This window comes from Dactylosporangium vinaceum, assembly GCF_019904175.1.
GTDB lineage: Bacteria > Actinomycetota > Actinomycetes > Mycobacteriales > Micromonosporaceae > Dactylosporangium > Dactylosporangium vinaceum.
Window position 1 is genome coordinate 9,188,582 of the sequence record NZ_CP061913.1, and the last position, 115,343, is coordinate 9,303,924.

Genomic DNA, 115,343 nt, shown 5'->3' on the forward strand with positions numbered 1-115,343 from the left:
CAGCCCGGCCGCGGCGTCGTCGGGGGCCGGCACGTGGGCCTGGGCGTTGCCCTCCAGCCAGCGCCGCCCGCCGCGGTAGGCGACGAGCTCGTCGCCGCGGGGCGCCAGCAGGGCCGCCACCGGGTCCACCCGCGCGTCGATGTCGATCTGGCGGGTGGTCAGCCACGGCGCTTCGAGGGGGCCGACCCGCACGACACCGGCGACCGTCGCGTGCTCGGGCCGCAGGCAGTCGCCCCCGATGACCGCGAGCGCGCCGGCGGTGAGCACGTCGAGGTGCACAGGCGCGGCCGGCTGGGTCGCGGCGATCGCCTGGACCAGGAACAGCAGGCTGAAGAAGCCGAGGTCCTGCGCGGCCCAGGCCCCGTCGGCCCCGGCCGGTGGCGCGGTCGCCGTCCAGGCGTGCACCACCCGCCCGGGCCGGCCGCGCCGCGCCAGCTCGGCCACGAGCGCGTCGTAGTCCTCGCGTTCGGCCGGGCGGACGGTGAACCCGCCGGGCGCCTCGGCGAACCCGGTGCCGGGCCGGACCTCGGTCACCGCGACCCCGGCCGCCCGCAGCCCGGCGGCGAGCCCGTCGCTGCCGTCGGTGAGCAGCAGGCAGCTGTCGAAGGGCTCGGACTCGACCACCGGCGGGCCGGGGCGCCAGCTCGGCACCTGGAACCACTCGGCGACCGGGCGCTGACCGGCCTTCGGCTGGGCCGGCGCGTAAGGGTCCTCGACGCCGGCGGTCGGCTCGACCCAGTACCGCTTGCGCTCCCACGGATACGTCGGCAGCGGCACCCGGCGCCCGTCCCCCGCGAGGGCGTCCGCGTCCAGCTCGATGCCGGCGACCCACAGCCGGGCCGCGGCGGCCGAGAGCACCCGGAGGTCCCCGCCGTCGCTGTCGGCCGCGGGCAGGCTCGGCACCGGGGGCGCACCCTTCGGCGTCTGCGCGCGGGCCAGGTCGGTGAGCGTCCGGCCGGGGCCGCACTCGACGAGCAGCCACTCGCCGTTGCCCAGCAGTGTGGCCACCCCGGCGGCGAAGGCGACCGGCTCGCGCAGGTGCCGGGTCCAGTAGGCGGCGTCGGTCGCCTGCTCCTCGGTGATCCAGTCGCCGGTGACGCCGGACAGGAACGGGGTGCGCGGCGCCTGGCGGGGCACGGCCGCGACGGCCGCATGGAAGGCGGCGAGCGCCGGCTCCATCATCGGCGAGTGGAAGGCGTGCGAGGTGTGCAGCGGCGTGGTGCCGACCCCGGCCGCGGCGAGCGTGGCGGCCAGCTCGTCGACGAGGCTCGTCGGGCCGGACACGACGCACGTCTCGGGCGTGTTGACGGCGGCCACGGCGACCCCGGGCGGCAGGTGCGGGCGGACTCCTTCGGCGTCGAGGAGCACCGCCAGCATCGAGCCGGGCGGCAGGGCCTGCATCAGCCGGCCGCGGGTGGCGACCAGGTGCAGCGCGTCGGGGAGCGTGAACACGCCGGCCAGGGTCGCCGCGACGTACTCGCCGATCGAGTGCCCGAGCATCGCGGCCGGCTCGACGCCCCACGACTGCCAGAGCCGGGCGAGCGCGTAGCCGACGGTGAACAGGGCCGGCTGGGCCAGGGCGGTCTGCCGGAGCTGGTCGTCCTGGCCGGTCGCGTGCAGCAGGACCCGCAGGTCGAGGCCGAGCGGCTCGCGCAGCACGCCGGCGCACTCGTCGACGGCGGCCCGGTAGACCGGCTCGGTCGCGTAGAGCTCGGCACCCATCCCCGCGTACTGCGCGCCCTGCCCGGAGAACAGCAGCGCCACCTGGGCCGGGCGCTTCGGGGCGACCGCGCGCACGACCCGGCGGGAGTCGGCCAGCCCGGCCGCGGCGTCGGCGGTGTCGGTGGCCACGAGCGCGGCCCGGTGCAGCATCCCCTTGCGCCCGACCCGCAGTGTGTGGGCGACGTCGGCCAGGTCGAGCCCCGGCTGCTCGGCCAGGTGCGCGGCGAGCCGCTCGAGCGCCGCCTGCAGCGCGGTCTCGGTCCGCGCCGACACCTGCAGCACGTGTGCCGGGCGGGACGAGCGCGGGCCGGTCGCCGCGGCCGGCGGTGCTTCCAGGACGATGTGCGCGTTGGTACCGCCGATGCCGAACGAGGAGACGCCGGCTCGACGCGGGAGGTCGCCGGTCTCCCACTTGGTGAGCGTCGCGTTGACGTAGAACGGGCTCGCCGCGAAGTCGATCTTCTCGTTGGGCTTCTCGAAGTGCAGGCTCGGCGGGATGAGCCCGTGCTGGACGGCGAGCGCGGCCTTGATGAGCCCGGCGATCCCGGCGGCCGGGCCGAGATGGCCGAAGTTCGTCTTCACCGAGCCGATGCCGCACCAGCCCCGCTCGTCGGTGTCCCGGCCGAACACGGTGGCCAGGGCCGCGACCTCGATCGGGTCGCCGAGCGGGGTCGCGGTGCCGTGCGCCTCGACGTAGGTGACGCTGCGCGGGTCGATGCCGGCGACGCCCTGCGCCTGGGCGATCGCCGCGGCCTGCCCCTCGGCGCTCGGCGCCGAGAAGCCGACCTTCCCGGCGCCGTCGTTGTTGACCGCGTTGCCGAGCACGACGGCCCGGATGTGGTCGCCGTCCGCGAGGGCGTCGGCGAGCCGCTTGAGCACGACGATCCCGCCGCCGCTGCCCCAGACGGTCCCGCGGGCGCTCGCGTCGAACACGCGCGAGTGGCCGTCCGGCGACAGCACGCCGTCGTCGTCGTACATGTACCCCCAGGCCGGGGGCAGTTCGAAGGAGACCCCGCCGGCCAGGGCCATCTCGCACTCGCCGTTGCGCAGGGCCTCGCAGGCCAGGTGGACCGCGACGAGGGAGCTGGAGCACGCGGTGGACACCGTCATGCTCGGGCCGCGCAGGTTCAGCTTGTACGACACGAGCGTGGCCAGGTAGTGCGGGTGGCTGGCGACCATGATGGCCATGTCACCGGCGGCCGCGAAGACCCTCGGGTTGCGGCGGATGTTCATCCACTGGTACGCGTCCGAGCCGATGGCACCGTAGACGCCGACCTCGCCGGGGTAGCGCTGCGGGTCGTAGCCGGCGTCCTCCAGCGCGGTGTGCGACAGCTCCAGGAACGTGCGCTGCTGCGGGTCGCGCAGCTCCGCCTCGCGCGCGCCGATGCTGAAGAACGCGGCGTCGAACTGGTCCATGCCGTCGAGCAGCGACGCCGCCCGCACGAAGTTCGGGTCGTCGAGCAGGTGCGCGGGCACGCCCCGGGCGAGCTGCTCCTCCCGGGTCGGGAACTGGACCGACTCGACACCCTGGACGAGGTTGTGCCAGTACTGCCCGAGGTCGGCGGCGCCGGGGAGCCGGCAGGCCATGCCGATGACGGCGATCGGCTCCACGCCGGCACTCTCGGTGTTGTTCACCGGTTTCTCCTGTCAGATCGGCTTTGGCGGGCGGCCACCCGCCGGGCGGCACGGTCGCGGCCGTCGCGGCCCGGGCCGGCCGGCGCCGCGGACCGCGCCGGTGACCCGGCATCGAGGTGGGCCGCGAGGGCCCGGACGTTCGGGTGGTGGAACAGCTCCACGATCGGGATCTCGCGGCCGAGCCGGTCGCTGAGGCGGGACTGCACCGCGGCGATCGCGAGGGAGTGCCCGCCGATGTCGAAGAAGTTGTCGGTGGCGCCGACCCGCGGCAGGCCGAGCACCGAGCGCCACACCCCGGCGACGAGCCGTTCGGTGCCGGTCCGCAGCCCGTCGAGCCCGGCGGCCGGCCGCGGGTCGGGTCGTGGCAGCGCGGCCCGGTCGACCTTCCCGTTCGCGGTCAGCGGCAGGGCCGGCAGCACGACGATCTCCGCCGGTACCGCATAGTCCGGCAGCATCGCGCGGAGCCTGTCGCGCACCGACGCCGGGTCCAGGCCGGGCCGCGCGCCGACGGCGTAGGCCCGCAGCACGGCGCCGCCCCGCTCGACGTCGGCGACGACGGCGCCCGCGGCCACCTCGGGATCGCCGGTGAGCGCGGCCTCGACCTCGCCCGGCTCGACCCGGTATCCGCGCACCTTGACCTGGTCGTCGGCCCGCCCGGCGAGGACCACGGCCCCGTCGGCCCGGTAGCGGCCGAGGTCGCCGGTCCGGAACTCCAGCGGACCCGGGAACCGGCGCGCGGTGAGCTCGGCGTCGAGGTATCCGGTGGCCAGCCAGCGGCTGCGGATCACGACCTCGCCGAGCTCACCGACGGCGGCCGCCCCGCCGCCCGGGGTCCGCACCAGCAGCTGCGCACCGGGAATGCCGTGCCCGACGGGGACCGGATGCCCGCCGCCCGGCTCGGCCCCGGTCACCTCGTGCCACGCCTGGACCTGCGGGGTCTCGGTGGTGCCGTAGAGGTTGAGGATGCGGGCCCGCGGCGCGATCCGGCGCAGCGCCGCGACGTCGGCGCCGGTGAGCCGGTCCCCGGCCAGCCCGATCAGCCGCAGCGCCGGCAGCCCGGCGCCCGGCACCGCCGCGAGCAGCCGGGCCAGCTGCGGCGTCAGGTGGACCACGGTCACCGCCCGCTCCGCGAGCCAGGCGGCCAGCCGCCGCGGGTCGCGCACCAGCGCCTGGTCGGGCACGCACAGCTGCGCACCGAGCGTGAGCGGGAGGATCGCGTCGCGCAGCAGCGGGTCGTGGGCGAGCCCGGCCAGCAGCGCGAACCGGTCGGCGGCGGTGAGGCCGAACGCCTTCGGGTACCAGTCCAGGAAGTGCGCGAGCGGCCGCTGGGTGGCCAGCACCGGCTTGGGCACGCCGGTGGTGCCGGACGTGAAGGCGAGGTAGCCGCCCTCCGCGGTGAGTGCCCCGCTGCGGGCCGTCCCCGGGGTGATCAGCGGGTATTCGGCCAGTTCGGGCGGGACCTGGGTGCCGGGCCCGGGCAGGAGGGCGGCGAGGCCGGCGGACCGGGCCTGCGCCAGGAGCCGGGCCGGGGGCAGGGCCGAGTCCAGGACCGCCCACCGGGCCCCGCCCTGCAGGACCCCGAGCAGCAGGGCGGGCAGCGCGGGGTGCCGGGCGGCCAGGACGCCGACCGCCGCACCCGCGGGCAGGCCGGCCCCGGCGACGGCGGCCGCGGTGCGCTCGATGTGCTCGCGGACGGCCGCCGGGGCCCGGATCATCGCCAGGACGCCGGGGCCGTCCCAGGTGGGCAGCTCGGCGGCCGGATCGGGCAGGGCGCTCGCGGCGGGCCGGGCCGAGGCGTCCCGGACCGGGCGTCCGGGGTCGGCCAGGAACGCGGTGAGCAGCTGCGTGTAGCTCGCCAGCAGGGCGTCGATGCGGGAGGCGTCGAACAGGTCGGGGTTGTACACCGCCTGCAGCGCGTAGCCCTCGCCCTGCTCCGCGGCGTAGAGCGTCAGGTCGAACAGGGAGCCGGGCAGCCCGGCCGGCAGCGCCGTGGCCCCGGGGACCGGAGGCGGCGGCTCGGCGAAGCCGTACATGTTGAACAGCACCTGGACCAGCCCGCCGCGGGACAGGTCGCGCCCGGCCCGCAGCCCGTCGATGACCTGCTCGATCGCGATGCCGGCGGGCCCGGTGACGGCGGCGAGCTCGTCGCGCGCCGCGGCGGCGTGCGCGGCGAACCCGGCGCCGTCGTCGATCCGCAGCCGGGCCGGGCGCACGTCGACGCAGCACCCGACGACGTGGGCGAACGCGGCGTGCCGGCGGTCGGCGACAGGCACCCCGATCAGCAGGTCGGTCTGGCCGGTGAGCCGCCGCAGCAGCAGCGCGAACACCGTCAGCAGCACCGTGTTGGGCGTGGTGTCGAGGTCGCCGGCCAGCCGGCGCACGGCCGCGGCGCTCCCGGCGTCGACGGCGCCCCGGGCCGCGGCCCCGCGGAACGTCTGCACCGGCGGGCGGGGCCGGTCCCGGGGCAGGTCGAGCACTGTCGGCGCCCCGGCCAGGTGCGCGACCCACCAGGCGACGTCGTCCGGCCGCTGCCGGCGGTGCTGCCAGGCGACGTAGTCGGCGAAGGTCGCGGGGAGCTCCACCGGCGCGAACGGCTCCCCGGCGTACGCGGCCGCCAGGTCGCGCAGGAGCACGTCCTGTGACCAGCCGTCGAACACCAGGTGGTGGAGCGTGAGCGCCAGCACCGCCGGCCCGTCGGCCGGGCGCAGCAGGGCCGCCCGCCACAGCGGCCCGGCGGCGAGATCGAACGGCGCCGACGCCTGCGCTTCGAGCCACTCGGAGACCGCGCCGCCGTCCACTATGGACAGCACTGGTTCGCCGTCGCGGCGAGCTCCGATAACCGGGGACGGCACACCGTCGGCGTCCACGATCCGCCAGCGCAGGCCGGCGTGGCGCTCCTCCACCGCCCACAGCGCCCGCTCGAGGGCGTCGACGTCGACGGGGCCGGGCAGCACGTGCGCGAGCGCGATGTTGTGCACCGGGGTGCCCGGTGCCAGGCGCTCGACGAACCACATGCGGCGCTGCGTCGCGGTGAGGGCCGGTGGCCGGCCGCTCGGCACCGGCGGCTCCGCGGTGAGCTCGGCCGCGGCCTCGACCAGCCCGGCCAGCGCGCCGAGCGTCCGGGCGGCCAGCACGTCCTCGACGGCGACGTCGCGGTGCAGCCCGGTGCGCAGGGCGGCGACGAGCTGCATGGCCCGCAGCGACTGGCCGCCCGCGGCCACGAACTCGTCGTCGAGGGCCGGCCGGGGCCGGTGCAGGACCTTCCCCCACAGCTCGGCGACGGCCCGCTCGACAGGCGTGCCCGGCTCGCGGCCGCTCCCCCGCTCCTCGGCGGTCGCGCGCAGGGCGGGGAGGTCGACCTTGCCGGCGGCGGTGAGCGGGAGGGCGGGGAGGCGCAGCACGCGGGCCGGCACCATGTAGGCGGGGAGGCGGCGGGCGCAGTGTTCGGCCAGGCCGGGCTGAGTGGGGGCGGTGGACGGGGCCAGGTAGGCGACGAGTGCGCCGTCCGCGGCGACGTCGACGACGGCCTGGCGGACGGCGGGGTGGGCACGCACGACCGTCTCGACCTCGCCGAGCTCGAGCCGCTGGCCGTGGACCTTCACCTGCCGGTCCAGGCGGCCCAGGAATGCCAGGCGGCCGTCGGCTTCGCGGACTGCGCGGTCGCCGGTGCGGTACAGCCGGGAGCCGGGCTTCGCGGTGAAAGGGTCGGGCACGAAGCGCTCGGCGGTCAGGGCGGGCCGGCCGAGGTAGCCGCGGGACACCTGCGGACCACCGATGTGCAGCTCACCCGGGACGCCGGGCGGACACTCGCGCAGCCGCTCGTCGAGCACGTGCGCGGTGCACCCCGGTAGAGCCGTGCCGATCGGCAGCCGGCGGTCCCAGTCGCCGGTGAGCTCGGTGCCGACGACGCAGACGGTCGTCTCGGTGGGGCCGTACCAGTTGTGGAACCGCCGGGCGGGCGGCGCCGACCAGCGCGCGACCTGCTCCGGCCCGGCCGGCTCGCCGGCGGAAATGACATCGGCCAGGTCCGGCAGCCGCCCGGGGTCCAGCAGGCCGAGCAGGGCCGGGGCGAGCGCGCCCCAGGTGACCCGGTGGGCCTCCAGGAACGCCTGGAGCCGGGCCGGGTCGATGCGGTCACCGTCGGGGACGAGCTGGACGGAGCCGCCGTGGGCGAGGGGCACGAACACGTCCAGGACGGAGACGTCGAAGCCGAACGCGGCGAACCCGATGCCGCGGCAGCCCGGGCCGGTGGCGAACGCGCGCCCGGTCGCGGTCACGAACGCCACGGCGCTCGCGTGCCCGACGACCACGCCCTTGGGGGTTCCCGTCGAGCCGGAGGTGTACATGACGTAGGCGGCCTGCTCACCGGAGACCAGGTCGGCCAGCGCGGCATCGGCGCCTTCCGGTGCCGGGGGCGGCACGGGCAGGAGGTGGAGGTGGAGGTGGCGGCCCGGGCCGGCGAGCGCGGCGGCGCCGGTGTCGTCGGTGAGCGCGATCGCGATGCCGGCGTCGTCCAGGATCTGCCGCAGCCGGGCCGGCGGGTGGGCGGGGTCGAGCGGCACGTAGGCACCGCCGGCGGCGAGGACGCCGAGGATCGCGGCCACCAGGTCCGGGGTCCGCCGCCCGCACACCGCGACCCGGGTCTCCGGGCCGACGCCGAGCCCCCGCAGGGCCTGCGCGTGCGCCGTGGCCGCCGCGGCGAGCTGCCGGTAGGTGACGCGGTGGTCCCACTGCCGGATCGCGAGCGCGTCCGGGGTTCGGGCCGCCTGGGCGAGTACGAGATGGTGCAGCCCCCCGTGTGCAGTGCTCACGGCGCCCGGAGTTCGGCGCTCAGCGCGTCGATGAGCTCGGCCGGCGGGTCGCGGTGGAACGCGTGCCCGCCGGGGACGACGTGCAGCCGGAAGCCGGCGCCGGCCGAGCGGGACCAGCCGCTCATCGGGACCGGGCCGTCGTCGCGGTCGTCGGCCCCGGCGAACGCGACCACCGGCATCGGCAGCGGTGGGCCGAGCGCGGTGGGGCGCGAGCCGAGCCAGCGCAGGTCGGCCCGGACGACGGGCAGGATCAGGTCGCGCAGCTCCGGCTCGTCGCGCAGCTCGGAGCCGGCGCCGGTGCGGTCGATGAGCTCGGCCACGAGCCGGTCCTCGGGCCACCCGGCCGCGTCGACGAGCGGCGGGCGCCGGTCCGGGGGCATCGAGCCGCCGACGCAGAGCGCCTCGGGCAGCCGGGCACCGGGGCGGCGGCGCAGGTCCTGCACCACGTCGTAGGCGAGCCGGGCACCCATGCTGTGGCCGTAGAGCGCGTAGGGGCGATCGGCGTGCCGGGCGATCGCCGCGGCCAGGCCGGCCGGGTCGAACTCGGGCGGCTCGGCGATGCGCCCCTCACGTCCGGGCAGTCGCAGCGGCCGGACGTCGACGTGCGGCGGCAGCCGGTGCGGCCACGCGCGGAACGCGCCCGCGCCGCTCCCGGCGTCGGGCAGGCAGTAGAGGATCATCGCGCCGCGCGGTGCCGCGGCCCCGAACAGCCGGTGATCCGAAACTTTCATTGACGGCGAACTGTCTCGAACAGCGTTGTGCATCCGCGGCCCCCGTAAGCCTGCGCGGAATAACAAATTGTCGGTCGTAGATCATTTGAGCGCGTACACCCGGCGTTGAGCGGCCACTCTAAGTCCGTCTCGGGCGGCTTGTCCAGGGTCGGGCCATCAGCGCACGTTGATCGAAATTGGGGGGTTCGGCCGGGCGGAATTCTCGGGTACTGTCCGGAACTGGCGTACGGGGGAGGTACGTAATGCATCGTGGTGCCATTGCGGATGCCGTCACGGCGGCCATGCCGGCGGCGATCGAGGACCTGGCCGAACTCGTGGCGATCCCGTCGGTCGCGTTCCCCGGACACCCGCCCGAGCCGCTGCTGCAGGCGGCCAAGCACACCGGAGAGCTGCTGCGCCGGGCCGGGCTGCCGGTCGTGCGGGAGGTGGCCGTCGAGGGCGCACCGCCGCTCGTCTACGGCGAGGCCCCGGCCCCGCCGGGCGCACCCACCGTGCTCCTCTACGCGCACTACGACGTGCAGACCGCCGGGGACCGCGAACGCTGGCGCACCGACCCGTTCACGCCGGTGATCCGCGACGGCCGGATGTACGGGCGCGGGACCGCCGACAACAAGTCAGGCGTCATCGCCCACGCCACCGCGCTCGCCGTGCACGGCGGCCGCCCGCCGTGCGGCGTGAAGGTGCTCGTCGAGGGCGAGGAGGAGTACGGCGGGCCGTCGCTCGCCGCGTTCGTCCACGCCAACCGCGACCTGCTCGCCGCCGACGCGATACTGCTGGCCGACGCGGGCAACCTCCGCGTCGGCGAGCCGGCCCTGACCACGTCGATGCGCGGCGCGGCCGGGTTCACGGTCTGGGTGTGCGCCCTGCGCGAGCCGCTGCACAGCGGCGAGTTCGGCGGCGCCGTCCCGGACGCGGTGACGGCGCTGGTGCGCATGCTCGCCACCCTGCACGACGACGCCGGTGCCGTGGCCGTGCCCGGCCTGCCGGCGGGCTCCTGGGCCGGGCCGCCGCTCGGCGAGGACGTGCTCCGCGCGGCGGCCGGGCTGCTCGACGACGTCGACCTGGTCGGCACCGGCCCGCTCGCCGACCGGCTCTGGGCCGGCCCGGCGATCGTCATCACCGGCCTGGACGTGCCGCCGGTCGCGGGCGGGGTCAACGCGATCCAGCCGGTCGCCCGGGCCCGGCTGACCGTGCGGGTCCCGCCGGACGCCGATCCCGGCGCGGCCATGGACGCCGTCGTCGACCACCTGGAGCGGGTCGCGCCGTGGGGGGTGCAGGTCGTCGCGTCGCACGAGATGCTCGGCCCCGGCTTCCGGTCCCGGCCCGGCGGCCCGGCCCGCACGGCCATGGAGACGGCGATGCGCGCGGCCTACGACCGGCCGGTCCGCGAGATCGGCGCCGGCGCCTCGATCCCCGTCGCCGCCGCGTTCGCCGCCGCGTTCCCGGGCGCCGAGCTGCTCGTGTTCGGCGCGGAGGACCGCGGCTCGGCGATCCACGCGCCGAACGAGCGCCTCGACCTCGGGGAGCTGGCCCGCACGGCGCTCAGCGAGGCGCTGTTCCTGGAGGGGTACCGCGGCAATGGCTGAACGGCGAGTGCTGAGTGCGGCGCAGCGGGCCGCGATCGACGCCCGGCTGCGCACGGCAATGTCGGCCCGGCCGGCCGGCGGCTTCCCGCGGCTGCGGCCCGGCGTGCGCCCGCCCCTGTCGTTCGGCCAGGAGCGGCTGTGGTTCATGGAGCAGCTCAGCGCGGGCGTCGCCGCGTTCACCATCTTCAAGTCGCTGCGGCTGCGCGGACCGCTCGACCCCGGCGCGCTGCAGCGGGCGCTCGACACGGTCACCGCCCGCCACGACAGCCTCCGGATGCGCTTCCCGGTCGACGCCGACCGGGTGCCGGCGGTCGACGTGCCGGCGGCGGTCGCGGTCCCCGTCGAGCACCTCAGCGTCGAGCACGCCGGCCCCGAGGGCCGCGAGCAGCTCGCGGCCAAGCTGATCAGCGAGGCGGCCCGGCAGCCGTTCGACCTGCAGACCGGGCCGCTGCTGCGGGCCGCGCTGGTCCGCCTCGGCCCCGACGACCACATGCTGCTGCTCACCTGCCACCACATCATCGCCGACGGCTGGTCGTTGAACGTGCTCCTGGAGGAGCTGTTCGCCGCCTACCGGGCCGCGCTGGCCGGCACCGAGCCGGAGCTGCGCACCCTGGAGCTGGGCTTCGGCGACCACGCCGCCCGGCAGCGGGAGCGGCAGCGCACCGGGCACGCGGCGACCGAGCGGCACCTGGCGTTCTGGCGGGCCGAGCTGCGCGACCTGCCGGCGCTGGAGCTGCTCACCGAGCGGCCCCGCCCGGCCCAGCAGACCTTCAACGGCACCGCCCTCGACGTGACGATCGGCCCCGAGCTGACCGCGGCCGTCGCCGAGCTCGGCCGGGCCCACGGGGCAACGCTGTTCATGACGCTGCTCGCGGCCTGGCAGGCGGTCCTCGGCCGGCACTCGGGGCAGGTGGACTTCGCCGTCGGCACCCCTGTCGCCGGGCGCGACGACCCGCGCCTGGAGCCGCTCATCGGCATGTTCGTCAACGTGCTGACGCTGCGGGCCGACCTGTCCGGCGACCCGAGCTTCGCCGAGCTGCTGGCCCGCACCCGGCAGCGCTGCCTGGCCGCCTACGCCCACCAGGAGCTGCCGTTCGAGCAGCTGCTGGGCGAGCTGAGCCTGCGGCGGGACCCGAGCCGGGCGCCGCTGTTCCAGGCGCTGCTGTCGCTGCAGGCGTTCGACCCGCCGGCGCCGTCCGCGCCCGGCCTGACGATCGGCCCGGCGTCGATGACGACCGCCGTCACCCGCACCGACCTGGAGCTGCACCTGGTCGAAGGCGGCGGGCGCCTGCAGGGCGACCTGGTCTACAACACCGACCTGTTCGCCCCGTCGACAGCGGCCCGGCTCGTCGCGCACCTGATCGCCGTCCTCGAGGCGGCGACGGCCCACTCCTCCACGCCGCTGTCCCGGCTCGACCTGCTGCCCGCGGACGAGCGCCGCCTCGTGGTGCACGAGTTCGCCGAGGGCCCGCCGGCTCCGCGCACCGACCGGGCCCGGACCCTGCCGGAGCGGCTGCGGGCGCAGGCCAACGCCACCCCCGGCGCCACAGCTGTCGTGGCCGGCGACCGGGAGGTCGGTTACGCCGAGCTGCTCGCCGCCGCGGAGGCCGTCGCGGCCCGGCTCACGGCGGCCGGGGCCGGGCCGGGCACCGTCGTCGCCGTCTGCGCCGAGCGGTCCCTGGCGCTGTACACGGCGCTGCTCGGCGTGCTGCTCTCCGGCGCCGCCTACCTGCCGCTGGACCCGGCCCACCCGCCGGAGCGCCTGGCCCAGGTGATCGGCGACGCCGGCGCCCAGATGCTGATCACCCGGGGCGAGCTCGCCGAAACCCTGCCGCCGGTGCCGCACACCCTCCGCCTGGACGCCGACGAGCACCCGGCCCCGGCGCACGGCGCGCCGCACCGCCCCGCCGCCCCGGACGACCTGGCCTACGTCATCTACACGTCCGGGTCGACCGGGCGGCCCAAGGGCGTCGAGATCGAGCACCGGGCCCTGCTGAGCCTGCTCGACTCGATGGCGCGCCGGTTCGCCACCGGCCCGGGCGACGTCTGGCTGTGGCTGACCACGCCGTCGTTCGACCTGTCCAAGCCGGAGCTCTACGTGCCGCTGCTCACCGGCGGGCGGCTGGTCATCGCCGACGAGGCCCGCGACGGCGCCGGCCTGCTGCGGCTGATCCGGGCCCACGGCGTCACCCACGTCGAGGCGACCCCGTCGACGTGGCGGCTGCTGCTGGAGGCCGGCTTCGACGAGCCCGGCGTCACCGCGCTCGTCGGCGGCGAGGCGCTGCCGCTGGACCTGGCCCGGGCCCTGCGGCCGCGCGCGGCCCGGCTGTCCAACATGTACGGGCCGACGGAGGCGACGGTCTGGGCCACCACCGCCGAGGTGCCGGCCGACTCTTCACCTGACGGCGGGCGGGTGACGATCGGCCGCCCCCTCGACGACACCCGGGTCTACGTGCTCGACGCGGCGCTGCGACCGGTCCCGATCGGGGTGCCGGGCGAGCTGTGCATCGCCGGGCCGCACGTCGCCCGGGGCTACCGGGGCCGCCCGGCCATGACCGCCGAGCGGTTCGTGCCCGATCCGTTCGGACCACCGGGATCGCGGCTGTACCGCACCGGCGACGTCGTGCGCTGGCGGGCCGACGGCGACCTGGAGTTCCACGGCCGGGCCGACGGCCAGGTCAAGCTGCGGGGCTACCGGATCGAGCTCGGCGAGATCGAGGCCGTCCTCGCCACGCACCCCGCCGTCGGCCCGGCCGCCGCCCGGGTGCACCCCGACGGCCGCCTCGCCGGCTACGTGGTGCCGGTCGACCCCGCCGCTCCCCCGGCACCCGCGGACCTCGCCGCGCACCTCCAGCGGCACCTGCCCGCATACATGGTGCCGGTCGCCTTCGTCGTCCTCGACCGGCTGCCGCTGACCCCCAACGGCAAGCTCGACCGCGGCGCGCTGCCCGAGCCCTCGCGCACCGGGGCGGCCGGGGCGGCGGGCGCCCCGGCGACCGCCCTGGAGCGGCGCGTCGCCCAGGTGTGGACCGACGTGCTCGACGCGGACGGCGCCGCCGCACCTGTCGAGATCGGGCCGGACGACGACTTCTTCGCCCTGGGCGGGCACTCGCTGCACGCCGCCCGGGTCGTGGCCCGGCTGCGCGCGACGATGGCCGTCGAGGTGCCGCTGACCGCGGTGTTCCACGGCAGCACGCTTCGCGAGTTCGCCCGCCAGGTCCAGGCGCTGCTCCCCGACGGTGAGGTTGAGGCATGACGATCGAGGCCCCGCTGTCCTACGCCCAGGAGCGGCTCTGGTTCTTCGAGGTCCTCCAGCCCGACAACGCCGCCTACAACGTGCACGTGGTGCGCCGGCTGCGCGGCCCGCTGGACCCCGGGCTCGTCGCCGCCGCGATCGGGCTGATCGCCGACCGGCACGCCCCGCTGCGGACCCGCTTCGAGCAGCGCGACGGCGAGCCGGTCCAGGTCATCCAGCCGCCGTCCGGCCTGCCGGTCGAGATCCTCGACCTGTCCGGCGAGCCGGACCCGGAGGCGGCCGCGCGGGCACTGGTGGTCGAGCGGGTCAACCGGCACTTCGACCTCGCGGTGGCCCCGCTGGCCCGGGCCGCCGTGCTGCGCCTCGGCCCCGACGACCACGTGCTGTGCGTCGTCATGCACCACCTGATCAGCGACGGCCGGTCGGCCCGACTCTTCGCCGCCGAGCTGAGCACCGCCTACGCCGCGCTGGCGGCCGGGGCGCCGGTCGAGCTGCCGGCGCTGCCGGTGCAGTACCACGAGTTCACCACCCGGCAGCGCGCCCGGGCCGATCTCGGCATCGACAACCTCGAGTACTGGCGGGGGCGCCTCGCGGGTGCCCCGGCGCTCGAGCTCCCGCTGGACCGGGTCCGCCCGGAGGTGCCGTCGACCGGCGGCGACGGCCTGCTGTTCCACATCGACGCGGCGGTGGCCGACGAGTTCGAGCGGCTGGCCCAGGCCGAGCGGTGCACGATGTTCATGGCCGTCCTCGCCGCCTACCAGATCGTGCTCGGCGACCTCACCGGCCAGGACGACATCAGCGTCGGCGCCGCGATCGAGCGCCGGCCGCGCCTCGAGCTGGAGCCGCTGATCGGCTTCTTCATCAACACCGTCGTCCTGCGCGGCGACCTGTCCGGCGACCCGACGTTCCGGGAGCTGCTGGGGCGGGCCCGCGAGGTCTGCCTCGGCGCGTACAACCACGTCGACGTGCCCTACGAGCGGCTCATCGCCGACCCGGACATCGTGCGCGGCTCGACCCGCTCGGCGCTGTTCCAGGTCATGATGGTGCTGCACAACGAGGCCGAGGGCGACGAGGAGGTCGTGCCCGGCGTGGCCACGGAATACTTCGAGTCCAGCTTCCAGCAGGCGAAGCTCGACCTGTCGCTCGACGTCTGGCACACCGCGCGCAGCGGGCTGCGGGTCCTGATCCAGTTCGACACCGACCTGTTCGAGCGGGCCACCGCCGAGCTGTTCGCCGACCGGCTGGCCCGGGTCATCGGCGCGGTCACCGCCCGGCCGGACACGCCGCTGTCCCGGCTCGACCGCACCGCGCCCGGCGAGCGCGAGCGGCTGCTGGCCCTGGGCCGCGGCCCGGCCGGCGGCGCCGCCACGGACCTGGTCACCGCCGTGCGGGAGCAGGCCCGGCGCACCCCTGACGCGACAGCGGTCTCCTGCGGCGCGGCGACGAGCACCTACCGCGAGCTCGACGCGCGGGCCGAGCACATCGCCGGGCGGCTGCGCGCGGCCGGGGTGGGGCCGGGCGCCGTCGTCGCGGTGTGCCTCGAGCGCAGCGCCGACCTCATCGCCACCTTCATCGCCGCCGGGCGCTGCGGCGCGGCCTACCTCCCGCTCGACCCGGCGTATCCGCCGGCGCGGCGGGAGTACATGGTCGCCGACAGCCGGGCCACCCACGTCGTCACCGGCCGCGCCGACCTCGACGACGGCCCGGCGGTCGCGGTCGAGCGCGCCGTGCCGCACCCGGACGACCTCGCCTACGTCATCTACACCTCCGGCTCGACCGGGCAGCCGAAGGGCGTCGCCGTCACCCACGGTGCGGTCGCGGCCCGGGTGGCGTGGATGCGCGAGCGCTACCGCATCGGCGCCGCCGACCGCGTCGTGCAGTTCGCCGCGACGAGCTTCGACACCCACGTCGAGGAGGTCTGGCCCGCGCTCACCGCCGGCGCCGAGCTCGTCCTGCTCCCCTCGGGCGAGCAGCTGCCCGACCTGCTCAAGGCCGACCCCGGCATCACCGTGCTGGACCTGCCGACCGCCTACTGGCACGAGCTCGTCGCCGACGCCGTCACCTGGCCGGCCGCACTGCGGCTGCAGATCCTCGGGGCCGAGCAGGTCCGCCCGGACGCCGTCGCCCGCTGGCGCGAGCAGTTCGGCGGCGGGGCCGAGCCGGCGGTCGAGCTGCTCAACACCTACGGCCCGACGGAGACGACGGTCATCGCCACCGCCGCCGCGCTGGGTGCCGCCGACACCGGCCGCCGGCCGCCGATCGGCCGCCCGATCGGCGACACCTCGGTCTACGTCGTGGACGACCGGCTCCGCCTCACCGGGCCCGGCATCCCGGGCGAGCTCTGCATCGCGGGCGCCGGCCTGGCCCGCGGCTACCTGCACCGGCCGGGCGCGACCGCCGAGCGGTTCGTGCCCGACCCCTACGGACCGCCCGGCCGCCGCATGTACCGCACCGGCGACCGCGCCCGCTGGCGGCCCGACGGCACCCTGGAGTTCCTCGGCCGGGCCGACGGGCAGCTGAAGGTCCGCGGCTACCGGGTCGAGCCCGGCGAGGTCGAGGCCCGCCTGGCCGCCCACCCGCAGGTCGAGCAGGCGGTCGTCGTGGTCCCGCCCGGCACCCAGGAGCTCGTCGCCTACGTCGTCGGCGCGATCGACGACCCGGACGGGCTGCGGCCCTTCGCCGCCGCGGCGCTGCCCCGCTGGATGGTGCCGGCCCGGATCGTGGTGCTCGACCGGGTCCCGCTGACGCCGGGCGGCAAGGTCGACCGGCGGGCGCTGCCGGCCCCGGACCGGGTCCGGCTCGAGCACGTCCCGCCGCGCACGAGCGCGGAGGAGCTCGTCGCGGCCGTCTGGTGCGACGTGCTCGGCCTCGACCGGGCCGGCGCCCACGACGACTTCTTCGAGGTCGGCGGGCACTCGCTCTTCGCCACGAAGGTCGCCGCACGGCTGCGGGCGGCGGTCGGGGTCGAGGTGCCGATCCGGGTGATCTTCAGCCACACGACACTGGAGGAGCTCGCGATAGTCGTCGAGGACCTCCTCGTCGCCGACATCGACCTGCTCTCCGACGAGGAGGCGGCCGCGCTGCTGCTGCCCGCGGACGGCCCGGCATGACGGCCGCGCCGTCGCAGTCCAACCTCTCACCGGTCAAGCGGGCCCTGCTGGAGCAGCGCCTGCGGGCCTCGGCGGCGACGGCGGTCATCCCCCGGCGACCGGCCGGGTCCGGCGACCCGCCGCTGTCGTTCGGGCAGGAGCGGCTCTGGTTCATGGAGCAGTTCGCGCCCGGGAGCGCGGCCTACTCGCTGCCGTTCCTGGTGCGGCTGCGCGGCGAGCTCGACCACGCGGCGCTCACCGCGGCCGTCAACGGCATCGCCGCCCGCCACGAGCCGCTGCGCAGCCGCTTCCCGGCCGGCGACGACGGCAAGCCGCACGTGGTCGTCGACGCGTGGACGCCCCTGGAGGTCCCGGTCGTGGACGCCGAGGGCGAGGCGGCGGCCGAGCGGCTGGTGACCGAGGCGATCGCCGTGCCGTTCGACCTGGCCACCGGCCCGCTGCTGCGCCCGCTGCTCGTACGGATCGGCCCGGCCGATCACGTCCTGCTGATCCTGATCCACCACATCGCCACCGACGGCTGGTCGATGGACCTCGTCCACAACGAGTTCGTCGCCGGTTACGACGCCGCCGTCGAGGGCCGGGCGCCCGCGCTGCCCGCGCTGCCGGTCGGCTACTACGACTACGCGGCCTGGCAGCACGGCCACCTCAGCGGCGCCGCCCTGGACCGCGACGTCGCCCACTGGCGCGCCGCGCTGGCCGGCCTGGAGCCGCTCGACCTGCCCACCGACCGGCCGCGCCCGGCCCGGCAGACCTACTCCGGGGCCAACCGCGGCATGGGGCTCGACGCCGGGCTGACGGCCGGGCTCAAGCGGCTGGCCCGGGCCCGCGGCGCGACCCTCTCCATGGCACTGCTCGCCTGCTGGCAGGCCGTCCTGGCCCGGCACAGCGGCCAGCGGGACTTCGCGGTCGGCACGCCCGTCGCCGGCCGGCCGCACCCGGAGGTCGAGGGCCTGGTCGGCATGTTCGTCAACACCCTCGCGCTGCGGGCCCGCCTGGACGGCGACCCGACCTTCAACGAGCTGCTCGCCCGGACCCGCGAGACGAGTCTCGACGCGTACGCGCACCAGGACATCCCCTTCGAGCGGCTCGTGACCGAGCTGAAGGTGCACCGCGACGTGGCCCGACCGCCGCTGTTCCAGGTGCTGCACGTGGTCCAGAACTATGCGGCGCCGGGGCGGCCGCGCCCCGGGCGCCTCACGCCGGAGCCGTTCCGGGTCCCGCTCCCGGCCAGCCGGTTCGACCTGGAGCTGTACTGGGCCGAGTCCGGTGACGGGCTGGGCGGCGTGCTCACCTACAACCCCGACCTGTTCGCGGCGGCCACGATCGACCGGCTGGCCGAGCACCTGGAGGCGTTCGTGGCGGCCGTCGTGGCCGACCCCGACCGCCGCCTGTCCACAGTGGAGCCGGCTCCCGGGGTGTGCAACGCCCCGGAGGCCGTGGACGTGCCCGACGCGACCCTCGCCGGCCTCCTCGCCGCCCAGGTGCACCGGACCCCCGACGCGCCGGCGGTCACCTTCGAGGGCCGGAGCTGGACCTACGCCGAGCTCGACACCGCCGCCGGGCGGGTCGCGGGCCGGCTGCGGCGCCTCGGGGTCGGCCCCGGCTCGCTCGTCGCCGTCTGCGCCGAGCGGTCCCACGAGCTGGTCGCCGCGCTGCTCGGCGTGCTGAAGGCCGGTGCGGCGTACGTGCCGCTGGACCCCGAGTATCCGGCGGACCGGCTGGCGTTCATGCTCACCGACGCCGCGGCCCCGGTCGTGCTGACCCAGGGGCACCTCAGCGCGGTGCTGCCCGAGACTGCGGCCGCCGTCGTCCTGCTCGAGTCAATCGACGATGATCCGGCCGGCGCCGACGCCACCCCGGACGACCTGGCCTACGTCATCTACACCTCCGGCTCGACCGGCCGGCCGAAGGGCGTCGGCAACACCCACCGCGGGATCGTCAACCGCCTGGACTGGATGCAGCGGCAGTACGGGCTCGACGCCACCGACGCCGTGCTGCAGAAGACCCCGGCGAGCTTCGACGTCTCGGTGTGGGAGTTCTTCTGGCCGCTGCTCACCGGCGCCCGGCTGGTCCTGGCCCGGCCCGGCGGCCATCGCGACGCCGCCTACCTGCGCGACCTGATCGACACCGAGCAGATCACCACCGCCCACTTCGTCCCGTCGATGCTCGCGGTGTTCCTCGCCGAGGCCGGCGAGGGCGCCTGCCCCTCGCTGCGGCGGATCATCTGCAGCGGCGAGGCGCTGCCGCCCGACGTCGCCGCCCGCTGCCTCGAACGGCTGCCCGCCCGGCTGTGGAACCTCTACGGCCCCACCGAGGCCGCGGTGGACGTCTCGGCCTTCGAGTGCACGCCGGCCGCCCTCGACGGCGCGGCCCGGGTGCCGATCGGCGCGCCGATCCAGAACATCGCCCTCTACGTCCTGGACGAGCACCTGCGGCCCGCGCCGGTCGGGGTGGCCGGGCAGCTCTACATCGCCGGCGTCGGGCTCGCCCGCGGCTACCTGCGCCGGCCGGGCCTGACCGCCGAGCGGTTCCTCCCGGACCCGTTCGGCCCGCCCGGGTCACGCATGTATGCGACGGGCGATCGGGCCCGGTGGCGGGCCGACGGTACAGCCGAGTTCCTGGGTCGCATCGACGGCCAGGTGAAGCTGCGCGGACTGCGCATCGAGCTCGGCGAGATCGAGGCGGCACTGCGCGAGCAGCCGGGCGTGACCGAGGCGGCCGCTGTCGTGCGCGAGGACCAGCCCGGCGATCAGCGCATCGTCGCCTACGCCGCCGGGCCGGCCGACCTCGCCGCCGCCCGTGCGGCCCTGAAGCGCCGGCTGCCGGACTACATGGTGCCGGTGGCCGTCGTCGCCGTCGACGCGCTGCCGCTGTCGCCGAGCGGCAAGCTCGACCGCCGGGCCCTGCCCGCGCCGCAGATCGTCCGCGACGAGTCCACCGCGCTCGTCGCGCCGCGGACCCCGGCCGAGCGCTTCCTGGCCGACGTCTGGCGGGACCTGCTGAAGCTCGACGCCCTCGGCATCGACGACGACTTCTTCGACCTCGGCGGGCACTCGATGCTTGCCACGCAGCTCGTCGCCCGGCTGCGCAAGGAGTTCGGGGCCGGGGTGGCCGTCCTCGACGTCTTCCAGCACCCGACGATCCGCGACCTGGCCGCGCTCGTGTCGACGCCGGCCGCCGAGCGGGGCCCGCGCCGGCTGGTCAACGAGCTCACCCGGCCCGTCCCGGCGCAGCGGCGCACCCTGTCGTTCGTGTGCGTCCCGTACGGCGGCGGGAGTGCTGTGGTGTACCAGCCGCTGGCCGACGCCCTGCCGGACGGCTGCTCGCTCTACGCCGTGTCGGTCCCGGGGCAGGACATCGGCCTCGACGAGCCGGCGATCCCGCTCGGCGAGCTGGTCGACCGGTGCACGGCCGAGATCCTGGCGTCGGTGGAAGGGCCGCTCGTCCTCTATGGACACTGCGCGATCGGCAGCGCGGTCGCCGTCGCGCTCGCCCGGGCCCTGGAGGCGGCCGGCCGCGAGCTGGAGGCCGTCTACGTCGGCGGCATCTTCCCCTTCGCCCGGCCGTCCGGGCGGGTGCTCTCCCGGGTCAGCCGGCTCCTGGCCCGCCGGGAGAAGCTGCGCGGCAACCGCTCGTACGAGAACTGGCTGCGCTCCATGGGCGTGGAGATGGGCGAGTTCGACGCGGAGCAGGCCAACCGGATCGTCGCCAACATGCGGGCCGGCTCCGACCAGGCCGAGGACTACTACACGGAGCTGTTCGACCGGGCCGTCACCCCGCTGAAGACCCCGATCATCTCGGTGGCCGGCGACCGCGACCCGACGACCGAGTGGGCCGCCGAGCGCTACCGGGAGTGGCTGTTCCTGACCTCGTCGGTCGCGCTCGTCGAGCTCCAGGAGGCCGGGCACTTCTTCCTGAAGTACCGCGCCAGGGAGCTCGCCACCATCATCACCACCGTGCATCGCACCGCCGAGCCGGTGCACGACCCCGGCGGCGGCTGGGCGGTCACCGGCCGCGCCGACCGCAGCGCACCGGCCAGGCCCGCTGTCCAGCCGACGATGCGCCGCTTCCTGGCCGTCGCCGCCGGGCAGCAGGTCTCCATCATCGGCACCGCCCTGACCGAGTTCGCGCTGCCGCTGTGGATCTACCTGAGCACCGGCTCCCTGCCGACGTTCGCGCTGCTGGCCGTGCTCGGCCTGGTGCCGGGCATCCTCATCGCTCCGGTCGCCGGGGCCCTCGTCGACCGCTACGACAGGCGCCGGGTCATCCTGGCCGGCGACATCGCGGCCGGCTGCACGCAGGCGGTGATGCTCGGCCTCGCCGTCACCGGCCGGCTCGGGATCGGCGCGGTGTTCGGGCTGATCGTCGTGCTGTCGATCGCGCTGGCGTTCCAGCGGCTGGCGTACTTCTCCGCGGTGCCGCAGCTGGTGCCGAAGCGGTACCTCGGCCACGCGAACGGCGTCGTGCAGCTCGCGGTCGGCGTCGCCCAGTTCCTGGTGCCGCTGCTGGCCGCCGGGCTCTTCGCCGCCATCGGCCTGCGCGGCATCCTGCTCATCGACGTCGTGAGCTACGCGGTGGCGGTCGGTGTCCTGCTGGCCGTGCGGTTCCCGGACACCATGCCCTGGCACCGGCGCGAGTCGCTCATCGCGGAGATCGTGGGCGGGTGGCGGTACAGCACCGGCAAGGGCGGCTTCGGCGCGCTGCTCGGGTTCTTCGCCGTGCTCAACATCTTCCTGAGCCCGCTGTTCCTGCTCGTGTCACCGCTCGTGCTCTCGTTCGGCACGCTGTCGACGGTGGCCCGGGTCAGCGTCTGCGCCGGGCTGGGCGCCATCGTCGGCGCCCTGGTCATGGGCTTCTGGGGCGGTCCCCGCCACCGCCGGGTCCGCGGCATGCTGCTGTGCGTCCTGGTCCTCGCCACCGCCTGCGTGCTCACCGCGCTGCACCCGGTCGAGGCGGTGGTCGCGGCGGGCGCCTTCGGCATGAGCTTCGGCCTGACCGTCGTCAACGGCATCTACACGACGATCGTGCAGGTCAAGGTCCCGCAGCGCTTCCACGGCCGGGTGTTCGCGCTGAACACCCTGCTGGCCTGGTCCACGATCCCGCTCGCGTGGGGCGTGGTCGTGCCGTTCGGCAGCCGCCTGTTCGAGCCGCTGCTGCGCCCGGACGGCCCGCTCGCCGGGACGGTGGGCGCGGTGATCGGCGTCGGCCCCGGCCGCGGTACCGCGCTCATGTACGTGGTGTGCGCGGCCGCGATGGGCCTCATCGTCCTGGCCGCGTTCCGCATCCGCGCCATCGCCCGCTTCGACGACCGTGTGCCCGACGCCCTGCCCGACGACCTCATCGGCGCCCGGACCGCGCGGCCGGACACCGCGCCGTGACGAGGGCCGGGCGCTCCCGGCCCTCGCGAACCTGCGCAGCTTCACGGCGCGGTGAGCTCGTTGTAGGCGGCGACCCCGTCCGGATCGGCGTAGCTGCCGGGCGGGCCGGCCGCGGTGCCCAGATACCAGTTGTCGTGCTGCCAGTAGCAGATGATGGTGAACCCGTGACCGGCCAGCCAGGTCCGCGAGGCCCGGATGGCCGGCCCCCGGGACGCCCGGACGCCCTGGTCGTCGTCGATGCCCCACTCGGTGAGCGCGAGCGGGCGGCCCTGGCCGCTGAACGCGTTGTACCAGCGGATCATCCGCGGGTCGAGGCCCACGCCGACCGGGTCGTCGGGCTCGCTGCCCCGGGTGCTCGCCTGCCAGTACAGGTCGAAGCCGTAGGCGTCGGCGTAGGCGGGCGGGACGATCCAGTCCTGCACCTCACGGTCGCCGCCGGTGCCGTTGTTCGTGACCTTCGTCGAGCCCGGCCGCCACTGGTAGGACATGTACACCGGCACCACGCTCACGGCGGCGTTGGCCAGCTTCGCGACCTGGTAGACCCGGGTGAAGGCGGCGACGAACTGCACGCCTGTCATGTCGTCCTCGGGCTCGTGGAAGTACGTGAGGTAGCTCCCGGACGGCATCGCCGCCGCGACCGCCTGGATCTCGCCGTCGCAGGCGCCGGTGGCGACGGCGGTGGGGGTGCAGGAGGTCTTGAAGGAGTACCAGAGGATGGCGCCCTGCAGCAGTTGACAGTTGACCGCGTCGGCCGTCGGCGGCGAGCCGTTGGCGGTGAACACGCGGCGGACGGCCAGGGGTCCGAGGTGGGTACGTTCGTCCAGGAAGCCGGCGCAGGTGTTGCCGCTGCCGACGGTGTCGCTGACGGAGGTGGTTGCGCCGACGGTGAACGGCGCTACGGCGGCCGCGGGCGCGGGTGGGTACACCACGAGCCCGGCTAGGAGCACGACCACGACGAGATGACGTCCAGTCATCCTTCGACGCTACGACGGACATCGATTGAACGGGTGTGCGGTGAAGCTGAGTGAATGGTGCCGCCGTGGAGACCTGGGCCTCCACGGCGGCATCGGCCTCAGCTGCAGGACGGGGTGAGACCCGTGGCGCTGCCGGTGGCCTGGAAGCCGAACTCGGTGTACTGCCCGGCGCCGACCGACCCGTTGTAGCTCACGTTGGTGAACCGGACCGCGCCGCTGTCACCGCTGCGGTTGGCGTTCCAGATGCCGGTGATCGTCGCGCCCGACGGCAGCGTGAGGCCCACCGTCCAGCCGTTGATGGCCGCGCTGCCCGCGGTGACGCGGACGGTGGCGACGAAGCCGCCGTCCCACTGGTTGAGCGAGACGGTGGCGGTGCAGCCGTTGCCGGTACCGGTACCGGGCGTCGACGGCGAGGTGCTGACCGGCGGCGGCGAGCTCACCGGCGGCGTCGACACCGGCGGCGTGGAGACGGTGCTGCCGGGCCCGTTCAGGGCGTTGAGCGTCGAGGTGTACGCGGCCTTCTTGTTGCCGTTGCTGTCGAACAGCAGCGGGTTCTCGCCGGTGCGCCAGGAGTCGCTGTCGCGGATGCCCCACACGGTGATTCCCGCGCAGCGGGACACGGCGAGGCAGGCCTTGACGACGTTGGCGTAGGCGGTGGCCTGGTTGGAGCCGGAGATGTCGAGCTCGGTGATCTGCACCTCGACGCCGAGGTCGGCGAAGCGCTGGAGGTTGGCCTGGTAGTCCGACGGCGGCAGCCCGCCGAGGTGGGACTGGAACCCGACGCAGTCGATCGGCACGCCGCGGGCCTTGAAGTCCTTGACCATGTTGTAGACGCCGGTGCTCTTCGCGTTGATGCCGTCGGTGTTGTAGTCGTTGTAGCAGAGCTTGGCGCCCGGGTCGGCGGCCCGCGCGGTCTTGAACGCGACCTCGATCCAGTCGTTGCCGGTGCGCTGCAGGTTGGAGTCGCGGCGCCCGCCGCCCCCGCCGTCGGCGAACGCCTCGTTCACCACGTCCCACGCGTAGATCTTGCCCTTGTAGTGGGCCGCGACGGTGCTGACGTGGTTCATCATCGCGCTGCGCAGGGCGGAGCCGGACATGCTCTGCGCCCACCCGGGCTCCTGCTGGTACCACAGCAGCGCGTGCCCGCGCATCCGCTGCCCGTGGGCCTGGGCGTGCGACACGATCTGATCGGCCGAGGTGTAGCGGAACTGCCCCTGCGTCGGCTCGGTGGCGTCCCACTTCATCTCGTTCTCGGGCGTGATCATGTTGAACTCGCGGTCGAGGATGGTCGTGTACTGCGAGTTGCTGAGCTTCCCGGCGGCGACGGCGGTGCCGAAGTACCGCCCCTTCTCCGCGGCCGAGGCACCGAGCGTGGTCCCGGCCTCCGCTCCGGAGGCGAGCGCGACGGCGGCCCCGGCCGCGACGGCACTCACCGCGGCCAGCATGACGGCGAGGCGCACCGGCCTGCGTCGGGTGGTTCGGGTCATGAGGAGGTTCCCCTTCGAAGGGCACGGCCGGGGCGCATTGGCGGGCGCCGGAGCCGGACGAATGAGTTTCGCGAATGTTACCGCTCACTCGAAGCCGGTCAATGCGTCAGCAGGACGCCCGGACCGGCCGCCGATCCACGATCGCGGCGCATTTCGAGCGTGGAACCCCGGCCGAAGCGATTTCGCGAAAGGGGGTGCGGAGCTGAAACTTTCAGTTCGCGGCGGGCGGTGCGGTGCTGGCCCGCACGACGAGCGTGGCCGCCAGTTCGACCCGGTGCTGGGACGGCTTGTCGCCGGCGGCCAGGCTCAGCACGAGGCGGGCGGCGGCGGCGCCCAGCTCGGCGAACGGCTGGCGGACGGTGGTCATCGGCGGACCGGCCCACAGGCAGTGCTCGATGTCGTCGAAGCCCACGACGCTCAGGTCGCCGGGGATGCGCAGGTCGCGAAGCCGGGCCGCCTCGTAGACGCCCAGGGCCTGCAGGTCGTCGCCGCAGACCACGGCGGTCGGGCGGTCGGGGTGGCTCAGCACCTCCAGGGCCAGGTCGCGGCCGTCCTCGAAGGTGAAGACGCCGCTGCGGCGCAGGGTCTCGTCGTACGGGACCTCGGCGGCGTCGAGCGCGGCCCGGAAGCCGTCGAAGCGGGCCCGTGAGGAGAGGTCCTTCACCGGGCCGGTGATCACGGCGATGCGGTGGTGGCCCAGGTCCAGCAGGTGGCGGGTGGCGGCCAGGGCACCGCTCCAGTTGTTGCAGCCCACGGACGGTGTCCGGTGCTGGTCGACCACCGGGTCCAGGGTGACGACCGGGATGCCGCTGGCGTCGAGCAGCTCCAGGTGCTCGGTGGTGAAGCCGGCGAAGGCGGCCACGACACCGACGGGGCGGCGCAGCAGGAGCGGCTCGATCCACGACTGCCCGGCCGCGGCCCGGCGGCGGATGTCGGTGAGGCTCACGGTCAGGTCGCGGGTGGCGGCCACGTCCTCGATGCCTCGGACCACCTCGATCGCGATGGAGCCCAGCATGCCGGACATGAGCACCTCGATGCCCGCGGTCCCGGGCGGGCCGGACGGCCGGCGGTAGCCGTGCTCGCGCAGCAGCGTCTCGACCCGGCGCCGGGTGGACTCGCCGACGCCGGCCCGGCCGTTGAGCACCTTGGAGACCGTCGGCTGAGACACCCCGGCCAGCTGGGCGATCTCGGCCACGGACCGGTCACCGCGCCAGCGGCCGCGCACGGCCGGCAGCTGCCTGTCGATCACACGGCGGAGTTTACGGGAGCCGCCGCAGAAAGCGTTATGCCAGCACGCCGGCGAAGGTCGGGCCGGCCGGCCGCTCCCGTCGCCCGCACCCGCGGCCCACGCCCCCTCGACGACATTCGCGAATCGGCGGCGCCCGGGTCAGCCCAGCGCGGGCCGGACCCGGAAGGTGCTGCCGGTGTGGAACGCAACGGTGCCGTCGGACTGGCGGACCCACAGCTGGTCGCTCTCGCGGTGGATGAAGTAGCCGCGGTAGTTCGATGCTTCGAGCATGACGTCGCCGGTGCCGGTGCCGAGCGGGCAGAAGGTGGCGTCGCCGCGGAACAGCGGGGTGCCCTGGTCGCGGTCGAGGCGCAGCCGCCAGGACGCGTGGCGCAGGTACTGCCCGTCGGCCGCCCGGAACGAGTAGCAGTTCGCGTCGGCCAGGCCGGGCACCGCCGTGAACGTGGCCCGCTGCCGCGCGGGCGCGCTCGCCGGCGTGACCAGGATACCGAGCTGGCCGTCGGTGCCGAGGTATCGGCCGGGTGCGGCGACGAACTCCAGCGACACCGGCCCGGAGCGCAGCGACAGCGGAGGCGGTGGCGGGGCCGACGTCGACGGCCCCGCGGACCCGGGCGCCGAGGGCGTGGGCGCGGCCGCCGTCGGTGGCGGTGGTGGTGGCGGTGCGTCGGACGGCCAGACCGCGACGGTCACCGCGACCCCGGCGGCCAGCGACCCGGCGACGACGAGCTTCGCCACCGGCAGACCCGCCAACCAGCCGGCCTTCGCCGCGACGGCCGGGCCGGTCGCGGCGGTCGTGACGGCCGGCGGCGCAGCGGCACCGACCCCGGCGGTGACCGTGTCGCGCGCCCCGAACGCAGCAATGAGCGCGGCCGGCACCGGCAGCAGCGCAAACCCGGTGAGCAGCCGCTCGGTGTCGACCATCCCGTCGGCCGCGCGGGCGCAGGCCACGCACGACCGGGTGTGCCGGCTGATCCGCTTGCGCCACAGCGGCCCTGGAATCCCGTCCCAGTCCGCCACCACCGACTCCAGCCACGGACACCGCGGCCGCGCCTCCAACGCCGCCACGAGCAGCCGCGCCTGCTCCAGCCGCTCCCGCATCCGCTGAATCCGCACCCCCGCGTGCAGCACCCCCACACCCAGCGCCGACGCCACCTCACCCCGGTCGAGCTCGCCGCCGACCTCCAGCCACCACAGCGACCACAGCACCCGATCGTCCGCGTCCAGCCAGCCCACCGCCCGCCCGACCTGCCGCCGCTGCCCCGACAGCTCCACCCGCAGCACTGTCAGGTCCTCGAAATCATCCGCATCCGGCGCGTCGGCGAGCTCGTCCAACGCCACGCGCCGCCCGCTCGTGACCCGCTCCCGCTGCAGATACGTCCCGGCCTGACGCACCGCGATCGCCGCCAGCCACACCCGGAAACTCGACGGCTCCCGCAGCGCCGGCAACTGCCGCAGCGCCCGCAGCATCGTCTCCTGCACCACGTCGTCCACACCGCCGGGATGCCCGGCGAGGGCCCGCCGCACGATCGTGTACACCAACGGCAGATGCCCCGCCAGCAGATCGTCCCGGGCGCGCTCGTCTCCGGCCTTCGCCGCCGCGACCAGAGAAGCCTGGCCGATGTTCGTCATTGCCACGCGCCATCACCGTGCAAGTCGAGGGAGCCGGGTGTCCATCTCGGCACAGAGCCGCGGACGCTGTCAAGCACCCGGCTCCCCCGACCGCGCTGATCAGCGGCCGTAGCCCGCTGCGGTGATGTTGGCCTGGACGGCGTCCTCGGTGGCGTTCGTCGGATACCCGGAGGTCATGACGCCCTCGTAGAACGTGCCGGCGGAGCCGTGGCTGTTGTCGCCGCCGATGCCCAGAATGATCGCGCCTTCCTTCTTCATCGGGTTGTACCCGCTCACGTTGGGCCGCTTCCCGTCGTAGAACGTCGACAGGTTGCCGGACTGCGCGTTGCCGGCGCGGATGGCCCAGTGGTTCGACTCGCCCTTCACGATCGCGGTCAGGTAGCGGTAGTTGACCGTCGGGTCGTTGGCGTTGTAGCCCGCGTTGACGCCGGAGAAGAGCCCGTTCTCAAGGTCGGCCATGACCCACGGGCCGTTGCCGGTGCCGTAGCCCCAGACCTTGATGTTGCCGAAGTAGATGGCCTCCATGGTCCCGTTGCCGTTGTCACGGCTGTTCGTCTCCGCGTTGCCGTAGTCGAAGCAGCAGCCGCCGTTGTAGTGGGTGCCGTCGAAGATGGCGTACATGCCCTCGGCCGCGTCGCCCTTCGCGACACCGTTCGTGCTGTTGTTGCGGTAGCCGGTCCCGGCCGCCACGTAGACGCCGTAGGCCTTGTGCCCGGCCACGGTGATCGGGGCGGCGGTCGCGTTGGCGAGGTTGTCGTAGCCGCCCGCGGCCGGCCCCTGGAACCCACCGGGCGGGGCCTGGGTCAGCCGGTTGTTGCGGCCGGACTGGTCATAGATGATCGTGATCAGGCACGTCGTGTTGGCACAGAACGTGTCCTGGGCCGCCGCGTTCGCGTAGCCGCCCGCGCTGAGCACGCCGATGTCCCGGGTGGTGTTGTCGGAGGACCGGCGGACCTGGTACAGCGCGCCGTTGTAGGCGCTGTAGAGCGCGCGGGTGGTGCTGTGCGCCGCCACGCACGGGGTGCCGCCCGACGCGTAGATGTCGCACGGTCCCCGGCCCGGCGGCGGGTTCGAGGGGCCGGCCGACGACGGGACGGCCGAGGACGGGACGTCGTTCGTCGTGCTCGGGGCGCCGGTGCAGGTGAAGCCGTTGAGCGCGAAGGTGGCGGGTGTGGGGTTGCTGCCGGTGTAGCTGCCGTTGAAGCCGAAGCTGGTGGTGGCGCCGGTGGCGATTGTCGCGTTGTACGAGGCGTTGGTGACCGTCACCGCTCCCCCGGACTGCGAGGCGGTGCCGTTCCACAGCTGGGTGATGGTCTGACCGGCGGTGAACGTCCAGGTCAGCTGCCAGCCGTTGACCGGGTCGCCGAGGTTCGTGACGTCGACGTTCGCGCCGAAGCCACCGGGCCAGGAGTTGGTGACGGTGTACGTCACCCGGCAGCCGCTCGTCGCGGCCGATGCGAGGTTGGTGGCGGCCACGCCGACGGCGGCCGCGGCGACGGTCAGCGCCACCACCGCCGACAGCCGATGCACAGGCTTCATGCGTCCTCCCGAATGGGCACGTGAGCGCTAACAGCGCCGCGCCGACGGTGGCAGAGTTCCGGTGCCGCTTCAAGCGCCGATCGACATCGACGCTGGCCACTGCCGCCGGTGATGTGTAACTTTCGTCGCCGACCTCCGCGGCCCGGACCGGATAACGGGTTTGCCGATGTGATCGTTCACAGCCGCGGACCGGAAAAGCCGCCGGCGGGTGGGCCCACCGGCGGCTCTTCGATCGACGGGCGATCAGTAGGTGACGGTGAACGGCACCCCGATCTGGATCTTCGATTCGGCGCCGGCCAGTTCGATGCCGGTGACGCCCGGGACGGCCGCGCCGCCCGGCACGCTGAACGACGCCGCCGACACGATGCCGCGGGCGTCGGCCTTGACGGTCACCGCGGACAGGCCGCCGAAGGTGATCGTGACGGCCTCGTTCGGCTTGAAGCCGGAGGCGTCCAGGACCAGCGCGGTGCCCCGCCCGCCCTCCGTGGCCGACAGGGTGACCTGCGGCTTCGGGCCGCTGACGGTGACCGGCGCGGTCAGCTCGACGGTGGCCGTCGCCGGAACCTGCGAGGATGCGCCCTCGGCGGTCACCGCGACGAGCCCGGACGGCGGTGCGGCGAGCGAGGTGTGCACCGCGCCGGCCGCCGTCGCCTGCACGCGCACGTCCTCGGCGCCGAGCCGGACCGTCACCTGCTCGCCGGCGTTGAAGCCGGTGCCGTCGACGGTGACCGACGCGCCGCCCGAGCGGGCGGCCGAGATCGTCGGCTGCCGGCCGCCGGCACTCACCGTCACGGTGAACGCCTGCGTGCCGCTCGACCGGCCGTCCCACACGGTGACGTGCGCGACGAAGGCGCCCTTGCCCGCATACGTGTGCTGCGCGGTTATCGCACCGCCCGCGCCGACGGTGGCGTCCTGCGGGGCCGTGCCGTCACCCCACTGGACGCGGGCGTGGTAACCGGTCGCGTCAGGGACGCCGCCGGTGACAGTGCCGAGCGCCGCCGAGAGCGGCTGACCCACGGTGGCCGTCTGGTTCTTGGCGGCGGTGAGCGCCAGCGCCGGCGGCGGGGTGCCGTCGTCGGCGATGGCGAACACGTGGATCCGGCCCGCGGAGCCGGGGTCGCCGGACTGCGTGGGCAGGGTCACCGAGACGAGCGTCCTGCCCGCCGGGATCTGGTACGGCGCGGTGGCGAACAGGAACGGCTGCGCACTGTCGCGGCCCGTGCCGAGCAGGCGGTAGCCGGTCCGGGCGACCACGATGTTGCCGTAGGACGGCGCCCCGTTCGGGTTTCCGCCGAGCGTCCAGTCGCTGAACTGGATCGGGATGCTCGCCGTGGTGCCGTCGCTGAACGTCGCCGTGCCGGTCGTGCTCTGGCCGCCCTGCGTGCCGGCGCCGATGAACGAGATGCTCGTCGCGTCGGAGGGCAGCCCCAGGGCTATCGTCCGGCCGTTGCCGGTGGCGTTGTCCGGCTGACCGGCGGGCGTGGCCGGCAGCGTGAAGTGCAGCGCGGTGCCGGGGACGTCGTGCGAGTCGCCCTGGGTGACGCCGCCGCCCGTGAGCGCGGCCCGGGAGTACGCCCAGTGCTTGGCGTCGCAGTCGGCCGCGAGGACGCCCTCGTCGCCGATGCAGACGCTGTCGAACGCGGCCCGCAGACCCGAGGCCGGCGAGTAGCCGACGTCGACGCCGACCGTCGCGGTGTCCTGGCTGTCGCCGTCGGCCACCGTGACCGACGCCTGGTAGTAGCCCGGCTGGGCGTAGGTGTGCGAACCGCCGATGTTGTACACCGCCCGCGAGCTCAGGGTGACGGTGCCGGTCGACACCGGCGTCCCGTCGCCCCAGTCGACGCTCGCCTGGTATGCCGTCGCGGTGCCGCCCGTGACAGTCGCCAGGGGCACCGAGACCGCGACGCCGGACGTGGCCGGCACGTCGGCCGCCGGGGTCACGGTGACGTCACCGCCGCCGAGTGCGACGTCGCCGCCGCGCAGCAGCTCGATCTCGGCCAGGTTCGTCTGCGCCGCCCCGGCCGTCCTCGTGACGACCAGCCGGAACTGGGTGAACTTCCCGGGGTGGCTGACCTGGAACGGCCGGGTCTGGTTGCGCCAGGTGAACACCTCGTCCTTGCGGGAGTCCACGGTGGTCCAGCTGACGCCGTCCCGGGAGCCCTGGAGCTTCCAGTCGGCCGGGTCGCCGGGGTTGGCGCCCGAGGTGATGGTGTACCAGGTCGGCTTCTGCTTGCCGCCGCGGTACGCCCAGGTGATCTGCGGCGTCGCGGAGGCGAACGTCATCTGCGTGGCCGACGTGTCGTCGAACAGCTTCGCCGCGTCCTGCCCTCCCGCCGGGCCGCCGGTCGCGGTCGCGGTGCCCAGGCCGGGGCCGGTGGTGTCCTGCAGCGGCTGGGGTACGTCGTCGCCCTTGGTGAGCGACGGCGGGGCGTCGTGCTCGCCGGTGCCCCAGGTCGACGGCCGCGCGCCCATGTCGAAGTCGATGGTGCCGCCGCGGGCCAGGACGGCCGAGTCGATGGAAACGTCCTTGAGCTTCTTACCGTTGACCTTGACGCCCTGCACGTAGACGTTCTTGAGGCTGTTGTTCGGGGCGTTGACGACAATGTCGCCGCTCTTGCGGTGCACGGTCATCCGGGTGAACTGCGGCGAGCCGATCGCCCAGTTGGACGAGCCGGCCTGCAGCGGGTACAGGCCGAGCGAGCTCAGCACGTACCACGACGACATCTCGCCGTTGTCCTCGTCGCCGAGGTAACCCTGGCCGATCTCGCTGCCGACGTAGAGCCGCTGCAGCAGCTCCCGCACGATCGCCTGCGTCTTGGCCGGGGCGCCGGCGTAGTCGTACATGTAGGGGATGTGGTGCGACGGCTGGTTGCTCATGCCGAGATGGCCCATGCGGACCGCCCGCGCCTCGAGCATCTCGTGGATGGTGCCGCCGTAGCCGCCCGGGTGGTCGGCCTTCTCCGGCGTGGCGAAGAACTCGTCGAGCTTGCGCTCCAGTCCGTCCGGCCCGCCGTACAGGTTGGCCAGTCCCCGCCCGTCCTGCTGGGCGGTGAAGGCGAAGTTCCAGCCGTCGGTCTCGGTGTAGACGCCGCCCCAGTCCAGCGGGTTGCCGTTGAGGAAGTTGCCCGCGGCGTCGCGGCCCTGGAAGAACTTGCTGGCCGGGTCGAAGAGGTTGACGTAGTTGCGGGCCCGCTGCAGGAAGTACTCCGACTCCTCCTTGAGCCGGTCCCGGTCGGCCTTCGGCGTCTTCGGGTCCTTGGCCAGCGCCGCGGCCATGTTGCCGATGCCGTAGTCGTTGATGTACCCCTCCAGCGCCCACGACACCGACTCGCTGGTGGAGGTGGGCGTGTAGCCCAGGAACTGTGACGTCTGGATGCCCTTGCGCCCGACGCCGCTGGAGGTGGACACCACCGTCGCGTCCCGGACCGCCGCGTTGTACGCGCTCATCGCGTCCGGCAGGGCGACACCGTTGAGGTACGCCTCGGCCAGGGCGACGTCCGCGCTGGTGCCGGTCATCAGGTCGGCGTAGCCCGGCGAGGACCAGCGGGCGATCCAGCCGCCGTCGCGGTACTGCTGCACGAACCCGTCGGCGATCTTCGCGGCCACGTCCGGGTAGAGCAGCGTGTAGGCGGGCCAGACGGTGCGGTACGTGTCCCAGAACCCGTTGTTGACGTAGATGAGCCCGTCGACGAGCTTGGCCCCGGTGTTCGTCGCGGTCGACGTGCCGGTCGGCGCCGAGACCGGGCTGGCGTACTGCCAGTGCGGCGCGGCGGCGGTGCCGGTGTTCTCCGACTGCGAGTTCGGGTACAGGTTCAGCCGGTACAGGTTGGAGTACAGCGTGACCAGCTGCGTCTCGCTCGCCCCGCGGACCTCGATCCGGCCGAGGCGGTCGTTCCACGCCGCGGTCGCGGCCGCGTGGACCTGCTCGAAGCTGCGGCCGGTGACCTCCAGGGCGAGGTTCTTGCGGGCCTGGTCCAGCGAGATGAACGAGGTCGCGATCCGCAGCGTCACGGTGGCGTCGGCCGAGGTGTCGAACGTGGCCGAGGTCGGCGTCGCGGCGGTCGGGGCGCGGTCGAAGGTACCGGCGACGAACATGCGGCTCCGGCCGGCGGACAGGCCGCTGCCGTTGTCGACCCAGCCGGTGACGGTGCCGTCGGTGCCGATGGTGAAGGAGCCGTTGTAGAACACCAGGCTGCCGCCGGCCTGCCCGGCCGGGAAGGTGAACTGCATGATGCCGCCGTGGTCGGTCGGCGACAGCTGCATCGTCAGGCCGTTGCCGGTCCTGACCCGGTAGAGGTCGGGCCGCGCGGTCTCGTCGGCGTGGCTGAACGACAGGGCCCGGCTCGCCGGGTCGCCGGTGAGGTTGCCGCCGGCCGTCACGGGCATGACCGACATCTGGTTGCGGTCGCCCATCCACGGGCTCGGCTCGTGCGAGATCGCCAGGCCCTGCAGGGTGGGCAGGTTCGCGCCGTTGTTGGCCCGCTGATACTCGTACTCCCACGAGTCCGACGTGGCGTTGGTGACCGGCGTGAAGAAGTTGAAGCCGTTCGGGACGGCGGCGATCGGCAGGTTGTTGCCGCGCGAGAACGAGCCGGAGGCGTTGGTGCCGCGCCGGGTGTCGACGTAGTCGGTCCGGCTCGCGCCGTCGATGGCGGCCGGCGTGCCGGTCACGGTGACGTCGTCGAGCCAGCCCTGGAACCGGGTCGCCGCGACGGCCTGCGGGTCGTCGTAGGCCAGCAGGATGCGGTCGATGGTCTTGCCGCTCGCGACCGCGCCGATGTCGGACTGCACGGCGTTCCACTGGTCGGCGTAGAGCACCTTGGAGGCGCCCTGGCCAGCCGCGGTGAGCGGGTATCCGTGCTGATCGACAGGCGAGCGCCCGCTGAGGTAGGTGCCGTCGGTGAAGTGCAGGTCGACGGCGGCGTAGGTGGACGGGTACTGCGCGTCCTGCCCGGTGTACTCCGGGAAGATCCGGTAGGACAGCCGCGACTTCGGCCCGACCGGGATGTTCACGTCGAAGAGCCGGTTGGTCGCGAACGAGCGGCCGTCGTGCTCCGCCCCGCCGGAGTAGCGCAGGGCGGCCAGGCCGGAAAAGCCCGCATTGGGCTTCATGTTGTACCCGCTGACGGGCCCGGCCCCGGAGACGCTGACCATCGGCGTGGCCGGCGGGCGGGTGTCGGTGCCGTCGCTGATGTCCCAGTCGGCCAGCTGGACGAGCGAGTCACCCGAGTTGGCGGTGACGTTCAGCCGATACCAGCTGTAGGCCGTGGTGTTCGCGAAGCTGTAGGTGTTTGTCGCGAACCGGCCGCTGAACGTCTGGCCCGTGCGCCGGTCCAGGTCGGTCCACTGGCTGCCGTCGTTGGACCCCTGGACCGTGAAGTCCTTCGGGTCGCGGCTCGATGCGTCGTTGGCCGAGGTCAGCGAATACTTCACAGCCGTCGCCGGGGCCTTGAGCCGGTAGGCGGCCCAGCCGGTCGGGCTGAAGGCCAGCCACTTCGTCGACGGGTTGCCGTCGGCCAGCCGGGCCGCGACCTCGTTCGGCGGGTTCTCGGCGCTGGCGCTGACCGCGGCGACCTGGGCGAGCAGGCTGCCGGGCAGGCCGTTGGGGCTCGATCCGGAGAGGTTGCCCTGGATCGGCCGGCCGCTCGCGTCGGTCTCGGCAGTGGTGGCGGCCGGCTGCGGATCGGTGGACTCGAAGGAGGAGACGAAGTCGCCGGGCGGGGCGGCCGCGCTCGCCGGTTCGGCGGCGACGAGCAGGCCGATGGGCAGCAGTAGCGCGGCCGCCAGCGAGGGCACCGCTAGCTTTCTCATGCGGGAACTCTCCTGAGGGGTCAGGGTTTTGGCGAGGGTCAGCCTGTCTCCCGTGTGACAACGTTGTCAATATCCACGCGTGTAGCTACCGATTTTCTGGCAACGTTGTCACAGGTGGGCGCCGGGCCGTTATCGTCTGTCGCGTGACGAGCGAGCCGGGCCGCACCAGGCGACCCACGATGGCGGACGTGGCCGCCCGGGCCGGGGTGAGCCTGAAGACCGTGTCGCGGGTCGTGAACGACGCGCCCTACGTCCAGCCCGAGCTGGCCGAGCGGGTCCTCGCCGCCGTAGCCGAGCTGGGCTTCCGGCGCAACCACCTGGCCAGCTCTCTGCGCTCGGGGCAGGCCACGGCCACCATCGGCCTGCTGATCGAGGAGATCGCCAACCCGTTCTACGCCACCATCGCGGGCACGGCGGCCGAGATCGCCCGGCAGCGCGACACCATGCTCATCATCGCCAGCTCCGAGGAGGACCCGGTCCGCGAGCAGCAGCTGCTGCGCGACCTGTGCGCCCGCCGGGTCGACGGCCTGCTCATCGTGCCGGCCGGTAGCCCCGGAGGGTCGGACCACTCGTTCCTGCGGGCCGAGGTCGAGCTCGGCACGCCGGCGGTCTTCCTCGACCGGCCGGCCGGCAACCTGCGGGCCGACACGGTGCTGCTGGACAACCGCGGCGGCGCCCGCGAGGGGGTCCGTGGCCTGGTCGCGGCCGGCCACCGGCGCATCGCCGTCCTGCTCGACTCCATAGGCGTCCACACCATGCGCGAGCGGCTCGACGGCGCCCAGGACGCCCTGGTCGAGGCGGGCGCGCCCTATGACGAGCGGCTGGTCCGCGACGGGGTCCGCGACCCGGCGGCGGCCGGCCGGGTGGTGGCCGAGCTGCTCGAGCGGCCGGACCCGCCGACGGCCTTCTTCAGCCTCAACAACCGGATCACGCTCGGTGTCGTCGAGGAGCTCTACCGCCGCAGAAGCGACGCCGCCCTGCTCGCGTTCGACGACTTCGAGCTGGCCCGGCTGGTGCCGTACCCCCTGACCGTCATCGCCTACGACACCCGGGCCATGGCCCGCACCGCCACCGAGCTGCTCTTCCGCCGCATCGACGGCGACCGCTCCTGGCCGCGCACCGTCACCCTGCCCACCGAGCTGGTCGAGCGCGGCCTGCGGTGATGCGTATAGGCGCCCCGTGTCGCCGATACGCATCACCGGCGGCCTCCGCTATCTGCCGTACAGCGCGGCCGGCGCCTCGATCACCTTCGAGCCGCTCGGCTTGGTGAGGGTCAGCGCCGCCCCGAAGTCCGAGAACGTGACGTCGTATTCGCCGTCCTTGCCCTCGTCGATGGCGGGCAGTGTGGCCTTGAACCCGGTCAGGTAGCCCTGCGCATCGACGGTCGCGGTGAACCTCACCGCGACCGCCTTCGCGGCCGCGGCCGCCACGACGAAGTCGAGGAACTTCTTCGAGCCGGCCGTGGTGCTCCTGGCCTTCGTCAGGTCGAGCGTGCCCGCGAACGAGCCGGGCCCGGTCGCCGTGGCGTCCGTGACCCCGCTCAGCATCGTCAGCGGGGCCAGGAGGTCGGTGAACATGACGATCGGGCTCTTCGCGTCGATCTTCGTGATCTTCAGGTGCATCGTCTTGCCGTTGAAGTCGCTCAGCCCGGCGAGGTAGAGGTCGTCGGCGGTCACGGTGACGGTCATGCGATCGGCGCCGGCCGTCTGCGCGATCGACCCGATCCCGTGCGGGGCGTCGTAGCTGCCGGCCACGTTCTCCTCGGCCGTGTCGCCGGCGAGCGTCAGCTTCAGGCTGACCCCGGTGGTCTTGGTGACGGCGGCGGCCAGCACCTCGGTGGGCTTCGGGCCCGTGGGCGCCGCCGGCGAGACGTCGGCCGCCCCGGGTCCGCCGGCCGGGCCGGCCGCACCGCAGCCGGCCGCCGAGGCGACAAGGGTGATGCCGAGTGCCGCGGCGACGATGAATCTGGACAGCATGGGTCCCTCTCATGGTGAGCGTGGTGGGGAGTCGCGGCCGGCCCACCTGACGGGGAAGGGCCGCCCGACCAGCATGGGAGCCCCCACTGCCGATCGGCTGCCGTCTCACTGCCGGGCGCTGCCTTCGCGCTGCCGCCGGGCCGTAGACTCTGCGCGGCGCGCCGCCGGTGGGGCCGGTCGGGCAGGTCAGGAGGTCGAGGTGCTCGCAACGCCGGACGGGCCGGAGCTGCCGCGCTTCGAGCTGCTCGGCCCAGTCCGCGCCTGGCAGGGCGAGACCGAGCTCGACCTCGGGCCGGCCAAGCAGCGCGCGGTGCTGACCACGCTGCTGATCCACGCCAACCGGCCGGTCCCGACGGAGCGGATCGTGGACGCGGTCTGGCAGGCCGACCCGCCGGAGAACGGCGCGAACGTGGTGCAGAAGTACGTCGCCGGGCTGCGGCGGGTGCTGGAGCCCGGCCGGTCGCCGCGCACCCCGGGCAGCCTGCTCACACTCACCGACGCCGGCTACCAGCTCTCGGTTGGCCCGGACCGGCTGGACGCCGAGCTGTTCCAGCAGTACGTGCAGCGGGCGCGGGCGGCCCAGACGGCGGGCCGGCCGGGCGACGCCAGCCGGCTGCTGGAGCAGGCGCTGGGACTCTGGCGCGGCCCCGCGCTCGCCGGACTGACCGGCGCGCTGTTCGACGCGGCCCGCGACCGCCTGACCGAGAGCCGGGCCGCCGCGCTGGAGCACTGGGCCGCGCTGGAGCTGCTCCTCGGCCACCAGATCCAGCTCGCACCGCGCCTGGCCGAGCTGGTCGCCGAGTTTCCGCTGCGCGAGGAGCTGCGCTACATCCAGATGCTGGCGCTGTACCGGTGCGGCCGGCAGCCGGAGGCCCTGGCCGTGTTCCGCGACGCCCGCCGGCTGCTCGCCGAGGAGTTCGGCGTCGAGCCCAGCGAGCGGCTGCAGGAGCTGCACCGCGGGATCCTGCGGGCCGACCCCGCGCTGGTCCCGCCGCGCCCGCCGTGGCCGCCGGCCCCGGTGGCCTACCCCCAGGCCCCGGTCGCGTACCCGCAGGCGCCGGTCGCCTACCCGCAGGCCCCGTATCCGCCGCCACCTGTGCCGCTCGTCGTGCCGCTCGCCGTGGCGACGCCGACGACCGGACCGCCCGGGCTCATCCCGCTGTGGCTCAAGCGCACGGCCGCGATCGCCGTGCCGCTGCTGACGTTCGGGCTGACCAGCTGGGCGGTCGTCGGCTTCGTCGCCGTGCGCCACCGCAGCCGGGGCCTGGGCTTCGTCGCGGCCGGGCTCCTGGGGCTGCTGATCTTCTTCTGCGTGGGCATGGAGCTGGACGGCCCGGGCGAGGAGGCGGGCACGTGGGCGGGCTTCGCGGTGCTCGCGCTCCTGCTGGCCATGCTGGGCGGTGCCACGGCGGGCGCGCTCATCCGCCCCCGGCCGACCGGCCCCACCTGGGAGGCGTCGGCCGTGTTCGCCATGGGCCAGCGCATCCGGCGCGACCAGGCCCGGCAGCTCGTCAAGCATCACCCGGCCATCGCGCGGGAGCTGCAGATCGGGCGGCCCGACCTGCCCCGGACGTTCGATGACGGCGGCCTCGTCGACGTCAACACGGCTCCGGAGATCGTCATCGCGTCGCTGCCCGGGATCGGGCCCGACGTCGCCCGCCGCATCCTCGCCGACCGTTACGACCGCGGCGGGGTCACCTCGGTCGACGAGCTGGTCGCCCGCAACCTTCTGCCCCGGCCGGTGGCCCGGGCGCTGGAGGAGACGCTCGTCGCGGTGCCGCCGCCGCTCACCAGTCGGCCGGATTCGACCGGTTGAGGATGTGCACGCCCGCGGCGAAGCGGAGCAGGTCGGCGTCGGAGATGGTGCGGCCGGCCGCGACGCTGACGCGGAGGGTGGCGCTCCAGTCGGTGACGTCCACGTCGAGCGTCACCCCGTGCGCGTCCCGGGTCAGCTGCGCCTTGTAGCTGCCGACGGTCTGGTTGGCGGCGGTGAGGGCCCGGCGCTTGTACAGCACCACGCGGAACCCGGCGCCGAAGCCGATGGTGGACTCGCTCACCGTGTCGGTGGCGAGGCCGGACGGGCTGAGGTCCAGGGTGAACGGCGGGGCCACCGGGATCGACGCCGGGGTCAGCGCGTTGGCCAGGGCCACCACCTGCTGCGGTGTGTACGTGTCGTCGGTGGCGAGCGCTATCCAGCGGGTCGTGGACTCCGGCCAGTACAGGATGAGCTGCTTTGCCGGTTTGACGTCGACGGTGCGCAGCGTCCCGCCGTGTCCGCGGACCGTCTGCGGCGCCTCGGTGGCCGCCCCGGTGAACGCCGGCTTGCGGCTCGACACGGTCACCGTCGTGTCGGAGTGGTGACGGATGTCGATCGCCTCGAAGAAGGCGACGAGGTTGCCGCTGTCCATCGACGCCACGGGGGCCTTCATGCCGTCGGTCGCCGGCAGCGTGTAGGGGAACGTCGGCGCGGTGTAGCCGGGCACCAGGCTCAGCGCCGGCGGTGACGAGGCCGGGGCGCTCGTGGACGCCGGGGCGGACGCCGCCGGCGAGGGTGACGCGACGGAGGCCGACTGCGTCGGCACGGCCTCCAGCGGCGGCGGCGCGGAGGCGTCCGGGCGGGTGCCGAGCACGACGGCCGCGGGCACACCGATGGCCAGGACGGCGGCCCCCGCGGCCAGGGTGGTCGCGATCCGGCGGCGGCGGTAGCGGCGGGCCCGGCCGTGCACCCCGCTCAGCAGGCCGCTGTCGGACGGTGCCCGCTCGGCCGCGCCGTGCAGCGTCTGCGCCAGTAACCGGTCCAGCTCATCCATCGCCGCGCACCTCCCCCAGCATCGTCCGCATCCGCGCGAGCGCCCGCGCCGCCTGTGACCGTACGGTCGTCTCCCGGCAGTCCAGCAGAGCCGCGATGTCCGCGTCCGGCAGATCGCAGTAGAACCGCAGGACGAGTACGGCCCGCTGGGCCCGGGGCAGCCCGGCCAGCAGCTGCCACATCTGGTCGCGGGCGAGCACTCGCTGCTGCGGTTCCTCGAAACCCGGCGGCTCCGGTACCTCCGCCACGACCGCCTCCCCCGCCGAGCGCCGCCGGCGCCAGGAGAGGAACTGGCGCACGACAGCGGTCCGCACGTACGCCTCGGGGCTGTCCATCACCGTGACCCGCGCCCAGCGCGGGTGCATGCGGGCGAGCACCTCCTGCACGATGTCCTCGGCGAGGTGCGCGTCGCCGCAGAGCACGTAGGCGAAGCGCAGCAGCGCACCGCCCCGGCTGCGCACGAAGTCGTCGAAGCCCTCCGGCCGGCGCGTCGCCGCACCGGCCGGAGCGAGATCAGAGCCCATCGTCGCCTTGTATAGCGCGCTCAACAACTCTTGAACACGTAGGAGCCCGAGCCCGGCGTCGTGACGTCGACGTCCCGCAGCACGATCGACAGCGTGCTGCCGTAGCTGTTGCACGCCTTGGTGAACTGGCTCTGGCTGTACTCGATGACGATGACGTTGTTCCCGTACACCGCGGTGTAGTCCCCGCACTCGTTGTAGTCGGCGCACTCCTCGGCCACGGCGAAGTCGAAGCCGATCTGGCGGGCACTCGCCGCACCGAGGTCGGCGGTGTTCTTCTGCCCGATGGCCAGCCCCTTGCCGTGCGCGTAGGCGGCCAGCGACTGCGCGTAGGCGATGGCCTGAGCCTTGGTCAGCAGGCCGCCGGAGCGGGTCCACGAGTCCAGGTTGTCCGGCTCGACGCCCTTGAAGCCCTTGGCGGCGCAGCCGTCGATCCAGCCGCCGACGATCGCGGTGAGCCCGGCCCGCTTCTGCGCGGTCGAGAAGTCCAGCAGGATCTCGTTCCAGTCCTTGTCCACGACGAGGTTGCCCTTGGCGTCGTGCAGCAGCAGGTCCGGGTGGTTGGTCTTCCACCAGCTGTTGGCGTCGGTCTGGGCCTGGAACGCGTTGACGTAGCAGATGTTGTACAGCCCGGCGGCCGGACCGGCGTCATGGTCGCGGCTGACCACCTTGACCCCCGCGGGCGGCGTGTACGGCCCACCGATCTGGTAGTCGAACGAGGCGTTGGCGGGGGGCGGGGCGACGGTACCGCCGGTTGTCGACGTCGACGTGGGTGCCGGCGATGTCGATGTCGATGCCGACGCCGTCGACGTCGCCGACGGCTTCGTCGATGCGCTCGGAGACGGGCTCGTCGGCGGCTTGACCGACGCGCTGGCCGTGGGCTTGGGCTTCGGCTTGCCCCCGCCCCACCAGTGCCCGCGGGTGCTCGCGTCGGCGGTCCCGATCCCGGCGCCGACGGCGATGGCCACCGCGGCCGTCACCGCCAGGCCGAGCATGATGCGGCTGCGCTTTCCCGGAAACGGCATGCAACGACTCCTCGGCGTTCGAAGCGTGGGGGTTGGCTCCGCTTCCTGAACGCGGTGACCCGGGCCGCCTGCTGCCGGGAAATCAGAACTTCTTTCAGCTATGAGCCCGTCACGGACCGTGCCCCGGTCGGCGGTGGGCCGCGAGGCGATCGTCGATCTGGGCGGCGACGCACCGTCGCGGGCCTGGCCAGGAGGTGTTGCGCGAAGCGGATCACTCGGGGGTATGGTGTTGCCCGCAGCATCCGGATGATTTCGTAGCGTGCGCGGCGGAGGTGGGAGCATGCCGGTCACCGGTCAGCGGGTCGTTCGGCGCGCGCTGGGGCGGAGGCTGACGCGGCTACGGGTGGCCACCGGCAAGAGCCGGCGCGAGGTGGCGGAGGCGAAGCTCGGCATCTCCGAGCCGACGCTGCACCGGATCGAGACGGGCAAGGTGCCGGTGACGGTGGCCAACGTCCGGGCGCTGTGCTGGCTCTACGGTGTCGACGAGAGCATCACCGACGCGCTGTCCGACCTGGCCCTGGGCACCTCCCAGGAGGAGTGGTGGGACGCCAACCCGGTGATCCCGGACTGGTTCAAGCTCTACGTCGGGCTCGAGGCCAGCGCGCGGCGCATCTGCACCTATGAGGGTGAGGTCGTCCCGGGCGAGTTACAGACGGAGCAGTACGCGCGGGCCGTCTACAGCGGCGAGCAGGCCGTCGAGGCCGAGGCGGCCGACCGGCACGTGAAGCTGCGGATGCAGCGCCAGTCGGCGCTCATGGCCCGCGACCCCCGGCCCCGCCTGGTGACGGTGCTCGGCGAGGGCGTGCTCTGCCGGCAGGTCGGCGGCCCCGAGGTGCTGGCCGGGCAGATCGAGCGGCTGCGCGAGGTCGCCGAGCAGGACAACGTCGACGTGCTGGTGCTGCCCTGGACGGCGGGCGCTCACGCGGCGATGGCCGGCGCGTTTCGCATCATGGACTTCGAGGACCCGGAGGACCCGGATGTGGTCTACCTCGAATCGCACCTGGGCGCGCTGTACCTCGAGGAGGCGGCCGAGGTGGAGGAGTACCGGCGGATCTTCGAACTGATCTGCGCGGCCGCGGTCCCGATCGCGGACTACCGATGAGCATCACGACGGCACGGCGACCGGACGGGCGGCGACAAGCGGCATGAACGACAACTCGCGGACCACCGGCAAGCCGGCCACGGCCGCCCGGATGTACGACTACTACCTCGGCGGCATCCACAACTTCGAGGCCGATCGCGCGGCGGCCGACATGGTCATGGCGCAGTTCCCATTCATCCGGGACGCGGCCCGGGCCAACCGCGCGTTCGTGGCCAACGCGGTGCGGTACGTCGCGGAGGCGGGTGTCCGGCAGTTCCTCGACCTCGGCTCCGGTATCCCGACCGTCGACAACGTGCACAGCATCGTGCGCCGCGCGCAGCCGGGCGCCCGGGTCGTCTACGTCGACATCGACCCGGACGCGGTCGCCGAGAGCATGGACATCCTCAGCGGCGACCAGGACGCGGTCGCGGTGCGCGGCGACGTGCAGGACCCGCCGGCCGTCCTCAACCACCCCGACGTGCGCCGGATTCTCGACTTCGGCCGCCCCATCGGATTGGTGGTCGCCGCTGTCCTGCATTTCCTGCCCGACCACCGGGCGGCCGAGCGGATTCTCGCGGAGTACGTCGCGGCACTGCCCCCGGGCAGCCATGTCGTCGTGTCGCACTCGGCCAAGGAAAGTTTCGACCTCGTCGACCGGAGCACCGTCACGGAAAACGTCTACCAGCGACGGACGTCGACGCCCGGCACGGTGCGCACCCGCGCGGAGGTCGAGCGGCTGTTCGCCGGCCTCGAGATGGTCGAGCCCGGGGTGGTGTGGGCGCAGCAGTGGCAGGCTGGGACCGCTGTCACCGATCCGGCGCCGCCGGGGCTGGGCGGCGTCTGGGCCGGCGTCGGCCGGCTCACCTGAGCAGCTGGTCGAACTCGCCCTTCTTCGCGCCGTCGAGGAACGAGTCCCACTCCTCGAGGGTGAACAGCACCGTGCTCTCCTCCGGCCGCTTGCTGTTGCGCACCTCGATCTGACCCGCGTGGCGGCGGGCCTCGACGCAGCTGCCGCCGTTCCCGGTCGACCGGCTGGACATGATCCACTCGCTATCGGCATACATCGTGCAGATTCTCCTCGGTCAGTGGCGCGTCTCCGCACCGGCGACGCTTCTTAACGCCCAGTGATGTCAATTGGCGTCCGTAGATACCAAATCGGACATATATGGATCAAAACGCTCGATGTTCGGGCCTCTTTTCTTTCGTGGTGAAATTTTTGCGTACCGAGGGTAATTGATCAAGCGTTCGCGCCAAGATGTCACCTGGAAGTCTCTCTTTATGAAATCTTGCACGGCGGAAGATCCGGAGCCATGATGGTGTTCGTGATCCGGCACAGGTCGTCGGGGCCCTTCCGTGTCGTTCGGGACGACTGAGGCTGCGGTAAGGGGGACACCGGTGGACATCCTCAGCAACACGGTCTTCGCCGCTGCCGCCGCGGAGCACGATCAGACCCAGTCGGAGCTTGCCGCATTACGGGCCCAGGTGGCCTCGCTCCAGTCCGAGCGGGCCGCCCTGTGGTGGGACATCAACCACGACGACCTCACCGGCCTGGCCAACCGCCGCCTGCTCGTCAACGTCGGCCCGACGCTGCTCAACAGCGCCCGCCGGTGCGCTGTCGCGGTCCTGGACCTCAACGGCTTCAAGCCCATCAACGACCAGTACGGCCACGCGGTGGGCGACGAGGTCCTGCGCACGGTCGCCGGCCGCCTCTCCCGAAGCGTCGGCGACGACCTGGCCGTCCGCCTGAGCGGTGACGAGTTCGCCGCCATCCTCACCGAGACCTCCCGCCCCGGCCACGGCGGCGACTGGTCGTCCCGCGTCGCCGCCATCGCCACCGCGATCGCCGAGCCGATGCTCGTCGACGGCCACGAGCTGAGGGTGACCGCCTCCATCGGCGTGGCCACCACCAACGACGGCCCGGCGCCGATAGCCGAACTTCTGCGCCGCGCCGACCTGGCCATGTACCGCGCCAAGGCCGATCGGTACTGCTCCAACGTCGTGTGGGACTGACACCTACCCTCGCACCGCCATGCACAACCATCGACGCCGCGGCGGCGCCGCCCGAGACGCCCGCCCTGGCCGTGCGCCGGGGCCCGCCGCAGCGAGGACCGCGCCCGTCGGCCCCGCGAGCTGATCAGCCCGTGGCGACAGGCCCGGCCGACACCGCGAACACGCCGGATGAGGCGTCGAGCCGGGCCGGAGCACCGAGCGGCAGCGACAGGTTCACCGGCCCGTGGCCGCTGCCCACCCCGAACCCGACGGGCACGCCGAGCGGCCCGACGACGTCCGTTATCACTGCCCTGATGTCGTTGTACGCGTCCACGCACTCATGCATCCGCCCGAACACGAGACCGGCGACCCCGTCGAGCGCGCCCGCGTCGACGAGCTGGGTCAGCAGCCGGTCGATCCGGTACGGCACCTCGCCCACGTCCTCGAGAAACACCAGCCGGCCCGAGAGGTCGGGCATGAACGGGGTGCCGAGCAGCGACGCCAGCAGCGTCAGGCAGCCGCCGGCCAGCGGCCCGGACGCGGTGCCCGCGCACAGCGGCTCGACCGGCTCGCTCAGCCGATAGCCGGGGTCGAACAGCACCGCGTGCAGGCTGCGGCGATTCGCGGAGGCCTCGGGAGTGTCGTCCAGGAGCTGGTGGGTGGCGACGTTCGGGCCATGCACCGACGCGGCCACCGGATGGCGCACCGCCAGATACGCGTGCAACGCCGTGATGTCTGAGCAGCCCACCACGATCTTCGCGGTCACCGGGCCGGTCAGCCGGCGCAGGAGGCGGGTGGTGCCGTAGCCGCCGCGGGTGCAGAAGACGGCGCGCACGTCCGGGTCGGCCAGGGCCGCGCCGAGGTGACGGGCCCGCTCGTCGTCGGGGCCGGCCAGGTAGAACCAGTGGCCGGGGTCGACGGCGACGCGGACCCGCAGGCCCCACGACTCGAGCAGGTCGACGGCGCGGGGCAGGAGTGCACGGCTGCGGGCGGGCAGCTGCGCGGCGGGCGCGACGATCGCGACGGTGTCGCCCCGGTCGAGGTTCACCGCAGGCCGTCCCGGCGCTGGGTGAGGTACACCCGCTCGGCGCTGTTGGCGGCCAGCGCGATGGCCCGGTCGTAGGCCGCGCGCGCCTCGTCGTCGCGGCCGAGCCGGCGCAGGAGGTCGGCCCGGGTGGCGTGGAAGAGGTGGTACCCATCCAGCGGCAGCCCGTCGACAGCGGCCAGCGCGACGTGCGGCCCGTCGAGCTCGGCCAGCGCGACGGCCCGGTTGAGCCGCACGATCGGTGAGGGGTCGAGGCGCACCAGCAGGTCGTAGAGGGCGAGCACCTGGGACCAGTCGGTCGCCTGGATGTCATGGGCGTCTGTGTGTACCGCCCCGATCGCCGCCAGCACCTGATAGCGCCCGGGCGCCTCGCCGGTGGCCAGGCGGGCCCGGACCAGCGCGTGGCCCTCGGCGATCAGCTCCCGGTCCCACGTGCTGCGGTCCTGCTCGTCGAGGGCGACCAGCTCACCGCCGGCCGTCACCCGTGCGGGCCGGCGGGCCTCGGTGAGCAGCATCAGCGCGAGCAGCCCGGTGACCTCGCCGTCGGCCGGCAGCAGCTCCCGGACCAGGCGGGTCAGCCGGATCGCCTCGCCGGTCAGGTCCGCCCGCACGGCCGTGCGCCCGGGGTCGGAGGCCAGGTACCCCTCGTTGAAGATGAGGTACAGCACGGCGAGCACGCCGGTGACGCGGGCCGGCAGGTCCTCGCGGTCGGGCACCCGGTACGGGATCCGGGCCGCCTTGATCTTCGCCTTGGCCCGGGTGATGCGCTGGCCCATGGCCGACTCCTGGACCAGGAACGCGCGGGCGATCTCGGCCACGGTGAGCCCGCCGACCATGCGCAGGGTCAGCGCGATCCGGGTCTCCATGGCCAGGGCCGGGTGGCAGCAGGTGAAGACCAGGCGGAGGCGGTCGTCCTCGATCGCGCCGAGCGGCTCGGGGGCGTCGGTCTCGCGCAGCACGAGCGCCTCCCGGTGCTTCTCCTCGCGGCGGACCTCGCGGCGCAGGCGGTCGACGGCCTTGCGGTACGCGGTCGTGGTGAGCCAGGCGCCGGGGTTCGGCGGCACGCCGTCGACCGGCCAGCGCTCGACGGCCGTCGCGAACGCCTCGGCCGCCATCTCCTCGGCGATGTCGAGGTCGGCGATCCGCCGGGCCAGGGTGGCGACCACCCGGGCCCACTCGTCGCGGTGGGCCCCGGCGATCGCGGCGGCGACGTCCGTCACTCGGCCGGGCCGAGGATCGGGCGCAGCTCGATCCTGCGGTTGCACGCCTTCGAGCCGAGCGAGGCCAGGCGCAGGGCCACGTCCAGGTCCTCGGCCTCGATGATCCAGAAGCCGATCATGAACTCCTTGGTCTCCACGTACGGCCCGTCGGTGAACACGGGCTCCCCGGCCCGCGCGTCCACGACGGTGGCCGAGCTGGGCGCGGCGAGCCCGTTGGCGAACACCCAGTGCCCCTTGGCCTGCAGCTCGTCGGCGTTGAAGGCGTCGATCGCGGCCGCCTCCGCGTCGGTGGCGAGCTCGGTCGAGTCGGTGAGCACGGACATCAGGTACTGCGCCATCGCAACCATCTCCTGTCGTCGCGGGGCCGCCGTCGGGCCGCCGTCACCCCACCTACGAACGGCGCCGGCCCGATCCGACAGACACGAACGAACAATCTTCCCGGAGACGTTAACCCGTGGTGATGAGGGACAGCGCGTGTTCGGCGACGGCGACGAGGGTCTGCTTGACCGATTCCCGCGATCGGGCGTCGAACAGCACGAGCGGGACGTGCGCCGCGATGGCCAGGGCCCGGCGGACCTCGGACGCCTCGTACTGCGGTGCCCCGTCGAAGCAGTTGACCGCGGCGAGGTACGGCAGGCCCCGGTGCTCGAAGAAGTCGAGCGCGGCGAAGCTGTCCTCGATGCGGCGGGTGTCGACGATGACGACCGCGCCCAGGGCACCGAAGACCAGCTCGTCCCACATGAACCAGAAGCGCGTCTGGCCCGGGGTGCCGAACAGGTACAGGACCAGGTCGGAGGCGATCGTGATCCGGCCGAAGTCCATGGCCACCGTCGTCGTGGTCTTCGACGGCACGCCGGCCGCGTCGTCCACGTCGATGGCGGCCATCGTCATGACCGCCTCGGTCGTCAGCGGGGTGATCTCCGAGATCGCGCCGACCATCGTCGTCTTGCCGGCGCCGAAGCCGCCCGCAATGATGATCTTTACCGCCGTGGCCCGCTCAGAGGTTGCGGAGTCCAATGAGAACCCTTTCCAAAACGTTGATCCGCTCCTGGGTATCCCCGGCCTCGAGCGGTTCGTGGAGGGTCAGGATGCCCTCCGTGATCATGTCGGCGACCACCACGCGGGCGACGCCGAGCGGGACACGCATGCTCGCCGCGATCTCGGCCAGCGACAGCGGGCGATCCGAGCACAGGCCGGCGATGAACTGCCAGTCCCGGCCGGCATAGCGGCTCGCCTCCACCCCCCGCTGCATCGTCAGCATCAGCGCCTCGATCGCGATGTCCTGCGTGGGCTCCGTTCGGCCCTTGGTCACCGCGTAGGGACGCACGAGAGCCCCGCGCGGGTCGTCGTCGCCGCCAGCCATACCCGCCCGCCCTTACGGGGACACGGTCTCGCGCGGAGGTGACACCAGCGACTGGCCCACCCGCTCGACCAGCAACGCCATCTCGTACCCCACATGGCCCACGTCGCAGCTGCGGGCCGCGAGCACCACGAGCGAGGAGCCGTCGCTGATCGCCATGAGGATCAGGTAGCCCGCTTCCATGTGCACGATCGTCTGCTGGACCTGGCCGCCCTCGAAGTGCCGGGCCGCGCCGTAGGTGAGGCTGACCAGGCCCGCCGTGATCGAGGCGAGCTGCTCGGCCCGGTCCGGCGGCAGGTCACCGGTGGCCGCCAGCAGCAGCCCGTCGGCCGAGACCGCGATGACGTGCGCGACCCCCTCCAGCGGCTGGGCAAAGCTGTCCAGCAGCCAGCTCAGGCTCTCCAGTGCCCCCGTCACGCGTCCTCCGCTTCGCTCCGGCCGCCCGACGTCCGGGCTGCCCCTATGATGACCGGCCGCTCCGCTGCGCTCCGGAGCGGTCATGCTCGCTTCTCCTCCGTTGCCGGGGCGCCGTTCACGGCCCCACCGGCCTGACGCCCGCGCTGGACGCCCCGTTGATACGACGACAGCAGCCCGCGCAGCTCCTCGGCGCTCGGCCGCTTGAGCTTCGCCGCCGGCTTCTCGGGCACGCCGCCCGGCACGAGCTGAGCCTGCGGCGAGCGGATGGGCAGGCCCGACTCCGTGCTGCCCTCGAAGCGGGGCTTCTGGGCCGCGGCGGCCGCCCGCCAGCCGTCGTCCGCGCGCGTGCGCCACATGCCGTTGCCGTCGGCGGCCGGCTGCGCCCGGACCGGCTCGGGCGCGGGCCCGGTCATGACGCTGTGGCCCCGCTCGTGGAACCAGGTCTCCTCGATCTCGCGGAAGATCGGCAGCTCCGTCGTGTCGTCCTCGGCCATCGCCATGCCCGCCATCGGCATCCCCGCCATGGGCATGCCCGCCATCGGCATCCCGGCCATCGACGAGTTCGCCATCGGGGCGGGCATCGCCGGCACCGCCGGCATCGCGGGCGCCGACCGGGTCCGGGGTGGCGGTGGCGGGGCCTCGACCGGGCGCGGCGCGCGGGTCGGCAGGGCGGCGCGCTGCAGTACCAGCGCCGAGGCGGGCAGCATCACCTCGGCCGACGTGCCGCCGCCCCCGTTCGGGCTCAGCTGCACCGTGATCCGGTGCCGGGCGGCGAGCCGGCCGACGACGGCGATACCCATGAGCCGGAACGCCGCGACGTCGACCGGGGCCGGCTCGGCCAGCCGGCGGTTGTACTCGACAAGCTGCTCGCGGGCGATGCCGAGGCCGCGGTCGTCGATGCAGACGACGGTGCGGTCACCGAGGCGCTGCCCGGACACCACGACCGGCGCGTGCGGCGGCGAGAACCGGGTGGCGTTGTCCAGGAGCTCGGCCAAGAGCCGCACGACGTCGTTGACGGCCGGCGCGGCGACGAAGATGCCGTCGTCGAGCTCGCCGAACTCGATGCGCTCGTAGAGCTCGATCTCGGACTGGGCGGCCCGGATCACGTCCATGAGCGCGGCGTCCTGCCGGCGCGGCGGTGCGGTGTCGGCCCCGGCGAGCACGAGGACGTTCTCGTCGTTGCGGCGCATCCGGGTGGCCAGGTGGTCGAGCTGGAACAGCTGGGCCAGCCGCTTCGGGTCCTCCTCGCCGCGCTCGATCCGGTCGAGCTGGCCGATCATCCGGTCGACGAGGGTCTGGCTGCGCCGGGCCAGGCTGAGGAACATGGACGAGACGCTGTTGCGCAGCACGGCCTGCTCGGCCGCGACCCGTACCGCCTCGCGGTGCACGGTGTCGAACGCGCGCACCACCTCGCCGATCTCGTCCCGGCTCTCGATGCCGGCCGGGCTGCGGACCTGATCGGCGATCTCCTGCGGCGAGCGTTCCCTGACGGTCTGGGCGTCGCGCAGCCGCAGCACCAGCTCGGGCAGGTCGTGCTCGGCCACTCCGAGGGCGGTCTGGCGCAGCCGGCGCAGCGAGCGGATCATCGAGCGGGCGGTGACGAACGCCAGGCCGACGACCAGGGCCAGGATGGCGAAGAGCACGGCCGACTCGATGACGACCTGGCGGCGCACGGTGGAGCCGATGGCGGCGGCGTCGGCGACGAGCTGCTCGTCGAGGCGGGCCTCGGTCCAGCGCATCAGGTCGTTGACGGCACCGAAGACGGCCACCGCGTCCTCGGCGTCCACAGCGGGCGCCTGGCCGGCGGTGCGTTGCAGGGTCGAGGTCAGGTCGTCGGCCATCTGGGTCGCGTCGCCGGCGATGGCGGCGTCGACGATCCGGCGCTGGGGCACGCTCGCCGACAGCGAGAAGGCGACGAACGCCTCCTGCTGGCCGGTGAGTGTGGCCAGCAGCGCGGCGAGCTGGTGCGAGTCGACGGTGCCGGACTTCAGCGCGGCGTAGGTGATCGCCTCCTGCTCCGAGACCCGGGCCTTCGCCTTGGAGAAGGCCGCCGCCGCCCGCAGCTCGTCGGCGAGTGTCTGGTCGGTGCGCACCTGCGCGACGGCCTCGCGGTAGGACACGAGGTCCTCGGCGACGACGCCGTAGCGCAGCACCACCTCGGAGACCGACACACCCTGCCGGTTGCCGACGTCCTTGCGGATCGCCGCCAGGACCTCCAGCTGATCGTCGATGCGCTCCAGCCGGTCCCGGACGCCGGCCGGCACGTCGCCGAGGGTGGCGCGGCGCTTGCCGTACCGCGCGACCGCGGCGTCGGTCTCCACGATCTGCCGGTTGTAGGCGTCGGCCTTCGCGTCCGGCGAGGCCAGCAGTGCGGCGGCCGCCATCTTCTCCAGATGGACCTGCTGAGCGAGGCCCGACACGTCGGCGGAGAGCCGGGTCAGGTCGCCCACCGTGTCGGCGTCACCGGCCCGGCTGCTCGCGTCCTGCAGCCGCAGCACGGCCAGCGTGACGATGGCCAGCAGCGGTACGAGCAGAATCAAACCGAGCTTGGACCGGATCCGGGCGTCCGCCAGCCGCGGCGGGCGGAACCGGAAGCCGCCACCGGCAGGCCGTTTCGAAGCGGGCATGCGCAATCTCCGCGTACTCGTGGGACTCGTGGTGGCCAATAGCGTCCCGGCGGATGCGACGGTCGGGCGGGTTGGTCACGGCTGGGAGCCGGACCGACCGCGAGACCCGAGGCGCAGGACAGGGCATTCCACCATGAACGTCACCACTGCGGAAACCCCGTCCCCCGGTTTTGCCGCGCGCCGGCCTGATCCGGAGGGGTCGATCAGCCACCGGACCAGGAAATTCACTAGTACCACTGAGTAGATCACGATTGGGCTTCTAGGTAAGTTCAACATCCTGTTAACACGAGATTCAGCAACGTCATTTGGATGCGTATTTCGTGCCCCTTGACCACCCCTCGTCCGGGATGGCAAGGTGCCCAACCGAACGGACGGCCTTCGATCGAGGGGAATCGAGTTGCGGCGCTGGCGCCTTCTCGCGGCGATGCTGGCGGCGGTGTCCCTGACATCGACCAGTGCATGCACATCGGTAAATGCAAAAGGTCAGACGAATATCGTCGTTGCGGCCAGCCTGGAACTTTCCGGCAGCGCGGCCGACATCGGCGTGGCCTACCAGCGGGCGCTGGAGCTCAAGGCGGCGCAGATCAACGCCAGCGGCCTGCTCGGCGAGCGCCGGCTGACCGTGAAGGTCCAGGACAACCGCGGCGACCCCGCGACCGCGCTCACCCAGATCACCGCGTTCACCGCGGACCCGGAGGTGACCGCGATCATCACCGGGACCTGCGGCGACTGCACCAGCGGCGCGGCCAAGGTCATCAACGAGCACAAGGTGCCGACGATCGCGCTGTCGCCGGTTGCCGACGTCATCGCGCCGGCGGCGGAACGGAAGTACATCTTCCGGCTCGCCCCCAGCGCCGACGACGACGCCGTCGTGCTCGCGGGTGAGCTCAGCCGGGCCGGGCAGCGCAAGGTAGCGCTGCTGGGCAGCGACGATGCTTACGGCCGGCACGGCGTCGACGCCCTGACCCGGGAGGCCGGCAAGATCACCGGGGCCAAGGTCGTGGCCCGCGGCCAGTTCGCGCCGGCCGAGAGCGACCTGAGCAAGGCGGCCAAGGCGGCGCTGACGGGCAGCCCGGACGCGGTGGTGATCTGGGGCTATCCGCAGCAGGCGGCGCTCGCGGTCGGGGCGGTGCGCAGCAACGGCTACCACGGCCAGGTCTACCTCGACGCGGTCGGCGCGGGCGATCTCTTCCTCGGCCCGTCGTTCGCCGGCACCGACGCCACGTCGCTCGTCTTCACGCCCACCCTGGCCATCGACGACGTCATCGCCACCACACCCGCGAAGGCCGCGCGGCGGCAATGGTTCCAGGACTACACCTCGCGGTACGGCACATATCACGGGCACGCCTCGTTCGCGGCCGACGCGCTGCAGCTCATCGCGAATGCGGTGGCGCAGTCGGGAACCGTTGCCGATGGCGCCGCACTGCGGGCCCGGCTGGAAACAGCGCAGGTCGACGGGCTCAGCGGGGCAATTCGATTTACACCCGACAACCATTCCGGGCTCACCCCACAATCACTGGCGATGCTCGAGGCGCGCGGCGGCCGGTGGCGGCTGCTCGGGTAAGGCCACTGTTTCGAAAACCGCGATCCTTGAAAGCTGAAGTTAAATCCTGAAAATGGGGGTCAGACCGTGAGGCGCTATCGCGCAATGCTCGCTTCGGCACTAGCCGTGGTCCTGATCGGCGTGGCTGGATGCTCGTCGGATTCGAAGGGCGACCCGACGCCGGCCGCCCAGAACAAGGCGCCGGACAAGGTGACATACCTGACGGCGTTCGGCGCGGTCGGCCGTGACGCGTTCGCCTGGGTGGCCCAGGAGAAGGGGTACTTCAAGGAGGCCGGCCTCGACGTCGACATCCAGCTCGGCGCGGCCACCGGCGAGAACCTCAAGGGCCTCGCGTCGGGCAAGGCGCAGTTCGCCAACCTGGACCTCATCGGCGCGTGGATCCTCGCGGGCAAGGGCGAGTACAAGGACTTCCGGGCGATCGCCGCGATTCACCAGCAGACGCTCGTGTCGATCGTCGCCCTCGAGGGCGGCGGCATCACCGCGCCGAAGGACCTGGAGGGCAAGAAGCTCGGCGCCGCCACCGGCTCGGTGAACCAGCTGCTGTTCCCCGGCTACGCCAAGCTGGCCGGCATCGACCCCACCAAGATCCAGTGGGTGAACGCACAGCCCGCCCAGCTGCCCGCGCTCCTGGCCGGTGGTCAGGTCCAGGCACTGAGCACGTTCCTCATCGGCTCCAAGGGCATCGAGAAGGCGGCCGGCGGCAAGAAGTCGGTAGTGCTGCCCTACAGCAAGTACCTCGGCGACCTGTACGGCAACGGCATCATCACCACGTCGAAGATCGCCAAGGAGAACCCGGACCTCGCCAAGCGGTTCCGCGACGCCTCCCTCAAGGCGCTCAAGTACACGATCGAGCACCCGGACGACGCCGCCCAGATCCTCAAGAAGGCCCAGCCGGCCGCCGACGTGACCGCCGCCATCGGCGAGATCACGCTGATGACCCCGTACGTCACCTCCGGCAGCGCGATCGGCGTCATGGACCAGGAGCGCGTCGCCCGGGCCATCGCCACCCTCCAGGCGTCCGAGCTCATCCCGGCCGGGCTGACCCCGGACTCGGTCGTCGACTTCTCGCTCACCCCGAAGGCCTGACTGTGACCACGTCTGTAGAGCCGGGCCCTTCGCGGTACTCCTTCGACAACGACGACCCCGAGAGCGTCGGGCGGCACAGCCACCTGTCCGGCATCCTCGACACCTTCACGTTCGCCCGGCTCGGCTTCCTCGGCGACCTGACCGGCAAGCGCTGCCTCGAAGTGGGCGCGGGCGGCGGCAGCGTCGCCCGGCGCCTGGCCGAGCTGGTCGGGCCGTCCGGCGACGTGCTGGCCACCGACCTCAACGTCAGGCACATCCCGCCGGACGCCGGGTTCCGGGTGCAGCAGCACGACCTGGTGACGGAGCCGGTGCCGGACGGGCCGTGGGACCTCATCCACGCCCGGCTGGTCCTGCTGCACATCCCCCAGCGCGAGGAGATCCTCGCCCGGCTCGCGGCGTCCCTGGCCCCGGGCGGCGCGCTGTTCATCGAGGACTGGGCCACCGAGTTCGGCAACCTGTGCCTGGCCGCGCCGGACGCCGCGACGGCCGAGCTCATCGAGCAGTACCGCGACGCTCTCGTCAACACGGTCCTGCCGTCGCGGGGCAACGACCCGACGTGGGCCGCGCGCGTGCACCGCACGATGCTGGCCAACGGGCTCGTGGACGTCGACACCGAGATCAACGCGGGCTCCTGGCCGGGCGGCTCGCCCGGCGCCGTGCTCCTGGCCGTCAACGTCGCCCAGCTGCGGAAGGAGTTCATCGCGGCCGGGTTCACCGAGGAGCACATCGAGCGGCTGAACGTGGCCGTGCAGGACCCGCGTCTGGTCGTGCGCAGCCACTTCACGTACTCCACCATCGGCCGCCATGCCTGACGAGCGCGGCGCGCCCCGCTGGACCGCGGTGGCCCTGCCCCTTCTCGGGGCAGTGGTCGCCGTCGGACTCTGGTGGGGCGCGACCGCGCTCTTCGGCATCCGGTCGTTCTTCCTGCCGTCGCCGCCGGACGTGGTGGCGGCGTTTCGCGAGCAGCCCGAGTATCTGCTCAAGGAGGCGTGGGCGACGCTGGAGATGACCGGCCTGGGCTTCCTGATCGCGCTCGCCGCCGGCCTGCTCATGGCGATGCTGCTGACCATGTCCCGGGCCGTCGAGCGGGCCACGCTGCCGCTGCTCGTCGCGCTCAACTCGATCCCGAAGGTGGCGCTCGCGCCGCTGCTGATCGTGTGGCTCGGCTACGGCCCCGGCCCGAAGCTGGTCATGATCGTGCTGATCAGCTTCTTCCCGATCCTGGTGGCCGCGGCGGCCGGCCTGTCGTCCACCCCGGCCGACCTCGGCGAGCTCGCGAAGTCGCTGTCGGCGTCGTGGTGGCAGGCGTACCTCAAGGTCCGGCTGCCGTGGGCCCTGCCGCAGGTGTTCGTGGGGCTCAAGCTCGGCATCTCGCTGGCCGTCATCGGCGCCGTGGTCGCGGAGATCAGCAGCCCGAACGGCGGCCTGGGCTCGGTCGTCGTGCTGTCCGGCGCCTCGCTCGACACCCCGCTCGCCTTCGCCGCCATCACCCTGCTGGCGATCCTGAGCATCGTGCTGTTCTACCTCGTCGTAGGCCTGGAGCGGCTACTGCTGCCCTGGGCGCGGGCGATCACCGCATAGGTCTGGTCCGGGTGGCTCGGTGGCGCGGCAGCGGGAGGAGTACAACATGATCGAATTCTCTGGGGTTTCCCGGACGTTCCGCGGGCGCTCCGGCGAGGTCGAGGCGCTGCGGGCGATCGACCTCAGCGTCGAGGCCGGGGAGTTCCTGGCCGTGATCGGCCGCTCCGGCTGCGGCAAGTCGACGCTGCTGCGCCTCGTGGCCGGGCTGCTGCGCCCGACCGCGGGCCACATCGCCGTGAACGGCTCCCCGATCACCGGACCCCGCCCCGACATCGCCCTGATGTTCCAGCGCCCGGCCCTGCTGCCGTGGCGCTCGGTGCTGGCCAACGTCCTGCTGCCGCTCGAGATCCGCGGCCGCGTCCGCCCGCCCGACCGCGAGCGGGCGCACACGCTGCTGGACGCGGTCGGCCTGAACGGCTTCCACCGCCGCCACCCGCACGAGCTGTCGGGCGGCATGCAGCAGCGGGTCGCACTGTGCCGGGCCCTGATCCAGCGCCCGAGCATCCTGCTGATGGACGAGCCCTTCTCCGCCCTCGACGCCCTGACCCGCGAGGAGCTCGCCGGCCAGCTGCAGCAGATCCACATGGAGATGCGCCCGACGACGGTCTTCGTCACCCACTCCATTCCGGAGGCCGTGCTGCTGGCCGACCGGGTGGCCGTGCTCAGCAACCGCCCGGGCCGCGTGCAGCGCATCATCGCCGTGGACATCCCGCGACCGCGCTCCTTCGGCCACAACGCCCACCTGACCGACGTCGCCGCCCACGTGGCCGAGCTGACCGACCTGCTGCACGCCGACGGCGCCCCGGCACCACTGCAACTCTGACGCCACCGCGCCGCCGCTCACGACCCGCCGCTCAGCCGATACACCTTCGAGTCCCGCACCCGGAATCCCAGCCGCTCGTAGAGCCGATTCGCCGCTTCCCGGGACGACCGCGAGGTCAGATCGACCGTGCGGGCCCCGTCGGCCCGCGCCAGCCGAATCGCCTCCAACGTCAGGGCGGCCCCGACACCGTGCCCCCGCGCCCGCTCGTCGACGACGACGTCCTCGATCCACGCCCGTATGCCTGTCGGAAGCGGAAACACCACGAGCGTCAGCACACCGACGACCTCGCCATCCAGGCGCGCGGCCAGAAGCCGGTTGCCCGGCCAGTCCACGAGCCGCCGCAGCGCCGCCGCATCAACCGCCTCCGCCGACGCCGACAGCTGGGGAAGCAGCCGGCCGAACGCCTCCACGACGTCGTCGCTCGCGCCCTGCACAACCTCGATGTCGACGCTCATGCCCGCGACTCTAGCGATCTCACCCGGACCCGCGACCGCATCCGCGCCGCGAGCGTGGGCTCCAGTGCGGTGGTCACCGGGCCGGGCGGCGGCGTCGGCGGGCGGCGCGGTGGGGGACCTGGTGGCGGTCGGGGCGGGCCAGGCGGGCGCCCACGGTGCGCAGGCGGCGGGCGCGGGCGGCCACGGCGGCCTCGATGGCGGTCGGGTCGGCGCCGCGGGCCAGGGCGGCCGAGCAGGCGGCGCGCAGCTCTCGTAGCAACAGTTCCTTCAGCTCGGCCAGACGCTGCGGCTCCACCTGCCACCCCCACGGTTTCGATGCGGTTTTCGGCACCCTCCTTGCTGACGGACCGAAGTCTGATCAAAACGATCCGTCAGCAAGGAAGCCGGGCGAGGAGCACCGCTAGTCGGTGCGGCCCAGATACTCCAGCGCCATCGCCACCACTCGCTCGACCGTGGCCGCGTCGGCGATCAGGTCCGCGGCCTGCGTCGTGAGGGAGCCGGTGCCGGGGACCAGGTCGAGCTCGTCCGCCCCCGTGAGCTCGCCGAAGACCAGGTGCATGACCTCGGCGACGGCCGCGTGCGGGTCCTCACCGCGGCGCAGGCGGCGGCGGAGGGCGTCGACCGCCAGCGCGGCCAGGTTGAGCAGGCAGGACTCGTCGATGTCGTGGCGCTCGACAAGCGGGAGCGGGCGCTCCGGCCGGCCGGGGGCGTCACGGAGCGCGGCCGGCACCGCCCGCACCGGCGCCTGTTTGCGTCCCAGGGGGCGTTCGACGTATTCGCCGTACCACCGAGGCCGTTTGCGCATCACCGCCAGCACGGTCTCGATGTCCTGCCGGACCGTCCGCTCGTCGGACTGGTGATCGCCGGTCTCCCGGGCCCGCCGCTCGACCCACGCGTCGATGGGCCACAGGTCGGTCCCGGCCGTCGCGGACACCCCGACCCAGGTCAGCAGCTCGTAGGCCAGGATCATCAGCCACGCGTCGCCGTCCAGGCCCTTGAGGACCCACTGTGGCACGCGCACCTTCTGCAGCGCCCCGCGCTCGCCCCGGCGCCGGCGATGGGCGTCGACAGTCGCCGCGTTGAGCCGCCCGACCATCCAGCCCTCAAGATTGGTGACGGGTACGCGGGCCTTGCGGAACATGTCGAACAGGACCGCTTCGACGTCGTCGTGGTGGCGGTCCCGGCACTCCGGCTCCATCCGCTCGATCGAGCTTGCGCAGCCGACGTGCCCGCGCTTGAGTTCGATCCGCCGCGTGATGCGCTGGAAGACGATGGGCCCGACGATCGGAAACGCCGCCCGGTGCAGCTGCTGGCGCGCAGCCGGCGCAGCGGTCTCGTAGTAGTCGGCGAGCCGCCCCGATGCGGCCAGCTCACGCAGCAGAGAATCGCCGTAACTCATGGTTCGGACCTGCACGGCACACCCCTTCGGCCAAGCCGGTTCGCCCCGCCGGAGGTGTGTTTTCGGGCAGGCTGCATCGGCGCACCTTTCGGCAGGTGCGCGCAGCGCTGAGAATTGGGTCGGAAATCCGCGATTCCGGCGGGGACTACCGGGTTTTCGCTTCGTTGGCGCCGAGATTAGGCACGCGCGGGCGGCCGGACTTCAGAAGAAAATCCCCAGTCCGGTGCGGCCCGGAAAGCCCCATCGATCCGGCGAATCGGACACGGATGGGGCCGCCGGCTGGGTAGTCCCCCAGACAGGGTGGCGGCCCGGGCTCGCAGGACGCCCGGGCCACCACGCACCTGCATCAGCGCAGGGGTCAGGAGAACTCGCTGGGCCGCGGGTCACCGGAGTTGTCGATGACGGCGGTCGCCACGATCTTGCCGTTGAAGAAGACCTTGACGGGCTGGCCGGCCTCGTTGAGCAGGCCGAGCTCGGCGACCGTGCCGTTGGTCATCGCGTCCTGGACCTGCTTCGCGACCTCGAACGCGTCGCTGTCCGCGACGCCCCAGCGCGACTCCCCGACGATAAGCTGCTTGCCGCTCACGGCTTGACTCCCTTCGGTGGGGTTACTTCGTTACACCTGCTCCTGACGGACAGGTCGGGCGCCGCCGGGGCCGGCCTCAGGACACATCGGTGATGGTGTACGCGAACGAGAACGCCTGAGCCCGCCGGAAATGCGGCACCGGGCCGATGCCGAAGTCCTCCTGGGCCAGCAGGGTCGTGCGGTAGAGCCCGATGCTGTGGCCGGCCACGCCGAGGAGCAGCCGGTAGGCCACGTTGACGACGACAGTCGCCGCGCCCAGTGCGCCCACGGCGAGCGCGGCGTGCGGCGCGGTGAGCGCCAGGCCGGCCAGCTGGGCCCCGGCGACCTGCACCTCCTGGCTGGTGAACTCCTTGCGCAGCAGGTCGCTCAGGGCCAGGCTGCCGGACGTGTCACGGGTGACCCAGACGGCGAGGTCGAGGTAGTCGGTGGCCGGCCCGTAGTACATCAGCAGCTTGTCCAGCGGCAGCCGGTCGCCGTCGCGGACGTCGCTGAACCGCTCGGTGTTCACGTGGTAGACGGGCTCGTTGACTCCCCCGCCGCCGGTCAGCACGAGCGCGTCGACCCGCACGTCGGCTCCGAACATCGCCCTGTTGTGGTGCACCACCAGGTCGTCGAGGCGCACGGCGACGTGCCGGGACCGGCCCGCCCCGCGCGGGGCCAGCAGCCGCACCGACGGCTCGGGCCGCTCGTCGACGAGGAACGCTCCCGGCTCCGGCTCGGGCGGCTTGGCCGGGCTGAGCGTGAAGTCGATGCCGCGCACGGCGTAGCGGATGCCGCGCGGTGTCCCGGCGTCGAACTGTCTGTCCCCGCCGGTCGCGATCTGGGCCAGGGTCTCCTCCAGGGCCGACCCGGCCGGCCGCAGTGGGTCGAACCCCTTCAATCCGCCCTGCGCCAGCACCGAGACGTCGAGCCGCTCGGCCGTGATGATCGCCAGGACCGTCTCCGTCCGGGCCGCTGACTCCTCGAGCCCCGGCGGCCAGACCATCGTCACGCCCGGCACCGAGCCGTCGAAGGCGTCACGGCCGAACGTGTGGTCGGCCCCGGGCAGCAGCCGTATCCCCGAGGTGTCGGCCGTGGTCAGAATCGAGATCTGGGCGGCGAGCCCGATGTCGATGAGCGAGACGAAGACGATGTCGTCGGTGCCGTTGTGCACCCGGACGAACACCTTCTCGCCCGCGTGGACCACGGCCCCGGAGAGCCCCAGCGGCTCCGGCCCCGCCGGCCCGACCCGGGCCCACTCGAGGGTGACCCCCGGGAACGGCCGGCCGAGCTCGTCGCTGTCGCCAAGGGTCCGCAGCGCGGTCGCCCTCGCCTGCCGCTGCAGGTTGTCGATGACCGTCCGCAGGCCGGCGTCGTCGGCGACGTGCCACGGATGCAGCGGCCCGATCCGGTCGTGCACCGCGATCCGGCCCTGCTCGTCCACGCGCACCTCGACGGCCGGCTCCTCACCCTGCGCGGCCGGCCGGATGAGCACGGTCTCCTCGACCCTGGCCCGCAGCGCCGCGGCCAGCGGACCGGCGGCGGGCAGCCCCACCGCGAGCTCGGGCGCGGCCCCGACCGTCCGGAAGGCGCGCGCGCCCGCGGGCAGGTCGGCCACCGCCGGTTGCAGGGTGGCCGTGGCGGTCATCGTCCCGAGCTCCGTGACCTCGGCGTCGGCCAGCTTCGTGGCGTCGTCGGCCCGCTCGGCGATCGCCGGCATGATCGCGAACCGGTCGCCCACCTGGACATTGAGCAGCGGCGCGCCCCGCACCTCGATGCGCTCCGGGGTGAGCGGCACGACCGGCAGGGCGGCGAGCGCGCCGCCGGTCTCGGTGCTGAACAGCAGCCGGGCCGACGGCCCTTCCGCGGCCGGCCACTGGCTCGACACCAGGGTCGTCACCCGCCGCCGCACCATCTCGGCCACCGTCGACCAGGTGACCGGCAGGTCGCCGACCTCGTCGAGGGCGAGCACCAGCGACTCCGTCATGACGCCGGTGCGGACCCCGTCCGCGTTGGTGTATTCGAAGGCCGACTGCTGCGACTCGCACGCCATGATGCGCACCGCGTGCTCGTTGGACTCCACGTGCCGGGCCGGCAGGTCCAGCCCCGCCTCGACCTGCCGGGCGAGGTGCTCGGTGACCCGCTCGTAGGGCGTCTTGTGCAGCAGTGCCCGGACCCGCAGGTCGGTGTCCTTGGTCATGTGGGCGGAGTGGCAGCAGTCGAAGGCGACGGCGACGTTGGTGGTCTTGCGGGTCAGCAGCGCCAGCCGGACCGAGAGCTCGATCGAGGTGATGCCGAGGAACTCGCCCTCGGACTTGAAGTCGGAAGGCACGATGAACTGCCGCTCCGGCGCCGACGGGTCCTCGGGCGGGGCGGCGACGAGGCCGCCGTGGCCGCTGTAGTAGACGAAGCAGGCGTCGCCCGGCTCGGCCCCGCGGATCAGGGCGTCGTAGGCGGCGAGGATGCCGACCCGGTTCGCCTGGTCGCCGGTGCACGTGACGGGTGTGAAGCCGTGCCGTTGCAGCGCCCCGGCCATCGACGCCACGTCGTGGTCGACACCTTCGAGACCGCCGGTCTGCGCACCGATGAGCAGTGCCGTCCGCCGCATGATTGCCCCCTCCGGCCAAAGATTGACAAACGCTTAGTCGAGATAGCCGCGCTGGCGCGCGATCTTCGCGATCACGTGGCGGCCCTTGACGTCGAGCACGGTGCCGGCGTCGCCGAGGTGCCGGCTCACGGTCTTGACCGCGATGTGCAGCTCCTCGGCGATCTCGCGATCGCTGAGCCGGCGCTGCTCGATCAGCAGCAGCACCTCGCGCTGCCGCGGGGTGAGCGGGTTCGCCGGCGCGGCGGCCGCCTCGGGCGCGTCGCCGGCCGGGCGGAGCTCGAAGTTGGCCAGCCGGGCCAGGCCCTCCAGCCGGGCCGCCAGCGGCCGGGCCCGCAGCTCGTCGGCCGTCTGCGCGGCCGCGCGGGCGTGGCGGCGCACGGCCGGGCGGTCCTTCGGCCAGGCGGTGAGGGCCGCGCGGAAGCGGGCGTACGCGGCCGGGTAGGGCCGCTCGGCCGCGTCCCAGAGCTCGGCGACGGCGGCCCAGGTCTCGGGGGTGGCGGCGCCGGCGGCCCGGTCGCGCTCGGCTTCGCACCAGGCGATGAGGGCCCGGATCTCGGGCAGCTTGCGGGCCTGCGGCTTGGCCGCGGCCTCGGCCCGGCGCAGCAGTTCGTCGGCCTGCTCGCGGGCCGGCTCGCGCGACGCCCGGTCGCCGGGGCGCACCCGCGCGTCGCTCTCGTCGGCCCACGCCCGCAGCGCGGCCGCGCACAGCTGGAGCGCGACTGTGGTGTTCTCGTTCGCGGCGCCGCCGAGTGCGGTGAAGCCGTCCTCGACCGCGCCCAGCACGTCGGCGGCCGGCCTGCCGTCCCAGTAGGCCAGCTCCGCCGCGCAGACCGCGCGCAGGCCGCCGAAGCGCGGCGACGCCGGGCCCTGCACCTCGGCCAGCGCCGCCCGGGCCGCCTCGAACTCGCCCCGGGCGACCTGGACGTCGGCGAGGGTCAGGCGCAGGAACCGGGTCTCGGTGACCGGCCGGTCGGGCAGCTCCTCGGCGATGATGCCCAGGGCCTCGTCCCAGCGGCCCAGCAGCACCAGGGTGGCGGCCGCGTTGTTGGCCAGCACGGCGCCCTGCCGGGCCCGGTCCAGACGCAGGCGCCGGGCGTGGTTGCGGCCCTCGATGGCGACGTCCACCGACTCCCGCAGCCGTCCGGCGATCTCGAGCGCGACACCGAGGTTGGCGTAGCCGCGGAACAGATGCTCGAGGTGCTCGATGGACTGGGCGATGCGGATCGACTCGCGCAGCCGCTGCACGCCCTCGTCCGGCCGGGCCAGCAGGGCCAGCGCGAGCCCGGCGATGCCCAGGGCCCGGCTCTGCGCCCCCCGGTTGCCGGCCTCGGCCGCCATCGCCTGCGCCTCGTCGGCCAGCGCGAGCGCCTCGGTGTAGCGGTCGCCCTGCAGCGCGGCGATCGCCTGGCCGTTGCGCACGCGGGCCATCGTGGTGCCGCCCGGCCGGCCGTCCATCAGCGCGGCCGCCTGCTCATAGGCCTCCGCCGAGCCGGGGTAGTCGCCGGCCTCCCACCGGTAGCTGCCGAGCCGCTCCCACAGCTCGGCGCTCGGCGTGGCCTCGATGGCCCGCTCGATGAGCGTGACCGCGTAGGCGACCTCGCCCGCCCAGCGCGCGGCGTCGGCGGCCTCGGTCAGCAGGCGGGTCCACCCGGCGCCGGCCGGGCGGTCGCGCTCGGGGACGGCCGGCCACAGCTCGACGGCCCGGCGGTACAGCAGCAGCGCCTCCGGGTAGGTGCGCCCGTCGACCGCCGCCTCGGCCGCCTGGATCGCGGCCGCGAGCGCCTCACGTTTGCGGCCGGCCTGGAACCAGTGGTAAGCCAGGGCGGCCTTCGCCGACAGGCCCGTGACCTGCCCGAGCTCCCCGTCCTCGCTGATCGCCTCGGCCATCCGGGCGTGCAGCAGCGAGCGCTCCAGCGGCAGGATCCGGTCCTCGTAGACGGCCTCGCGCAGCAGCGCGTGCCAGAACACGTAGCTGCCGTCGGCCCGGTCCACGACAAGCGCGTGACCGTCCACGCACTCGCGCAGCGCCTCCAGCAGCCGGGCCGGCGGCAGGCCGCTCGTGGCCATCAGCAGGGAGCCGCCGATGCGCTGCCCGGCCGCCGCGGCGACCCGCATCAGCTGCTGACCGTCGGCCGACAGCTCCTGGTAGCGCGACAGGACGATCGCCCGCAGCCGTTCCGGGACCGACGCCCCACCGGCGGCCGCGGCCGCCCCGGTGCGCAGCAGCTCGGCCGCGAACAGCGGGTTGCCCTGGGACAGCTGGAAGACCTGGTCCACGTCCCGGCGCGACGGGGCGCCCGGCCCGGCCTCGGCCAGGAAGTCGCGCAGCTCCTCGCGGCTGAACCGGCCCAGCTCGATCGGCGTGATCCCGAGCGCGAACTGCGGCTCGGCCAGCAGCGCGGCCAGGCGCCCGTCGCCGTGCCGGTCGTTGGTGCGGTGGCTGCACACCAGCAGCAGCCGCTCGGCCGACTTGGCCTGGGTCAGGAACGCCACCAGGTCTAATGTGGACGGATCGGCCCAGTGCACGTCCTCGAAGATGAGCACCACCGGCGCCTGCTCGCCGACCTGCTCCAGCAGCCGCATCACCGCGCCGAACACCTGCAGCTGCGACCCGCCCGGCGCGGTCGCCCCGGCGGCCGGCTGCTCACCGGTGAAGTCCGCGATCAGCCCGGACAGCGCCGTGTACGCCGACCCCCCGAGACTGAGCCCGTCGGCCCCCTCGGCCCGAGCCCGGCGCAGGGCGTCGACGAGCGGCGCGTACGGGACAGTCCCCCCGGCCAGGTCCATGCACCGACCGATGAGCACGAACGCGCCGTGCCGCTCCCCCCGCGCCGCCGCCACGAACTGCTGCAGCAGCCTGCTCTTGCCCACCCCGGCCTCGCCGCCGAGCATGACCGTCGCCGGCCGGCGCTCCGCGGCATCGACAAGGCTCGACTCCAGCTGGGCCAGCTCGGCGTCCCGGCCGACGAAGACCTGGCGGGATACCGTCATGGGGCCATCCTCTCGTGGCAGCGGTCCGGTGCCTACCCGTAACTGACGGACGGGCCGCCGCGGCCGCGGTGCGCCTGTCATAGGCCGCGGTACACCAGCGAGTCGGCGTGCCCCCAGGCGAGCCCGCCGGCCAGCGTGGCCACGTGATGCTCGGGCAGCACCGGTGCCGGCCGGGCGTCGGCCCCGCGCAGGTGCACGCGCACCGCCCGCACCGCGACGGGCGGCGGGAGCCCGCCGTCGACCAGCCGCAGGTGCAGCAGGAACAGCATCGCCGTGGCGACCGGCGCCGGCACCGGCCGCCGCCACCCGACGACACCGCTGAACCCCGCGGCGAGCAGCGCATCGGAGACGGCCGGGAAGCCCGTCGCGAGCGGCGGCAGGATCGCCAGCCCGCCGCAGGCCGCCCCGGCCACGCCGGTCAGGTCCAGCTCGGTGGGGCCGGCCAGGCGCAGGACCGCCGGCGGCGAGACACCGCAGCCGAGGAAGAGCATCGACGCGCCGAGATGGGCCCGCACCTCGTCGGCCGTGCCGGTCCCGTCGACGTACTCGACCGCGTTCCCGAGCCCGATCGAGCGCGGATAGAGCAGGCGGCGCAGCAGTACCGTCTCGCCGCTCACCCACTCCAGCCCCCGCTCCCCGCGCGGGTCGGCGACGAACACCGCGTCCAGGTGCCGGTCCGGTCGGGCGGTTCCGCGCACGTCGCTCATGTCAAACCTTGACGGACCGCTTCAGACCGTGAGCGGCGGCAGCTGGGTGAAGTGGTCGGGCGGGGTCTCCAGGTGCAGGCCACCACCGGGCCGGGCCGGATGGCGGAAGCCGGCCGAGGTCGTGATGATGCTGCCGATCAGGGCGTTCATGATGTCGCGGACCTGGGTGGCGGGGTCGGCGTCGCGGGCCCGGAAGGCGAACTTGGTCGCGATCTGGCGCAGGGCGTCGTCCGGTGCGTCGTTGAACCCGAAGCTCACCACCTCGGGGCGAAACCTCCAGTGCGGGTCGCGCAGCTGGTGCAGGGCCGGTCCCCAGTCCTCGCGCGCCTGGTGGGCGCCGTCGCTCATGAAGAACACGACAGGCCGATACACCGGCGTCCCCTTCGGCAGCGCGCCGAGCCCGGCCTCGATGGCGGTGCGCACGCCCCGCAGGCCCGCGGCGAAGTTGGTGCCGCCCTCGATCAGCACCTCCGGGATGTCGGTATGGGCGAGGTCGGCCAGCGGGATCACCGTGCGCGCCTCGTCGGAGAAGGTGACGAGGGCGATGCGGACGATCTCCCCGACGGTCGGATCGGACTGCATGACCCGTTTCATCTCGGGCAGCGCCCGGTTGAGCGCCTCGATCGGCGCCCCGGCCATCGAGACGCTGACGTCGACGAGCAAAAACACCGGAAATATCGTGAGCGGTTCCGACGGTTCGTGCATAGTTCCTCCTGGTGTCCCCTCGCCGTCAGGGGGCGGGTGCGGACGCACCCACCGCGATGTGTCCCTGACGGATCGGTTCGCAGCAGCCGGGAGGATCGGCGCGGGGTCAGAGATCGGCGACGATGGCCAGGACGGCGGCCGTGATGCGGTCCCGCTCCGCGCGGTCGCGCATCATCCGCGTGACGTGCTCGCCGCCGAGGTCCGCCTCCAGCGGCAGCCGGTCGATGGGCGGGCGGCCACCGCTGCCGAACACGAGCTCGACGACGTCGGCGACCGCGCTCGGGGCGTCCTCCCCGGCCCGCAGCCGCGCCTGGATCGCGGTCATCGCCTCATGAGCAAGATCCTGCAGGTGTACCTCATCCCGCTCACCCGCTCCCACGAGGTCGAGCGCCCGCCCGGCCGACCCGTCGACGGTTTCGGGCTCGAACCAGGGGACGGGCGCGCGCTTGTGGCCGAGCGGGCCTTCGACGTACCGCTCGTACCAGGCGGGGCGGGTGCGCATCGCCCGCAGTACCGTGTCGATGTCGCGATGCACGTCGGCGACGGCGCCCCAGTCGCCGGTGATGCGAGAGCGCTCCTCGGCCCACGTCGACGTCGGCCACACCTCCGCGCCCGCTGTCGACGGGTGGCCCGCCCACACCAGGATCTGCACGCTCAGGTGCACCAGCCAGCGGTCGCCGCCGAGCGCGGCGACGAGCCACTTCGGCGGGCGCGGGCGCTGCAGTGCGCCGATCGCGCCGCGGCGGCGCCGGTGGCCGTCGACGGTCGCCGAGGTCAGCAGGCCGCCGATCCAGGCGTCGAGGTCGGCGATCGGCTCGACGGCCCGGCGCACCACGTCGTGCACCACCGCCTCGACGTCGTCCTGGAACCGGTCGAGGCAGTCGGCGGTGAGGTGGCGGACCGAGATCGCGCAGCCGTTGTGGCCGCGGCGCTTCTCCAGCCCTCGGGTCAGGCCGCTGTAGACGACCGGGAAGGCGACACTGTAGGTGCCGCCGACGAGCCGGTGGCGCTCCTGCGAGTCGGCGTTCGCGACGCTGACGGCGAGCTCGCCGCGCCGAGCCAGCCGGCGTATCTCGTCGGCCGTGGCCGCCCGGGATCGAGGCATGACGAATCCCTTCGACACGCGGTCGGAGTAGGTTGGATTTGCCAGGGGGTTATGGCGAGCCCAGTCTGGCATCGCGCCTTTTCAGAATGCACGGGCCGTTTCGGTGCATGAGCGCACAGTCAGATGGCAATGGATCGACCTTCCGGACAGTTGCGGCGCCGATACGGACCAGCGCCCGCCGCGGATTCGGGGATGGTCTCGTTGGCGAACGAACGACCCCGTCCGGGATCGCCGCCGGGCCGGGCGCAGGCCGCACCGGCTCCGATCCGGACAATGGCCGCGATCAATGTCCGTCCGGCCGATCCGCACTGCCGGATCGCGGGCCACGGCCGCCGTTCGGCCACACCTTGATCGCAGGCCGCGGATGGCAGCGCCGGGGCCGTTCCGCGGCTGCGCGGATCTGCCAGCATGAGTGCATGGCCTCCCACGCTGCGGACCCGCCGGAAGACCGGCTCGCCCGACTGCTCCACCGCGAGCTGCGCACGGCGCGGTCGGACGCACTGGAGGGCGGGGCCGACCCGGACGAGATAACGGCCGACCTCACCGAGCGGATTCAGCGCCTGCGCAGCCTCAACAATCCGACCGCGGACGGCGACCGTGGGAGCGCGCCCACGTAGACTCCGCCGGTATGGCGGAATCGATCGTGGTGCATTTTCAGGGCGGCGGCAGCGGTACCGCGCCACTGTCCTGGGGTCAGCGCGAGCTCTGGGGCGGCATGGTCCGGCAGCAGACCTGGATGCCGATGGGCATCGTCCTGCCACTGCCGGCCGATCGCACGCCCGGCGACATCGCGGCCGAGCTGCGGTTCATCCTGGAGCGCTTCCCGTCGATGCGGACCCGGCTGCGCCTGCGTGACGGCCGCCCACCCCTGCAGGTCGTCGCGGCCGCGGGGACCGTCGAGATCGAGGTCGTCGACGCCGCCGACGGCGATGACCCCCGGGCGGTGGCCGAGCAGGTCAGCCGGCGGCTGCACGACACCCCGTTCGACTTCGAGCGCGACTGGCCGGTGCGGACCGCCGTCATCCGGCACCGCGGCGCGCTCACCCACCAGGTCACAGTCGTGTGCCACCTCGTGAACGACGGCTTCGGCGGCCTGATCCTGGCCGGGGAGGTCGCCCGGTGGCACCGGGGCGAGACCCTCGACGAGCCGAGCGCCATGTCACCGCTCGAGCAGGCCGAGTGGCAGCGCTCGGACGCGGGCCGGCGACAGTCGGCCGCGGCGCTGCGCCACTGGGAGAAGATCCTGCGCACCATCGACCCCAAGCGGTTCCCGGGGCCGCTCGACGCCCGCACGCCGCGGCACTGGCAGGCCCGCTTCACGTCCCGGGCGCTGCACATCGCGGCCCAGGAGGTCGCCCGCCGCACCGGGACCGACCGCACGACGGTACTGCTGACGGCGTTTGCGGTAGCCCTTGCCCGGGCGACCGGAGTGCATCCCGTGGTCGTGCGGGTGGTGGTCAGCAACCGGTTCCGCCGGGCCCTCGCCGAATCGGTGAGCCCGGTCAGCCAGCCCGCCCTGTGCGTCCTCGACGTCGCCGACCGGCCCTTCGCCGAGGCCGTCCAGCAGACGGGGCAGCGCGCGCTCGCGGCGTACAAACACGCGTACTTCGACCCTGACGACCTCGACGCCCTGATCGCCCGGGTCAGTGCCGAGCGGGGCCAGGACATCGACATCGCGTGCTACTTCAATGACCGGCGGGTGCCGGCGCCGGACGCCGGGGCGGGTAACTTTCAGGCCGCCCTGAGCGAGACGACGTTTCGCTGGATCGCCCGGCAGGACCGGTCCAACGAGCGGCTGTTCCTCACCATCAGCGCCGACCCCGACACGGTCGACCTGGACATCTGCGGCGACACCGAGCACATCGCGCCGGCCGCGCTGGAGGCGTGCGTGCGCGGGATGGAGGCGGTGGTGGTGGCCGAATTGTCATAGCCGCTGATCCCCGCGCCGCCCACGTCCGTACATCCGGGCAAGCCACCACGCCTCACGCCGATACCGACGCCGAGGAGGTGCCGCGCGTGGTCAGGTTCAAGCGTCGCCAGGAGGAGGAGCCCGCCGCTCCTCGGCCCGTTCGTGACCAGTTCGTCACGCGGGAGACCGCCGCCGGGGTGTTCAGCCGGCCGCCGTCCACCAACCGGCCGGTCCCACCGCCGGTCAGGGAAGAGCCCGCCACCGCTCCCGCGCCCCGGCTGTCGGTGCGGCCCTACCGCACCCCCGCACCCGCGGTCACCCGGATCCGCGTGGAGGCCACGCCCGTCGACGGGTTCGAGTACGAGACCGCCGAGCCGTGGCAGTACGACCCGCCGGCGCCTCCGCCGCCGGCGCCGCCCCGGCTGCCGCCGCCACCGCCGCCCCGGCCCGTGTTCGCGCCCCTCGCCCCGAAGCCGCCGCGGGTGGAGCCGGGGACCATCAGCTGGCTCGACGAGTAGCGATCCGATTATCCAGCTGGATCTTGGGCATGACGCCGTCCGACGGACCCCTTTGATCGACGTTCGTACCGGTTTTCCAATCGGATCGCCGACTCGACAAAGGATCCTTACTTCGCGAACATCGAGGTCGACAGATGGTGATCATGGCGCCGCGGAATGTGAAATTCCCCGCAGGTCAGGTAGGTATCCGGTTCGTGATCCACACGGCTAGACTGCGCAGCGACATTTATCACATTGACTGCCGTGGTCGGATGCTTTTCGGCCCCCAGCCTGGAACTGGAGTACGCGCCGCGATGCGTCCTTCCGCACCAACCATCACCATGATCTCCCTGGTCAACGCCACTGTGGACGGTGGTCGGCGATGACGACGCAGGGCCTCACCCGCCGCAAGATGAGCGGCGGCGGCGTCTGGTTGTTCCAGGTCGGCGCGAGCTCCCCGATGGCCGTCCTCGCCGGCGGTATCGTCGCGACCTACGCCGCCACCGGACTCACCGCGACACCGCTGACATTCCCACTGCTGGGCGGCCTGCTCGGGCTGCTCGCGGTCGGATACGTGGCCATGTCCCGCACCGTGCCCCACGCCGCCCCGGCCTACGCGCTGCTCGCCCACGCCTTCGGCCCCGTGGCCGGCCTCACCGGCGGCGCGCTCGCCCTGGTCTTCTACTCCGCGATCCAGATGAGCCTGTACGGCCTCATCGGCGTCACCGTCTCCGGCCTGGTCGGCGGCCCCTGGCTGCTGTGGTCGGCCGTCATCTGGCTCATCGTCTCCGTCTGCGGCCTGCTGCACGTCTCCCTGTCGGCCTTCGTCGTCGGCTCCGTGCTCTGCGTCGAGCTCGCCGTCATCGCGCTGTTCGACATCGCCAGCTTCACCCACCCGTTCGGCGGCTCCATCACCACCGCGCCGATCAGCCTCAGCGGGCTGTGGGCCCCCGGCATCGGTGGCGCGTTCGCGCTGGGCATCGCCGCCTTCATCGGCTTCGACACCGCACCCGCGTACTCCGAGGAGGTCCGCACCAGCCGCAGCATCGGCCGCTCGACGCTCGCCGCGGTCCTGTTCATGGCGCTGTTCTACGGCTTCTCGGCCTGGGCCCTCGCCGTGGCCGTCGGCGACAAGCAGATCGCCACGACCGCCGCCAACCCCGACGCGGGCCTGCCGTTCGGGCTCTTCGACCAGTGGTACGGCAGCGGTCTGAGCCTGCTCGCCACCCTCCTGCTCGTCACCAGCGTGACGGTGGCGATGCTCTCGTTCCACAACACGATCGCGCGGTACCTCTTCGCCATGGCCCGCGAGGGTGTCCTGCCGGGCTGGCTGGCCCGCACCGGCACCCGCGGCCGGGCCCAGGGCGCGCCGACCGGCGGCTCGATCGTGCAGAGCATCTCCGCGCTCGTCGTCGTCGGGCTGTTCGCCGCGGCCGGCGCCGACCCGATCGGCGTCATCTTCACCTGGTTCTCCGCGGCCGGCGCCGTCGGCATCCTGGTCATGCTGGTGCTCATCTCGGCCGGCGCGATCCGCTTCTACCGTCGCGGCGGCGGCAGCACCGAGGGACTGTTCACCACGACCGTGCTGCCCTCACTCGGCGTCATCGGCGGGGTCGGCGTCCTCGCCATCATGGTGTCGCACCTGTCGTCGCTGCTGGCCATCGCCGACGACTCCCCGCTGCAGGCCATCATCCCGGCCGCGGTCGTGCTCACCGTCATCGCCGGCGTCGTCTGGGGCTTCACCATGCGGGCCCGGCGGGCCTCCGTCCTGGCCGAGGTGGGCAAGGGCCGGCCGGACCCGTTGCGGGTACTCGACCAGCGCCTCCAGGACCTCGATGTCTGAGCCGCGCGCCACTATGTCGTCGGACTGGAATCCGCAGAGCCCCCAGCAGCCCAACCCCGCCGCCGTACCGTGGTGGGCGATCGAGCGCACCAGCGAGGTGCAGCAGCCGTCCTACGAGCCGGAGCCGCGCATCCCCGGCCCCCGGCACTCGCAGCAGCCCGGCCACGGCCACGGCGCCTACGAGCCGCCCGCGCCCCCGGCCCCGCCCGCGGTGGACATCACGCCCACCTACCGGGGCGCGATAGTGGCCCGGCTGCGCCGCTTCTCGTTCCTGCACGCCCGGCACGCCTGGGAGCGCCGCCGCCGCGACCCGCTCGCCCCGCACGGCATGGCGCTGTTCTACTGCGAGCCCTCCGGCCAGCTCTACGACCAGCTGCGCACCGCGACCCGCATCTTCCTCGCCGACGAGGAGGCGGCGTCGCTGCCGCACCTGCTCTACGGCCTGGCCCAGCACGCCCGCGAGGGCTTCGCCGCCGACCCGCGGTTCGACCCGCGCACGGCTATGTGCAACAAGACCGACGACATGTCCAGCCAGGCGGTCTTCGCCGGCATCGGCGTGGTCACGCTCGACACGCCCCACGGCGACTGGCCGACCGCGCAGCGCACCGCGCGCAGCGAGGCCGACCTGCCCGGGCGCTGCTACGCCCGGCTCATCGACGGCACCATGCTGGTCCTGGACCGCGGCGGCGAGCTGCAGTTCAACGCCATGACCGTGGAGTGCTCGGTGCGCGACGGCAACCTGCAGTACGGCACCCCGAGCATGCACTGGCGCTGGAACCCGGCCATCGCCGAGACGCCCGAGTCCGACCCCATGTACCACGTGTGGCGGTGGATGGGCGAGATCGGCCGGATCATCGACCACGGGTCGCGGCCCCGATGAACCCCCTCTTGCCGGGCGACCCGACCGTAGCCGGCCGCCTGGAGCAGCTGCACGCCGACCTGCTCCAGCATCGCGACTACGACCTCGGGTTCCCCGGCGCGACGGACCTGCCCGACATGAGTGCGCTGGCCCCGTTCGAGCGCCTGCTGCTCAACAACGTCGGGCATCCGTTCGCCCCCGGTGGCGCATACCGGATGCACACCAAGCACCTCGAGTACGAGGTCGTCGGCTTCCTGGCCGACCTCTTCGACGCGCCGCTGGACAACCGGCACGGGTACGTCACCACCGGCAGTACCGAGAGCACCCACTGGGCCCTGTGGCAGGCTCGCCGGCAGCTGGCCGCCCCGACCGTCTACTGCTCGTCGGCCGCGCACTACAGCGTGGCCAAGGCGGCCGAGCTGCTGCGCATGCGCGTTCGCGTCATCCCGACCGACGCCCGCGGCGAGATCCGCTACGACCTGCTGCACGCCGCGGTCGTACGCGACAAGCGCCACCGCCGCGGCACCGGCGTCATCGTCGTCGCCTCGGTCGGCACCACCATGACCGAGGCCGTCGACGACGTGGCCCGGATCGGCCTGGCCCTCGACACGGCGGGCATCACGCTCGAGCAGCGCTGGGTCCACGCCGACGCCGCACTGGCCGGTGTGCCGCTGGGCCTTGACGACCCGATCGGCCGCCCCGCGTTCACCTTCACCGACGGTGCCCACAGCATCGCCATCAGCGGCCACAAGTTCCTGGCCACACCGTTCCCGTGCGGGGTGGTGATCGCCCTGGCCGACCGCCATACCGACCGGGGCGACATCACGTACACCGCCGCCCCGGACAGCACCATCACCGGCTCCCGCTCCGGCCACGCGCCGCTGTGGCTGTGGTACCTGCTGCGCTACTGGGGCCGCCCGGGTCTGCGCACCCGGGCCGAGAGCGCCCGCAACCTGGCCCGCTATCTGGAGCAGCAGCTGCGCGGCATCGGCTGGCCGGCCTGGCGGGCCCAGTCCCGCGCCTTCACGGTGGTCTTCCCCCGCCCGCCGCAGCCCCTGCTGGAGCGCTGGCCACTGGCGACCGACGAGCTGGGCAACGCACACGCGGTGATGATGCCGGGCGTCCCCCGCGAGCGCGTCGACCGCTTCGTGACCGATCTGCGTGACGCGCTCAGCGCCGCGTCGGGCCTCGGCCTGATCTCCGACGCCCTGGCCTCCTGAGTCCGGTTCTATACACATCCACGAATGGTGGAGTGAGTGAATGAGCCGGCCACGCATTCATAAACTCACACGGCTGAATTTGTACGGCGGGAAAGCGCTCGGCTTACAAGAACGACTCTGATCCCACAAGTGCTGTCGCCCGCACACAATGCATTGCTTGACTCTTCCTCGGGTTTTGTGCCGAACCACGAGGAGGAGCACGTGTCGTACCCCCGCAAAACGGCATCGGCCGCGGCGCTGGCGCTGATCGCCGGCGCCCTTGTCGCATTCACACCCGCCGCCGCACTGGCCGCGCCCGGTGTCACTCCGGCATCGGTCAACCTCACGCTCGGACCCGGGAAATCCGCCGACGTCGACAAGCATGTCGAGACCGCACCGGTGCCGCCGAATCCCGACATCGTGTTTCTGGCCGACACGACCGGCAGCATGGGCGGCGCCATCGCCAACGTCCGCTCCAACGCCAGCTCGATCATGACGCAGATCGCCGCGGCCCAGCCGAGTGCGCAGTTCGGGGCGGCCGAGTACAAGGACCTGACCGCCGACTCGGCGCCGTTCACCGTCCGGCAGGACATCACGGCCGACCAGAGTGCGGTCCAGAGCGGCATCAACCTGTGGGCCGCGGGCGGCGGCGGCGACACACCGGAGGACGGCATCAATGCGCTGTACCAGCTCGCGACCGGGGCCGTGCACTTCCGCACCGCCGGCACCCGCATCGTCGTCATCTTCGGTGATGCGCCGTCGCACGACCCGAGCGGCGGACACAGCCGGGCCGACGCGATCGCCGCGCTGCAAGCGGCCGGCATCCACGTGGTGGCCGTCGACGTCGGCAACCTGAACAGCGGCGGCCAGGCGGTCGCCATCACCGACGCGACAGGCGGCGTGTATCTGGCCGCGCCGTCGGCGGACCAGGTAAGCGCGAAGATCCTGGAGGGCATCAAGGCCATCCAGGTGAAGGTCGCCCCGTCGACGTTCGACTGCAGCCCCAGCCTGGCGGTCACGTTCACGCCGGCCGACCGCACCGTGGACAGCGGCGCCACCGCCGACTTCACCGAGCACGTCGCCGTCGCGTCCGGGGCGCCCGCCGGCACCTACCAGTGCAAGGTGGACTTCAAGGTCGACGGCGTCAGCCAGGGCGCCGCGTTCGTGGAGACGATCGCGGTCGTCGTGCCCGGCCTGAGCATCAACGACGTCTCGGTCAACGAGGCCGCGAGCAACGCCACCTTCACGGTGACCCTGTCGGCGCCCGCGACCGCGCCGGTGACGGTGCAGTACGCGACCGCGAACGGGACGGCCACCGCGGGCAGCGACTACACGGCGAGCTCGGGCACCGTGACGTTCACCCCGGGCCAGACGAGCAAGCCGGTGGTCGTGCCGATCCTGCAGGACACGACCGACGAGCCGGCGGAGACCTACACGGTCGCCCTGACGAACGCGAACGGCGCGGCCGTGACCGACGGCAGCGGTCTGGGGACGATCGTCGACGACGACCGCAACGGGACGTTCTCGTGCACCTCGCGCGTCCTGCAGGTCGGGCCGCTGAGCTCGCCCGCGGCCAACCCGGCGAACGTCCCCTGCGCCGACGACGTCAAGACCACCGCCTCGCTGGCGCTGACGTCGGGGCTGGTCACGGTACAGTCGACGACCCTCAACGCGACGACGGCGCTCACGCCGGACGACCTGACCACGCCGCCGGCGGCGGGTGACAACGCCACGTCGACCGCCTCCGTCCAGTCCGTCAAAATCACGGTGGCCGGCCTGACCCCGACGACCATCGAGGTCGGCATCGTCCAGTCCCGCGCCGCAGCGACATGCACGGGCGCGGGGACGGCGGCCTTCACCGGCTCGTCGAGCATCTCCTCCCTGAAAGTCAACGGCGTGGCGGTCCCGGTGGGCAGCGCCCCGCTGACCGTCCCGCTGCTGGTCGGCTCCCTGAAGCTCAACGCCACGACGACGACGGCGACGAGCGTGACCCAGGAGGCGCTCGCCCTGCACCTGCCCCTGACCGACGTGGTCATCGGCACCGCCCACGCCGACGTGGAGGGCAACCCCTGCGCCGTGTGACCCGCTGAGCCGTTCGACGGGGGGTGGGCCGCGGCCCGCCCCCCGTTCCCCTGATTTCACCCAGAGATCGGGCACCCGTTTCACCCGGAGATCGGGCATCGGCGTGGTCGGACCATTGCGGCGGTACGGGATGATCGGAGTGTGATTCGCTTCGTCCTGAACGTCCTGTGGGTCATCTTCGGCGGCGGCCTCCTGCTGTTCCTCGGCTACGCTCTGGCCGCCCTGATCTGCCTCGTCCTCGTGGTCACGATCCCGTTCGCGATCGCGTCGTGGCGCCTGGCGATCTACTCGCTCTGGCCGTTCGGCCGCACGGTCCGCGCCAAGAACGGCGGCGGGGGCGCCGTCACCGGCGTGGCCAACATCCTGTGGGTCGTCCTGGCCGGCTGGTGGCTGGCCCTCACGCACATCACGGCGGGCATCACCCTGTGCGTGAGCCTCATCGGCATCCCCTTCGGCATCGCCCACTTCAAACTGGTCCCGGCCGCCTTCTGGCCCCTGGGCCGCGAGGTAGTAGATCTAGACTGACCCACCCCACCCGGCCCGCTCCACGACTTCCTCAGTCGTCAGCGGCGCCGACGGGTGGTGGCTGAGACACAGCGGCGCCCGAACCCTCTGCGGCGGCTCCCCCTCCACCGCCACATAAAACTCGCCCGCCCGCAATCCCCCGACTTCCGGCACGTCACCACCCTTCACCCGGGCCAGCTCCCGCGCCGCATCGATCTGCACCTGGGCGTTCAGCAAGCCGTAGAACTGGGTGGTGGCGTTGCCCGAGATCCGGTTGTGCAGCCCTTTCGGCGCCTGGGTCGCGAAGAGCAGCCCCAGCCCGTACTTGCGCGCCTGCGCGGCCAGCGCCAGCGTGCTCTGCGTGCAGGCCGTCATCGCGCCCGAGGGAGCCAGCGTCTGCGCCTCGTCCATCACGAACAGGCCGAGCAGTGGCCGGTTCCGGGCCGGATGCTTCTTGATCCAGGCGAACAGCGCCATCTGCAGCTGGTTCACGAAGCCTTGCCGGGCGTCCTCGGACGGCAGCCCAATCAGGCTGATCACCGAGATCCGGGCCCGCTTGCCGGGCGCCGGAGTCAGCAGGACGCCTGGGTCCGCCGGTGCGCCGCTACCGCCGAACATCGGGTCGTTGTCCATGGCCGCGGTGAGCGACTGGGCCAGGCCGGCCGCGATCTTGTCCGCATCGGCGAGCCCGCTGACCCCATCAGGCAGTTCGGCGAGCAGGCCGATGAGCGCTGGGAGGCCCTGACCGCCCGAGCGCGCGAAGTGCTCGGTCGCCTTCCGCAGGACCGCGAGCCCCAGGTGCGCCTTCGTCGTGCGCCCGCCGAGCCCGGCCCGCGGGGCCAGCGCCGCCACCGCCGCCTCGACGGCCTCGGCGAACTCGTCAGGATCAGCCCGGACGGCCGCGAAGTCCGGTAGCGGCTGGAAGCTTAGCGGCCGCCCGGCCTCACGGCGGGGTGTCCACACCACGACCTCCGTCTCGGCCAGATACTCCGCGGCCCGCTCCCGGTCCCCGCTGCCCCACGACTCCGGCGCCTCCGGCCATGGGTCTCCGAGCCGAGCCAGGTCATTGTTGGGGTCGAGCACGATCGCCGACACTCCGTGCAGCGCACACTCCTCCACCAACCGCCGGATGAGCACCGTCTTGCCGGACCCCGAGCCCGCGAATATAGCTACGTGCTTGCGCAGCGCCTCCAGCGGCACCCGGACCGGCTGCCCGCCCTCGTGGTCGTAGCCGACCACGATCTCCGCAGCGACGGGCTCGGCCTCGCGGAGCGCCATACGCGCCCGGGCCTCGGCCTCGCTCCAGGTGCCCGCGTCGGCCAGCGCCCGCCTGAACAGTGCGACCTCGGCTGTCGGCTGCCGCTTGACCAGCCACGCCTGCAACTCCGTCGGGCTCTCGTCCTGGAGTTCCCGCAGTGCCCAGAGCGTCCGCAGATCCGCATCGTCGATCGCGAGCGTCAGCCCGCCGGCGCGCTGAAACTCCTTGATCTCCGCCTGTGTCTTCGCCCCGGACGACCACGGCCCATTGCGGATCAGCACCAGCTTGCGCTTGGGTACCTCGGCGGAGAGCCCCGCGGCCCGCCGCGCGCGACGAAACCGATTCAGCGCGGCAAGTGCCTGATGGGTGTCGCTGACGGCCCGGAAGCACCAGTGCACCTGGTCCTCCGTCCCCTCATCGAGTGTCCGCCGCAGCCGCGCGTGGAGGTCGGGATTGGCACTGGGCGGCGGGTCGAGCGTGAACACCTCGGCCCCTTCGCCACGCTCGAGAATCCATGCCGTCAACCCGGCCGCCAGCAGCTCCGGAAATACGGAGTCCTCTGTGGCCCCCTCGAGCGCGGCCGTGACCTCAGCATCGCGCCGCAGCTGCTCGAACCGCGCCTCGATCCGCTCATGGACCTCATCGGGCGCCTCCGGCGTCACCGGGACAGAGATCGTGGGCTCGTCGACGTCCTGAACGGTGTTCAGATGCGTCAGCTCCCGCAACTCGCCCGACCGCAGGCAGTCCCGAACGTGACTGTCGATCTCCTTGAGCAGTTGGCGCGGCGTGTACAGGCCGACCGCGGAAAACGCAGTCGGCCGGACCGGCCAGGTTGGGTAGGGCGGCGTGAATTTCAACGCCGCGTAACGGACGGCGAACCGCCGCTCGACGATTTCCTGGGCGAGCCGGGCGTCGATGACTCCCTTGAGCACCGGAGTGCCGCGGAACCGGTCGTCCATGGTGGTCGTCGCGCGTTGGGCGATCAGTGTCCAAGTCGATGGCAGGCACGCGACGACGGTCAGCGTTCGCCGTGTTCGCTCACGCAGGCGGAGGAGACCACCGGCAACGCTCTCAAGCGCGGTCGCCTGTGCGCGATTGGCTTGGGAGTCGGTGTTGAGCTCCAGATCCGCGCTCAGTTCAGCCTGAGCGACAAGCGTGTCGATCTGATCCACCGCGATGACCGCCGGACCGGTGAGGGCCAGCAGCATCGACAGCTCGTGGACGATGTCCTCCGCAGTGTGCGGCCGGCGCCGAATGCCCCAGGAGCTCCGTTCACCGGCCACCGACTCTTCGTCGGAGTCGAAGTAGCTGTCGGCGATGTCGCGATGCTCGGACCTGGTGGAGACGCTGAGGGCGAGGGCCCGCGCCGTGTCCCGGCTCAGATTCGCCTCGAACTCATCCGACGCCAGCAGCCCCTCGATGAAGGCATCAAGCGCGGGACGGGTCAGCTCGGTTTCCCCCATGACCGCTCGGCGGGCCGTCCGGGGTGCGCCGATGCGCGAGGTCAACCGGCGCAGCAGCAGGTGAAGCTGGGTGATGTCGCCGCCGAGCACCGGCCGGGCCAGGCTCTCCCGCATATAGGCCAGGACGCTGGGCCAGAAGCTCTTCTCGTCGAGCAGGCTGACCAGGAAGAAATATCCGCCTCGTTCCTGTACGCGCTCGCGGAGCCAGCCGAGCATGTGCGTCTTGCCCGAGCCGCCGCGGCCCAGCATCGCCAGGCTGATCGGGCTGGGACCGGGGCTGGCGGCGGCGTCTTCGACGCCCGCCATCAGATCCTCCAGCACGTCCTCGTACAGACCGTCGACGTGCAGCGGTGAACGCCGCCAGACGTCGTCCGGCACCGGCGCCCAGCTCAGGCGAAGGGCAGCGAGCGCGGCGCGTTGTTCTTTGATCATCGCAAGCCGATCGCCAAGAGGTGCCTGGCCTCGCCGCCGATCTTCACGGCCGCCCGGCGATCCTCGACTGTGAGCGTCTTCTGGTTCGCCTCGGGCTCCAGCTGGATGTCCGGGGTGTTGTACAAACGCTCGAGTGCCGCGTCCAGGTCGGCCCTCGACACGTCGCTGAACAGCGGCCGGAGCCGGGTCAGGCTCACCCAGGCGCCGGCCTCAGTGGCGAGCTCGGTGTAGGCCGACCGGATCCGCTGATCGAGTCCACCCCGCGCCTGTGGCCGTCGGGGCGCGTCGAGGAGGTGAGCGTGCAAGGCAGCCAGCGCGGCCCAGAGTTGCCTCTCTTTGTCCGAACCCTCCCCCACGGCAGTCAACCGGTCCTGCAACGTGTTCTTGCCCTTCTCCGACAACTTGTGCTTATAGGGGCGGCTTTTGGTCTCGGACTCGACGTAGCCGTTCCCGTTGAGCCGGGCGAAGTTGTCGCCGATCAGCCTGACCCCATGAGCCTTATCCATCTGGGTGTTGGAAAGCTGGCGATTTTCGAGCTGCAGCAGGATGAGGAATGCGTAGTCCGTTGGAGTCAGGTCGTCAGACATCGGTGGTCCTTCCGGAAGGGGGTGAGAGAGGCCGTCCGTCGGCGGACAGGCCGAACGCGCGCAGGTGGGCCACTTGCTGCGGTGACTTGAGTTCGTCGGCCGTGTAGAGCGCGAGCAGCCGGTCGGCCGCGCCGAGCGTGCCGGCCTCTACCTCGGCCTGGAGGCCTTCGACGTCGCGCAGGGCGAACAGCAGGGCGCAGAGCTGGCGGGCCGCCTCCGGATCCGGGCCAGCCGCGGCCCGTAGCGCGGCCAGTTGCGACTCAGCGCCCTCTGGATGCCGGCCTTCGGCGTGAGCTTTCGACAGGCGCAGCGCAGCGGCCGGATCGCCGGCGCCGGCCCGGGCCTCCAGCCGTGCGAGGTCCCCGCGGGTGAGGTACAGGTCGGCAAGGGCCTCGGCGGCGTACCGGTGTTCGCCGTCCGCGCGCTCCTCCAGCTCACGAAGGCGGCCGAGGTCGGCCAAGCGCTCGACCAGTTCCTCACCGGCGAGCACGTCCCCGGCATCGGCCCGCCGGCGCAGGTCGTCGCATACACCACCGTCGGCAAGCATGTCGTCAAGACGCTGACGGACGGCCGCGTCACCGGCGGCCGCCGGGCGTAGTTGCTCGGCCAATTCCCAGAGTTCCTGCGCCCGGGCGAGATGCCAGCTCGCGTTGCGGTCTCTCGGATTGCTGTCCAGCCTCCAGCGCAGGACCCGTATTCCCGCCTCGAACCGGTCCTGGCGGATCAGGAGCTGGGCGAGCTCGGTTGCCGCCACCCCGTCGCCGAATTCGTTGGCGAGTCGTTCGAGGGCGGGCTCAGCGTAGACGAACCGCAGCCGCGCCGTGGCGCTGTCCGAGAGCCGGCGCAGGTCGGCCGGGCGGTTGATCCGGGTGACAAGTGCGTCCCAGGCTTCGTGCGGCACACGCTCCGTCCGGCGGTGACGCCCGAGGTGCTGGGCCAGGTAGTCGGCGACGATGTACCCGGCGAACGTGCCGGGGCGCCCGCCGTCCATCGGCCGCAGCGCCGTCACATCGCCGTGCAGCGGTCGGGTTGCGTGCGGCAGCGCGTGGTGCAGCCATTCATCCACAGATGCGACGCGCTGCGGGCCAGGCAGATAGCCGAACATGGCCGCCGCGAGCAGATCCTCGGTCAGCGGCGCCTGCACGCCGAGCCGGTGCGCATCAGCCGCCACGGTGATCATCGCTTTCGCGTAGGGATTGGGCGCGATCGTCCAGGCGCGCACGAGCGCGGGGCCCCCGGCCAGGGCCTGGGTCACCCCGGTGTCACGCGTGTTCAGCGCGATCCGGATCCGGTTGTCCACCGCCGCCTTGTCATCGGCCTCCTGCAGCTCGGCCGGGCTGAAGGCATCCGGGACGTCGATCACGATGGCGGTCTGCAGCAGTCGTCGCACGTCGGCGGCCTCGTCCGTGTCGCGCAGCCCCGGCGCACTCCGGGCGTCGTACTGATCTGGCCACAGCGTGCCGACGATGAGATTCGGCCTGCGCATGAGCGCGCCGATGCAGGCGGACGAAAGGTGCGGACGGCCGCCCAGATAACGCTGGAGCTCATCGAGCCAGAAGACGGTCTGGCTGGGCGGGTCATGCCGGAGTTGCAGCAGCTCGTCGGTCTCGCTGGGATGGATGAGCCACCAGTTCGGCGCGACGGCCATGACCGCCTCGTACAGCGAGCGGGTCTTGCCGGTCGACGAGCCGCCGACGAGCACCACGAAGCGGCCGCGGTTCGAACCGTCGGTGGCCAGCGCGGCCCGCAGTCCGAAATCGAAGTCCCGCTCGACGTACTCGGGAAGGTCGTCGGCCGCGGCCGGATCGCCGATCGCGCTGTGGATGCCGAGGTCCCGCGGTGACGCGGCGTCGAACCGGTCCAGGGCGGCTCGGCGCACGGCGGCGCCCCGCTCCGCGGCCCAGATCCGCTGCCGGGCTTCGAGCCACGGCTGGTGCAACGGCTCGGGAACATCGCAGACAGCGAGCAGGGCCAGCAGCGTTCGATGATTGATCAGCGTCCTGCCGTTGAACGCCTTGCTCATGGTGGCCTTCTTGAGCGGCAGCGGCCGGTCCCTGGTCCTCTTCTCGATTTCCCCGAGCGTGAGCCCCTGACGGTCACGCAGGGCATTCAGGGCCGCGCCGAGCTCGGCTCGCGTCCGGGCACGGGCCGGATCGAACAGTGATTCGGGCGTCAGCGGGCTCACCCCCCAATCGCCGGCCCTCGCGGGTGACCACCGATCTGGACGTCACGTTACTGACGGACAGCGGGGAATGACATCGACGACCGTCAGGCTGTGCGCGCCGTTTGGCCCAACCGTTCCGGCTCGCGGCGCGCCACCGAAGGCGCCTACCGGCTCAGCGGCACTGGGCGACGGTGGCGCGGAGCTTGCTCTCGATGACTCGGATGGCCGACTGCTTCACGCGGGCCGCGAACGCCGGGTCGGCCTTCGCGGCAGCGACCAGGGCCTCGGTCATCGGGGCGGCGTCGGAGAGGCGGACGCTGAGGGCCATGTCGCCGCCGGCCTGGATGAACTTCACGGCGCGCTGGCCCACCGGGGTCGAGCTCACGGCCACCGCGGAGCCCAGGTCGTCGGAGAGGACGAGGCCGGTGAAGCCCATCTTCTCGCGGAGCAGGCCGGTGACGATGGGCTGGGAGAAGGCGGCGACGTTCTTGGGGTCGAGCTTCGGGTACGCCGCGGACGAGATCATCACCGCGGCCGACCCGGCGGCGATGCCGCTGGCGAAGGGCTTGAGGATCGGGTCGTCGGCGGTCGTCAGCGGGTCCTGGGCGCCCGTCGACGTGTCCGTGTTGAGCCGGACTCGGCCCAGTCCGGGGAAATGCTTGAGCGTCGTCAGTACACCCACGCCTTGAATCGCCTGCACCACCGTCACCACATCCTCGGCGACGGGGTCGGGCGTGGCGCCGTACTGCCGCTCGAACCCTCCGATCGGCGGGTTGTTCTTGCCCACGTCGGTGGGGACCACGTCCGCGACGGGCGCGAGGTCGATCGTGATGCCGATCCCCTTGAGCAGCCGGGCCCACTCGGCCGTGCGGTCCCCGAGCTCGGTCTTGTCCAGCTTCCCCTGGTTCACCGCGGTCGGGATGGCCGGGAAGTCGGCACCCTTGAGCGTCTGGACCTGCCCGCCCTCCTGGTCGATGCCGATCTGCAGGCCGATCCCGAGACTCGATTGGGCCGCCTCCTGCAGCTGCCCGATCTGCTGCTTGAGCGACGCCGCGGAGGCCGACGATCGTCCCGCCAGAAAGACGCCGCCGATTTTGTACTTCTGGATCGTCGACGTCGCATTGAGGGGTGCACTGAGCGGAGTACCGATCATAAGCAGCTGCGCCGCCTGCTCCTCGATCGGCAGCTGCCCGACGAGCTTCTCCGCGCACCCCGCAGCGGCGGGCGGCGTGCCCGGCGGCGCCGAACCCTGCACGCTGCCACCGGGCGCGGCGCCGGGCGGGGGCTTGGCCACCGGCGAGTCGGAGCCGGACCCGGCCACGGCGAACGCGACACCGCCGCCGATCAGCACGACGGCGGCCAACGCCACGACCGCCCACACGGGGAACGGCCCGATCCGCCCGCGCTCGGCGATCCGGCGCGTTCCTCTCGGCATCCGTTCGACTCCATCCGCGGGCGGGAAAGCAGGCGCTCACGACAATACGCAAGGCCCGCACGAGCCGCCCATCGGCGCAACCGTCAGCGGTACGCGGTCAGGAACCGGTCCCGGAACTGGTCCATCCGCCACACCGGTGCCCCGTCGCGCGGCCGCAGCCCGTCCTGCCAGCCCCACCCGGAGATCTTGGCGAGCACCTTGGGGTCCTTGGCGACGATCGTGATCGGGACGTCGTGACTGGCCGTGTCGCCGACGATGATCGGTGAGGGCTGGTGGTCGCCGAGGAACACGACGACGAGATTGTCGTCACCGTAGGTCTCCACGTACGAGATCAGGGAGCTGAGCGAGTACACGATGGAGTTGCGGTAGGCGGTTCGGATCTTGTCCGATGTCCGCCAGGCCACGTCCGGTGGGTCACCGTCGGTGCTCATGGTGCTGTAGACGGTGCCGTCGCCGACCTGGTCCCAGCCGACGAGCTGCGGGATCGGCGTCCACGGAGCGTGACTGGACACGAGCGGGATCTCGGTGAACGTGGGCTGGTGGCCGGGCTGGCGCTCCAGTCGCTGGTACGCCGCGAGGGTGAACTGGTCCGGCACCGGCACGTAGCTGAACTTCGGGCCCTTGTAGCCGATGTTCCGCGAGTCGTAGAGGTCGTGGTACTGGAAGAACTTCCCCTCGGGCCAGTCGCGGTCGTTGGCCGGCATGATCCCGCCGATGTGCCACCCGCTGCGGCGGAACGCCGCGTTGAGCGTGAACCGGTCCCCCGCCAGCAGCGACGAACTTCGCTGATTGTTGTCGACCCAGAGCCCGGACAGCAGCGTCTCGTGCGCCATCCAGCTGCCACCGCCGGTGATCGGCGAGGTCAGGAACGCCGTCCTGGCCCCGAACCCGAGCGACTGGAGCTTCGTCGTGCCCGCGTCGAGCACGGCGTTGACCTGCGGCGCGTACTGCGGGTTCTGCACCGCGTCCCGCCCGTAGCTCTCGACGAACGTGAGCAGGACGTCCTTGCCACGCAGCGCGGTGAGCAGCTGCGAGCCGGGCACGTCGCGGAACGCGTCGATCTGCGCCTGCTGGCCGAACTTCTCGCCGTCGTTGATGTCCCGCCGGACCAGCGAGATCTGGGTGCCGAGCGCGGTGACGGCGCCGTCCGAGGCGGCCTGCAGGCCCAGCACGCCGCAGATCGCCCAGGCCACGGCGAGCACAGCGGTGCCCCGGGTCGTAGCCGTCTGGTGACGCACCGCGAGCCGGGCCAGCCGCCGCAGCGTGAGCGTCATGACCACCGGCACCGCGAGGACGACCAGGCCGAGGATCACCGTGACCAGGACCGCCGCCGGCTCGCCCAGGGACGAGCTGACCAGACCGTACGCCGGCTGGAGCAGCACCCAGTCGAGCACCGGGTCGAACGGGCGCGACAACGCTGTGTAAAAGCCCAGGTTGAACAGCCGGATGATGAGCAGGAAGCCGAGGATCACGCCGGCGACGCTCAGGACCACGGTGCGCATCCAGCCGCGCACGGCGAGGAAGATCGCGACGAGCAGCAGCCCCTCGATCGGGATCTTCACAAAGCCGCCGAAGGTGTACTGCGTGAGCCGATCCGGTGTGACGAGCGTGAACAGCACCACCGCCGCACCCAGCAGCGTCCCCACCCACACGAGCACCCGCCGGACCGGCCGCCGCCCGGGTGCCGGGGCCTCGGGGGCGTCGGTGGTGTCCGCGGGCGGCGGGGCGATGTCGACCGCCATCAGGAGGCCGCCGCAACCGTGAGCGACTGCCGCCGCCAGCGCCACAGCACCTCGGAGCCGAACGACTCGACGAGGAACAGCAGCGAGATCGCCACCACCGTCGTGGTCACGGACAGTGGCAGCAGCCCGGACGCGGCAACGGCCAGCGTCACGCCCTGCATCGCGGCCACGACCTTGCGCCAGTATCGCGGCGGCACCGGACCGCGCAGCCACGGCACCAGCCAGGTGGCCAGGCCGATCACGTAGCGCATCAGCCCGATGGCCAGCACCCACGCCCCGACCGACTCGGCGACGAACGCGCTCAGCACCAGGATCAGCCAGGCGTCGGTCTCCATGTCGAAGCGCGCGCCGAGCGGGGTGCAGCTGCCGGTCCTGCGGGCGACGTTGCCGTCCACCGCGTCGAGCGCCAGGGCGACAGCGCTCAGCGTGACGAGCACCGGGATCGACACGGGCCCGGTGAAGGAGTCAGCGGTCAGCGCGGCGATGCCGCCGATGAGCCCGGCCCGCAGCAGCGTCACCCAGTTCGCCGCCCCGAACGCCTCGGCGCCGGTGCGCTGCAGGCCGTGCGCGAGCACGAGGAAGGTGACGGTCCCGCTCGCGAAGCCGACCACCCACCCCGCCGTCCCGAGCCCGACGGTCCCCGCGAGAACGTTGAGCACGGCGAAGTGGAAGATCAGTCCGATGGTGGGACCGGTACGAACGCTCGGCATCATCGCTCCGTCTACGAGGCTGTGCTTGCTGACCATGGAACTCGTGAGTGCATACGCTCGAGGCGCCGTATCGGTTCGATCGCATTCCACCGACAAGGGGCTGGGACACATGGCGAAAGCGTTCTGGACGACCGCGTCCGGAGGGGAGATCCGCCCGGTCGAGGTGCCCGCGCCGGGTGAGGACGAGGTGCTGGTCAGGACGCTGTACTCGGGTGTGAGCCGCGGCACCGAGACGCTCGTCTTCGCCGGTGCCGTGCCGCCCGACCAGCACGGGGTGATGCGCGCGCCGTTCCAGGAAGGCGACTTCCCATACCCGGTCAAGTACGGCTACCTCAATGTCGGTGTCGTGGCGGCGGGCCCGCCGCAGCTGGCCGGGCGGACGGTGTTCAGCCTGTATCCACACCAGACCGAGTACGTCGTGCCGGCCGCGGCCGTGGTTCCCGTACCCGACGGCGTGCCGGCCAATCGGGCGGTTCTGGCCGGCACGGTGGAGACGGCGGTCAATGCGCTGTGGGACGCCGCCCCGCTGATCGGCGACCGGGTCACGGTGGTCGGGGCCGGGATGGTCGGCTGCAGCGTGGCCGCCCTGCTCGCCCGCCTCCCCGGCGCCGAGGTGGAGCTGGTCGACACCGACCCGGCCCGCCGTACGGTCGCCGAGGCGCTGGGCGTGCCGTTCGCCCACCCCGATGCCGCCACGGCCGGGCGTGACCTGGTCGTGCACGCGAGCGCTTCGGAGCGCGGCCTGCAGCGGGCGCTGGAGCTGCTGCGACCGGAGGGTACGGTGCTGGAGCTGAGCTGGTACGGCGACCGCCCGGTGACGCTCGGCCTCGGGGGCGCCTTCCACTCGGGCCGCCTCACGATCCGCAGCAGCCAGGTCGGCACCGTGTCCCCGGCCCGGTCCGGCTCCCGCACCTACGCCGACCGGCTGGCCCTGGCCCTGCGCCTGCTGCGCGACCCGGCGTTCGACGCGCTGCTCACCGGCTCGTCGCCGTTCGCCGATCTGCCGGCGGTGCTGCCGCGGCTGGCCGACGGTACCCTTCCGGCTCTGTGCCACCTGATCACCTACGACAGGAGCTGACTCCGTGTACAGCCTCACCGTCCGTGACCACATGATGATCGCCCACAGCTTCCGCGGCGAGGTCTTCGGCCCCGCGCAGCGGCTGCACGGCGCGACGTACGTGGTGGACGTCTCGTTCTTCCGCCGCGAGCTCGACGCCGACAGCCTGGTCGTCGACATCGGTCTCGCGTCCGAGCAGCTCAAGGACGTACTGTCGGCGCTGAACTACCGCAACCTCGACGACGAGCCCGACTTCGAGGGCCGCAACACGTCGACGGAGATGCTGGCCGCGGTGGTCGCCGACCGGCTGGCCGAGCGGATCGCCGCGGGTGCACTGGGCCCGGGCGCGGCCGGCCTGGAGCGGGTCGCGGTCACGCTCCGCGAGTCGCATGTGGCGTGGGCGACGTACGAGCGGGATCTGTGACGGTCTTCGCCGTCTTCCCGAACGACATCGACGATCCGGACCGCCCCAGCGGCGGCAACCGCTACGATCGCGAGCTCTGCACGGGGCTGGCCGCGCTGGGCTGGGACGTCGCCGAACGTCCGGCCTTCGGTGCGTGGCCGGCCCCGGCCCCGGCCGAGCTGGCGGCGCTGGACGCTTTGCTGTCCGGCCTCCCGGCGGGCGCCACAGTGTTGATCGACGGTTTGATCGCGTCGTGCGCACCGGCGGTCATGGAGGCCCACGCCTCGCGTCTTCGCCTGATCACGCTCGTCCACATGCCGTTCGGCGACCTCGATCCATCCACCCAGACCGACGAAAATCGAGCACTACAGTCAACATCGACGATAATCACGACAAGCGAGTGGAGCCGACACCGCCTGAGCGAGCTCTACGACCTACAGCACAACCACATCGTCACCGCCACCCCCGGCGTCACCCCCGCCCCGATCGCCCCCGGCTCAACCAGCCCCAGCCCGACCACCCTCCGCTCCCCCAGCCCAGGCTCCCCCGCCCCAGGCTCCACCAGCCCGGGCGCTGCCGGCGACCAACGACCAGGGGTAGCAGCTGTCGGCGATCAGGGCCCGACCGGCCCGGACCAGACCAGCCCGGACCAGACCAGCCCTGGCCCGGCCGCCCCTGGCTCAACCAGCCCCAGCTCGCTCAATCCTGGCTCGATCCGCTGCGGCTCGACGCACGCCGGCTCGAACGCCCTCAGCGCGACCGCCTCCACGTCGACCGACCCAACGGACCCCAGCTCGACCAGCACGGGCTCGACCACCCTCCGCTCCACCAGCACAACCGGCCCGGGCACAACCGGCCCGAGCACAACCGACCCGAGCACAACCGACCCGGCCACGGCCAGCGCAACCGGCTCAGGCACGACCGGCTCGGGGGCAACCACACCCGCGCCGCCCTTATCCGCCACGACGAGCACGAACAGCGCGACCAGCTCAGGCACGACCAACACAACCGGCTCAGACATGACCGGTCCCGACGCGACCAGCTCGGGCACGACCGACCCGTCCGCGACCAGCGCAACCGGCACGACGGAGATCGGCTCGACGCGTCTCGGCTCGGCTCGGCCCAGCGCCATCGGCACCGGGCCGGTGCTGTTGTGCGTTGCTGCGATCGGGCCGCACAAGGGCCAGGACGTGCTTGTCGAGGCGCTGGGTCGGGTCGCCGATCACGATTGGACATGCACGCTGGTCGGCGCACCCGTCGATGTCGACTACTTTGCTGAGCTCTCGACGAAAATCGACGTGCTAGGTCTGGGCCAGCGGATCCACTTGGCCGGTCCGCAACGCGGTGCGGCTCTGGACGGGTACTACAACGCGGCCGACCTTCTGGTCCACCCTACCCGGGGCGAGACGTACGGCATGGTCGCCGTCGAAGCCCTGGCCCGCGGCATCCCCGTCCTGGGCACCACCGCAAAGGGGCTGCCCGAAGCCATAGGCACCGCCGCCCCGCCCGGCTGGCTGGTCCCGCCCGGCGACCCCGCCGCCCTGGCCGACGCGTTACGCCGCTGGCTGAACGACCCCGACCTGCGCACCCGGCTCCGCGCCGCGGCCCTGACCCGCCGAGCCGCCCTGACCGGCTGGGACGTGACAGCCCGCCGAGTCGCCGCCGCCCTGACCAACACCGGCCCCGACCAACTCCGGCGCTGACCAACACCGGCGATGACCAACCCGGCCCTGACCAACACCGGCGCTGACCACCCGGACCCGGCCACCCAGCCCCGACCCTCGCCGCTCCGGTCCCACCTCTCCTCCATCCCACGGCTCGTCTGATCCACCCCGCGACATGACTGCTCCATGCCGCGACATGTCCGATCCGCGCTGCGACATGGCTGATCCGCGCCGCGACGTGTCTGCTCCGTGCTGCGACATGTCTGCTCCGTGCTGCGACATGTCTGCTCCGTGCTGCGACGACCGGCAAAACGGATATGCGGCAGATCGCCGCATCCCGGTCATCCATTGCGCAATGGCGCCGGCGTGCGCAGTCGCCCGGCGTGCGGGGTCGAGGCGCCCCGCGGTGGGTAACTGAACCGGATCAGGCCGAGCGGCGTATGACACAAGAGATCGTCCCGAAGGAGCCGCCATGCCGACCGCCGCCGCCCCCGCACCCGCCGAGGCGTCGACGGTTCCTGTGCGCAAGACGCCGAAGCGGGCGCGCCGGGTCAACTGGGGTCTGGTCCAGACGATCGGCGGCGTGGCCGTGCTCGCGATGCTCGTCTGGCGGCTCGGGAGCGGGCCGTTCCTCGCCGGGCTGCGGCTGATCGACGGCTGGGCGGTCGGTGCCGCGTTGACCGTCGGCGGGGCCACCATCGTGGCGTGTGCCTGGCGGTGGCGGATCGTCGCGCGGGGGCTGGGGCTGCGGCTGTCGCTGTGGACGGCGACCGCCGAGCTGTACCGGGCCTGCCTCATCAACTCCACCCTGCCCAGCGGCGTCCTGGGTGACGTCGACCGCGCGGTCGGGCACGGACGTGCGGAGGGGGACGTGTCACGCGGCATCCGGGCCGTCGTCTGGGAGCGCTCGGCCGGCCAGGTCGTGCAGATCGCGCTCGCGCTCACCCTGCTCTGGGTGCTCCCGTCGCCGGTACGGCCGTTCGTGCCCCGCATCGCCGCCGTCGCCGGGCTCGTCGCGTTGACCGTCGTCGTGCTCGCGCTCGTCGCCGGGCGGCGGGGGCCGCAGTGGTGGCGCGGCGCGATCCGGACCGTGCGGGCCGACGTGCGCGAGGTGCTCCTGGCCCGGCGCATCTGGCCCGGCGTCGTCTTCTTCTCCGTGGTCGCGGTCGGTGGTCACCTCGTCACGTTCCTGGTGGCCGCGCGCACTGCCGGCCTCACCGTCCCGGCGACGCAGCTGCTGCCGCTGACGTTGCTGGCCCTGCTCGCGATGGGAATTCCGGCCAACATCGGCGGGTTCGGACCCCGTGAGGGCGTCGCGGCCTGGGCCTTCGCCGCGGCCGGGCTCACCGCCGCCCAGGGGGTCGCAACCGCGACCGTCTACGGGGTACTGGTGTTGGTGGCCAGCCTCCCCGGCGTCGCGGTCCTGCTCTTCCGCCGACGCACCGTAGCCAGCTGAAGAGGAGAAGGATGTTCGAGACTTTGCCCGGGGCAACCATGCGCACGCAGGTGACCGTGCCGCTGCGGCTCCTCGACGGGTACTCCACCACCGCCCGCCTGTTCTCGTTCAACGGCCTGGTCGACGGCCGTGAACACGTTGCGTTCGGCCTCGGTGACTGGGCGGGCGCGGTCCGCCGGGCCGCCGACGGAGGCGCCGCGCCGCTCGTCCGCCTGCACAGTGAGTGCCTGACCGGTGACATCTTCGGCAGTGAGCGGTGCGACTGCGGGCCGCAGCTGCGCGAGGCCATCGAGCGGATCTCCGAGGCCGGCGGGTTTCTGCTGTACCTGCGGCAGGAGGGGCGGGGCATCGGGCTGTACTCGAAGCTCGACGCCTATGCGCTGCAGGACACCGGCCTGGACACCTTCGAGGCCAACATCGCGCTCGGGCACGCCGAGGACGAGCGCGACTACTCGGCCGCGGCCCAGATGCTCGACGCGCTCGGCGTCCAGCGGATCCGGCTGCTGACCAACAACCCCGACAAGGCCGACCAGCTCGACAGCCTCGGCGTGACGGTGGCAAGCGTGGTCCCGACAGGCATCTTCCTGAGCCCGGCCAACGCGAGCTACCTCGCGGCCAAGGCGAGCCGGGCCGCGGCCCGGTGATCTGATGCTCGCTCCCGCAATGCGCAACGCGCTGACCCCGCCCGCCGCTCCCCCCGCCGACAAGCACCCGGGCGAGCGCGGCGACAGCGCCCGCCCGGCGCGCGCCGAGAGCAACGCCACCGACCGGACGGCGCGCGCCGAGCGCGACGCCACCGACCGGACGGTGCGCGCCGAGCAGGACGCGACCGACCCGACGGCGCACACCGAGCGCGACGTAACCGACCCGACGGCGCGCGCCGAGCGCGACGTGAGCGACCGGACGGCGCGCGCCGAGCGAAGCATCGCCGACCGGCCGGCGTGCGCCGAGAGCGCTGCCGGGGAGATCGCGGGGGGCGACAATACGGCGGTGACTCCCCGCGCACGGCCGTACGTGGTGCTCAGCTGCGCGATGTCCCTCGACGGCTACCTCGACGACGCCACCGACGAGCGGCTGGTGCTCTCCAACAGCGAGGACCTCGACCGCGTCGACGCCATGCGGGCCGGCTGCGACGCGATACTCGTCGGGGCCAACACCATCCGCCGCGACAACCCGCGGCTGCTCGTGCGCGCACAAGCGCGGCGCGAGCAGCGGGCCGAGAACGGGCTGTCGCCGCAGCCGGCCAAGGTCGCCATCTTCGGCCACGGCGACGTCGACCCGGAGTCGCGGTTCTTCACCGACGGCGACACCGACAAGATCGTGTACTGCGCGACAAAGACCGCCGGGCGCAACCGGACCCGGCTCGGCGACCGGGCCGAGGTCGTCGACGGCGGTGAGCCGGTCGACCTCGAACTGGCCCTGGAGGATCTGGCCGCCCGCGGGGTCGGGCGGCTGCTTGTCGAGGGCGGCAGCACTGTCCACACGATGTTCCTGACCGCCGGCCTGGTCGACGAGCTGCACCTCGTGGTCGCCCCGTTCTTCGTCGGCGACGGGCGCGCGCCCCGATTCGTCGGCGACGGGCAGTTTCCGTGGCACCGCGGCAATCGGGCCACCATGGTGGATGTACGGCGCATGGATGACGTGGTACTGCTTCGCTACGCCCTCTCCGACCGATTCGAGGCTTGATGAACCCCCTGCCGCGCCGCTCTCCGAGCTCCCCGCCCGCCGCCGCGGGCGCTGCGCTCCCGGACCGGGGCTCGACACTCTCAGTGCTCGACGGTGCCCTGCCGCCGGTGCGCACGCCCGACCCGCGGGCCGCGGTCAGCGAGCGCGTGCGCAGCCACCGGCGGCCGCGGGGCGGCACGGGTCCGCAGCGGGCGTCGTTCGCGCTGCTCGCCGTCGCGATCGCCAACGCGGTGGTGGTCGAGGCGCTGTTCTTCACCGCCTCCGACGCACCGAACCTCATGCTCGCCGTCGGGCGTTTCCTGGGCCTGCACGCGGCGGTGGTGCTCGCGCTGCAGCTGGTGCTCGTGGCCCGGGTGCCGTGGCTGGACCGGCGGCTCGGCATGGGCCAGCTGACCGTCTGGCACCGCTGGGTCGGCATCACGCTCGCGTGGACGATCATCGTGCACGCCACGCTCGCCTCGTGGGCGTACGCCCGGATCAACAACTGGCCCTTCGACACGCTCAAGGACAAGTGGCTGGGCTCGCTCGGCACGCTCGCCGGCATCGTCTCGGGGACCGTGCTGCTCGTCGTGGTCCTGGCCTCCACCCGGTTCCTGCGCCGCCGCCTGCCCTACGAGCTCTGGCATGCGGTACACCTCGGAACCTATGCGGTTGTTGCCTTCGCCATCGTCCATCAGACCATCGAGAACCCGATCTCCCAGCCCGCGACCTGGGCCAAGGCGTACTGGTGGGCGCTGTGGACGGTCGCGATCGGCCTGTTCGTGTGCGGCCGGCTACTGCTGCCGCTGTACCGCAACCTCCGCCACAATCTGCGGGTGTCCGACGTGGTCGCTGAATCCGAGGACGTGACGTCGGTGTACGTGACCGGCCGCGACCTCGCCAAGATGCCCCTGGACGCGGGCCAGTTCTTCCTGTGGCGCTTCCTCACCCCGGCCCGCTGGTGGCAGGTCAACCCGTGGTCGCTCTCGAAGGCCCCGGACGGTCAGAGCCTGCGCCTCACCGCGAAGGCCGTCGGCGGCGGCAGCGCGGGCCTGCGCAAACTCCGGGTGGGCACCCGGGTCTTCGTCGAGGGGCCGTACGGCGCCTTCACCAGCAAGCACCGGATGAAGTCGAACTCGCTGCTCATCGCGGGCGGCGTGGGCATCACCCCGATCCGCTCGCTGATGGAGTCGCTCGACGGCAACATCGTGGTCCTGTACCGCGCCCGCTCCGAGGCCGACGCCCCGCTGCTGAGCGAGCTGCGCCACCTCGCCGTCAGCCGGCGGGCGAAGCTGCAGCTGGTCACCGGCCGCACCAGGGACACGCAGCCCGCCCCGCTGAGTGCGGAGCACCTGCTGGCCGCGGTCCCCGACATCAAGCAGCGCGACGTGTACGTCTGCGGCCCCACCGCCATGACCAACGCGGTCCTGGCCGCCCTGCGCCAGATCGGCGTCCCGAAGACCCAGATGCACGCCGAGGTCTTCGCCATGGCGGACTAGTCGCCGGCCGGTTGCGCTTCGGTGCCGGGGTCTCACGAACGCCCGGGCGGCGCCGAAGTCAGCTCCGACAGCGGCCGGCGACCGAAGGGGCACGACCTTGGCACTCATCGTGTTCGTGGTACTGATCGTGCTCGCCGCGGGTGCGGAAGCGTTGCTGCCGCGGCGCAACCGTCCCCGGCCCGAGCCGGCCGATCGCCACCACGGGCCCGACGAGGACTTCTCGTTCGCGCTGCGCTCCGGCCTGGCCCCGATCCGGGGATACGCGGAGATTCTCGGCGACCGCGTGCACGGCGACGACGACCGCCGCATGATCCGGGCCATCGAGCACCACGCCGATCGGCTGACGGTGCTCGCCGACCGGCTGCGAACCGAGCGCGCCTGAGAACTACTTCTTGTTCTTCTTGCGCGGCTTGACGGTGATGTGGATCGGGGTGCCGGTGAAGTCGAACTCCTCGCGGAGCTTGCGCTCCACGAAGCGGACGTAGCCCGGGTCCAGCACGCCCGTCGTGAACAGGACGAACTTCGGCGGCGAGACGCCGGCCTGCGTGGCGAACAGCACGCGTGGGGCGCGACCGCCGCGGATCGGGTGCGGCGTGGCCTGGACCAGCGCGGTGAGCCACTGGTTGAGCTGGCCGGTGGGGACCCGGCGCTCCCAGTTGCTCAGCGCGGTGCGCAGCGCCGGAGCCAGCTTGTCCACCGCGCGGCCGGTCAGCGCCGAGACGTTGACGCGGACGGCCCACGGGACCCGGCGCAGCTCGCGGTCGATCTCCTTGCTGAGCTGGTAACGGCGGTCGTCGTCGACCAGGTCCCACTTGTTGAACGCGATGACCAGGGCCCGCCCCGACTCGATGACCATCGTGATGATGCGCTGGTCCTGCTCCGAGATCACCTCGCTGGCGTCGAGCAGGACGATGGCGACCTCGGCCGCCTCGATGGCGGCGTTGGTGCGCAGCGAGGCGTAGTACTCGGTGCCGCTCGCGTGGGAGACCCGCTTGCGCAGGCCCGCCGTGTCGACCAGGTGCCAGGTCTCGCCGCCGAACTCCACGAAGCTGTCCACGGGGTCGACGGTGGTGCCGGCCACCGAGTCGACGACCGCCCGCTCCTCCTTGGCCAGCTTGTTGAGCAGCGAGGACTTGCCCACGTTCGGACGGCCCACGAGGGCGATGCGGCGCGGGCCGGCCTCTCGCGGTACAACCGGGCGGGCTTCTGGAAGGTTTTCGAGGATCTTGTCGAGAAGGTCGCCGGACCCGCGGCCGTGCAGGGCCGACACGGGGAAGGGCTCCCCCAGCCCCAGGCCCCACAGGCTGGAGATCTCGTGCTCGAGGCGCTCGTTGTCGACCTTGTTCGCCACGAGGATGACCTTGCGTCCGCTGCGGCGGAGCATCCGGACGGCGGCCTCGTCGTCGGCGGTCGGCGGGATCGTGGCGTCGACGACGAACAGGACGACGTCGGCGGTCTGCGCGGCGATCTCGGCCTGGGTGGCGATGGCCTTGGCCCGCTCGCGGGCGTCGGGGAGCCAGCCGCCGGTGTCGACGATGGTGAAGTTGCGGCCCGACCACTCGGCGTCGTAGGCGATCCGGTCGCGGGTCACCCCGGCCACGTCCTCGACCACCGCCTGGCGGCGCCCGAGGACCCGGTTCACCAGCGTGGACTTGCCGACGTTGGGACGCCCGACGACGGCCACGATCGGCAGCGCAAACTCGACGTCCTCGTCCGTACTGAACTCGAAGACGTCTTCTGACACATCGCTCACGCCATCACCTTGTCGAGCATTTGTCGGAGCCGCTCGACCACCTCGTCGATGCCGAGCTCGGTGGTGTCGAGCACCACGGCGTCGTCGGCCTGGCGGAGGGGGTCGGCGGCGCGGGTGGAGTCGAGGCGGTCGCGGCGGGCGAGGTCGGCCGCGGTGGCGGCCTGGCTGGCAGCGTTCTCGGAGCTGCGGCGGCGGGCCCGCTCCTCGGCGTCGGCGGTCAGGTAGACCTTCAGGTCGGCGTCGGGGGCGACGACGGTACCGATGTCACGCCCCTCGACCACGATCCGCTCGGATTCGGCGATGATCGCGCGCTGGCGGTCGACGAGGAGGCGGCGCACGGCCGGCACCGCGGACACCGCCGACACCGCGGAGGTGACCTCGGCTCCGCGGATCTCGCGGTCGACGCCGATGCCGTCGACGCTGATGTGCGGGGTCGCCGGGTCGGTGCCGATGGTCAGCTCGACGCTCTCGGCGACCGCGGCGATCTTCACGGCGTCGCCCAGGTCGACGTTGTCGCGCAGCACCGCGTAGGTGACCGCGCGGTACATCGCGCCGGTGTCCAGGTAACGCGCGTCGATCGCCTGGGCGACCCGCCGGGAGATGGTGGACTTGCCGGAGCCCGACGGCCCGTCGACGGCAATTACCAATTGCCGACCCTCGTCGTGCACGCCCGTCTCCTCTGGCTCGATGAAACCCTTCAAAACAGTACCTGTCCCGCCGATGACCGTTCCTACGGGAGTGCGCCGGGGCGCTCGTCACAAGGGTCGTACGAGCCGGTGACGCAGGGCTCACCCATCGTCTTGTCGACCTCGGGCAGGCGGCCGAGCACCGTCTGGGCGATCTCGAGCAGCGCGTCGACCTGGTCCGGGCGCAGCGCGTCGAAGAACCAGTGCCGCACGTGGGCCACGTGCCGGGGCGCCGCCGCGGCGACCGCCTCCCAGCCGGCCTCGGTCAGCACGACGAAGGCGCCGCGCGGGTCGTCGGCGCAGGGCTCCCGGGCGACGAGCCCGCGGGCCGTCATCCGGGTGATCTGGTGGGTCAGCCGGGTCTTCTCCCAGTCGGCGGCCAGGCGCAGCTGGAAGATCCGCAGCCGGCCGCCGGGGGCCTCCGACAGGCTGGCCAGCACGAGGTACTCCGAGATCGTGAGCCCCGTCTCACGCAGCAGCTGACGGGCAGTGCGCCGCTGGACCTCGGAGTTGAGCGTGTTGTACGCCCGCCAGGCCCGCTGCTCCCGCTCGTCGAGCCACTCGGGGTTCGTCACACCGAAAGTCTACGGCCATGGGTGACACATCACCCTTGGCGTGAGCTATGGTCTTGGTGACACGTCACCCTACGCGTGAAGGAACGAACCACCATGACGAAGGTCGGGATCATCCTCGGCAGCACCCGCCCGGGCCGTAACGGCGAAGCCGTGGCCAAGTGGGTGTACGACATCGCCAGCAAGCGCACGGACGCGGAGTTCGAGCTGGTCGACCTGCTCGACTACAAGCTGCCGCACCTGGACGAGGCCGCCCCGCCGTCCTTCGGCCAGTACGCGAACGACCACACCAAGCAGTGGTCGGCCAAGATCTCCCAGTTCGACGCGTACATCTTCGTCACGCCCGAGTACAACCACTCGACGAGCGGCGCGCTGAAGAACGCGATCGACTTCCTCTACACCGAGTGGAACAACAAGGCGGCCGGCTTCGTGAGCTACGGCTCGGCCGGCGGCACCCGCGCCGTGGAGCACCTGCGGCTCATCGCGGCCGAGCTGCAGATCGCCGACGTGCGCGCGCAGGTGGCGCTGTCGCTGTTCACCGACTTCGAGAACTTCAGCGTCTTCAAGCCGGGCCCGCAGCACGAGACCACGCTCAACACGGTGCTCGACCAGACCATCGCGTGGGGCCAGGCCTTGTCGACCCTCCGCAAGGGCTGAGAGAGAACCCGGCTAGATCGCTCGGGAGAAGCGCGCGGCCAGCTCAGCGCCGGCCGCGCGCAGCTCCGGCGGCCCGACCAGCTCGAAGTCGTGCCCGAACATCCCGAACCACGCGGCCAGCCCGGCCCAGGACCACGAGCCGGCGGTCACCCGGCACCGGTCCGGCCCGTCGTCCTCGACGAGCCCCTGGCCACGGATCCACTCGTTCGCGGCCGCGGCCGGCACGTGCAGGATCGCGGTGCCCCGGCACGGCGAGGCATCGTGGCGCTCGAACCGCTCCGCGATGAACTCGGCGACGTCAGCGGCCGGCAGGGCGCGCGGCCCGAACCGCGGCCCGTTCGGCGTACGCGGTGTCATCCGGTCGACCCGATACGTGCGCCAGTCCGCCCGGTCGAGGTCCCAGCCGACGAGGTACCACCGCCCGCCCCAGGTCACCAGATGGTGCGGCTCGGCCCGGCGCGGCGGACCTTCGGCGGCCGCCGAGCCCTCGACCATCTCCCGTCGCCCCGCGTAGTCGAACCGCAGCACCTCCCGTGCCCGCACGGCGGTCCCGATCGCCAGCAGGTGCTCGGCGTCGATGTCCCCTTCGTGCCAGGAGCTCTTGGGAATCCGCGTCACCTGCAGCGCGTCGACCCGGTGCCGCAGCCGCGCGGGCATCACCTGCCGAACCGTCGCCAGGGCCCGCAGCGCCGCCTCCTGCACGCCCTGCACCGACATGGTCGCCGTCTGGAGCGCGACCGCCACGGCCACGGCCTGATCGTCGTCGAACAGCAGTGGCGGCAGCTCCGACCCGGCGTCGAGCCGATACCCGCCGTCCGGCCCGCGCGTGGCCTGCACCGGGTACCCGAGCTCACGCAGCCGGTCGACGTCCCGCCGCACCGTCCGCGGGCTCACCTCGAGCCGGTCCGCGAGCGTCCGTCCGGGCCAGTCCCGCCGCGCCTGGAGCAGCGACAGCAGGGCGAGCAGGCGGGCCGACGTCTCGAGCATGGCCCCAGTATCGGCCGAATTGCGGACAGCAACAGACCGCAAAACGGATTCCGAGGCCGCTTCGCTCCCGCCCCGGGTAAGGGGGCTCAACGCCCCCTGCACCCCCTGCGGACAGTCACACGCCGGCCGCCGACCACCCGGCAACCGCCGTCGGCGAGGGCCGGCAGCTACTCGCCGACCGCCTTGAACAGGGCACCGATCTCACCCTGGTTCAGGTGGCGCGTCCGCCCCGGCCGCAGGTCGCCCAGCCGGATCGGCCCGATCTGCGTGCGGATGAGCCGCTGCACCGGGTGCCCGACCGCCTCGAACATCCGCCGCACGATGTGGTTGCGCCCCTCGTGCAGCACGACCTCGACGAGCGCGACCTTCCCGTAGGCGTCGACGACCCGGAACGAGTCCACCTTCACCGGCCCGTCGTCGAGCGCCACGCCGGCCTTGAGCTCCCGGCCCATCGACCGCGGCACCGGCCCCGGGATCTCGGCCTGGTACGTCTTCGCGACCTCGTAGGACGGGTGCATCAGCTTGTGCGCGAGCCCGCCGTCGTTGGTCAGCAGCAGCAGGCCCTCGCTCTCCTGGTCGAGCCGGCCGACGTGGAACACCCGCGTGTTGATGTTCGGCAGGAAGTCCGAGATCGCGTCCCGGCCCTTCTCGTCGTCCATCGTGGAGACGACGCCGGCGGGCTTGTTCAGCGCGAGGTACACCATCCGGGTGTCGGTCATGAGCCGCGACCCGTCGACGTGAATGGCGTCCCGGGCCGCGTCGGCCTTGTCGCCGAGCGTGGCCTCCTTGCCGTTGACCGTCACCCGGCCCGCGTCGATCATGCGCTCACACGCGCGCCGCGACCCCAGTCCGGCCGCGGCCAGGATCTTCTGCAGCCGCTCCTCGTTGCGCGGCGGCTCCGCGTCGGGCGGCGCATCGAACGCCGATCCCTGGAACTCGGACTCTATGGACGGGTCAACGCTGGGCATCGGCGATCTCATCTATGTCGTCGGGGAGGAACGGGGCGAGCGGGGGCAGCTGCTCAACACTGTTGAGCCCGAGCTTCTCCAGGAACAGCGTGGTCGTGCGGTACAGGAACGCACCGCTCTCCGGCTCACTGCCGATCTCTTCGATCAGCCCTCGCAGTACCAGCGTACGGACAACCCCGTCACAGTTCACACCGCGGATGGCCGAGATGCGCGACCTGGTTACCGGCTGCTTGTACGCAATCACAGCCAGTGTCTCCAGCGCCGCCTGCGTGAGCCGGATCTGCTGCCCGTCGAGCACGAACTTCTCGACGTAACTGGCATACTCCGGCCGCGTGTAGAGTCGCCACCCACCGGCGACCCGCCGAAGATCGAACCCGAACCCCATCCGGGTGTACTCCTCCGACGCCGCCACCAGCGCCGACAGCACCCGCTCGACCGGCTGCTCCAGCACCTGGGCGAGCATCATCTCCCCGGTCGGCTCGTCGACGACGAGCAGGATCGCCTCGAGCGCCGCCCGCAGCTCGGCGTCGCCCATCTCCGGCTTCTCAGCAGCCGGGGCCTCCGGCGCCTTACCCGCCGCTGCCAACCCGGGAAGCACCGCAGGCGCCGACTCACTTTCCGCCGAAGGCGCAGACCCCTCCGCAGCCCCGACCGCCGGCTCGCCCTCGGCCGGCTCCGTCTCGGCCGGCTCCACTGCGTCACCCTCGGCAGCCCCAGAGGTAACGCCGATTGCCACCGGAGCCTGACGCTCAACCTCACCTTCAGGCCCAGCGTCAGCTTCCGCCTCCAACCGGCCCTCAACCCCGACATCGCCCGCCGCCACCACCGGCTCAGGCTCCACCGCGGGCTCGACCGAAGCCTCAGGCTCGACCAGCACCTCGGGCTCGACCGACGCTCCCGGCCCGGCGGGCACCTCAGACTCGACCGACGCTCCCGGCCCGGCCGGCACCTCAGACTCGACCGTCACCTCGGGCTCGACCGAGACTTCGGGGTCGACCGGCACCTCAGGCTCGACCAAGGCTTGCGGCTCAGCCGGCACCTCAGGCTCGACCGAGGCTTCCGGCTCGGCCGGCGGCTCAGGCTCGGCCGGCACCTCGGCCCCGCGCTCCGGCGACGACTCCACCTCAGCGTCGGCCGCGGCGGCCGGCTCGAGCTCCGGGCCGGTTGCCGACTCCCGCGAGGGCTCGGCCGCGGCATCGGTCTCGAGGTCTAGTAGAGGGTTGGGCGCGTCTTCAGGTACGACGGCGGGCTCTGGGTCTGCGGCTTCTTCCTCGGCGTCCGACTGCCACTGCAGGTCGGGGAAGGACTGGGGTGGCGCCTCGGGCTTCGGACGGGCCCACGGCGGGACCCAGCTCGCGGCCTGATCGGCCAGCGAGCCCGAAGGCTTCTCGTCCTCAGCGTTCACGCTTCCACCTCGTCGTGCGGGTCCGGCTCCGAAGCATCCAACGATTCCCCGGCATCCGCCAATTCGGCCGCCTCGCCCTCGGCCGCCCCGTCCTCGGCCGCCCCGTCGGTGGGAGCCCCGTCGGTGGGAGCCGGGCTCGCGTCGGCCGGTGCGCCCTCGAACTCGTCGACCTGGATGTCGACGCCGACGTCCTCGGTGGCCGTCCAGCGGACCGTCAGCTCCCCGAGCGCGAGGGGCTGCTCGAAGTTGATGAGGTTCTCCCGGTACAACTCCAGCAGCGCCAGGAAGCGGGCCACCACCTCCAGGGTCGACTCGCAGTCGATGCACAGGGCGGTGAAGGTCGCCTCACCCTGCTCGATGAGCCGGTCGCGCAGGATGTTGGCGTGCTCGCGGACGCTTACCCGCACCTGGTGGATGTGGGCGACCGAGACCACCGGCACGACCTTGGGCGTGAACACCTTGACGGCCAGCTTGAGCAGCCGCTCCGGGCCGACGTGCAGGACCAGGTCGGGCAGGGCCTCGGCGTAGCGGGGCTCCAGGGAGACGGCGCGCGGGTAGCGGCGGGAGCCGACGGCCTCCAGGCCCTGGATGTGGGCGGCCGCCTCCTTGAACGCCTTGTACTGCAGCAGCCGCGCGAACAGCAGGTCGCGCGCCTCGAGCAGGGCGAGGTCCTCCTCGTTCTCGACCGTCGCCGAGGGCAGCAGCCGGGCCGCCTTGAGGTCGAGCAGGGTCGCCGCGATCACCAGGAACTCCGACGCCTCGTCGAGGTCCCAGTCGTCGCCCATCGCCCGGATGTAGGCGATGAAGTCGTCGGTCACCGTGTGCAGCGCGACCTCGGTGACGTCGAGCTTGTGCTTGCCGATCAGCTGCAGCAGGAGGTCGAACGGGCCCTCGAAGTTGGCCAGCTTGACCTTGAACCCGGTGGTCGCGACGTCGGCCGCGGCCGGCGAGCCGGATTGGCCGGCGTCCGGCGAGCCGGGCACCGCGGCGGCCGGCGGCTCAGCGTCCGGCGAGTCGGGCGCGGCGATGTCCGCCACGACCGCAGGCGTCTCCACCACCGGCTCAGTCACCCGAAGAACCTAGCGCACGAACAGCGAAAAGCCCCTACTCACAGCCGCCGCTCGGCCTGCTGGGCGATGACCTCACGGGCCAGCTGCCGGTAGTTGCGGGCCCCCGACGACGACGGGTCGAGCGTCGTGATGGGAGCACCGGCGACAGTCGACTCCGGGAACTTCACGGTCTTCGTGATGACGGTCTGGTACACCTTGTCGCCGAACGCCTCCACGACGCGCTGCAGCACCTGGCGGCAGTGCGTGGTGCGGCTGTCGTACATGGTCGCGAGGATGCCCTCGAGCTCCAGGTCGAAGTTGAGCCGCTCGCGCACCTTGTCGATGGTGTCCAGCAGCAGCGCGACGCCGCGGAGCGAGAAGAACTCGCACTCCAGCGGGATCATCACGCCGTGCGCGACGGTGAGCGCGTTGATCGCCAGCAGGCCGAGGGACGGCTGGCAGTCGATCAGGATGTAGTCGTACTCCTTGAGCACCGGGCGCAGCACCCGGGCCAGGGCCATCTCGCGGGCGACCTCGGTGACGAGCTGGATCTCGGCCGCCGAGAGGTCGATGTTCGCGGGCAGCAGGTGCAGCCCGGCGATGTCCGTTTTGATCCGGATGTCCTCGACCGTCACGTCGGAGTCCATCAGGATGTTGTAGATCGTGAGGTCGAGGTTGTGCGGGTTGACGCCGAGGCCGACCGACAGGGCGCCCTGGGGGTCGAAGTCGACGAGCAGCACGCGCCGGCCGTACTCCGCCAGTGCCGCACCCAGGTTGATGGTCGACGTGGTCTTGCCGACGCCGCCCTTCTGGTTGGCCATGGCGATGATCCGCGCCGGGCCGTGCCTGTCCATCGGCATCGGCTCGGGGATCGGCTTGCGCATCGTGTATGCCGTCGGGTCGGCCGGACCCAGCTCAGCGCCGAGGTCCAGCGAAGCCCGCTCCTGCTCGGCGCGCATCGTCGTGGTCCACGACTCCGCCTGGTCGCCCATGCCTGTCATCGCTGGTCTTCGCCCCTCCCGGCGGCAGTGGCTCCGCCCCGGAGGAGCCGAGATCGGCGCCGGCCTTGTGGGGGAGCGAGTCAGCCGTTGCCCGACTGTACCGCCCCTGCAGGGTACATATCGCGCCGCGCGCCCGGCGTGTCGCGAAGCTCATCGTTGGGTACGGTCATTGCCGTGTTGGGACCAGGGGACGTGCTCGGCGACCGGTACCGCCTCGAGGAGTTCGTCGCCAGCGGCGGCATGGGGCAGGTCTTCCGCGCCACCGACAAGACGCTCGGCCGTACGGTGGCCGTGAAGGTGCTGCTGCCCGGCCACATGAGCAACACCGAGTTCGGCCGCCGGTTCCGCTCGGAGGCCCGGATCATGGCCTCGCTCGGCCACCCCGGCGTCGTCGGCGTCTACGACTACGGCGAGACCCCCGAGGGGACGCTGTTCCTGGTCATGGCCTTCGTCGACGGCCGCCCGCTGGGTGAGCTGATCAACGAGCACGGCACCCTGCCCGTCGGGCAGACCCTCGACATCGTCGCCCAGGCCGCCGACGCGCTGCACGCCGCCCACGAGCGCGGCATCATCCACCGCGACGTGAAGCCCGGCAACCTCCTGGTCACCGAGTCCGGCGCGGTCACCCTCGTCGACTTCGGCGTGGCCCGCTCGTCCGATGTGACATCGGTGACGAAGGTGAACGCCGTCATCGGCACCGCGCTGTACATGTCCCCGGAGCAGGCGTCGGGCCGCCCGATCTCCCCGGCGGCGGACATCTATGCGCTGGGCGTGGTGGCCTACCACTGCGTCACCGGCGCCCCGCCCTTCAACGGCAACTCGCCGCTGGAGATCGCCCTGAAGCACCTGCAGGACGAGCCGCCCCCGCTCCCGGAAACCGTCCCGGTCGCCACCCGCGCCCTGATCGAGCGCGCGATGGCGAAGAACCCGGAGGACCGCTACCCGACCGCCGCCGCCATGGCCTCGGCCGCCCGCGCGGCCGGCCACGGCACCATCGAGGACCCGGTCGCCATCCCGGTCCGCGCCGCCGCCCCCACCGTCGTCGTCACCCCGCCCACCCCGGACGGCGCCGACGACGGCAAACCGGGCCGCCCGGCCTGGGTCCCGATCGTCGCCACCCTGGCCGGCATCGCCCTCATCACCGGCGTGGTCCTGGCCATCGTGGCCCTCTCCCGCGAGGTCTTCGACCCCAAGATCCCCGACGCCAAGCCCCCGTCGTCGGCCGCTGTCACACCGTCGGCCACGAACAAGGCCCCCGCCAACCCGGGGCCCTCGCACAACCAGTCACAGAACACCTCGACCGCCCCGGCCAGCCCGACGACGGCCGCCCCGCCGAGCTCTCCCGCGCCGGGCTCGCAGCCTCCGGCCTCCCCCACCCCGGACAAGGCCCCGACCACCACCGCCGCCCCGCCCCCGACCACGGGCCCCGCGACCCCGCCCCCGGCCTCGGTGGAGGCGACGATCGTGGTGGGCGGCAACGGCGGCTGAGCACAGCGCGCCGGTTCACCCGCAGCACCCGCGCAATAGCACTGCGTTGCCCGGGCCGGCCGGGTCGCAGCGGCGGCCGGCGCCGGCACACCGCCGCGGGCCCCGATGCCCGTCGAAACAGCCGGAAATCGGGGCGAACCGCCGACGAAATTTCCCCCGATCGTGTGCAACCCTTCCTCCGGGCAGCGCCGTCTACCCCCGGACGAAGGGAGCCCGAACGGGTGAACCAAGACGACGAGGCGCACTTCCGCGAATTCGTCACCGCACGATTCGACGGTCTGCGCTCGCTCGCCTATCTGACGTGCGGGGACTGGCACGCCGCCGAGGACGCGGTGGCCGCGTCGCTGGCGAAGCTGTATGTGCGCTGGACAAAGGTCGACACCCCGCTGGCGTACGTACGGCGGGCGATCGTGCACGCGCTTGTCGACGAGTCACGGCGGCCCTGGCGGCGCCGTGAGCGGTCGGCCGGATACGCGCTGCCCGAGCTGCCCGGCCCGGACCACGCCGATCAGGTCGACGAGCGGCTCCGGATCCGCGCCGCGCTCGCCCGTATGGCACCCGGCCAGCGCGCGGTGCTGGTGCTGCGGTACTACGAGGGGCTGAGCGTTGAAGAGACCGCCGAGGTGCTCGGCCGCCAGCCGGGGACCGTCAAGAGTCAGACCGCCCGCGGGCTCGCGGCGCTCAAGACACTGCTCGGCACGGACGAGCTCCGCGTCACGGACGACCTTTCAGCGGGCACTGCAAAGAGTGTCGGCCGCGAGCTGGATGGGAGGGAAGGGCATGGAACGGGATCTGCACACGCTGCTGACGTCGGTCCGGGACGACGCGCCGCCACCGCGGCTCAGCGTTGACGACATCACCGCCGCGGGGCGGCACCTGGTGCGGCGCCGCCGGCGCAACGCCCTGCTCTCCTCCGCCGGCGGTGGCGTGGTCACGGCGATCGCCGCGGTCACCGCGGCCCTGATGCTCGCCGGCGGCCCCAGCACCCTGGCCCCGGCCGTCGACCCGAGCTCGCTGCCCAGCGCCGCCTCGCCGGCCCCGACCGCGTTCGCCGCGGCGCCGGCGTTCACCACGACGTACAAGGGCTTCCAGGCGAACGGCTACAAGGTCAGCGACCCCGACGTGGTCACCAACGCCTACCAGCAGTCCTCGATCGACGGCGCCGGCCCGATCCTCGATCCGTCGCCGCAGCAGACGGTCACCGGGGCGCCCGGGGCCCGGCCCGGTGGCTTCGCCGAGCTGTACCCCGGTGGAAGCCTTGTCGTGTACCGCCCCGACGCCTTCGACCCGTCGATGTTCCTGAAGGTCGCCGAGAAGATCCAGATGCCCAGCGGCGAGGGGCTGCTCGCGTACTCCGGCGGCGGCACCAACGGCCCGCTGGCCCCGTCGACGGCCGCCAAGGCCGCCATGGACCGGGGGCAGCTGATCCCGGCGCTGGCCTGGCAGTACATGGACGGCGCCTGGGCGGCGATCTACTGGTCGTCGTGGGAGAACGTGCCCACGCGCGACGACCTGGTCGCCATCGCCGAAGGGCTCACCCCGGCGGCGCCGCGGCCGTTCCCGGTGGCGTTCCAGAGCGCGAACCCGATCAAGGGCTACCACCTGCTGGCGGCGAGCTACGGCGGCGACGTGCAGGACGCCGGCGACGTCGTGTCGTCGGTACGCCTGATCCAGCAGTACGTCCGGCTGCCCATCTTCGAGCCGTACGACTTCGCGGATGTCGGCGTGCTCACCCTCGCCGCCGGCCGGATCGACGCGGGGCCGAAGCTGGCCGGCCGGCTGGACTGTGACGGCGACCGGCTGCGCTGCACGAAGGTGCTGGACAGCGGCACGGTGTTCGTCATGGCCGAGGCCGACGGTTACAAGACGCCGGCCGGCGGCCAGCTCACCCAGATCACGCTGGGCATCAAGCCGCAGAACCTCGACAACGGCGAGAACTGGCCAACTGTCACGAAGGTCTACCAGTAACGCGGCGGCACCCCGGAAATGTCACGTGCGCGTGGGCCGGGGTGCTGTTACCGTTGTCGCATGCGTTTCTGAGCCCGTTGACGCCGCGCGCGCCGTCGCCGCACCGCTGATCCCGGTGCCGCTCGACGGCCCCCGTTGTGGGTTTCCTGCACTCTCCCGCTTCGTGCTCTCGCGCGGTCTCCGCTTGTTCACGCGCCTCGGATCCGGCGCACCAGCCGCAGCCAGTCCCGCGAAGGAGACGCTCATGCCTGCCGTGAACGACGAGCCGAACGACACCACCGAGACGCCTGAGGACACCGCGCCCGCCAACCCGCTCGAGGCCATCCGCCGCGCCCAGGCCAACCGCACCTATCCGGGCCAGGACGGCACGGGCGGCCGGGGCGGCGTCGGCAAGGGCGGCAACCCGAAGGCGCCGAAGATGTACAACCGCCACAAGTAACACACGGGTCAGAGGGCGGCCGTGAGGTACCGCTGCACGGTCGCCCCCACCCGCTGCACCACCTGCTCGGTCGTCATCGCCGCCACCGGCGGGATGCGCAGGATGTGCCTGCACATCGCGAGCCCGAGCATCTGCGTCGCCAGCAGCCCGGCCCGCTCGGCCGCCTCGTCCTCGCCGGCGCCGCTGAGCTGGCGCACCACGGGGACGATCTGGTCGCGGAACACGTCGCGCACCCGCTCGGCGACCGTGTCGTCGGTCGCGGCCGAGCGCAGCAGCGTCAGCAGGACGTCCCCGGTCGGATCGTCCTCCCAGCGCCGCACCCAGTGCCGCACGAGCTCCGCCCCCGCCCTCTCGGCCGGCAGCCCGGCCACGTCGGGCATCCGGAGATCGATGTCGACCGCGGCGGCGAAAAGCCGCTCCTTGTTGCCGTAGTACCGCATCACCATCGACGGATCGATGGCGGCGTCGGCGGCGATGGCCCGGATCGTGGCCCGCTGATACCCGTCCTCGGCGAACCGCACCCGGGCGGCCCGCAGAATCGCGGCGCGCGTGGCGTCCGAGCGGCGAGCGGTCATCCCCCGACCCTAAGCCAACAAGCGTTGGCACTACTCCACCGGGTCAGCGGGCGCGTGGATGGGCCGTTGCGTACACCTCGCGCAGGCGGTCGACGGTCACGAGCGTGTACACCTGCGTGGTCGTCACCGAAGCGTGCCCCAGCAGCTCCTGCACCACCCGGATGTCCGCTCCGCCGTCGAGCAGGTGCGTGGCGAACGAGTGACGCAGCGTGTGCGGCGAGACGCCCGCGGCCCCGTCGACCGGCAGTCCCGCCGCCGCGGCCGCCTTCCGCAGGATCGTCCACGCGCTCTGCCGTGACAGCGCTCCCCCGCGAGCGTTCAGGAACACCTGCGGGACCCCGGTGCCGTGCGCGGCGAGCGAGGGCCGGGCCCGCACCAGGTACGCGTCGAGCGCCGCCCGCGCGTAGCTGCCCATCGGCACCAGCCGCGTCTTGCCGCCCTTGCCGTGCAGCACGGCCATCCCGGGCCGCGCGTCCAGGTCGAGATCGTCGACGGCCAGGCCGACCGCCTCGGAGATGCGGGCACCGGTGCCGTAGAGGAACTCCAGCAGGGCCGCGTCCCGCAGATCGAGCGGCCCGTTCGGCGCGACCGCGAGCAGGCGCGCCACCTGGTCCACGTCGAGCGCCTTGGGCAGTCGTTTCGGCAGCGCCGGCGGCTTGACCTCGCGCGACGGGTCGGTCGCCGCGAGCCCTTCCAGCAGCGCGAACCGGTGCAGCCCCCGGACCGCACTGGCGGCGCGCGCGGCCGAGGAGGCGGACAGCGGCGGCGTGTCACCGGCCGGGGCGCGCAGGTCGGCCACGTGCGCGGCGATGTCCCGGGCGGTCACCGCGGCGAGGTCGGTGATGCCCGCCGCGACCAGCCACTCGACGTAGCGGTCGAGGTCGCGGCGGTACGACAGCAGCGTGTTGGCGGCCAGCGCCCGCTCCACCGTGAGGTGATCGAGGTAGGAGTCGACGGAGCGGCGCAGATCCACCATGGTGTTCTATGCCAGGACGCGGTCCACGGCAACGTGATCCATGCCGTGCGCCTCGGCGACCGGGCCGTAGGTCACGTGTCCGTCGTGCGTGTTGAGTCCGAGCGCGAGCGCCGGGTCGCGGCGCAGGGCGTCGCGCCAGCCGCGGTCGGCCAGCTCCAGCACGTAGGGCAGTGTGACGTTCGTCAGCGCGTAGGTGCTCGTGTGCGGCACCGCGCCCGGCATGTTCGCCACGCAGTAGAAGATCGAGTCGTGCACCCGGTAGGTCGGGTCGTCGTGCGTCGTCGGGTGCGAGTCCTCGAAGCAGCCGCCCTGGTCGATCGAGATGTCGACGAGCACGCTGCCCGGCTTCATACGCTTGACCAGCTCGTTGCTGATGAGCTTGGGCGCCTTGGCCCCCGGGACGAGCACGGCCCCGATCACCATGTCGGCGTCGAGCACCGCCTTCTCGATCTCGTACCCGTTCGATGCGATCGTCTGCAGGTGGCCCTGGTAGATCGCGTCGGCCGCGCGCAGGCGGGAGATGTTCTTGTCCAGCAGCAGCACCTCGGCCTGCATGCCGATCGCGATCGCGGCCGCGCCGAGCCCGGAGACGCCGGCGCCGATGACGACGACCTTTGCCGCGTACACGCCCGACACCCCGCCGAGCAGGATCCCGCGCCCGCCGCCGGCCCGCATGAGGTGGTACGCCCCGACCTGCGGTGCCAGCCGCCCGGCGACCTCGGACATCGGGGCGAGCAGCGGCAGCGACCGGTCCGCCAGCTCGACCGTCTCGTAGGCGATGCCCGTCACGCCGCGATCCACGAGCGCCTGGGTGCAGTCCCGGGACGCGGCCAGGTGCAGGTAGGTGAACAGGACCTGCCCGGCGCGCATCCGGCCGTACTCCTCGGCGACCGGCTCCTTGACCTTCAGGACCAGCTCGCCCTCGCCCCAGGTGTCATCGGCGGTGGGCAGGATGGTGGCGCCGGCCTCGCGGTACTCCTGGTCGTTGATCGACGACCCCAGCCCGGCCCCGGCCTCGACGAAGACCTCGTGCCCGTGCGCGGCGAGCTCGTGGACGCCGGCGGGTGTGATCGCCACGCGGTACTCGTGGTTCTTGACCTCGCGCGGAATTGCGACCTTCACGGTTGGACCCCTCTCCACTCAGCGCGCCATTACGCTGTGTGCACACGCCGGAGTTTATGGCCCTTTTGGGGTACCCGATGGCAGCACAGTGTGAACTCCTCACCAGCGGAGTTGACACTGTGCTGGCCGGCGAGCGCGGCACTGTGCGCCGATACCGGGTGATCTATTCTCACAACCCATGACGGTGTACGGCGGCCCTCGCCCCGAACTGCCAGCTCCGAAGCCGGACAGGCTCCTCCTCGGCGCGGCCGGCGCGGCCCTCCTGGCGGTCATCGTGGGCGTCGTCTTCGCCGTCCAGGCATTCATGTCCGACGACCCCCGGACGACCGCCGCACCGCCGGTGGAGCAGTCCTCGGCCGCCCCCGCGTCGGCCACTCCCCCACCGCCCCCGACGTCCGCCGCCCCGTCCCCGTCACCCACGCCGAGCCCCACGCCGACGAGGAAGCCGGCGATCCTGGCGGCCAAGCCGTCGCTGATCCACCCCGCCCACTCGGGCCTGTGCCTGCAGGCCAACGCCGGCAACGGCGGCAACGCCACCCAGCAGGGCTGCGACGGCAACAACGCAACCGAGCTGTGGGTACCGCAGGCCATGGGCGACAGCACCGAGATCTTCCAGTTCGTCAACGCCGCCGACAACCGCTGCCTGAGCGTGAGCAACAACTCCTCGGACAACGGCGCCCAGGTCTGGATCTGGGACTGCCACGCCGACACCGGCCAGCTCTGGAAGCTGGTGGGCGACAACGGCGGCTATCGCCTGCTCAACCCGAACAGCAACAAGTGCGCCAGCATCTCCGGCGGCAACCCCGCCCCTGGCACCGTCATGGTCATCTGGGACTGCAACGGCGCCGCCGACCAGCGCTGGTCCTTCCAGCCGACCGGCTAGGCCGGCTGGTCGGGCAGGCTGCTGAACTGCAGGCCGGCGAGCCTCCAGCCGCCGGGCTGCGCGACCCAGATCTGGCTGGCCCGCGACGTCAGCGCCATCGCCTGCCCCTGCCACACCGAGCGGCTGCGCTGGACGTATCGCACGACGGCCGCGCGGTCGTAGGCGCTCACCTCGACGTCGCTGCTGTCGAGGGCGGTGTACGCGAAGTCGGCGAACTTCGCGATCCACTGCGCCTTGTCCAGCACGTACCCCTGATCGCCGATGGAGCGGAAGTCCTCGGCCAGCAGCTCCCGCAGGGCACCGGTGTCGGCTCGCAGCTCGGCCTGCACGAACGCCCGGTGAAGCGCGTAGACATCAACGTTCACGGCGCAACGTTAGGCGCGGATGAGGGCGATGGCCATCGTCAGCAGGGAGCCGGCCGAGGCGACGGTGCGGACCAGGTTCCAGGTGATCCAGCGGTCCTCGAAGGCCTGGCGGACGGCGGACGGGTCGGTGATGGTGGCTGCCGGGCCGGCGGCGTTCAGGGTGTCGTTCAGCGGGACGTTCACGGCGGCGGTGACGACGAAGGCGACGGCGTAGAGGACGGCGGCGGCGATCAGCCAGGGCAGCGGGCCGCGGTGGGCGGCGGCGAGGTGCAGCAGGACGGCGGCCACGGCCAGGAAGAAGGCGCCGACGTAGACGGTCAGGAACCAGCCGTTGAGGATCGCGGTGTTGATCTTCTGCATCACGTCGATGAACGTGCGGTCCTCGACCAGGCGCAGGGCGAGCATGACCGACGTCGAGTACGCGAAGAAGACGCCCGCGGAGAGGCCGACGAACAGCGTCGTGGTGGCGAGGACGAGGTTTCTCATGTCACTCAGTGAATCGGCAGGCGTGTAGACGCGCCATGGTCCAGGCGCGCTGATGCATGTGCGAGCGTCTACGGTGGTGGGATGGATGCGTTGACGGCACTGCTCGACGGGCCGCGGGCCCGGGGGGCCTTCCTGCTCCGGTCGGTGTTGAACCCGCCCTGGTCGCTACGGATTCAGGACGAGGCCGCGCTGGCCATTGCGGCCGTCGTGCGGGGGGCGGCCCACTACGTCGGGGACGACGGACACGTCGTCGGGGCCGGGCCCGGGGACGTCCTGGTGATCCGGGGGTCCGAGCCCTACACGGTGGCCGAGCCGGCGGGGACGGCGCCGCAGATCGTGATCCATCCGGGACAGCGGTGCACCACGCCGGAGGGCGAGGATCTGGCCGAGGTCATGCATCTCGGGGTGCGCACGTGGGGTACCGACGAAGCCGGCTCGACGCTCGTCATCACAGGCGCCTACCAGCTCTCCGGCGAGGTGAGTCAGCGGCTGCTGTCGGCGCTGCCGCGGGTGCTCGTCGTGCCCGCGGACGAGTGGGACACCCCGCTGATCAGGATCCTGGCCGACGAGATCGCCAAGGATCGGGCCGGGCAGGAGGCGGTGCTCGACCGGCTGCTGGACCTGATGCTCATCACCGCGCTGCGGACGTGGCTGGCGCGGCCGTCGTCGGGGGCGCCGGGGTGGTACCGGGCGCAGTCGGACCCCGTGGTCGGGCCCGCGCTGCAGCTGCTGCACCACAACCCGGGGCACCCGTGGACGGTGGCCGAGCTGGCCGCGAAGGTCGGGGTGTCGCGGGCACTGCTGGCCCGGCGGTTCGGGGAGCTGGTCGGCGAGCCGCCGATGGCCTACCTGACCGGGTGGCGGCTGGCGCTCGCGGCCGACCTGCTGCTGGAGCCGGACGCGACGCTTGACGCGGTGGCCCGGAAGGTCGGCTACGGCGGCGCGTTCGCGCTGAGTGCGGCGTTCAAGCGTGTCCGCGGCGTGTCTCCGCAGGCCCATCGGGAACAATATTCGGCATGACAGGCGTCACCGGCACCAGCACCTGCCCCTGCGGCCTCGGCGAGTCGTACGACGACTGCTGCGGCAAGTACCACCGCGGCGCCGAGCCGCCGAGCGCGGAGCTGCTGATGCGGGCCCGCTACAGCGCGTATGTGGTGGGCGACCGCCGGTTCCTGCTGCGCACCTGGCACGAGAAGACCAAGCCGCGCGCGCTGACGCTGGAGTCGGACCAGAACTGGCAGGGGCTCACGATCCTGGCCCGGGAGGGCGGCGGGCTCTTCGACACCGAGGGCATCGTGGAGTTCCAGGCCCGGTACCTCACCGACGGCCGCTCCGGCCGCATGCACGACCGGAGCCGGTTCCTGAAGGTCGCCGGCGCCTGGCGTTACGTGGACGAGGTCGACTGAAGCGCGCGCCACTCGCGGTCGAGCATGGCGTAGATGTACTGGTCGCCGAACTCGCCCTTGAACAGCTCGTCCTCGACGAAGTGGGCCTCGCGGCGCAGACCCAGCCGGGTCAGCAGGCCCCAGGACGCGCTGTTGCGGGTGTCGCAGGCCGCGTAGATGCGGTGCAGCCCCAGGCCCTCGAAGCCCAGGCGGAGCATCGCCTCGGCGGCCTCGCGGGCGTAGCCGCGGCCGTAGAACTCGGGGTTGAGCGTGAAGCCCAGCTCGCCCTGCTGGTGCTTGATGCTCGCCCACTTCAGCACCACCTGGCCCACGACCCGCGGCACGCCGTCGGGCACGATCGCGAGGGTGAGCCACTGGCCCTCCTGCGTCAGCTCGCCCTGGGCGATGCGCCGGTCGAGGGCGGCCCGCGTCTCCTGCGGGGTGTGCACCTCCCAGTAGAGGTACCGCACCACCTCGGGGTCGCCGGTCATGGCGTGCAGGTCGTCGAAGTCGCCCGCGGTGAAGGGGCGCAGCGTCAGGCGCTCGGTCCGGATCGGATACTCGGGTCGCAGCACTCGCGCAGACTAGTCTTCGACGGCGGTCTCGAGCCTCACAATTGTTCCGGCGTCGCCGGTGGTGACGGTGACCTCGTCGACCAGGTGCCGGGCCAGCCACAGGCCGCGCCCGCTCACCGCGCTGCTCGGCGGCAACGCGGCCTCGCCGTCGAGGCGCTCCTCGGGGATGCCGGCGCCCTTGTCGACGACCTCGCAGACCAGCAGGCCCTCGGTGAGCCACATCCGCAGCGTCCCGCCGCCGCCGGCGTGGCGCACGGCGTTGGTGACGATCTCGTTGACCGCGAGCACGAAGTCCTCGAGTCGCTGCCCGATCAGCCCGGCCGCGGCCGCGCCGCGGTTCACGGCGTGGCGGACGGGCGTGATGAGTGCGACGTCGAAGTCCTCGACCAGCAGCGCCGTCGTCTGAACGGCTTCAGCCACGGTGTCACCTTTCCGCTGCGCCTCGCATCGCCGAGCGTATACCCAGCCGCGACCGCCCCGGCGCCAAGTCACCCTGCGGTGCAATCTGCATTCCGCGCCCCGCATGCTAGGGGCCATGGACGACGACCTGCGGGTGACCGACGACATCGCCCTGCCGCGGGCCGAGCTGACCTGGCGCTTCAGCCGCTCCGGCGGCCCCGGTGGGCAGTCGGTGAACACCACCGACTCGCGCGTGGAGCTCCGCTTCGACCTGCTCGCGACGGCTGCGCTGCCGGAGCCGCTCAAGGATCGGGCACTGCAGCGGCTGGCCGGACGCCTGGTCGAGGGCGTCCTGTCGATCACCGCCTCGGAGCACCGCTCGCAGCTGCAGAACCGCCGGGCGGCCGAGGAGCGGCTGGTCGCGGCCATCGCGGCGGCAATCGCTCCGCCACCCAGACCGCGTAAACGGACAAAACCCTCCAAGGGTGCAGTCGAGCGCCGCCTGGAGTCGAAGCGGCACACGGCCCGGCGCAAGCAACAACGCCGTCGCCCCGACGAGTGACCGGCATTTCCGACAAAATGCGGATATGGTACTGCGCCTGCTCGCACTCGCCACAACGGCACTCCTTGCCGCATGCAGTGGTGCGCAGCCGGCGCCCCAGGCACTGACGAGCGAAGCGCCCGGCCACCCTCCGGAGACCGCCGCCTATCCCGGATCGGCATCGGAAAGCCCGATCCCGGCCGTGACCGCCGGCACGGCAGTGGAGCTGACCGGCTGGGAGGTCACCGTCTACTACACGGCCGTCGAGAAGCTGCACAGCGACGCGCGGCAAGAGGTCGAGGGCTGCCCCACCATCGACTGCGGCAAGAACCGCAACCAGCGCAAGCTCGGCAGCTTCCCGGCCTCGTTCGTCAAGGCGGTCAAGGACGAGGGCACCGGCCGGACCGCCGACGGCCGGTACCTCAACTGGTCCTACGACACCGGCTACTGGATGGACACCGCACCCCGGGACACCGCCGGCCGCCCCCTGCGCCCGTGGATCTCCGCCGCGGCGGACGCCGACGCCCTCAAGGCCGGCAGCCGCTTCACGATCCAGCGCTGCGGCACGGCCGAGGTCACCGCCGAGGTGTGCGCGAAGCTCAAGGGCCCGACGTGGACGATCGTCGACGAGTTCACGCCGGGTCTGGGCGGCAAGCGGCACGTCGACGTCTACGTCGGCGAGGAGACGGAGCCCGACTTCACCGACTCCGACCTGTACACGACGCTGGAGAACGCCACGCTGAGCGCGATCCGGGCACAATGACCACCATGAGAGTGATCGTCTTCGGCGCCACGGGCATGGTCGGGATGGGCGTCCTGCGCGAGTGCCTGCTCGCCCCGGACGTGTCAGAGGTCCTGGTGGTCACCCGGACTCCGACAGGCGTCGAGCACCCGAAGCTGCGCGAGCTCGTCCACCGCGACTTCGGGGACTTCGGGGACGTCGACTTCAGCGGGTACGACGCCACCTTCTTCTGTCTCGGCGTGAGCTCGGTCGGCATGTCCGAGGCCGACTACACCCGGATCACCTACGACTACACGCTCGCCGCGGCCCGCCGGATCGCCGGGCAGAGCCCCGGCTCGGTCTTCGTCTACGTCTCCGGCGCCGGGACCAACCGGGACGGGCGGCAGATGTGGCAGCGGGTCAAGGGCCGCACCGAGGACGACGTGGCCGCGCTGGAGCTGCGCGGATACGCGTTCCGGCCCGGGTTCATCCAGCCGCAGCACGGTGCGCGATCCAAGGTCCGGGCCATCCACGTGATCTACACCGTCCTGACCCCGGTCTCGGCGCTGCTCGTCCGGTTCGCGCCCGGCATCGCGACGAGCACCTCCCAGCTCGGGCGGGCCATGCTGGTCGTGGCCCGGACCCGGCCCGAGAAGCGCTACTGGGAGAGCCGGGACATCGCGGGAGCCCGGTAGCCCGGACCATGAACCCAGGACAACCTGTCCCTGCATCGGACGCTGCCGCCGGGCGAGACTGGTGACGTGAACCGCGCCCAGCTCGCCGACTTCCTGCGCACCCGCCGCGAGGCCCTGCAGCCGGAGGACGTCGGCCTGCCCCGCGGGCCCCGGCGGCGGACCGGCGGACTGCGGCGCGAGGAGGTCGCGGCGCTGTGCGGGATCTCCGCGGACTACTACGGGCGCATCGAGCAGCAGCGGGGGCCACGCCCGTCCGAGCAGATGATCGCCGCCCTGGCCCGCGGCCTGCGCCTCGGCCTCGATGAGCGGGACCACCTGTTCCGGCTGGCCGGGCACCTCGCCCCGGAGCGCGCGCTGCGGGCCGAGCACGTCGCCCCCGGCCTGATGCGGATCATGGACCGGCTGGCCGACACGCCGGCGCAGGTCATGACCGCGCTCGGGGAGACGCTCGTGCAGACCCGGCCGGCCCAGGCGCTGCTGGGCGACGAGACCCGGTTCACGGGGCCGGAGCGGGCGTGCGTGTACCGCTGGTTCACCCGGCCCGAGTCGCGCCGGCTGTATCCGGAGGAGGACCACGGGTACCACGGGCGGGTGTTCACGGCCCAGCTGCGCGACGCGTACACGCGCGAGGGGCCGACCGGC

94 protein-coding genes and 1 pseudogene (2 of these 95 running past the window's edge) are annotated in these 115,343 nt (G+C 72.8%); 42 read left to right on the top strand and 53 right to left on the bottom strand.

The features are described from left to right. The 3 genes in view from Dvina_RS41090 to Dvina_RS41100 are tightly spaced (each overlapping or abutting the next) and all read right to left on the bottom strand, a layout consistent with a single transcriptional unit that may run on beyond the window. A protein-coding gene (locus Dvina_RS41090; protein ID WP_246655644.1) for a type I polyketide synthase crosses the window boundary here: on the bottom strand, positions 1-3,357 show its 5' portion. 2,082 nt of this gene lie to the left of the window's left edge; the window shows 3,357 of its 5,439 coding nt (coding positions 1-3,357); its start codon is at positions 3,355-3,357; the stop codon falls past the left edge of the window. After that, entirely contained in the window at positions 3,354-8,168 is a 4,815-nt protein-coding gene (locus tag Dvina_RS41095; RefSeq protein ID WP_246655645.1) for a non-ribosomal peptide synthetase, read from the bottom strand. Before Dvina_RS41095 ends, Dvina_RS41090 begins: the two co-directional genes overlap by 4 nt. After that, a complete protein-coding gene (locus Dvina_RS41100) occupies positions 8,165-8,899 on the bottom strand; it encodes a thioesterase II family protein (RefSeq protein ID WP_223095583.1) in 735 nt (244 codons plus the stop codon). The genes Dvina_RS41095 and Dvina_RS41100 overlap by 4 nt, the downstream gene beginning before the upstream one ends. Positions 8,900-9,141: 242 nt before the next feature. Here Dvina_RS41100 and Dvina_RS41105 point away from each other — a divergent pair, with 242 nt between their 5' ends. Genes Dvina_RS41105 through Dvina_RS41120 form a run of 4 tightly spaced genes read left to right on the top strand, consistent with a single transcriptional unit; the run spans position 9,142 to position 22,229 of the window. Next, positions 9,142-10,485, top strand: a complete 1,344-nt coding sequence (locus Dvina_RS41105) for a M20/M25/M40 family metallo-hydrolase (RefSeq protein ID WP_223095585.1) — start codon at positions 9,142-9,144, stop codon at positions 10,483-10,485. Continuing rightward, the gene (locus tag Dvina_RS41110; RefSeq protein WP_223095587.1) at positions 10,478-13,741 is read left to right on the top strand and encodes a non-ribosomal peptide synthetase; all 3,264 of its coding nucleotides are present in this window, start codon (positions 10,478-10,480) and stop codon (positions 13,739-13,741) included. The genes Dvina_RS41105 and Dvina_RS41110 overlap by 8 nt, the downstream gene beginning before the upstream one ends. Further along, positions 13,738-16,851 (top strand): non-ribosomal peptide synthetase, encoded by a 3,114-nt coding sequence (locus Dvina_RS41115; protein ID WP_223095589.1) that lies wholly within the window; start codon positions 13,738-13,740, stop codon positions 16,849-16,851. The genes Dvina_RS41110 and Dvina_RS41115 overlap by 4 nt, the downstream gene beginning before the upstream one ends. Continuing rightward, positions 16,848-22,229: a non-ribosomal peptide synthetase/MFS transporter gene (locus Dvina_RS41120; protein ID WP_223095591.1), complete on the top strand. Its 5,382-nt coding sequence runs from the start codon at positions 16,848-16,850 to the stop codon at positions 22,227-22,229. Before Dvina_RS41115 ends, Dvina_RS41120 begins: the two co-directional genes overlap by 4 nt. Before the next feature lie 41 nt (positions 22,230-22,270). Here Dvina_RS41120 and Dvina_RS41125 read toward each other — a convergent pair whose 3' ends face one another. From Dvina_RS41125 to Dvina_RS41150, 6 genes are all read right to left on the bottom strand, one after another. Next, positions 22,271-23,203 (bottom strand): hypothetical protein, encoded by a 933-nt coding sequence (locus Dvina_RS41125; protein ID WP_223095593.1) that lies wholly within the window; start codon positions 23,201-23,203, stop codon positions 22,271-22,273. A 98-nt stretch (positions 23,204-23,301) separates the two neighbouring features. Then, positions 23,302-24,690: a glycoside hydrolase family 10 protein gene (locus Dvina_RS41130; protein WP_223095595.1), complete on the bottom strand. Its 1,389-nt coding sequence runs from the start codon at positions 24,688-24,690 to the stop codon at positions 23,302-23,304. 211 nt (positions 24,691-24,901) lie between these two features. Further along, positions 24,902-25,939, bottom strand: coding sequence for a LacI family DNA-binding transcriptional regulator (locus tag Dvina_RS41135; RefSeq protein WP_223095597.1), 1,038 nt, complete (start codon positions 25,937-25,939; stop codon positions 24,902-24,904). A 138-nt stretch (positions 25,940-26,077) separates the two neighbouring features. After that, positions 26,078-27,568: a sigma-70 family RNA polymerase sigma factor gene (locus Dvina_RS41140; protein ID WP_223105994.1), complete on the bottom strand. Its 1,491-nt coding sequence runs from the start codon at positions 27,566-27,568 to the stop codon at positions 26,078-26,080. A 99-nt stretch (positions 27,569-27,667) separates the two neighbouring features. Then, the gene (locus tag Dvina_RS41145) at positions 27,668-29,107 is read right to left on the bottom strand and encodes an arabinofuranosidase catalytic domain-containing protein (protein ID WP_223095599.1); all 1,440 of its coding nucleotides are present in this window, start codon (positions 29,105-29,107) and stop codon (positions 27,668-27,670) included. A gap of 243 nt (positions 29,108-29,350) precedes the next feature. After that, on the bottom strand, positions 29,351-34,918 hold the full coding sequence (locus tag Dvina_RS41150; RefSeq protein ID WP_223095601.1) for a GH92 family glycosyl hydrolase: 5,568 nt from the start codon (positions 34,916-34,918) through the stop codon (positions 29,351-29,353). Between the two features lie 179 nt (positions 34,919-35,097). Here Dvina_RS41150 and Dvina_RS41155 point away from each other — a divergent pair, with 179 nt between their 5' ends. Beyond that, positions 35,098-36,081, top strand: coding sequence for a LacI family DNA-binding transcriptional regulator (locus Dvina_RS41155; protein ID WP_223105995.1), 984 nt, complete (start codon positions 35,098-35,100; stop codon positions 36,079-36,081). A gap of 48 nt (positions 36,082-36,129) precedes the next feature. Here Dvina_RS41155 and Dvina_RS41160 read toward each other — a convergent pair whose 3' ends face one another. Then, positions 36,130-36,894: a hypothetical protein gene (locus tag Dvina_RS41160; RefSeq protein WP_223095603.1), complete on the bottom strand. Its 765-nt coding sequence runs from the start codon at positions 36,892-36,894 to the stop codon at positions 36,130-36,132. Positions 36,895-37,093: 199 nt separating this feature from the next. Between Dvina_RS41160 and Dvina_RS41165 the strand changes: the two genes are divergently transcribed. Continuing rightward, entirely contained in the window at positions 37,094-38,710 is a 1,617-nt protein-coding gene (locus Dvina_RS41165) for an AfsR/SARP family transcriptional regulator (RefSeq protein WP_223095605.1), read from the top strand. Here Dvina_RS41165 and Dvina_RS41170 read toward each other — a convergent pair. Genes Dvina_RS41170 through Dvina_RS41180 form a run of 3 tightly spaced genes read right to left on the bottom strand, consistent with a single transcriptional unit; the run spans position 38,682 to position 41,249 of the window. After that, positions 38,682-39,704, bottom strand: coding sequence for a hypothetical protein (locus Dvina_RS41170; RefSeq protein ID WP_223095607.1), 1,023 nt, complete (start codon positions 39,702-39,704; stop codon positions 38,682-38,684). The genes Dvina_RS41165 and Dvina_RS41170 overlap by 29 nt on opposite strands. After that, positions 39,697-40,227 (bottom strand): SigE family RNA polymerase sigma factor, encoded by a 531-nt coding sequence (locus Dvina_RS41175; protein ID WP_223095609.1) that lies wholly within the window; start codon positions 40,225-40,227, stop codon positions 39,697-39,699. The genes Dvina_RS41170 and Dvina_RS41175 overlap by 8 nt, the downstream gene beginning before the upstream one ends. A 20-nt stretch (positions 40,228-40,247) precedes the next feature. After that, positions 40,248-41,249 (bottom strand): endo alpha-1,4 polygalactosaminidase, encoded by a 1,002-nt coding sequence (locus Dvina_RS41180; protein WP_246655646.1) that lies wholly within the window; start codon positions 41,247-41,249, stop codon positions 40,248-40,250. A 280-nt stretch (positions 41,250-41,529) separates the two neighbouring features. On the opposite strand from Dvina_RS41180, the gene Dvina_RS41185 reads away from it, so the two are divergent. Next, entirely contained in the window at positions 41,530-42,351 is an 822-nt protein-coding gene (locus tag Dvina_RS41185) for a helix-turn-helix domain-containing protein (RefSeq protein WP_223095611.1), read from the top strand. A 43-nt stretch (positions 42,352-42,394) separates the two neighbouring features. Then, positions 42,395-43,198, top strand: a complete 804-nt coding sequence (locus tag Dvina_RS41190) for an SAM-dependent methyltransferase (protein WP_223095613.1) — start codon at positions 42,395-42,397, stop codon at positions 43,196-43,198. On the opposite strand, the gene Dvina_RS41195 is transcribed toward Dvina_RS41190, so the two are convergent. Continuing rightward, on the bottom strand, positions 43,191-43,394 hold the full coding sequence (locus Dvina_RS41195) for a DUF397 domain-containing protein (RefSeq protein ID WP_223095615.1): 204 nt from the start codon (positions 43,392-43,394) through the stop codon (positions 43,191-43,193). The two genes, Dvina_RS41190 and Dvina_RS41195, sit on opposite strands and share 8 nt — an antisense overlap. 331 nt (positions 43,395-43,725) lie before the next feature. Here Dvina_RS41195 and Dvina_RS41200 point away from each other — a divergent pair, with 331 nt between their 5' ends. After that, positions 43,726-44,340 carry a GGDEF domain-containing protein gene (locus tag Dvina_RS41200; protein WP_223095617.1) on the top strand — a complete coding sequence of 205 codons (615 nt, stop codon included), beginning with the start codon at positions 43,726-43,728 and terminating at the stop codon, positions 44,338-44,340. 124 nt (positions 44,341-44,464) lie between these two features. On the opposite strand, the gene Dvina_RS41205 is transcribed toward Dvina_RS41200, so the two are convergent. The 7 genes from Dvina_RS41205 to Dvina_RS41235 form a co-directional block, all read right to left on the bottom strand. Beyond that, positions 44,465-45,367: a S66 peptidase family protein gene (locus Dvina_RS41205; protein WP_223095619.1), complete on the bottom strand. Its 903-nt coding sequence runs from the start codon at positions 45,365-45,367 to the stop codon at positions 44,465-44,467. Continuing rightward, positions 45,364-46,584, bottom strand: a complete 1,221-nt coding sequence (locus tag Dvina_RS41210) for an RNA polymerase sigma factor (RefSeq protein ID WP_223095621.1) — start codon at positions 46,582-46,584, stop codon at positions 45,364-45,366. The genes Dvina_RS41205 and Dvina_RS41210 overlap by 4 nt, the downstream gene beginning before the upstream one ends. Beyond that, entirely contained in the window at positions 46,581-46,922 is a 342-nt protein-coding gene (locus Dvina_RS41215; RefSeq protein WP_223095623.1) for a YciI family protein, read from the bottom strand. The genes Dvina_RS41210 and Dvina_RS41215 overlap by 4 nt, the downstream gene beginning before the upstream one ends. A 109-nt stretch (positions 46,923-47,031) precedes the next feature. After that, positions 47,032-47,601: a GTP-binding protein gene (locus tag Dvina_RS41220; protein ID WP_223095625.1), complete on the bottom strand. Its 570-nt coding sequence runs from the start codon at positions 47,599-47,601 to the stop codon at positions 47,032-47,034. Then, positions 47,582-47,947 carry a DUF742 domain-containing protein gene (locus Dvina_RS41225; protein ID WP_223095627.1) on the bottom strand — a complete coding sequence of 122 codons (366 nt, stop codon included), beginning with the start codon at positions 47,945-47,947 and terminating at the stop codon, positions 47,582-47,584. Before Dvina_RS41225 ends, Dvina_RS41220 begins: the two co-directional genes overlap by 20 nt. A gap of 12 nt (positions 47,948-47,959) precedes the next feature. Beyond that, positions 47,960-48,361, bottom strand: coding sequence for a roadblock/LC7 domain-containing protein (locus tag Dvina_RS41230; RefSeq protein ID WP_379993173.1), 402 nt, complete (start codon positions 48,359-48,361; stop codon positions 47,960-47,962). 80 nt (positions 48,362-48,441) lie between these two features. Beyond that, positions 48,442-50,988 (bottom strand): sensor histidine kinase, encoded by a 2,547-nt coding sequence (locus Dvina_RS41235; RefSeq protein ID WP_223095631.1) that lies wholly within the window; start codon positions 50,986-50,988, stop codon positions 48,442-48,444. A 436-nt stretch (positions 50,989-51,424) separates the two neighbouring features. Here Dvina_RS41235 and Dvina_RS41240 point away from each other — a divergent pair, with 436 nt between their 5' ends. The 5 genes from Dvina_RS41240 to Dvina_RS41260 all read left to right on the top strand — a co-directional run bounded on the left by Dvina_RS41240 (position 51,425) and on the right by Dvina_RS41260 (position 56,042). Next, on the top strand, positions 51,425-52,552 hold the full coding sequence (locus tag Dvina_RS41240) for an ABC transporter substrate-binding protein (protein ID WP_246655647.1): 1,128 nt from the start codon (positions 51,425-51,427) through the stop codon (positions 52,550-52,552). Between the two features lie 84 nt (positions 52,553-52,636). Next, positions 52,637-53,638: an ABC transporter substrate-binding protein gene (locus Dvina_RS41245; RefSeq protein ID WP_223095632.1), complete on the top strand. Its 1,002-nt coding sequence runs from the start codon at positions 52,637-52,639 to the stop codon at positions 53,636-53,638. 2 nt (positions 53,639-53,640) lie between these two features. Further along, positions 53,641-54,450, top strand: coding sequence for a class I SAM-dependent methyltransferase (locus tag Dvina_RS41250; RefSeq protein ID WP_223095634.1), 810 nt, complete (start codon positions 53,641-53,643; stop codon positions 54,448-54,450). Next, positions 54,443-55,219 carry an ABC transporter permease gene (locus Dvina_RS41255; RefSeq protein ID WP_223095636.1) on the top strand — a complete coding sequence of 259 codons (777 nt, stop codon included), beginning with the start codon at positions 54,443-54,445 and terminating at the stop codon, positions 55,217-55,219. Before Dvina_RS41250 ends, Dvina_RS41255 begins: the two co-directional genes overlap by 8 nt. Before the next feature lie 46 nt (positions 55,220-55,265). Next, positions 55,266-56,042, top strand: coding sequence for an ABC transporter ATP-binding protein (locus Dvina_RS41260; RefSeq protein ID WP_223095638.1), 777 nt, complete (start codon positions 55,266-55,268; stop codon positions 56,040-56,042). A gap of 17 nt (positions 56,043-56,059) precedes the next feature. On the opposite strand, the gene Dvina_RS41265 is transcribed toward Dvina_RS41260, so the two are convergent. The 10 genes and pseudogenes from Dvina_RS41265 to Dvina_RS41305 all read right to left on the bottom strand — a co-directional run bounded on the left by Dvina_RS41265 (position 56,060) and on the right by Dvina_RS41305 (position 66,577). Continuing rightward, a complete protein-coding gene (locus Dvina_RS41265) occupies positions 56,060-56,497 on the bottom strand; it encodes a GNAT family N-acetyltransferase (RefSeq protein ID WP_223095640.1) in 438 nt (145 codons plus the stop codon). A 73-nt stretch (positions 56,498-56,570) separates the two neighbouring features. Then, a complete protein-coding gene (locus Dvina_RS41270) occupies positions 56,571-56,792 on the bottom strand; it encodes a hypothetical protein (protein WP_223095642.1) in 222 nt (73 codons plus the stop codon). 105 nt (positions 56,793-56,897) lie between these two features. After that, on the bottom strand, positions 56,898-57,896 hold the full coding sequence (locus tag Dvina_RS41275) for a hypothetical protein (protein ID WP_223095644.1): 999 nt from the start codon (positions 57,894-57,896) through the stop codon (positions 56,898-56,900). Between the two features lie 358 nt (positions 57,897-58,254). Further along, the gene (locus Dvina_RS41280; RefSeq protein ID WP_223095646.1) at positions 58,255-58,482 is read right to left on the bottom strand and encodes a hypothetical protein; all 228 of its coding nucleotides are present in this window, start codon (positions 58,480-58,482) and stop codon (positions 58,255-58,257) included. Positions 58,483-58,558: 76 nt separating this feature from the next. Next, positions 58,559-61,069: a caspase family protein gene (locus Dvina_RS41285; protein ID WP_223095648.1), complete on the bottom strand. Its 2,511-nt coding sequence runs from the start codon at positions 61,067-61,069 to the stop codon at positions 58,559-58,561. A 33-nt stretch (positions 61,070-61,102) separates the two neighbouring features. After that, a complete protein-coding gene (locus Dvina_RS41290; protein WP_246655648.1) occupies positions 61,103-63,562 on the bottom strand; it encodes an ATP-binding protein in 2,460 nt (819 codons plus the stop codon). A 12-nt stretch (positions 63,563-63,574) separates the two neighbouring features. Further along, positions 63,575-64,141 (bottom strand): annotated as a pseudogene (locus Dvina_RS55850) (AAA family ATPase); the annotation flags it as partial. Next, on the bottom strand, positions 64,138-64,767 hold the full coding sequence (locus tag Dvina_RS41295; protein WP_223095652.1) for a hypothetical protein: 630 nt from the start codon (positions 64,765-64,767) through the stop codon (positions 64,138-64,140). The pseudogene Dvina_RS55850 and the gene Dvina_RS41295, both read right to left, overlap by 4 nt. A 21-nt stretch (positions 64,768-64,788) precedes the next feature. Then, positions 64,789-65,436 (bottom strand): vWA domain-containing protein, encoded by a 648-nt coding sequence (locus tag Dvina_RS41300; RefSeq protein ID WP_223095653.1) that lies wholly within the window; start codon positions 65,434-65,436, stop codon positions 64,789-64,791. A 142-nt stretch (positions 65,437-65,578) separates the two neighbouring features. Then, positions 65,579-66,577, bottom strand: coding sequence for a hypothetical protein (locus Dvina_RS41305; RefSeq protein WP_223095654.1), 999 nt, complete (start codon positions 66,575-66,577; stop codon positions 65,579-65,581). 416 nt (positions 66,578-66,993) lie between these two features. On the opposite strand from Dvina_RS41305, the gene Dvina_RS41310 reads away from it, so the two are divergent. The 8 genes from Dvina_RS41310 to Dvina_RS41345 all read left to right on the top strand — a co-directional run bounded on the left by Dvina_RS41310 (position 66,994) and on the right by Dvina_RS41345 (position 75,491). Beyond that, a complete protein-coding gene (locus Dvina_RS41310; RefSeq protein WP_223095655.1) occupies positions 66,994-67,194 on the top strand; it encodes a hypothetical protein in 201 nt (66 codons plus the stop codon). Between the two features lie 11 nt (positions 67,195-67,205). Further along, positions 67,206-68,507: a condensation domain-containing protein gene (locus tag Dvina_RS41315; protein ID WP_223095656.1), complete on the top strand. Its 1,302-nt coding sequence runs from the start codon at positions 67,206-67,208 to the stop codon at positions 68,505-68,507. An 86-nt stretch (positions 68,508-68,593) separates the two neighbouring features. Continuing rightward, positions 68,594-69,004, top strand: coding sequence for a hypothetical protein (locus tag Dvina_RS41320; protein ID WP_223095657.1), 411 nt, complete (start codon positions 68,594-68,596; stop codon positions 69,002-69,004). 361 nt (positions 69,005-69,365) lie between these two features. Then, complete coding sequence (locus tag Dvina_RS41325; RefSeq protein WP_223095659.1) at positions 69,366-70,826, top strand: APC family permease; 1,461 nt, start codon at positions 69,366-69,368, stop codon at positions 70,824-70,826. After that, the gene (locus Dvina_RS41330; protein ID WP_223095661.1) at positions 70,819-71,706 is read left to right on the top strand and encodes a hypothetical protein; all 888 of its coding nucleotides are present in this window, start codon (positions 70,819-70,821) and stop codon (positions 71,704-71,706) included. Before Dvina_RS41325 ends, Dvina_RS41330 begins: the two co-directional genes overlap by 8 nt. After that, on the top strand, positions 71,703-72,905 hold the full coding sequence (locus tag Dvina_RS41335) for a pyridoxal-dependent decarboxylase (RefSeq protein ID WP_223095663.1): 1,203 nt from the start codon (positions 71,703-71,705) through the stop codon (positions 72,903-72,905). Before Dvina_RS41330 ends, Dvina_RS41335 begins: the two co-directional genes overlap by 4 nt. 201 nt (positions 72,906-73,106) lie before the next feature. After that, positions 73,107-74,966 (top strand): choice-of-anchor P family protein, encoded by a 1,860-nt coding sequence (locus Dvina_RS41340; RefSeq protein WP_223095665.1) that lies wholly within the window; start codon positions 73,107-73,109, stop codon positions 74,964-74,966. Between the two features lie 141 nt (positions 74,967-75,107). Continuing rightward, entirely contained in the window at positions 75,108-75,491 is a 384-nt protein-coding gene (locus Dvina_RS41345; protein ID WP_223095667.1) for a YccF domain-containing protein, read from the top strand. On the opposite strand, the gene Dvina_RS41350 is transcribed toward Dvina_RS41345, so the two are convergent. The 6 genes from Dvina_RS41350 to Dvina_RS54835 form a co-directional block, all read right to left on the bottom strand. Beyond that, the gene (locus Dvina_RS41350; RefSeq protein ID WP_223095669.1) at positions 75,483-78,623 is read right to left on the bottom strand and encodes an ATP-binding protein; all 3,141 of its coding nucleotides are present in this window, start codon (positions 78,621-78,623) and stop codon (positions 75,483-75,485) included. The genes Dvina_RS41345 and Dvina_RS41350 overlap by 9 nt on opposite strands. Next, positions 78,620-79,210, bottom strand: a complete 591-nt coding sequence (locus Dvina_RS41355; protein WP_223095671.1) for a hypothetical protein — start codon at positions 79,208-79,210, stop codon at positions 78,620-78,622. Before Dvina_RS41355 ends, Dvina_RS41350 begins: the two co-directional genes overlap by 4 nt. Next, the gene (locus Dvina_RS41360) at positions 79,203-81,395 is read right to left on the bottom strand and encodes a hypothetical protein (protein WP_223095673.1); all 2,193 of its coding nucleotides are present in this window, start codon (positions 81,393-81,395) and stop codon (positions 79,203-79,205) included. Before Dvina_RS41360 ends, Dvina_RS41355 begins: the two co-directional genes overlap by 8 nt. Before the next feature lie 151 nt (positions 81,396-81,546). Next, a complete protein-coding gene (locus Dvina_RS41365; RefSeq protein ID WP_223095675.1) occupies positions 81,547-82,809 on the bottom strand; it encodes a glycoside hydrolase family 3 N-terminal domain-containing protein in 1,263 nt (420 codons plus the stop codon). 83 nt (positions 82,810-82,892) lie between these two features. Then, positions 82,893-84,551, bottom strand: a complete 1,659-nt coding sequence (locus Dvina_RS41370; RefSeq protein WP_246655650.1) for a sulfatase-like hydrolase/transferase — start codon at positions 84,549-84,551, stop codon at positions 82,893-82,895. Continuing rightward, positions 84,551-85,261 carry a CDP-alcohol phosphatidyltransferase family protein gene (locus Dvina_RS54835; RefSeq protein ID WP_246655651.1) on the bottom strand — a complete coding sequence of 237 codons (711 nt, stop codon included), beginning with the start codon at positions 85,259-85,261 and terminating at the stop codon, positions 84,551-84,553. The genes Dvina_RS41370 and Dvina_RS54835 overlap by 1 nt, the downstream gene beginning before the upstream one ends. 109 nt (positions 85,262-85,370) lie before the next feature. On the opposite strand from Dvina_RS54835, the gene Dvina_RS41375 reads away from it, so the two are divergent. Together Dvina_RS41375 and Dvina_RS41380 are read left to right on the top strand one after the other, a co-directional pair. Then, the gene (locus tag Dvina_RS41375; RefSeq protein WP_380031242.1) at positions 85,371-86,339 is read left to right on the top strand and encodes a zinc-dependent alcohol dehydrogenase; all 969 of its coding nucleotides are present in this window, start codon (positions 85,371-85,373) and stop codon (positions 86,337-86,339) included. Positions 86,340-86,343: 4 nt separating this feature from the next. Then, the gene (locus Dvina_RS41380) at positions 86,344-86,742 is read left to right on the top strand and encodes a 6-pyruvoyl trahydropterin synthase family protein (RefSeq protein WP_223095677.1); all 399 of its coding nucleotides are present in this window, start codon (positions 86,344-86,346) and stop codon (positions 86,740-86,742) included. Between the two features lie 592 nt (positions 86,743-87,334). On the opposite strand, the gene Dvina_RS41385 is transcribed toward Dvina_RS41380, so the two are convergent. Next, positions 87,335-87,718 (bottom strand): hypothetical protein, encoded by a 384-nt coding sequence (locus Dvina_RS41385; protein WP_223095679.1) that lies wholly within the window; start codon positions 87,716-87,718, stop codon positions 87,335-87,337. Between the two features lie 22 nt (positions 87,719-87,740). Here Dvina_RS41385 and Dvina_RS41390 point away from each other — a divergent pair, with 22 nt between their 5' ends. The 6 genes from Dvina_RS41390 to Dvina_RS41415 all read left to right on the top strand — a co-directional run bounded on the left by Dvina_RS41390 (position 87,741) and on the right by Dvina_RS41415 (position 93,387). Next, positions 87,741-88,424 carry a glycosyltransferase family 4 protein gene (locus Dvina_RS41390; protein ID WP_223095681.1) on the top strand — a complete coding sequence of 228 codons (684 nt, stop codon included), beginning with the start codon at positions 87,741-87,743 and terminating at the stop codon, positions 88,422-88,424. A 559-nt stretch (positions 88,425-88,983) separates the two neighbouring features. Beyond that, positions 88,984-89,841, top strand: a complete 858-nt coding sequence (locus Dvina_RS41395) for a lysylphosphatidylglycerol synthase transmembrane domain-containing protein (RefSeq protein ID WP_246656651.1) — start codon at positions 88,984-88,986, stop codon at positions 89,839-89,841. Between the two features lie 11 nt (positions 89,842-89,852). After that, entirely contained in the window at positions 89,853-90,485 is a 633-nt protein-coding gene (locus Dvina_RS41400; protein WP_223095685.1) for a GTP cyclohydrolase II, read from the top strand. Between the two features lie 388 nt (positions 90,486-90,873). After that, positions 90,874-91,527 (top strand): RibD family protein, encoded by a 654-nt coding sequence (locus Dvina_RS54840; RefSeq protein WP_246656653.1) that lies wholly within the window; start codon positions 90,874-90,876, stop codon positions 91,525-91,527. 83 nt (positions 91,528-91,610) lie between these two features. Beyond that, positions 91,611-93,005, top strand: a complete 1,395-nt coding sequence (locus Dvina_RS41410; RefSeq protein WP_223095688.1) for a ferredoxin reductase family protein — start codon at positions 91,611-91,613, stop codon at positions 93,003-93,005. 97 nt (positions 93,006-93,102) lie between these two features. Next, positions 93,103-93,387 (top strand): hypothetical protein, encoded by a 285-nt coding sequence (locus tag Dvina_RS41415; protein ID WP_223095690.1) that lies wholly within the window; start codon positions 93,103-93,105, stop codon positions 93,385-93,387. A 3-nt stretch (positions 93,388-93,390) separates the two neighbouring features. On the opposite strand, the gene der is transcribed toward Dvina_RS41415, so the two are convergent. From der to Dvina_RS41430, 3 genes are all read right to left on the bottom strand, one after another. Then, on the bottom strand, positions 93,391-94,749 hold the full coding sequence (gene der / locus Dvina_RS41420) for a ribosome biogenesis GTPase Der (RefSeq protein ID WP_246656654.1): 1,359 nt from the start codon (positions 94,747-94,749) through the stop codon (positions 93,391-93,393). Positions 94,750-94,754: 5 nt separating this feature from the next. Continuing rightward, a complete protein-coding gene (gene cmk / locus Dvina_RS41425) occupies positions 94,755-95,426 on the bottom strand; it encodes a (d)CMP kinase (protein WP_223095694.1) in 672 nt (223 codons plus the stop codon). 62 nt (positions 95,427-95,488) lie between these two features. Beyond that, positions 95,489-96,019 carry a MarR family winged helix-turn-helix transcriptional regulator gene (locus Dvina_RS41430; protein ID WP_223095696.1) on the bottom strand — a complete coding sequence of 177 codons (531 nt, stop codon included), beginning with the start codon at positions 96,017-96,019 and terminating at the stop codon, positions 95,489-95,491. A 93-nt stretch (positions 96,020-96,112) separates the two neighbouring features. On the opposite strand from Dvina_RS41430, the gene Dvina_RS41435 reads away from it, so the two are divergent. Beyond that, positions 96,113-96,673 (top strand): NADPH-dependent FMN reductase, encoded by a 561-nt coding sequence (locus tag Dvina_RS41435; RefSeq protein ID WP_223095698.1) that lies wholly within the window; start codon positions 96,113-96,115, stop codon positions 96,671-96,673. Positions 96,674-96,685: 12 nt separating this feature from the next. Here Dvina_RS41435 and Dvina_RS41440 read toward each other — a convergent pair whose 3' ends face one another. The 5 genes from Dvina_RS41440 to Dvina_RS41460 all read right to left on the bottom strand — a co-directional run bounded on the left by Dvina_RS41440 (position 96,686) and on the right by Dvina_RS41460 (position 102,083). Next, positions 96,686-97,660, bottom strand: a complete 975-nt coding sequence (locus tag Dvina_RS41440; protein ID WP_223095700.1) for a helix-turn-helix transcriptional regulator — start codon at positions 97,658-97,660, stop codon at positions 96,686-96,688. Positions 97,661-97,827: 167 nt separating this feature from the next. Then, entirely contained in the window at positions 97,828-98,628 is an 801-nt protein-coding gene (locus tag Dvina_RS41445) for a pseudouridine synthase (RefSeq protein ID WP_223095702.1), read from the bottom strand. Beyond that, complete coding sequence (gene scpB, locus Dvina_RS55565) at positions 98,615-99,364, bottom strand: SMC-Scp complex subunit ScpB (RefSeq protein WP_425516574.1); 750 nt, start codon at positions 99,362-99,364, stop codon at positions 98,615-98,617. Before scpB ends, Dvina_RS41445 begins: the two co-directional genes overlap by 14 nt. A gap of 665 nt (positions 99,365-100,029) precedes the next feature. Further along, positions 100,030-101,103, bottom strand: coding sequence for a segregation and condensation protein A (locus tag Dvina_RS41455; RefSeq protein WP_380031250.1), 1,074 nt, complete (start codon positions 101,101-101,103; stop codon positions 100,030-100,032). A gap of 38 nt (positions 101,104-101,141) precedes the next feature. After that, complete coding sequence (locus tag Dvina_RS41460) at positions 101,142-102,083, bottom strand: ParA family protein (RefSeq protein ID WP_223095704.1); 942 nt, start codon at positions 102,081-102,083, stop codon at positions 101,142-101,144. A gap of 174 nt (positions 102,084-102,257) precedes the next feature. Here Dvina_RS41460 and Dvina_RS41465 point away from each other — a divergent pair, with 174 nt between their 5' ends. The 4 genes from Dvina_RS41465 to Dvina_RS41480 all read left to right on the top strand — a co-directional run bounded on the left by Dvina_RS41465 (position 102,258) and on the right by Dvina_RS41480 (position 105,978). Beyond that, positions 102,258-103,571 (top strand): serine/threonine-protein kinase, encoded by a 1,314-nt coding sequence (locus tag Dvina_RS41465; protein WP_246655653.1) that lies wholly within the window; start codon positions 102,258-102,260, stop codon positions 103,569-103,571. A gap of 221 nt (positions 103,572-103,792) precedes the next feature. Further along, positions 103,793-104,422, top strand: coding sequence for a SigE family RNA polymerase sigma factor (locus Dvina_RS41470; RefSeq protein WP_223095706.1), 630 nt, complete (start codon positions 103,793-103,795; stop codon positions 104,420-104,422). Then, positions 104,352-105,539: a hypothetical protein gene (locus tag Dvina_RS41475; protein ID WP_223095708.1), complete on the top strand. Its 1,188-nt coding sequence runs from the start codon at positions 104,352-104,354 to the stop codon at positions 105,537-105,539. The genes Dvina_RS41470 and Dvina_RS41475 overlap by 71 nt, the downstream gene beginning before the upstream one ends. 244 nt (positions 105,540-105,783) lie before the next feature. After that, positions 105,784-105,978: a hypothetical protein gene (locus Dvina_RS41480; RefSeq protein WP_223095710.1), complete on the top strand. Its 195-nt coding sequence runs from the start codon at positions 105,784-105,786 to the stop codon at positions 105,976-105,978. 8 nt (positions 105,979-105,986) lie between these two features. Here the strand turns inward: Dvina_RS41480 and Dvina_RS41485 are convergent, their stop codons facing one another. From Dvina_RS41485 to ald, 3 genes are read right to left on the bottom strand one after another with little or no spacing between them, the layout of a single operon-like run. Then, the gene (locus Dvina_RS41485) at positions 105,987-106,553 is read right to left on the bottom strand and encodes a TetR/AcrR family transcriptional regulator (protein ID WP_223095712.1); all 567 of its coding nucleotides are present in this window, start codon (positions 106,551-106,553) and stop codon (positions 105,987-105,989) included. Positions 106,554-106,596: 43 nt separating this feature from the next. Then, positions 106,597-107,529 (bottom strand): site-specific tyrosine recombinase XerD, encoded by a 933-nt coding sequence (locus Dvina_RS41490; protein ID WP_223095714.1) that lies wholly within the window; start codon positions 107,527-107,529, stop codon positions 106,597-106,599. Positions 107,530-107,535: 6 nt separating this feature from the next. Beyond that, positions 107,536-108,651 carry an alanine dehydrogenase gene (gene ald / locus Dvina_RS41495; RefSeq protein ID WP_223095716.1) on the bottom strand — a complete coding sequence of 372 codons (1,116 nt, stop codon included), beginning with the start codon at positions 108,649-108,651 and terminating at the stop codon, positions 107,536-107,538. A gap of 178 nt (positions 108,652-108,829) precedes the next feature. Between ald and Dvina_RS41500 the strand changes: the two genes are divergently transcribed. Beyond that, positions 108,830-109,534 (top strand): RICIN domain-containing protein, encoded by a 705-nt coding sequence (locus Dvina_RS41500; protein WP_223095718.1) that lies wholly within the window; start codon positions 108,830-108,832, stop codon positions 109,532-109,534. Here Dvina_RS41500 and Dvina_RS41505 read toward each other — a convergent pair. Beyond that, positions 109,531-109,899, bottom strand: coding sequence for a nuclear transport factor 2 family protein (locus Dvina_RS41505; protein ID WP_223095720.1), 369 nt, complete (start codon positions 109,897-109,899; stop codon positions 109,531-109,533). The genes Dvina_RS41500 and Dvina_RS41505 overlap by 4 nt on opposite strands. 9 nt (positions 109,900-109,908) lie before the next feature. Next, positions 109,909-110,385 carry an anthrone oxygenase family protein gene (locus Dvina_RS41510; protein ID WP_223095722.1) on the bottom strand — a complete coding sequence of 159 codons (477 nt, stop codon included), beginning with the start codon at positions 110,383-110,385 and terminating at the stop codon, positions 109,909-109,911. A gap of 81 nt (positions 110,386-110,466) precedes the next feature. Between Dvina_RS41510 and Dvina_RS41515 the strand changes: the two genes are divergently transcribed. Both Dvina_RS41515 and Dvina_RS41520 read left to right on the top strand, forming a co-directional pair. Then, the gene (locus tag Dvina_RS41515; protein ID WP_223095724.1) at positions 110,467-111,405 is read left to right on the top strand and encodes an AraC family transcriptional regulator; all 939 of its coding nucleotides are present in this window, start codon (positions 110,467-110,469) and stop codon (positions 111,403-111,405) included. Beyond that, positions 111,402-111,791 carry a YchJ family protein gene (locus Dvina_RS41520; protein WP_223095726.1) on the top strand — a complete coding sequence of 130 codons (390 nt, stop codon included), beginning with the start codon at positions 111,402-111,404 and terminating at the stop codon, positions 111,789-111,791. Before Dvina_RS41515 ends, Dvina_RS41520 begins: the two co-directional genes overlap by 4 nt. On the opposite strand, the gene Dvina_RS41525 is transcribed toward Dvina_RS41520, so the two are convergent. Then, positions 111,770-112,345 carry a GNAT family N-acetyltransferase gene (locus tag Dvina_RS41525; protein ID WP_223095728.1) on the bottom strand — a complete coding sequence of 192 codons (576 nt, stop codon included), beginning with the start codon at positions 112,343-112,345 and terminating at the stop codon, positions 111,770-111,772. The genes Dvina_RS41520 and Dvina_RS41525 overlap by 22 nt on opposite strands. Before the next feature lie 9 nt (positions 112,346-112,354). Beyond that, the gene (locus Dvina_RS41530; RefSeq protein WP_246655654.1) at positions 112,355-112,765 is read right to left on the bottom strand and encodes an ATP-binding protein; all 411 of its coding nucleotides are present in this window, start codon (positions 112,763-112,765) and stop codon (positions 112,355-112,357) included. Between the two features lie 115 nt (positions 112,766-112,880). Between Dvina_RS41530 and arfB the strand changes: the two genes are divergently transcribed. The 4 genes from arfB to Dvina_RS41550 all read left to right on the top strand — a co-directional run. Continuing rightward, positions 112,881-113,306 carry an alternative ribosome rescue aminoacyl-tRNA hydrolase ArfB gene (gene arfB, locus Dvina_RS41535; RefSeq protein WP_223095730.1) on the top strand — a complete coding sequence of 142 codons (426 nt, stop codon included), beginning with the start codon at positions 112,881-112,883 and terminating at the stop codon, positions 113,304-113,306. A gap of 181 nt (positions 113,307-113,487) precedes the next feature. Beyond that, positions 113,488-114,048 (top strand): hypothetical protein, encoded by a 561-nt coding sequence (locus tag Dvina_RS41540; protein ID WP_223095732.1) that lies wholly within the window; start codon positions 113,488-113,490, stop codon positions 114,046-114,048. Positions 114,049-114,053: 5 nt separating this feature from the next. Then, the gene (locus tag Dvina_RS41545) at positions 114,054-114,701 is read left to right on the top strand and encodes a Rossmann-fold NAD(P)-binding domain-containing protein (protein ID WP_223095734.1); all 648 of its coding nucleotides are present in this window, start codon (positions 114,054-114,056) and stop codon (positions 114,699-114,701) included. Between the two features lie 66 nt (positions 114,702-114,767). Next, positions 114,768-115,343, top strand: the 5' portion of a protein-coding gene (locus Dvina_RS41550) for a helix-turn-helix transcriptional regulator (RefSeq protein WP_223095736.1). 264 nt of this gene lie beyond the right edge of the window; 576 of the gene's 840 nt are visible here — the first part of the coding sequence; it begins with the start codon at positions 114,768-114,770; its stop codon lies beyond the right edge, outside the window.

Bases quoted from the DNA above. Each gene is read 5' to 3' on its own strand.
- Dvina_RS41475 (WP_223095708.1), top strand. From the start codon at position 104,352: ATGGAACGGGATCTGCACACGCTGCTGACGTCGGTCCGGGACGACGCG.
- Dvina_RS41110 (WP_223095587.1), top strand. From the start codon at position 10,478: ATGGCTGAACGGCGAGTGCTGAGTGCGGCGCAGCGGGCCGCGATCGAC.
- Dvina_RS41460 (WP_223095704.1), bottom strand. From the start codon at position 102,083: ATGACAGGCATGGGCGACCAGGCGGAGTCGTGGACCACGACGATGCGC.
- Dvina_RS41180 (WP_246655646.1), bottom strand. From the start codon at position 41,249: ATGCCGTTTCCGGGAAAGCGCAGCCGCATCATGCTCGGCCTGGCGGTG.
- Dvina_RS41160 (WP_223095603.1), bottom strand. From the start codon at position 36,894: ATGCTGTCCAGATTCATCGTCGCCGCGGCACTCGGCATCACCCTTGTC.
- Dvina_RS41245 (WP_223095632.1), top strand. From the start codon at position 52,637: ATGCTCGCTTCGGCACTAGCCGTGGTCCTGATCGGCGTGGCTGGATGC.
- Dvina_RS41100 (WP_223095583.1), bottom strand. From the start codon at position 8,899: ATGAAAGTTTCGGATCACCGGCTGTTCGGGGCCGCGGCACCGCGCGGC.
- Dvina_RS41170 (WP_223095607.1), bottom strand. From the start codon at position 39,704: ATGGATGAGCTGGACCGGTTACTGGCGCAGACGCTGCACGGCGCGGCC.
- Dvina_RS41305 (WP_223095654.1), bottom strand. From the start codon at position 66,577: ATGCCTCGATCCCGGGCGGCCACGGCCGACGAGATACGCCGGCTGGCT.
- Dvina_RS41330 (WP_223095661.1), top strand. From the start codon at position 70,819: ATGTCTGAGCCGCGCGCCACTATGTCGTCGGACTGGAATCCGCAGAGC.
- Dvina_RS41255 (WP_223095636.1), top strand. From the start codon at position 54,443: ATGCCTGACGAGCGCGGCGCGCCCCGCTGGACCGCGGTGGCCCTGCCC.
- Dvina_RS41195 (WP_223095615.1), bottom strand. From the start codon at position 43,394: ATGTATGCCGATAGCGAGTGGATCATGTCCAGCCGGTCGACCGGGAAC.
- Dvina_RS41370 (WP_246655650.1), bottom strand. From the start codon at position 84,551: ATGGCGGTCGACATCGCCCCGCCGCCCGCGGACACCACCGACGCCCCC.
- Dvina_RS41285 (WP_223095648.1), bottom strand. From the start codon at position 61,069: ATGCGGCGGACGGCACTGCTCATCGGTGCGCAGACCGGCGGTCTCGAA.
- Dvina_RS41500 (WP_223095718.1), top strand. From the start codon at position 108,830: ATGACGGTGTACGGCGGCCCTCGCCCCGAACTGCCAGCTCCGAAGCCG.
- Dvina_RS41145 (WP_223095599.1), bottom strand. From the start codon at position 29,107: ATGAAGCCTGTGCATCGGCTGTCGGCGGTGGTGGCGCTGACCGTCGCC.
- Dvina_RS41400 (WP_223095685.1), top strand. From the start codon at position 89,853: ATGTTCGAGACTTTGCCCGGGGCAACCATGCGCACGCAGGTGACCGTG.
- Dvina_RS41155 (WP_223105995.1), top strand. From the start codon at position 35,098: ATGGCGGACGTGGCCGCCCGGGCCGGGGTGAGCCTGAAGACCGTGTCG.
- Dvina_RS41120 (WP_223095591.1), top strand. From the start codon at position 16,848: ATGACGGCCGCGCCGTCGCAGTCCAACCTCTCACCGGTCAAGCGGGCC.
- Dvina_RS41545 (WP_223095734.1), top strand. From the start codon at position 114,054: ATGAGAGTGATCGTCTTCGGCGCCACGGGCATGGTCGGGATGGGCGTC.
- Dvina_RS41115 (WP_223095589.1), top strand. From the start codon at position 13,738: ATGACGATCGAGGCCCCGCTGTCCTACGCCCAGGAGCGGCTCTGGTTC.
- Dvina_RS54835 (WP_246655651.1), bottom strand. From the start codon at position 85,261: ATGCCGAGCGTTCGTACCGGTCCCACCATCGGACTGATCTTCCACTTC.
- Dvina_RS41350 (WP_223095669.1), bottom strand. From the start codon at position 78,623: ATGATCAAAGAACAACGCGCCGCGCTCGCTGCCCTTCGCCTGAGCTGG.
- Dvina_RS41440 (WP_223095700.1), bottom strand. From the start codon at position 97,660: ATGCTCGAGACGTCGGCCCGCCTGCTCGCCCTGCTGTCGCTGCTCCAG.
- Dvina_RS41275 (WP_223095644.1), bottom strand. From the start codon at position 57,896: ATGAGTTACGGCGATTCTCTGCTGCGTGAGCTGGCCGCATCGGGGCGG.
- Dvina_RS41480 (WP_223095710.1), top strand. From the start codon at position 105,784: ATGCCTGCCGTGAACGACGAGCCGAACGACACCACCGAGACGCCTGAG.
- Dvina_RS41335 (WP_223095663.1), top strand. From the start codon at position 71,703: ATGAACCCCCTCTTGCCGGGCGACCCGACCGTAGCCGGCCGCCTGGAG.
- Dvina_RS41260 (WP_223095638.1), top strand. From the start codon at position 55,266: ATGATCGAATTCTCTGGGGTTTCCCGGACGTTCCGCGGGCGCTCCGGC.
- arfB (WP_223095730.1), top strand. From the start codon at position 112,881: ATGGACGACGACCTGCGGGTGACCGACGACATCGCCCTGCCGCGGGCC.
- Dvina_RS41435 (WP_223095698.1), top strand. From the start codon at position 96,113: ATGACGAAGGTCGGGATCATCCTCGGCAGCACCCGCCCGGGCCGTAAC.
- Dvina_RS41190 (WP_223095613.1), top strand. From the start codon at position 42,395: ATGAACGACAACTCGCGGACCACCGGCAAGCCGGCCACGGCCGCCCGG.
- Dvina_RS41390 (WP_223095681.1), top strand. From the start codon at position 87,741: ATGACCGGTCCCGACGCGACCAGCTCGGGCACGACCGACCCGTCCGCG.
- Dvina_RS41265 (WP_223095640.1), bottom strand. From the start codon at position 56,497: ATGAGCGTCGACATCGAGGTTGTGCAGGGCGCGAGCGACGACGTCGTG.
- Dvina_RS41175 (WP_223095609.1), bottom strand. From the start codon at position 40,227: ATGGGCTCTGATCTCGCTCCGGCCGGTGCGGCGACGCGCCGGCCGGAG.
- Dvina_RS41485 (WP_223095712.1), bottom strand. From the start codon at position 106,553: ATGACCGCTCGCCGCTCGGACGCCACGCGCGCCGCGATTCTGCGGGCC.
- Dvina_RS41295 (WP_223095652.1), bottom strand. From the start codon at position 64,767: ATGAGCGACGTGCGCGGAACCGCCCGACCGGACCGGCACCTGGACGCG.
- Dvina_RS54840 (WP_246656653.1), top strand. From the start codon at position 90,874: ATGTCCCTCGACGGCTACCTCGACGACGCCACCGACGAGCGGCTGGTG.
- Dvina_RS41325 (WP_223095659.1), top strand. From the start codon at position 69,366: ATGACGACGCAGGGCCTCACCCGCCGCAAGATGAGCGGCGGCGGCGTC.
- Dvina_RS41130 (WP_223095595.1), bottom strand. From the start codon at position 24,690: ATGACCCGAACCACCCGACGCAGGCCGGTGCGCCTCGCCGTCATGCTG.
- Dvina_RS41375 (WP_380031242.1), top strand. From the start codon at position 85,371: ATGGCGAAAGCGTTCTGGACGACCGCGTCCGGAGGGGAGATCCGCCCG.
- Dvina_RS41510 (WP_223095722.1), bottom strand. From the start codon at position 110,385: ATGAGAAACCTCGTCCTCGCCACCACGACGCTGTTCGTCGGCCTCTCC.
- Dvina_RS41150 (WP_223095601.1), bottom strand. From the start codon at position 34,918: ATGAGAAAGCTAGCGGTGCCCTCGCTGGCGGCCGCGCTACTGCTGCCC.
- Dvina_RS41315 (WP_223095656.1), top strand. From the start codon at position 67,206: ATGGCGGAATCGATCGTGGTGCATTTTCAGGGCGGCGGCAGCGGTACC.
- Dvina_RS41215 (WP_223095623.1), bottom strand. From the start codon at position 46,922: ATGGCGCAGTACCTGATGTCCGTGCTCACCGACTCGACCGAGCTCGCC.
- Dvina_RS41105 (WP_223095585.1), top strand. From the start codon at position 9,142: ATGCATCGTGGTGCCATTGCGGATGCCGTCACGGCGGCCATGCCGGCG.
- Dvina_RS41515 (WP_223095724.1), top strand. From the start codon at position 110,467: ATGGATGCGTTGACGGCACTGCTCGACGGGCCGCGGGCCCGGGGGGCC.
- Dvina_RS41310 (WP_223095655.1), top strand. From the start codon at position 66,994: ATGGCCTCCCACGCTGCGGACCCGCCGGAAGACCGGCTCGCCCGACTG.
- Dvina_RS41355 (WP_223095671.1), bottom strand. From the start codon at position 79,210: ATGTCTGACGACCTGACTCCAACGGACTACGCATTCCTCATCCTGCTG.
- Dvina_RS41225 (WP_223095627.1), bottom strand. From the start codon at position 47,947: ATGGCTGGCGGCGACGACGACCCGCGCGGGGCTCTCGTGCGTCCCTAC.
- Dvina_RS41395 (WP_246656651.1), top strand. From the start codon at position 88,984: ATGCTCGTCTGGCGGCTCGGGAGCGGGCCGTTCCTCGCCGGGCTGCGG.
- Dvina_RS41365 (WP_223095675.1), bottom strand. From the start codon at position 82,809: ATGCCGAGAGGAACGCGCCGGATCGCCGAGCGCGGGCGGATCGGGCCG.
- Dvina_RS41140 (WP_223105994.1), bottom strand. From the start codon at position 27,568: ATGACGAACATCGGCCAGGCTTCTCTGGTCGCGGCGGCGAAGGCCGGA.
- Dvina_RS41445 (WP_223095702.1), bottom strand. From the start codon at position 98,628: ATGCCCAGCGTTGACCCGTCCATAGAGTCCGAGTTCCAGGGATCGGCG.
- Dvina_RS41490 (WP_223095714.1), bottom strand. From the start codon at position 107,529: ATGGTGGATCTGCGCCGCTCCGTCGACTCCTACCTCGATCACCTCACG.
- Dvina_RS41235 (WP_223095631.1), bottom strand. From the start codon at position 50,988: ATGCCCGCTTCGAAACGGCCTGCCGGTGGCGGCTTCCGGTTCCGCCCG.
- Dvina_RS41125 (WP_223095593.1), bottom strand. From the start codon at position 23,203: ATGACTGGACGTCATCTCGTCGTGGTCGTGCTCCTAGCCGGGCTCGTG.
- Dvina_RS41520 (WP_223095726.1), top strand. From the start codon at position 111,402: ATGACAGGCGTCACCGGCACCAGCACCTGCCCCTGCGGCCTCGGCGAG.
- Dvina_RS41185 (WP_223095611.1), top strand. From the start codon at position 41,530: ATGCCGGTCACCGGTCAGCGGGTCGTTCGGCGCGCGCTGGGGCGGAGG.